A 112,066-nucleotide genomic window follows, 5' to 3' on the forward strand; every position below is an offset into this window, starting at 1 on the left:
AGCGAGGGAGCTTGCTCCCGTTCGGCGGCATAGCCGTCGCAAAACCTGCCTGCACTATCTCACTGAAGAAAAGCGGGGGCCGCTTCGCAACCCAGCGGGAGCAAGCTCCCTCGCCACAAATGTGGGCTGGCTCAATTTGCGTAACAACACATACAGCGCACTGAACCATTGGCAGACGCCAACTCAGTAGCTAACACCACCCCTGTGGCGAGGGAGCTTGCTCCCGCTCGGCGGCGTAGCCGTCGCAAAACCTGCCTGCACTATCTCACTGAAAAAAAACGGGGCCGCTTCGCAACCCAGCGGGAGCAAGCTCCCTCGCCACAAATGTGGGCTGGCTCAATTAGCGTAACAACACATACATCGCACTGAATCATTGGCAGACGCCAACTCAGTAGCTAACACCACCCCTGTGGCGAGGGGGCTTGCCCCCGTTCGGTGGCGAAGCCGTCGCAAAACCTGACGGCACCATCTGACTGAAGAAAAGCCGGGGCCGCTTCGCAACCCAGCGGGAGCAAGCGCCCTCGCCACCAATGTCATCACACCCTTCCGAGGGTCAGGCTTAGTTCGGGTCGAGCAACCCGCCACTCCAGTTGCGCGATACCCGGCTGCCGGTGAATTTCGCCACGCCCATGCCCTGAGGGATCAAACGATCGCGATAGCGCGTCACCAGCCGCCCCGCTTGCTCGGCATGCAGCACCACTTCAGAAGACGCGTCACCGGGCCGCCCAAGAATCCGTGCAAAGCGCTGCCCTTCCTCGACGAAATCCCCCAGTTCCTTTTCAAAGATCAGCACACCCGGTTGTGGTGCGAGGATGGTTTCCATGTGGCCCATTTCCACGGCTTCAACAGGCCAGTCAGCGGGTGGCACTTGTTCGTCTATAACGCCTAAACCGCACAGCCAGTTGTACAGGCCTTCGGCGTCAGACTCGGCAAAACGGTCGCTGACATCGCCCTGCCCGCGCAGCTCCAGGGTCGCGGCCATGCGGCCTTCTGTGGCGCCGTCGCGCAACCACGGGGCAATGATGGTTTCCTCGAAAGATCCATCGCCGCCGTCATCCCAGATGATCGCCACGTCCATCTTCATCGCCGCCGCCAGTTCACGTCCGCGGGGCCAGAAACTGCGGTGCACGTAAAGGTATGGCAGCGCTTCGTCATCGGTGTGCAGGTCGAGCATCACGTCCGCCGTGGCCGCCAGTTGCACCAGGCTTTTTTGCCATTCCTGGATGTTGGTTGAAGGTCGTTGCATCGCCGCCGACAAGTCGAACGCACGGTTGAAGTTGTGCCCGGTGGCGTCATGGTAACGACCGAGAATCCGCCCCTGGCGAAACTGCCCGATACCCAGCGGGTTGGCCTGCGGGACGACTGTGATGTGACCCTTGAGCCGACCCTGAGACTCGGCGATCTGGAGGCGTTGCATCAGCAGGTGCAGCACCAGCATCCCGGCGATTTCATCGGCGTGCACCCCTGCCTGCAAATGCACCGTCGGCCCGCTGCCGTCGCCTTCGTAACGCCAGGCACCGACCCGCACCGCCTCACCATTGTTGTCGCGAACATTGAACGAAACATCCTGCACCATTGGCTTGTCCTCCGTCATGTCTGTTGAAATCGCTGTATCGCCCTTGCCGAACTGGATATTGAACGCACGTTCAACTAAGCTCGCCAACGTGGCATCAAATCCAGGGAAAACCGTGTGACAACCCAAACTCCCCACAACCGCCGAACCGAACCTGATGACCGCCGCGAAAGGCTGGTGGCCGCGACGCTGCGCTGCCTGAGCCGCGACGGTCACGCCGGGATATCCGTGCGACGCATCGCCACCGAGGCCGGGGTTTCAGTCGGTTTGCTCAATCACCATTTCGGCAGCATCGATGCGTTGATTGCCGACACTTACCAGCGCCTCGCCAGCGAACTGACCACCGCCCTGTTCCAGGAAATCGCCCAGGCCGAAACACCCGCGCAGAAAATCGACGCCTTCCTCATCGGCTCGTTTTCACCCCGGGTCATGGACCCGCAATTGCTCGGTGTGTGGGTGGTGTTCTGGAGCCTGATCCGGCACTCCGAGCACGTCACCCAGTCCCACGAAAAAAGCTATAGCGCCTACCTCGAGCTGATCCGCGATCTGCTTGACGATCTGGCCGCCAGCGAAGGGTTCGTGATCCACGACACGCGCCTGGCCGCCATCGGTCTATCGGCGATGCTCGACGGACTCTGGCTCGAGTGGTGCCTCAACCCCGAAACCTTCAGCGCCGCCAACGGCCTCCACATCTGCCGCTGCTGGATAAAGGGGCTGCGTCACGGAGCATTCAGCGCCGACGACGTCTTGTGAGACGTGCCGGCCGAAGATCATTGCCAGCGTGCCGCTGACCGCAATCAACCCGGCGCCGATCATCAGCGACGTGTCCATCAACGTGCCCCAGATCAGGCTCGACAAGGCAAACGCCCAGATCAGCCCGGTGTATTCAAACGGTGCGAGCAAGGTCGCGGTGGCCCGACGGAAACTGGCAAACAGCAGGAATTGACCGATACCACCCACCAGCCCGGCAGCTAGCATGCCCAGCCAGGCCGGGGTCGGCGACGGTGTATGGGTCCAGGGCAAAGCGACCATCATGCAAATCACGAACACCACGTTGGTGATCAGCATCTGTTCCAACACCGAGGTCTGGTCATCCACCTGCCGCAGCTGAATGTAGGTGAAGGCCCAGCACATCGCCGCCAACAGCGTCAGGACGATGGGCAACGGGTCGGTCATGTTGTCGGGGCGACAGGCGATGACCACGCCGACAAAACCGATGATCAGGCTGAACCACTGCCAGCCGCTGGCGCGCTCCTTGAGAATCACCGCCGCCAGCACCGTTACCATGATCGGGGCGGAAAAGTACAACGTGGTCATCTCGGCCAGGGTCAAATCCCGGGCCGCGGTGTAATACAGCAGCCACGCCACAATCGACAACAGACCGCGCACCACCAGCAAACGCCGGCTCGGCGAGTGCCAGGCTCGCTGAATCAGGCGCAGGCGCCCCACCAGCAACACCGCGGCGACCACCACCAGGCTGCGCCAGAACAGAATGGTCACTACCGAATAATCGGCCACCAGCCACTTGATGACCGCGTCCTGCAATGCCAGAAACGCATAGCCCAGGGTGCACAGGCCAATGCCTTGCAGCGAGCGGTCAACCGTTGGCGGACTCATCAGGCCGACCTGCGCACGGGCGTCCCGCGCCGTTCGGCAAAGGCAAACAGCGCCTCGATCAGGAACGTCAGGCAGACGTACACCCCGGCCACCAGCAGCAACGGCTCATAGACTTGCAGGGTCTGGGCACGGACCACGTTGGCAGCGCCAAGCAAATCGATCACCGCGATGGTCGAGGCCAGCGCCGTGGACTTGAGCAGCATCACGGTTTCCCCGGCCAGGGTCGGTAGCAACAGACGCATCGCACGAGGCAAACGAACGCGCAGCAACGACTGACGCGCGGTCATGCCAAAGGCCGACGCCGCTTCCATTTCACCTTTGGGCACCGCCAGCAGCCCACCGCGAATCACTTCGCCGACATAGGCCCCCACCGACACCACCAGGGCGAACACGATGTACCAGTAACCGTCGCGCAGGTAGGGCCAGAGAAAGCTGCCGCGAATCAGCGGAAACTGCGCGAACAGGCTGCCCAGGCCGTAGTAGAAAATGTAGATCTGGATCAGCAACGGCGTACCGCGTGTCACGCTGGTATAGAGCAGGCTGACCTTGGCGATCACCTTGTTTTTCGAGATCCGCGCCATCGCCACCAGCACCGCCAGTGCAAACCCCAACACACTGGACACCAACAGGATGGCAATGGTGGTTTGCAGCCCTCGGCCCAACAGCGCCGCGTATTCAACTATCCACGCTGGAATCATTTCATTCTCTCTGCCGGTTCAGTCAACAAGAGGCATCCAGCGACGAATGCGTCGCTCCAACCGTCCTGACAAATAGTTCGACACCAGCGTCACCGCGTAATACAACGCCGCGGCCGTGAGGTAGAACAACAGATAGTGGCGCGTCGAGCCCGCGGCCTGCTTGGCCGTGTACAACAGCTCGTTGGTGCCGACCACGCTGATCAGCGCGCTGTCCTTGATCAGGTTGATCCACAGGTTGGCCATCCCGGCCATCGCATACGGCGCCATGATCGGCAGCGTGACGCGGCGGAACAGGCCGAAACCGCTCAAGCCAAACGCCTTGGCCGCTTCGATCTGACCAAAGGGAATCGCCTGGATCGCCGCGCGGAAAATCTCCGAAGCGTAAGCGCCCTGCACCAGCCCCAGCACGACAATTGCCGCCAGCGGACCGCTGACGTCTATCGCTGCGTAACCGAGCTTGGCCATCAACGAATTGAGCAGCATGGAACCGACGTAGTACAGCAGCAGGATCAGCAACAACTCCGGCACCGCCCGGAACAACGTGGTGTACCCGCGCATCAGCGCCGCAATCGGTTTCGGCGCACCGAGTTTGAGACACGCCACCACCAACCCGATGGCCAGCCCGAGCACGAAGGCCCCGGCCGAAATCTGCAGGGTCATCCAGAGCCCCTTCAGCAGCGCACTGCCCCACCCTTGCTCGGTGAAATTGATCAGATCGAACATTGCTGGCATTTCAACCCCCAGTAACGACCATAAAGACACTGCCCAAACCTTGTAGGAGCTGGCTTGCCAGCGAAGCGGTGTGTCAGGCAGACCGCGCCGTAACAATCGCCGGCAAGCCGGCTCCTACAGGATCTGTGTGGTAGTCAGAACGCAGGCTTCACGCTGGTACCGAAGTAGTGCTGCGACAGGTCGTCATAGTCTTTGCTCGCCAGCAATTCCTGGATCGCCTTGTCGAGCTTGGCCTTGAGTTCGGCGTCATCCTTGCGCAGGCCGGCGCCCACGCCTTTGCCAAAGATCGGGTCGTAAGGCACGGCGCCGAGGTAGGCCAGGTCCTTGGCGTCCGGGGTTTTGACGAACGCGGCCATGGCCGTGCCGTCTGCCATCATCAGGTCGATGCGCCCGGCGATCAGGTCGGCGTTGGCCGAATCCTGGGTGTCGTAGTACTTAACGTCGGCGATTTTTTCGTAGTAGGTCTTCAGGTAACTGGCGCTCACCGTCGAGTTCTGCACGCCGATGATCTTGCCCTTGAGGTCATCCGGGAACTTCTTCACCGACGCTTCCTTCGGCCCAACCACGGCAATCACCGAGTCGTAATAAGCCTTGCTGAAGGCGATCTGTTTTTCGCGCTCTTCGGTCACCGACATCGAGGAGAAAATCACGTCGATTTTCTTCGCCAGCAGCGACGGAATGATCCCGTCCCACGCCACTTCCTTGATCTCGCATTCGGCTTTCATTTCGCTGCACAGCTTGCGGATCAAATCGACCTCAAAACCTTTCCACTCACCGTTGGCCTGTTTCTCGGTATACGGCGGATACGGTTCGGCTGCGACCGCGAACCTGATCGGCTGCGCCTGTGCCGCACTCATACCGGCCAGCATGATGCAGGCGGCACCGGTCAACCAGTTTGCAAAACGTCGATTTCCCATGTTGTTTTCCCGTCTTTTTATGATGAGTTAGCGAGTCTGATGAGCGTTGACGAATTGTCGGCAACGCTCGCTGCGTGGGTGTACGAACACTTCGTCCGGCGAACCGGTTTCCTCGATCAGCCCCTGATGCAAAAAGGCGACTTTGGAAGAGACATCGCGTGCGAAAGCCATTTCATGAGTCACCAGGATCATGGTCCGGCCTTCTTCGGCGAGGGAACGGATCACCCGCAGAACTTCCCCGACCAGTTCCGGGTCGAGTGCCGAGGTGGGTTCATCGAACAGCATGACCTTGGGCCGCATGGCCAGGGCCCGGGCGATGGCCACCCGTTGTTGCTGTCCCCCGGAGAGAAACGCCGGGTACTCGTTGCGCTTGGCCGCCAGCCCGACGCGTTCGAGCAGCGCTTCGGCCCGTTCAGTGGCCTCCGCACGGCTTTCACGCAGGACCTGGGTCGGCGCTTCGATGAGGTTTTCCAGCACCGTGCGATGGGGCCAGAGGTTGAAGTTCTGGAACACCATGCCCAGGCTGGAACGGATGCGGACCAGTTGCTTGGCGTCCGACACCAGCGGTGCGCCGGGACGATTCTGGTTAAGGTGAATGCTTTCGCCATCGACCAGGATGCGCCCCTGATCCGGCACTTCAAGCATGTTGATGCAGCGCAGCAAGGTACTTTTGCCCGAGCCACTCGCGCCGATCAGGGAGATCACTTCACCCTCGCAGGCGGTCAGGGAAACGCCTTTGAGCACTTCGATATTGCCGAAGCGTTTATGCAGGCGATCGACTTCGATCATGGTCTTGGACGCAGTCGGTTCGACGCTTACGGTACTGGTCACCGTGCTGATCACCGGCCGTGGCGCTTCACCGTTCAACACCCGCACAAAGTCGCGTATCCGTTGGCAGGCCTGGGCCAGTCGCTCTTCACCGAGGGTGAACGAGAGCCGCACAAACCCTTGGGCCGGCTCGCCAAACGCAGCGGCGTCCAGCACCGATACGCCGGCCTCGCGCAGCAGGCGCCAGGCAAATTCCAGCGACGTCAGGCCAGTGCCGCGCACATCAACCAATACGAACATGCCGGCATCGGGATTGAGCACGGAAATTCCCGGGCAATCCGCCAACCCAGACACCACCAGATCGCGACGACGACGGTAGATCTCGCGCATGCCGTGGGTCACTTCGTCATGGGACTGCACGGCCTTGAGCGCCGCTTCCATGACAAACCCCGGCAAGCCGTAGAGCATGCTCAGGACCAGCGTTTCCACATGATTGACCAAAGCTTCATCGGCGATGATCCAGCCAATCCGCCAACCGGTCATGGCATGGGATTTCGACAGGCTGCCGATCACCACGCAGCGCTCGGCCATACCCGGCAACGCCGCCAGACTCAGGTGTTCGCGCTCATAGGCGAGGCTCTCGTAGACCTCGTCCACCACCACCCACAAGTCATGGGCGATGGCGAGGTCGGCGATGGCTTGCAGCTCTTCGCGATTGAGCACCACGCCCGTGGGGTTGTTTGGATTAGAGAAGAAAATCGCCCGGGTTCGCGGGGTGATCGCCTTGGCCAGCACCGCCGCATCGAGCCGAAAACCGCCGTCCGCCGCACAGGGCACGCGCACCAGCGTAGCGCCGGAAGCCTTGAGCGTGGCTTCGTACGTGACGTACATCGGGTCGAGGGCGATGACTTCGTCACCGGCACTGAGCAAGCACATCGAGGCGGCGAACAAAGCATTCTGCGCGCCCGCCGCGACAATCACGTTGGCGGCTTGCAGCGGGCGGTCGATCACATCGCTGTAGCGGGCGGCGATGGCTTCACGCAAGGCCTGGCGGCCGGCGATTTCGGTGTAGTGGGTGTCACCTTCGCGCAGGGCGTGAATCGCGGCATCGGTGATGAAATCGGGGGTGGGGAAATCCGGGTCGCCGACGCTGAGGATGATGACATCCTCGCCATTGCGTTGGGCGGCGTTGGCCGCGTAGTGAATATCCCAAGCGGCAACGCCTTGGCCGCTGATCCGCTCAACAAAGGGTGAAAACCGCATGCCAGTGCCTCGTTCGAATTGAAGAAACGCAAGCCCGCAACCAGCCGGGGAAAGGTGGCCCCAACATAGTCCAGACTGAACAGTCGTTCAACAGAAAACTCACAAGGCTTCGCGTTCAGCGCAAACAGGTCGTTTTCACGACAGTCGTGCCGTTTTTCAACACGAGGTGGCAGCGATCCGGGAACGACGCTGGCTGATTACGCCAATGATCAGCGCCGCGCCAATCAACCCGGCGGCGACCGTGAACGTCAGGCGCATCCCCTGCGCGATGGCTTCGGGCTGGGCCTGCAAGATGTCGCCACTGGCCGAACCGACAGCGAATATCGCGCCCATCAGCGAAGCACCGGTGATCAACCCGAGATTGCGCGAAAGCCCGAGCAAGCCGGAAATGACACCCCGTTGCTGCGGCGTAACGTCCGCCATGACAGCCGTATTGTTGGCCGCCTGGAACAGCGCATAACCGGCGGTAATGACAGCCAGCGGCACAACGTAACCGGGCACACCGAACCCCATTGGCACGGTGGGCAGACTGCATGCACCGATCAACATGGTCATCAATCCGCACATCGCGGATCGATGTGCGCCCCATCGGTCGACGCATCGGCCCGCCGGAATTCCGACCAGTGCCGCAATCAGCGGTCCCGTGGACATCACCAATCCTGCGCCCACCGCATCCAGCGCCAGTGCCCCCGTCAGATAAAACGGCCCCACGACCAGGGTGGCCATGACCACGCTCGTCACCAGTGCGCTCATGGCGAAACCCGCACTCAACGGCAGATTGCGCAACAGGGTCAATTGAACCAGCGGTGATTCGGCTTTGCGCTCGATAAACACAAACACGCCCAACCCAAGCACCGCCACCAGCAACAGCGCCATGTTCAGCGGATCAAACCTGGCACGTCCAAGGGTCATCGCCAAGGCATAGGCCAGCAGCGTCAGGGTCAGGACCAGCGTGCCGAGGACATCGAAATCCGCCCTCTTCTCGTGGTGATCATTGGGTAGAAAGTGAACCGCGAGCCCAATGGCCAGAACACCCAGCGGCACATTGATCAGAAAGATTGCCGGCCACCCCGAATTGGCAATCAACAAACCGCCGAGGGTCGGGCCGAGTGACGTGCCAATCGCCGACATCGTGCCGAGCACACCCATTGCGCGGCCCATCCGGGCCTTGGGCACCGCCTCCCCCACGAGCGCCATGGTCATCGCCATCATGATCGCTGCGCCCGTGCCTTGCAGGGTTCGGGCGGCGATCAACAGCCAAAGAGTGGGCGCCAGTGCGCACAGGACCGAGGCCACCGTGAACAGCGTCACCCCCATCAACAACAGGCGCCGATGGCCAACGACATCCCCCAACCGGCCAACACTGACGATCAAGGCGGTAATGGCCAGCAGGTAAGCGAGCAACACCCACTGCACGTGCTGGAAGGAAGCGGAAAACGCCTCGGCCAATGTCGGCAAACCGACGTTCGCAATGCTGGTGCCAAGGGACGACAGCAGCATGGACAGTGAAAGGCTGGCCAACGCTCCGCGCTCGGATCGGGACTTCATGCTCGGGTCACTCCGCAAACAGGTTGTCCCGAGACTAAGCTCACACCTAACATGGCGGAAGACGCAGCAGTTGCACTGACTACGTGCATCTGACGCCACACCAACAATTTGGCAGCGAGCCATCTCGCGCCTACAGGATTTGATTCGATGGCTGATCTGAATCTGCTGATCACACTGAATGTGTTGCTGGAGGAAGGCAGCGTCGCCCGCGCAGCCCAGCGCCTGCATCTCAGCCCATCGGCCATGAGTCGTGCCCTGGCACGCTTGCGCGAAACCATGGGCGATCCGCTGTTGGTCAGGGCCGGACGCGGTCTTGTGCCCACCCCCCGGGCGCTGGCGTTGCGCGAGCGGGTCAGTGCGCTGGTACAGGACGCCGAAGCCGTGCTGCGACCGGACGAAGCGCTCGACCTTACGCATCTGGTTCGCACGTTCACACTGCGCACCAGCGATGGTTTCGTGGAGAACTTCGGGCCGTCACTGATCGCCCGCGTAAACGAAGAAGCCCCCGGTGTGCGTCTGAACTTCGTGCAGAAACTGAACAAGGACAGCACCCTGTTGCGCGACGGCTCCGTCGATCTGGAAACCGGTGTCATCGGTGAATCGACCAGCCCGGAAGTGCGCACACGCCTGTTGTTTCGCGACCGTTTCATCGGTGTCGTGCGCAAAGGGCATTCATTGAACAAAGGGGCTATGACCGCCGAACGTTATGCGGCGGCCCACCACATTCTGGTTTCACGCCGTGGGCAGGACAAAGGCGTCATGGATGAAGCCCTGAACCTGCTCGGACTGGAACGACACATCAGCACCATCGTCGGTGGCTTTTGCGCCGCGCTGGCGCTGGCCCGGGCTTCAGACCTGGTGGCCACCGTTCCGGAGCGTCACGTTGGCAACCTGTGCGACGGGATGCAGTGCTTTGACTTGCCATTCACCACGGCGCCCATCAGCGTCTCGATGCTCTGGCACCCGCGCATGGACGCAGACCCCGCGCATCGCTGGTTGCGGGGCTGTTTGTGGGATATCTGCAGTCGGTAGGTGCAGATGCTCTACGCCTTCAGGATCAACAGCGGCTCGCCCTCCTCCTTAGTTCAACTCGAAGTAGCCTCGTGTTTCGAGTGACGCGACATCCCGAACGCCAAGTTTTTCAACAAATACTCGTACATCCAACTCGACTTGTACCGAAAGGTTTTTTCCGGCCTGCGGTCTCTGGTTCAGCAACGGAACCAGAGACTTTCCGGGTGTCAGTTTGACCGAAATAGCACCTTGCGCAGGTATGTCTCCTGCGGTGGTAACGACGCCAAGTCGGACAGGAATGCCGTCCAGGCGGGCAGCCTTCAGCGTCATCTCAAACTCGCCTTCGTCGCTAAGCTTGTAACGCTCGACACCTGAAGCAACCCCTCGAAAAGCAAGCGCCATGTCTTTTGGATCGGTGCATTGAATGTTCAGGCGCATTAAGCGCTTACCCAAAGACACCGTTGAGGAGGATTTGGCATTGGCCCTCAAGACATGGGGATTAAATGATCCGTAGTCCACCCGTGGTTGGCTGACCTGAATCCGGCAGTCATCGGCCCATACCGCATCCACCGGGCAGGCCAGCAGCACGGCGAGTGCGACCCAGGCATACCTGAAAGCTTGTCCACCTCGCATACGTACCTGCCTCCGATAACGCTCAGTGAAATCCAACAAAAGGAAAGTTCTCATATGACAGGACAGACCGCGGCAGCGTCTTCAAAGTAGGCTGACTCATTGGCCTCTTCCGCCAGCTCAAACGTCAATGAGCAGCGTTTTCCTCCCGGCAAATTCACCATCAGGTTTTTGTATGACGTGTCCTCAAGGAAGATCTTGCCATCATCGACCACCGTGGTCAGGAAGGTGTCGCCCTCTACCACCGATGCACCTTTGGGCAATGGCCTACCCCCTTGGTCCGTTGCCGTCAGCAAGACGCGGCGAACCTTGACCACACCAAACTCAAATTTACTGACGGACCCGCGCCCCGCTTCGAGCGTTCGAACGCCATTATCGATATCCATGTTTCGAGGCAGCGTTTCGGTGGCCACCTCGATTTGACTGGTGTCGAAGGCGGGAATCTGTGCCACGACAGCACGGCCGGCACCGTCGGTCCAGACGTTGCCGTTTGGCGTGTTGATCTTGACCCCGGCCACGTCCCCCAGGGATACCACGCCAAAGGTGTCTTGAATCGGATAGGGCGAAGGCGTGACGCCATCCGAGTGAAGCGCCAATGCACCTCGTGCACCCACGCTGTAGCTGGAGCCATCCTGTCCGTCTTGCGAGTACCCCAGATTGAGCTGGGTGTAACGCGGGAGTGCTGAAACGCTGCCGGCAAAATCAGTGCCTTGACCGCTGCCTTGCCGGGACGCGCTAAGGCTGTAATTCAACTCGTCGTTCACGGTTTCGTTATACGTCGCCCCCATTTGGGTGTCGGAATCACCGGACTTGCTGACTCGGCTCTGAATGCTGCTGGTGGCCCCCAGCGCGATGCTGACGCTGAAAAACACCGCATTGCCCTCATCCCCCGTCATGTCGTGCTGCAGAGTTGCGCTGACGGAAGCACCCTTGAAACTTTTTCCCCAGGAAGAAGACAGGGTGCGACTCCAATCACCTGTAGAGGATCTGGAATGGACAAAACCGATGTTGCCGCCGCCCATCCTCGAAGTGGTCCAGCCCAAATTAGCGCTGTATTGCGTTCGGCCAAAATCAGCATTCCCGTCATTGCCCCATTCGTTCAGAGAGCCCGGATTGCCCGGGTCTTGATACATCGGATAGTCCTGATCACGCTCAGTGGTGTCCAGGAGATCACGGTATCCGTCGCTCTGATGGGTAATCGAGCCATTCGCTGTCAGGTGTTCATTGAGACGGGTCCTGGCCGTGACGGTGCTTTGAACCCCGCCCTTATTGTCTTGCTTGTCCTGCGAGACCACATTGCCAAGGCTCATTGAGGTCTCTGAGGAAAATTCCGTGTCCAGGATCCAACCCGCCGAGGTGTAGTCGGGAGAAAACATGAGCCCTGCGGCGACCTTGCTTTGACGGCCGACCAACCAGTCGTTGCTGATGGTGAACACTTCAGGCTCCTGCGCCCCCATGTCACTTATGTCTCGCACTTTGCCAAGCGCCATGGCTAGACCGGTTTTGGCAAGGCTGACTCTATGTAGCGAGGCCGCTGGCAAACTGAAGGTGTCCTGGGTGCCGTCGGTCTCGAAAATGGTCACATCAACGTTCGAATTTCCGCGTATCAGTGCAATGTCTTGCAACAGGAACGGTCCTGCCGGCACCACCGTGTTGTAAATCAGAAGCCCGCCCTGTTTGACTTCAACCCGAGCCTGAGAACCTTTTGCAATCCCCTCGATGGTCGCTCCGCCAGCCGAATGATGCGTCAGCGCGCTATCAGGCAGCATTTGCAGCCCGGTGATCGGCGCCCCGGCAAAAACCGGGCTCACCATGTTGAGCTGGCCCGCCTGCAAAATCGACTGAATAGGCACGAAGGTGCGCTGTGCATACGTATACAAATGCTCGCTGCTGCGTACGCCATCCTGGTCGATCCAGTTTTGCCGGCTGCGCAACGCCCAATCTCCGACGTTCAATCCCGACTCGATGTCCAGGGCGGAGTAATTACTTTCCATCTCCCCTGTCTGGCTCTGCATGGTCAGCACGTCATAATTGAGCAGTCCGCCCGCGCCGCCGGTGCTAAAACCGCTGACGTCGTTCTCAATCGGCTGGATGGCCTCCTGTGGCACGATCAAATGCACTTCTTGCTTGCCTGGGCGCGAATCGACCTCGGTTTGCGGGTACGCCGCCTTGAAGTCATAACAGGTGCTGTCCGACGGCTGGTCCGACGATGTCGATATTGCAACTTCGGGTTTGGCTGACCACGTGGACATCGGGCCGACCGCATGTTTCAGCAAGGTCTTGTGCAATCCCTCATCGGATGCCTTCTGAATGTCGCGCGCATCAACCTGGTTGACGATCGTTGTTTCGGTGTCGAGTGAACGGGTGTCAACCGTTTCTAACTCAACCTCAGTGTGTTCGAGTGGGAGTACCAGCCTGGCGGAATCCAGCAGCTTTTTATCGAAGCACAACTGACCTTCATCGTCGAAGCGCGCCAGCACGGTACCGATTCGAGTCTGGTTTACGTAAAGCGTGATCTCTTTTCTGCCCGGTAAAAATCGGGATGTCTGGCTGAAAAAAGCGGCAAGCTCCGGGTCAATTCCTCGACTTTTAAGCGTCTCCAGGTCAAATGCCGCTGCATCGTCGGGCTGATTCGCCATGACTCTTCCGATTCCCAGGAAACTCATGAGAATGAAACCTGTGCGGATCTGTCTGGGGTTTATTTTGTGAAACTGTGGACAGTTAAACTTGAAGCGGCTGACCACAGCTCATGGGCTCCAGCCGAAACTTAGAGGGAGCAAGCGACGAGAGGAGCGTCATAGTGTTTGACCGCATAGCCATACACGCTGGCGGGGTGGATTCGTACACTGTTTGCTTTGCTCGGGGCGGTAAGCTTCAGGTTCAGTCGCGATTGCGGTAATACATAGGACTTGGGAAACGCTACCAGTAAACCAGAAGGTTGGAGCTTGCCTTGTTGCGCCAGGCGAACCACATAAGGACTGTCGTTGGTCACTCGCAACGTGTCGCCACACAAGGCTATTTTCAAGTGTTTCCACGGCTCACTGTCAACCGCCAGACCTTTAGGCGAGATAATGACCGGTAAGTTCTGGCGAATAGTCACGCCGACGCTGTTCGGAATCTTGGACTTACTAAGTGGAATACCTTCAAAGTAAACGCGCATCAACCGTTGATGTTTCAGCGGGGTTTTACTTTGCACAATAAAACGCACCAACTGTGTTTCACCACCTTCAACACGGGTAACGGGTGGCGTTACGATCAACAACTTTTCCGGGTCCTCCTCGATATTTTCAAGCGAGGTATAAAGTAAAGAAGCGGTGGCGTCGGTATTTTTAACAACCATGCCGTACTCGCCCTGCTCCTCGCTAACCAATACGACAGACGTAGCAGGTTGCATGCCGGCAGCAAACGAACATGATGCGGCGGTCACGACGCTAAAAGCCAACATCAGTCGCTCGACCATTTTTTTTGATACAGGCATAACCCGGCACCCGCCCCTACTGTATTGCTCACAGTGAAATCAATGGATCGATCAAGAGCGTCACTGCGTCAACAGCAAACACTAGCGTGAAGAGCCCGACAGACTCCACGACAATGCGTAAAAATCAAAATCAAAAATCTAAAAAATAAACATCATTGATCGAAACATCTCTCAAGAAGCCGTGTTTTGCCACCCACAAAAATTCGTAACCCCCACTAATAAGGATTTATTTTTACGCCAGAAATTATTGATACTTTCGGATTAGCCGGAACCCATCAACATGATCATACTTGGTTTGTACATCGGCTTACCGATCCCATCATTTTCACAGGTCAGATTTCAAACGTGAACAAACTCCTTTTGTCCTTGACTCCGCTTGCGGCTTTGTTTGTCTGCAATTTTGCTATGGCCACCACCACCGCCGATCTTACGGTCACAGGTCAAATCATCCCGGCAACGTGCAACATTTCCCTGACCGGTGGCGGCGTCATCAACTACGGCACGCTCTCTGTTGGTGGCCTCGACCCTGTTGACAGCACACTCATTACGCCAAGCATGAGCGGTACTCATCCGAAATCCACGATGAATATCAATTGTGATGCACCGGCTCAAATCGCCGTGAACGTCACTGATAACCGCGCCGCTACGGTGAACCTTGATGTTCTGACGGGCGGCACTTTGCCGGGTGCAACCGTGGAGCAGGTTTTCGGTATGGGCGCGGACGGTGTAGGCACCAATATCGGAGCGTTCACCATCACGAGCACGTCGGGAGGAACGCTGGTGGACAGTGCGCCTGGTCGCGTCATTGAAAGTTTTGATGGAAATAGTTGGGCACATTCGACAGGCGAGTTCAACAACACCGCCAATTGGAGAATGTCTTGGGCGAGTGTAGCTGGTAATACACCGGAACCGATTCAGGCTATTGCGCAAGAGCTGGAAATACAGGCCGCCGTCACCGCTACCGAGAACCTGGACACCTCAGTGCCGATAAACCTGGACGGCTCCGTGACCATTGAGTTGGTCTATCTATAACCAACGCTCGGCGACCCTGATGCACTTGAAAGAAAGTCTCATTGGGGTCGTCTCACACCACAGAACTTAATTTAATGATGAAGAAGCCACTCGTTGCGGCGATGTCGCTACTTGTAGTGTCCTGGCTTGCTATTCGACCAGCAAGTGCTGCCTCCTCTGCCGAGTTAACTTTGAGCGGGCGAATAATCCCCTCTGTCTGCTCCGTGGCTGTTTCCAATAACGGCGTGTTCAGTGTGGGAAATGTAACTGCCAGCGATCTCAACGAACACGGAATGACTTCATTCTTGCACGAAGGCACCCGTGGTGCGGCTATCGCTACGCCAAAAACCACGACCATCACCTGTTCGGGGGATACCGTTCTGGCACTTCGAATCCAGGACAATCGCTCGGGCACGGCCTCGAAAGAGAGTCCTCCTCCGCAAAACCGTGTATCTATTCTAAATGATCATAATTTTGGGCTGGGTCTAAGTTCAAACGGCAACTCCATTGGTTACGTATCGTTCTTTCTCGATGAAACCCCTCCCGTTCTCGACAGCAAAGACACTAAGTTTCTGGTATCACAAAACAATGGGAGGTCATGGCAAAGCCCCAATTGGCCCAGGGCTTTCGAGAGCCATTCCGATTTCCTTGTCAGCTGGGGCGATCGTAATCCGGAAGCGGGTCGAATTATTAGCTTCCCTATATTTGCAATCGTGAGCATTACGGACAAGAGTAATCTGCCCTTGGACAAAGCTGTCGACATTGATGGCTCGGTTACCATTGAGCTCATCTACCTTTAAAGACGCGTATTGTCCGCAGAGCCCTGAAAGACCAACGTCCATGATCGACGGACGCCCTCCGCTGATGTAAGAGCCAGAGGGCGAGCCGAGCATTTTTTGCCGGTAATGCCAGCGTTATGACGACGTTTCCTCTAGACGCCGCGATTCACGTCGAATCGATCCAGATTCATCACCTTGGTCCACGCAGCAACGAAGTCCTTGACGAACTTGTCCTTCGCATCGGCGGTGGCATAGACCTCGGCCAGGGCGCGCAACTGCGCGTTGGAGCCAAACACCAGGTCGACCCGCGTCCCCGTCCACTTCACTGCGCCGCTTTTGCGATCACGCCCTTCAAACTCCTGGGCGGCGTCCGACACCGGCTTCCACTCCACGCCCATATCCAGCAGGTTGGTGAAGAAGTCATTGGTCAGCGCTTCCGGACGCGCGGTGAACACACCGTGTTTGCTTTGGCCGACATTGGTGTTCAACACCCGCAGGCCGCCCAGTAACACCGTCATTTCCGGCGCCGTGAGTGTCAGCAGTTGCGCCTTGTCGATCAGCAATGCCTCGGCCGGGACGCGGTATTGTTGCTTGAGGTAATTACGGAAGCCGTCGGCAATCGGTTCAAGAAAACCGAAGGACTCTACGTCTGTCTGCTCCTGACTGGCGTCCATGCGACCCGGAGTAAACGGCACCGTGACATTGTGGCCGGCGTTTTTTGCGGCCTGCTCCACGCCCACACCACCCGCGAGCACAATCAGGTCGGCCAGGGAGATTTTCTTGCCACCGCTGTTGAACTCGCCCTGGATGGCTTCGAGTTTTGCCAACACATTCGCCAGTTGCGCCGGCTGGTTAGCCTGCCAGGATTTCTGCGGGGCCAGGCGCAGGCGACCGCCGTTGGCACCGCCTCGTTTGTCGGAACCACGGAAACTCGAGGCCGCCGCCCAAGCGGTCGACACCAGTTGCGAAACCGACAGGCCCGAGGCCGCAATTTTGCCTTTGAGCGCGGCGACATCGCTGTCGTTGACCAGTGGGTGATCGACATCAGGAATCGGGTCTTGCCACAACAGCTCTTCTGCCGGCATTTCCGGGCCGAGGTAGCGCGAGAGCGGACCCATGTCGCGGTGGATGAGCTTGTACCAGGCGCGGGCGAAGGCATCGGCCAACTGGTCTGGATTGGCCAGGAAGCGCCGCGAGATGGGTTCGTAGATTGGATCGAAGCGTAGGGCCAGGTCCGACGTCAGCATGGTCGGATCGCGACGTTTTGCCGAATCGAACGGGTCGGGAATGATGCCGGCACCCGCGCCGTTTTTCGGTTTCCACTGGTGTGCACCGGCCGGGCTTTTGGTCAGTTCCCAGTCGAAGCCGAACAGGTTTTCCAGGTAGTTGTTGCTCCACTTCGTTGGCGTGGTGGTCCAGGTCACTTCCAGGCCACTGGTGATGGTGTCCGCACCTTTACCAGTGCCGAACGTGCTCTTCCAGCCCAGGCCTTGCAGTTCAAGACCGGCGGCTTCGGGCTCAGGGCCTACGTGGTCGGCCGGGCCGGCACCGTGGGTCTTGCCGAAGGCGTGACCGCCGGCGATCAACGCGACGGTTTCTTCATCATTCATCGCCATGCGACCGAAGGTTTCGCGAATATCCTTGGCCGATGCGACCGGGTCAGGCTCGCCTTCCGGGCCTTCCGGGTTCACGTAGATCAAGCCCATTTGCACCGCGGCGAGAGGGTTTTCCAGATGGCGGCCATTTTCGGTACGGCTTTCTTCGTTTCTGCCGGGTTCGGCAACCAGCGGAACGTCACCGGGCTTTTGCACAGGCTTGCTGTCATCCTTGCCGTAACGTGTGTCACCGCCCAGCCATTTGTTTTCAGAGCCCCAGTAAACGTCTTCGTCCGGCTCCCAGACGTCCGGGCGACCGCCGGAGAACCCGAAGGTCTTGAAGCCCATGGACTCCAGCGCGACGTTACCGGTGAGGACAATCAGGTCCGCCCAGGAAATCTTGTTGCCGTACTTTTGCTTGATCGGCCAGAGCAGCCGGCGCGCCTTGTCGAGGCTGACGTTATCCGGCCAGCTGTTGAGTGGCGCAAAACGTTGCTGGCCGGAACCGGCGCCACCCCGGCCATCACCGGTGCGGTAGGTGCCTGCGGCGTGCCAGGACATGCGGATAAAGAATGGACCGTAATGGCCGAAGTCTGCGGGCCACCAGTCCTGGGAGTCGGTCATCAGGGCGTTCAGGTCATTTTTCAGCGCCTGAAAGTCCAGGCTTTTGAAAGCTGCGGCGTAGTTGAAGTCGCCCCCCAACGGGTCAGACTTGGGCGAATGCTGGCTCAAGATCTTCAGGTTCAGTTGGTTCGGCCACCAGTCGCGGTTCGTCGTGCCACCGCCAGCGGCGTGATTGAACGGGCATTTCGATTCAGTTGACATGGCATCTCCTCTTTATTTTGTTTTCAGCTAACCACCCTTGAGCGTGGATCCGGATGACCGATTAATGAAATAGCTTTTGGACATGGGATCCATAGCCTTAAGGCTATGACAGCCCCGTGATCAGGCGCTCTAGAACAACCATTAAAGTACCGGTATGGGGAACTGTCGTTACATCGGGCAGAGATAGCTGACAAACAGCGTAAATCCCTTGGATTCAAGAACCTTCCATGACGATGCCGGGCGAATTGCTGTCCTGGAAACGAACGAAAAAAAATGGCGAGGGAGTTTCCTCCCTCGCCACTTTTTCAGTGATCACCACAAGGCTTTTTCAGCCGTTTTTTCTTTCAATCAACAACACTTCGGTCCTGACTTGCTGCCGTACCGGGCTTCCTGACGTTCCCGAAAGAACGCCTCGTAATCCATCAGCGGCTTGTCCGGGTGCTTGGTCTGCATGTGCTCGACGTAGTTGTCGTAGTCGGGCATGCCCACCATCAGGCGTGCTGCCTGACCGAGGTATTTGCCCAGACGACTCAGGTCATTGAACATGATCAGGCATCCGGCAGCGCTTGGTAAGGCGCTTCTTTATCCGTACGTTCCTTGGTGCCCCAGGCAGCGACGCCGACCTTGAGCGCAAAGAACAGGATGCTGAACACCACGAACAGGAACAAAGCGGTCAGTGTCGCGTTGGTGTAGGCGTTGAAAATCACGTGCTGCATCTGGTCGATACTCTTGGCCGGGGCCAGCACCTGACCGTTGGCCAGCGCATCGCTGTATTTCTTCGCCAGGGCGAGGAAGCCGATCGCCGGGTTGGCGTCGAACAGCTTGATGTAGCCCGCAGTGGTGGTGCAGATCAGCAGCCATACCGCTGGCAGCAAGGTGACCCAGACATACCGCTGACGCTTCATCTTGATCAGCACCACGGTGCCGAGCATCAACGCGATACCGGCCAGCATCTGGTTCGAGATACCGAACAGCGGCCACAAGGTGTTGATGCCGCCCAGTGGATCAATCACACCCTGATACAGCAAGTAACCCCACATCGCCACACAACCGGCCGTGGCAATCAGGTTGGCGGTCCAGGATTCGGTGCGCTTCAGCGCTGGCACGAACGAGCCGAGCAAGTCCTGCAGCATAAAACGCCCGGCACGGGTACCGGCGTCGACTGCGGTCAGGATGAACAGCGCTTCGAACAGGATCGCGAAGTGGTACCAGAACGCCATGGTGTTTTCACCCGGCAGGACGCTGTGCAGGATCTGCGCGATACCGACCGCCAGAGTCGGCGCACCACCGGCACGGGCCAGGATGGTGGTTTCACCGATGTCGTGGGCCACGGCTTGCAAGGCTTCCGGGGTAATGGCGAAACCCCAGCTGCTGACGGTTTGCGCAACGGTCACCGCATCGGCACCGACGACAGCGGCCGGGCTGTTCATGGCGAAATACACGCCCGGATCAATCACCGATGCCGCGACCATGGCCATGATGGCGACAAACGATTCCATCAGCATGCCGCCGTAACCGATGTAACGGGCATGCCCCTCACTGGCGAGCAACTTCGGCGTGGTGCCGGAAGCAATCAGCGAGTGGAAACCGGAGACCGCGCCACAGGCGATGGTGATGAACAGGAACGGGAACAGACCGCCCTTCCACACAGGTCCGGTGCCGTCGACGAACTGGGTCAGCGCCGGCATTCTCAACTCGGGCATGGTCACCAGAATGCCAATGGCCAAGGCGACGATGGTGCCGATTTTCAGGAAAGTGGAGAGGTAGTCCCGCGGTGCCAGGATCAGCCACACCGGCAACACTGCGGCAACAAAACCGTAGCCGATCAGCATCCAGGTGATCTGGAGACCGGTAAAGGTGAAGGCCTTGGCCCACACCGGATCGGCGGCAACCTGCCCGCCCAGCCAGATCGATCCGAGCAGCAACAGCACACCGATGATGGAGATTTCGCCGATACGACCCGGGCGGATGTAGCGCATGTAGATGCCCATGAACATCGCGATCGGGATGGTCGCCATCACCGTAAAAATACCCCACGGGCTTTCGGCCAGGGCTTTCACGACGATCAGTGCCAGCACCGCGAGGATGATGATCATGATCAGGAAGCAACCGAACAGCGCAATGGTGCCGGGAATGCGGCCCATTTCTTCGCGGACCATGTCCCCCAGGGAACGGCCGTTGCGACGAGTAGACATGAACAAGACCATGAAGTCCTGAACCGCACCCGCCAGCACCACCCCGGCGATCAGCCACAGCGTGCCGGGCAAGTAGCCCATCTGCGCCGCCAGTACCGGACCGACCAAAGGCCCCGCGCCGGCGATTGCCGCGAAGTGGTGACCGAAGAGTACGTGTTTGTTGGTCGGAACATAGTCCAGACCATCGTTATTGAGCACAGCCGGAGTGGCCCGATTAGGGTCGATTTGCATCACTTTGTTGGCGATGAACAGGCTGTAATAGCGGTAGGCAACGAGGTAGATAGCGACGGCTGCGACGACGATCCACAGGGCGTTGATCGCTTCGCCGCGGCGCAGGGCCACGACACTCAGCGCAATCGCTCCCAGGACAGCCACGGCAAACCAGGCGAGGTGTTTAGCCAGACGGGGCATAGCGTGTCTCCTGCCGACAGCCATGACTGCGGCGGTAATTTTTATAATTGTGTCCGCTGTGCGGAGCTGGCCCAATATCCGCGCATGCCGTCCACAAATAAATCCGCGTTACTACGTACGTGATCTCTACGTAGTTCTACGTAGACGGCACTGCCCCCTGTAGGAGCGAGCCTGCTCGCGATAGCGGTGTGTCATTCAACATCGATTCGTCTGATATACCGCCATCGCGAGCAGGCTCGCTCCTACAAGGCGACTCTTTGGCATATGATCCCGATCCTTCGCGCGGGCAGGAGTCAACATGCAGCTCAAACACAAGATCGTCGCCCTCGGGATTCTGCCGCTGGTGCTGGCCATTGCCGTCATCTGCGCGCTGGTGATTTCCCTCAACCGCCAACTGGGCGATCAACAGGCGCAACTGATCGAAGACAGCATTCTGGCGAGCAAACGCGCGGAGCTGAAAAACTACGTGGAAATGGCCCAAAGCCTGATCGCGCCCCTGTATGACGATGGTCACGGCAATGCCCACGCCCAGCAACAAGTCCTCGAAGAGCTGCGCAAGCTCAGCTTCGGCATCAACGGCTACTTCTTCGTCTACGACCACGAAGGCCGCAGCCTGATGCATGCGCGGCAATCCGAGCTGGTGGGCAAATACCTCTGGGACATGAAAGACCCGCATGGCCTGCCGGTGATTCAGGCGCTGCTGAAAAGCGCGCAATCGGGTGAAGGCTTTCAACGCTATGCCTGGAACAAACCCTCGTCCGGCCAGGTGACCGATAAACTCGCCTACGTGGTGATGCTCGATCGCTGGGGCTGGATGCTCGGCACCGGTATTTACCTCGAAGACGTCGAGCGCGCCACGCAACAAGCCCGGGACGAAGTGGCTCAGGGCATTCGCAAAACCATGATGGCAATTGCCGTGGTCGCCCTCGTCGCGGTGCTGTTCGTGTTCGCCACCGGCATGACCCTCAACGTCAGCGAACATCGGTTGGCGGACAAGAAACTGCAACGCCTGACCCAGCGCATCGTCAGCCTGCAGGAGGAAGAGCGATCACGGGTGTCCCGCGAGTTGCACGACGGCATCAGCCAGGTGCTGGTCTCGATCAAGTTCCAGTTCGAACTGGCCAACCACATGCTGGAGAATGGACAAGACAAGGGCCTGGGTATTTTACGAGACGCCACCGAGCGCTTGGGCGATGCGATTGGCGAAGTCCGCAGCCTCTCCCATGACCTGCGCTCATCCTTGCTCGACACCCTTGGCCTGTCGGCAGCCATCGGCCAATTGGCCGCAGAGTTCGAACAGCGCAGCGGGCTGACCGTGACCTATGACGAAAATGAATTCGACTGCCAACTCGTCGACGGCGCGGCGGTGTCGCTGTTCCGAATCGTCCAGGAAGCCCTGACCAACATTGAACGCCACGCCCAGGCGCAGAACGTGTCCATTACACTGCGCGGCTGCAACGACTCCGTGCGGCTGACGGTGGTCGATGACGGTATCGGTTTCAACGTGCCCCAGGTCGAACGTCGTCAGGCGGGCATTGGTTTGCGTAACATCCGCGAACGCGTCGAACATTTTGGCGGGCGCTTCGATTTGATCTCGATGCCGGGCAGAAGTGAGCTGGACGTACGGCTGCCGATGAAACCTGGCGCAAAACTACAAGAGTGAACCTTGCATGAACCTGCCCTCCCCGATCCGCGTCGCCCTGGTCGACGATCACTCCCTGGTCCGCGACGGCATCAAGGCGCTGCTGGCCGTGATGTCGCCCCTGGAAATGGTCGGCGAAGCGGAAAACGGCGCCGAGGCCATCGAGATGGTCGGCCGCTGCCAGCCTGACCTGCTGCTGGTCGACATCAGCCTGCCGGACATGAACGGCCTGGAACTGACCCGCGTCCTGCGCAGCCAGTACCCGTCGCTCAAGGTGCTGGTGCTGAGCATGTACGACAATTACGAATACGTCAGCGAATCGGTGCGCTCCGGCGCCAGCGGCTATGTGCTGAAGAACGCACCGTCACGGGAAATCATCGCCGCCATCGAAGCCATCAGCAGCGGCGGAACCTTCTACAGCGCGGAAATCGCCCAACGGCTGATTGCCGACAGGAACACCGACAACGAGCTGACCCCGAGGGAAAGCCAGGTCTTGTCGAAAATGGCCCAAGGCTTGAATAACAAGGAAATGGCGCGGGAGCTGGACATCAGCGTGCGCACGGTGGAGACACACCGCTTGAGCATTCGGCGCAAACTCAACATCGACAAGCCGGCGGCGCTGGTCAAATACGCCCTTGATCACGGACTCATTTCCCGCTAACACCCGCCCCCCTGTAGGAGCTGGCTTGCCAGCGATAGCGGCCGTTCAGTCAGTCTAGAAGTTGACTGACACACCGCTATCGTCGAAACACCGCCCGGAGCAAGCTCGGCAGGATCACCCAATCATCCATTGACAGCATCGATAGTCACCATCAACTCAATGAAGTTCTCTTAAAAAATCCCCGGCGTAACATCTGCTCCATACCAACCCATAAGCACCCCGGAGCACACGATCATGAAACGCCAGACCCTCCTCAGCATCGCTTTCTCGGTTTTCGCAGTTAACGCTTTCGCCGCAAACTCCGCTCAACCAGTGGTCGCTGAAGGCGGCTCGGATCGTCTGATAGAAAGCCGTGTGGCCGAGGGTGGTTCCGATCGCCTGATCGAAAACCGCGTCGCCGCCGATGGCTCCGACAAATTGATGGAGAATCGGGTTGCTGAAGGTGGCTCTGACAAACTGTTGCAAAACCGCGTTGCTGAAGGTGGTTCTGACAAACTGCTGCAAAACCGCGTCGCCGAAGGCGGCTCGGATCGTCTGATCGAGAATCGCACTGCCTGAATAAGTTGCTCTGCCACCGCCCCACAAAAAAACCGGCCTGATCAGCCGGTTTTTTTGTGTTGGTCAGCCTGACAGCGCCCTGAGATCCTCAGGCCAGGCTCTCGGCAGTCTCACCGCTGCTTGCCCGTTGAGCCTCCAGAAGTACATCCAGAGGCTGCCGGCGCGCATTGATCACGCGGCCAATGGCTGTGATCCGGTGCTAAAATGAGTCACCCTCGGGCCACCACAACGTCGGGTTGTAGTGGCCTTTTTTCTGGTTCTTTCACGGGTTTGGAGTTCACATCATTTTCGACTCGAACGCGGTCTCCTGTAGGAGCTGGCTCGCCAGCGATGGTCGTTAACGATGACGCGTATAAGCTGAATGAACGCGGCGCACTGGAGTCCATCGCCAGCAAGCCGGCTCCTACAGTTCTCGGGAATGGGTGAAGTACCTTTTTTCTGTCGCCTGTAAGATAAACTGGACAAGATATTCCTCTAAACCCGGTTTAATGCTAAATAGTGCTCAGTATTTTTAACACCCGACCCTGTCGCGCCAGACAGTGCAATGAGAATAACGATATGAAAGTCCATTTCGAGAAACGTGAAGTGTTTGGGACCCTCCACCTGCAATCGGCGGTGGCAGCATGATCGAAGTTACCGAAGTTTCCATTGCCGAGTTGCGCGCCGCGCTCGAATCCGGCCAGACCACGTCGGTTGAACTGGTACAAGCCTATCTTGCCCGGATCGAGGCCTATGACGGTCCGCAAACACCCACCGCCCTCAACGCCGTCGTGGTGTCCAACCCTGAGGCGCTGGCCGAAGCTCAAGCGTCCGACGCCCGCCGCGCCAAGGGCGAAACGCTCGGCCCGCTCGATGGCATCCCTTACACGGCCAAGGACAGTTACCTGGTTAAAGGGTTGACCGCCGCTTCGGGCAGCCCTGCGTTCAAAGAGCTGGTCGCCTATCGCGATGCGTTCACTGTCGAGCGCCTGCGCGCCGGCGGCGCAATCTGCCTGGGCAAGACCAACATGCCGCCGATGGCCAATGGCGGCATGCAGCGCGGTGTCTACGGCCGTGCCGAAAGCCCGTACAACGCTGATTACCTCACCGCCCCGTTTGCCTCCGGTTCTTCGAACGGTGCCGGTACGGCGACCGCTGCCAGTTTCGCCGCATTCGGTCTGGCAGAAGAAACCTGGTCGAGTGGTCGTGGCCCGGCCTCGAACAACGGCTTGTGCGCGTACACGCCATCGCGTGGTGTGATTTCGGTACGCGGCAACTGGCCGCTGACCCCGACTATGGACGTGGTCGTGCCATTCGCCCGCACCATGGCCGACCTGCTCGAAGTGCTCGACGTGGTAGTGGCCGATGACCCGGACACCCGTGGCGATCTGTGGCGCTTGCAACCCTGGGTGCCCATTCCGAAATCGTCCGAGGTACGCCCTGAATCCTATGCCTCGCTCGCGGCAAACAGCGAAGCGCTGAAGGGCAAGAAGTTCGGCGTCCCGCGCATGTACATCAACGCCGACCCTGAAGCTGGTACGTCCGAGTCGCCGGGCATCGGTGGGCCGACCGGCCAACGCATCCACACCCGTCCTTCGGTGATCGGGCTCTGGGAGCAGGCGCGCAAGGCCCTCGAAGCCGCTGGCGCCGAAGTGATCGAAGTGGATTTCCCGCTGGTCTCCAATTGTGAAGGCGATCGTCCTGGCGCGCCGACCGTGTTCAATCGCGGCATCGTCTCCAAGGAATTTTTACACCATGAACTGTGGGACCTGACGGCCTGGGCCTTCGATGATTTCCTGCAGGCCAACGGCGATCCAAAATTGAATCGCCTCGTTGATGTCGACGGCCCGCTGATTTTCCCTCACGACCCGGGCACCCTGCCCAACCGAGAAGGCGACCTGGCCGCTGGCATGGACGAATACGTGCGCATGGCCGAACGCGGCATCACGCCGTGGGATCAGATTTCCACGGTGCCAGACGGTCTGCGCGGACTGGAGAAAACCCGCAAGATCGATCTGGAAGACTGGATGGATCGTCTGGGCCTCGACGCTGTGCTGTTCCCGACGGTCGCCGACGTGGGTCCGGCGAATGCGGATGTCGATCCAAAATCGGCGGATATCGCCTGGAGCAACGGGGTCTGGGTCGCCAACGGCAACCTCGCCATCCGTCACTTGGGCGTGCCAACGGTCACCGTGCCAATGGGCGTGATGCCGGACATCGGCATGCCGGTCGGCCTGACGTTTGCCGGTCGCGCCTATGACGACTCGTCGCTGCTGCACCTGGCATCGGCCTTCGAGTCGACCGGCAACAAGCGCATGATCCCGCCGCGCACTCCGCCATTGACGGCTAACCAACGGTAATTTCAACGTGGGGCACGCTCCCTTGTAGGAGCTGGCTTGCCGGCGATGGTCGTTAACGATAATGCGGGTGAACCGGATCAACGCAGCGCACTTGGGTTCATCGCCAGCAAGCCGGCTCCTACGGGTTTCCGGGATTGGGTGGTGAACCCAAAAAACGGGACTGGAGCGGCACAGGCTCCAGCCCCCATTCATCAGGGATCAACCTGGGCCATCAGCTCGGGAATCGATTCCGGCCGTTTGGCATAGCGCTGCGCCAACACTGCACACACCATCAATTGAATCTGGTGAAACAGCATCAGCGGCAAAATCAACAAGCCAATCGTGCTGCCAGCGAACAACACCTGTGCCATCGGCACGCCGGTCGCCAGGCTTTTCTTCGAACCGCAGAAAAGAATGGTGATGCGATCTTCCTGGTTGAAACCGAACGCTTTGCCGAGCACCGTCGACGCCAGCAACACCAGCGCCAGAACGATGCAGCAAACCACCACCAGACCGACCAGATCCAGCACCGGAATCTGGTGCCAGATGCCTTCGATCACCGCCTCGCTGAATGCGCCGTAGACCACCAGCAGGATCGAACCCTGATCGACGAATTTCAGCCAGCTCTTGTTACGCGCCACCCAGTTGCCGATCCAGCGCCGCGCGATCTGCCCGGCAATGAACGGCAGCAACAACTGCACGCTGATCTTGAGGATCGCATCAAGGGTCGAACTTCCGTTGCCCTGAACATCCAGCAACAACGTCACGAGTAACGGCGTAAGGAAAATCCCGAACAGACTGGACGCCGCCGCGCTGCAAATCGCCGCCGGAATATTCCCCCGTGCCAGCGAGGTAAAGGCAATCGCCGATTGCACGGTGGCTGGTAGCGCACAGAGGTACAGCATGCCCATGTACAAATCGTCGCCGATCAGCGGCGACAGCAGCGGCTTGAGCGCCAGGCCCAAAATCGGGAACAGCACAAAAGTCAGGCTGAACACCAGCAGATGCAAGCGCCAATGCCCGGCACCGGCAATGATCGATTCACGGGACAATTTGGCGCCGTGCAGGAAAAACAGCAGGGCAATGGCGATGTTGGTCAGCCAGCCAAACCCGACCGCCACCTGACCGCTGGCAGGCAGCAGGCTGGCAAGAATCACCACGCCGATCAGGGTCAGGGTGAAGTTGTCGGGCAAAAAACGGGGGCGGGTCATGGGTTTGATCATCCGGGGGTTGCCAGTGCGTGAAAGCGACTCTAACGTGCCTGATCATTACCGACTAACGCCGATGAGCCAGCTGATGCCGCCTAAAGGACATGACAAGAGTGTTCGACGCAGTATTCCCGGGCTGTCCAGCCTGCCGCGACCGCTCTACGGTCGCACCGAATCACTGCCCAATCGCGCCCTGACCCGCCGCCACAGTCATCCGTGGGTGCAGCTGTCCTACGCGATTCAGGGTGTGCTGGAAATACAGACCGGCGTCGGGCGTTTCGTCGCCCCACCGGAGCGTGCGGTATGGATTCCGGCGGGCATGCCGCACCGGGTATTCAGCTCGCCACGTACCGAGATGCGCAGCTTGTATATCGATTGCAGCGTGTCGGTGTGGGCGCCACCGGGGTGTCATGTGCTGGGTGTCAGCGACCTGCTGCGCGAGTTGATCCGCGCTTTCAGCCAGATTCCGGTGGAGTACGATCAGAGCGGGCCGCACGGCCGGTTGGCTCAGGTGATTCTTGACCAGTTGGCGGAAGCGCCGCAGATCGATTTGATGCTGCCCCTGCCCCAGGACAGTCGCTTGCGGCAAATCGCCCAAAGCCTGGAATCACACCCGGAGCAACAAACCACGCTCAGTCACTGGAGCGAGAAATTCGGCGTGACCGAGAAAACCCTCAGCCGCCTGTTCCAGCGCGACACCGGCCTGACGTTCCGCGCCTGGCGTCAGCGCTTGCGTTTACTCGGCGCGCTGACGCCGCTGGAGCAAGGTGAGCGAGTCACCGACGTGGCGCTCGCGTGCGGCTACGATTCGACGTCGGCGTTTATCGCCGCTTTTCGTCAGCAGTTTGGTGAAACGCCCGGAGAGTTCTTCCGTTGAACACGCCAATTCATGATCAGCCCTTCACCACCACCCACGTGAAACACATCGGCATCTGCGCCTCTTGCCGCTCATAGCGGTCATAGCGTTCTTCGCGGTTGGAGTGTGGGTATTCCTTGAAGTGGCGAATCTGCAACCCGGCCGCAATGGCCGCGCTGAACAAGTCACCCAAGGTGTGGACGAACCAATAGGACGGCGCAGCGGGTTGTTCGACCTTGCCTTCGTAGACGATCGGCTCGTGCTGCACGAAAGGCTCTTGGCGAAAGTATGAAGTGGCCAGGCGAAAAGGATCGCTAGCCTCAGGGTCGAGCATTTCCAGGAACGGGTGGGTTTCGTACACCACCAGCGCACCACCCGGTTTCAGGGTGCGCGCCACATGGTGGAAGAACTCGCCAATGTCCGGCATCCAGTTCAGGACGCCGATGGTGATCAGCGCCACGTCGAAGCGTGCATGCAGTTCAACGGGCAAATGGTGGATGTCGGCCTCGATGAATTGCGGCGCATGAGGTGAGCGCGCGGCCAGTTCCATCGCCTGTTCGAGAAAGGCGCCGGACTGGTCGACGCCCACCACATGGCGTGCGCCCAACGCAAACAACGACAGGCTTTCGCGGCCGTTGTTGCAGCCCAGTTGCACCACGTCCTTGCCCTCGACACCGACCTGTATCAGCAGCTCCGTCAGGGTCTCATCCAGGCAGGAAAAATCCGTCTGCTCCACTGCGCGCAACAGGGGCTGCCAGTCTGGGCTGTCTTTGTGATGGCGAGCGGAGTCATTCCAGGCCTCGCGATTGCTCGCGATGGCGTTTTCTTTTGTCGACATTTCCATTGTCCCTCTATAGGAGCGAGCCTCCCGGTTAGCGAGTTTCGCCGAGAACAAGCCGCTCGGCCAGTGCCTTGGCTTGACTCGCCACGTCCGTCACCGCAGTGCTTTCCCACCACATGCCGCGTAACGGCGGGCCCATGGCAAACAATCGGCTGGCAGCCTCACCATCGGCGTTCAACACAGCGCCGTCCACTTCGGCAGCAATCCCCAACGCCAACGGCCCCGGCTGAACCAGCCCGCGGGCCAGCAGTTGCCGGGGCAGCGGGCGTGCGACCCGGCGCCAATCGTATTCAATACCGCTGGAGTTGATCAGCGCTGCACCCGTAACGACACAGGATTGCACGTCACCGCGACGACGCAGGCGAATGCTCACCTCATGGCCGGTTGAAGGCTCGAGCCCCTTGAACGAAGCGGCATGAATACTCAATCGACCTTCTTTATATAAGCGCGCGACCAATTCGGCGCTCAGCGGTGGAGAGCGATGGTGATGACTTTCCCACCATGGCCGCACATGCCGTACAAACTGTCGCCGCTGCACGTCGCTCGCCTGATGCCACAGACGGCCGATATGCGCGCGCACCGTGTCCAGCGGCGCCTGCCAGTCGATGCCTTGGGCAATGGCGTCCCGGCAGTGCCGACGCAGTTCGCGCATTAGCTGACGCGGGCTTCGGATGCTGTAGTCCTCGGCGAGAAAATCCACCCACGCCGGAGGCTGGCGGCGCACGTGAGGCAGCAGGCCATGGCGGGAAAACACCTCGATCGGCCCACGATGACCGGCCTGCTCCAGCGAAACCACGGCATCGACCATGGTCAGGCCCGAACCGATGATCAACACCGTCGACCGCGGGTCGAGTTGTCGCATCGTAGCGACGTCCCACGGATCGAGTGCGGCGGCGTTGAGGCCACTGGATTCGGTTTGCGGCGTCCGCGCGGCGGGGAACATTCCCGTGGCCAGCACCGCAAAGGCGCCCTGCAAGCGTCGACCATCATTCAAGGTCAGGTGCACGGTCTCGGCATCGGTGCGCAAATCGACTGCTTCGGCCCGAACGTGTTCGACCGTCGAGCCGTTCAACGCACCCACCGCCCGTGCCTCTTGCAGACGCTGCTGCGCGTACAGACCGAAAATCCCCCGGGGCGGGAACAGCTCACTGATGGGCACCGGCTGCTGATCCGACTCCGGCCAGCCGCCCTCGGCGATGTATTGCGTCAACCATTGGGTGAGGTCATCGGCATTGTCCGGATCGACGCTCATCCGCGCCGCGTTGCCATTGAGCGTATGCCCCAGTTCCACGGCACTGTAAGCCTCGCCCCGCCCGAGCTCGGCACGGGGTTCGATCACCAACACCCGGCGTTTTCCCGGCAGACGCAGCAACTGCACCGCCAGCATCGTGCCGCTGAGGCCACCGCCGACAATCAGGATGTCTGCGTCATTGTTCAAGCTCTGGCTCATCGTGCACTTCCTGTTCAGATCACCACATTTCGCACAAACCGCGCCGCCGCTGCCCCATCGTTGCGATAGCAGTGCGGCTGGTTGCTGGCAAACATGAAAAACTCACCTGCTGCAATATGATTGGCCACTTCGCCGAGCATGACAGTCAGGCAGCCTTCAAACACATAGATCTGCTCGCTCCAGCCGTCAGCGTCCGGTTCCGACGGGTAAATTTCACCCGGTTGCAGGCACCATTCCCACTGTTCCACTTCCCGGCTGGCGGTGGCCTTGGACAGCAGCACCGCTTTACTGCCGGGGATGGTTCCGGTCCAGGCCAGTTCATTGATGCGGCTGTGGTCGCGGGCTTCGGGTGCCTGGATCAAATCGCTGAACGCCACGTCGAGGGCTTCGGCCACGCGGTCGAGTGTGGTCAGGCTGACATTTTTTTCACCCGCCTCGATCGCCACCAGCATGCGACGACTGACACCGGACTTTTCCGCCAATGCGGTTTGGCTCAAATCGGCCGCATGACGCAGGCGCCGGACATTCTGGCTGACGTGCTGGAGGACCGAAGCCCGCGGGGGAGAATCTTTGTGCACTATATTGCTCACTCGGTGGGGTTGGGCAGTATACTGCGCAACATTCGACGCATTGTGCGTCCCTCTCAAGTAGCGTGCAAGAACATGACGTCGGTGAATTCCCCCCAGGCTTCCTCCCGTTTCATCAGGCTGAGCAAGGCCGAATGCGTGCTGGTGCTGATCACTATGGTCTGGGGCGGCACTTTCCTTCTGGTGCAACATGCGATGACCGTCAGCGGTCCGATGTTTTTCGTCGGCCTGCGCTTTGCCGCCGCAGCGATCATCGTCGCCCTGTTTTCCTGGCGTCACCTGCGCCACCTGACACGGTTCGAACTCAAGGCAGGGTCATTCATTGGCGCGGCGATCATGCTCGGCTACGGTTTGCAGACCGTCGGATTGCAGAGTATTCCCAGCAGCCAGTCGGCGTTCATTACCGCCCTGTACGTGCCCTTCGTGCCGCTGCTGCAATGGCTGGTGCTGGGGCGACGTCCGGGGCTGATGCCCAGCATCGGCATCATGCTGGCCTTTACCGGTTTGATGCTGCTGTCCGGGCCATCCGGGGCTTCTTTCAACTTCAGCCCCGGTGAAATCGCCACGTTGATCAGCGCGGTGGCGATTGCCGCAGAGATCATTCTGATCAGCACCTATGCCGGACAGGTCGATGTGCGTCGAGTGACCGTAGTGCAACTGGCCGTCACTTCGGTGCTGTCGTTCCTGTTGGTAGTGCCGACCAACGAGGCGATTCCTGACTTCTCATGGCTGCTGTTATGCAGCGCACTGGGCCTCGGCGCGGCGAGTGCAGCTATCCAGGTAGCAATGAACTGGGCACAGAAGAGCGTTTCGCCGACCCGCGCAACGCTGATCTACGCCGGTGAGCCGGTGTGGGCCGGCATCGTCGGGCGCATTGCGGGCGAACGGCTGCCGTCAATCGCCTTGCTCGGGGCCGGGTTGATTGTCGCGGCGGTGATTGTCAGTGAGTTGAAGACCAAGGGTAAGGCCGCTGCAGACGTTGGCGAATCGCTGGAGCGCGAACGCAGTCATTAACAGGATCAAAAGATCGCAGCCTTCGGCAGCGCCTACAGAGGGTTCCATACATCTGTAGGCGCTGCCGAAGGCTGCGATCTTTTTTGGCGGACAGGAAACAATGTGAATCAGGGCTTTTCCGTCTACCGTGTAGGATTCTGCGACAGCTTGGCGTTTGGTGATCGGGGAGCTGGCACGTATGATGCTTCACAAACTTCCGCAGATTAGAAGCCTATGTCCCTGATAGTTCTACTGCTTCTGCCTTTCATCGGCAGCTGTTTGGCGGCCGTGCTGCCGCACAATGCGCGTAACGCAGAATCCCTGTTGGCAGGTCTGATCGCCTTGATCGGCACCGTCCAGGTCGCGTTCCTGTACCCGCAGATTGCCGACGGCGGCGTGATTCGCGAAGAATTCTTCTGGCTGCCCAGCCTGGGCTTGAACTTCGTCCTGCGCATGGACGGCTTCGCCTGGCTGTTTTCGATGCTGGTGCTGGGCATCGGCACACTGGTGTCGTTGTACGCCCGCTACTACATGTCGCCGGACGATCCGGTGCCGCGCTTCTTTGCGTTTTTCCTCGCCTTCATGGGCGCCATGCTCGGGCTGGTGATCTCCGGCAACCTGATCCAGATCGTGTTTTTCTGGGAGCTGACCAGCCTCTTCTCGTTCCTGTTGATCGGCTATTGGCACCATCGCGCTGATGCACGGCGCGGTGCCTACATGGCGCTGATGGTCACCGGTGCAGGCGGTTTGTGCTTGCTGGCGGGGGTCATGATCCTCGGCCATGTAGTCGGCAGCTATGACCTGGACAAGGTCCTGGCCGCCGGCGACCTGATTCGTGCCCATGTCCTCTACCCCATTCTGCTACCCCTGATCCTGATCGGCGCCTTGAGCAAAAGTGCGCAATTCCCCTTCCACTTCTGGCTGCCCCACGCGATGGCCGCGCCGACGCCCGTCTCGGCGTATCTGCACTCGGCGACCATGGTCAAGGCCGGGGTGTTTCTACTCGCGCGGCTATGGCCGTCGCTCTCGGGCAGTGAAGAATGGTTCTACATCGTCAGCGGCGCCGGTGCCTGTACGCTGTTGCTCGGCGCGTATTGCGCGATGTTCCAGAACGACCTCAAGGGTCTGCTGGCGTACTCGACCATCAGCCACCTAGGCCTGATTACCCTGCTGCTTGGCCTGAACAGCCCACTGGCCGCCGTCGCGGCGGTGTTCCACATCCTCAACCACGCCACCTTCAAAGCCTCGCTGTTCATGGCGGCCGGCATCATCGACCATGAAAGCGGTACACGTGACATTCGCAGGCTCAGTGGCCTGTACAAGCTGATGCCGTTTACCGCGACCCTGGCCATGGTCGCCAGCGCCTCGATGGCCGGGGTGCCCTTGCTCAACGGCTTCCTGTCGAAAGAAATGTTCTTCGCCGAAACCGTGTTCATCAACGCCACCCGCTGGGTCGAATTGAGCTTGCCGATTGTGGCGACCATCGCCGGCACCTTCAGCGTGGCCTACTCCCTGCGCTTCACCGTGGACGTTTTCTACGGCCCGACCGCGACCGACCTGCCACACACACCCCACGAACCACCGCGCTGGATGCGTGCACCGGTTGAGCTGCTGGTGCTGACGTGCCTGATCGTCGGGATTTTTCCGGCACAAGTGGTCGGTCCGTTGCTCGCTGCCGCCGCGCAACCGGTGGTCGGCGGTACGCTGCCGGAGTACAGCCTGGCCATCTGGCACGGCTTGAACGCTCCGATGATCATGAGTCTGATCGCGCTGGGCTGCGGCACCCTGCTTTATCTGCTACTGAGCAATCAGCTCAAGCGCGGCCGCTTCAACGGTCCGCCACTGATAGGCCGCCTGGACGGCAAGCGTCTGTTCGAACGCAGCCTTGTGGTGATGATGCGTCTGGCCCGTCGCCTGGAGCGGCACCTGGGCACCCATCGCCTGCAGGCCCAGTTGTTTTTGGTCGTGCTTGCGGCGGTGCTGGCCGGGCTCATCCCGATGCTGCACAGCAGCCTGGTTTGGGGCGACCGACCGAAAATCCCGGGTTCGATCGTCTTCGTCACGCTGTGGTTGCTGGCCATCGTCTGTGCGCTGGGCGCAGCGTACCAGGCCAAGTATCACCGGCTTGCGGCCCTGACCATGGTCAGCGTCTGCGGCCTGATGACCTGCGTCACCTTCGTGTGGTTCTCGGCGCCGGACCTGGCGCTGACGCAACTGGCGGTCGAAGTGGTGACCACCGTGTTGATCTTGCTGGGCTTGCGCTGGTTGCCGCGACGAATTGAAGAAGTTTCGCCGCTACCCGGCAGCCTGCGTCGCGCCCGTGTGCGGCGCATCCGCGACTTGCTTCTGTCGACGGCCGTCGGCGTGGGCATGGCACTGCTGTCCTATGCAATGCTGACGCGCCAGACGCCCAACGATATTTCCTCGTTCTACTTGAGTCGCGCCCTCCCCGAGGGTGGCGGCAGCAACGTGGTCAACGTGATGCTGGTGGATTTCCGTGGTTTCGACACCCTCGGCGAAATCACCGTACTGGTCGCCGTGGCCCTGACCGTGTTCGCCCTGCTGCGCCGCTTCCGCCCACCGAAAGAAAGCCTCCAGTTACCGGCCCAACAACGCTTGCTCGCCCCGGACGTGGTCACCGACCTGGTCAACCCGCGCCACGCCAGCGACACCGCGCTCGGCTTCATGATGGTGCCTGCGGTGCTGGTGCGCCTGCTGTTGCCGGTTGCACTGGTGGTGTCGTTCTACCTGTTCATGCGCGGACACAATCAGCCAGGTGGCGGTTTTGTCGCCGGGCTGGTGATGTCGGTCGCATTCATCCTGCAATACATGGTCGCCGGTACGCAGTGGGTCGAAGCGCAAATGAGCCTGCGCCCGCTGCGCTGGATGGGCACGGGACTGTTGATTGCCACGGCCACAGGCCTGGGGGCGATGGTCGTCGGCTATCCGTTCCTGACCACTCATACCTGGCATTTCGATCTGCCGCTGCTGGGTGACATTCACCTCGCCAGCGCGCTGTTCTTCGACATCGGCGTGTACGGCGTGGTGGTCGGCTCGACCCTGTTGATCCTCACCGCCCTCGCCCACCAATCGGTCCGTGGACACAAAACCGCTGCCCAGCCTAAATCCGTTGCCGCCAAGGGAGCCGCCTGATGGAAGAAGTCATCGCAATCGCCATCGGCGTACTGGCCGCCTCCGGCGTCTGGCTGATCCTGCGGCCACGGACATTCCAGGTGGTCATGGGCCTGTGCCTGCTGTCGTATGGCGTCAATCTGTTCATCTTCAGCATGGGCAGCCTGTTCATCGGCAAAGAGCCGATCATCAAGGACGGCGTGCCCCAGGACCTGTTGCACTACACCGACCCGTTGCCGCAAGCGCTGGTGCTGACCGCCATCGTCATCAGCTTCGCCATGACCGCGCTGTTCCTGGTGGTGCTGCTGGCATCCCGTGGCCTGACCGGCACCGACCATGTGGATGGCCGGGAGCCTAAGGAATGATGGCGATGAACCACCTGATCGTCGCACCGATCCTGCTGCCCCTGCTGACGGCCGCGATCATGCTGATGCTCGGCGAAAAGCACCGACCGCTGAAGGCCAAAATCAACCTGCTCTCCAGCCTGATCGGGCTGGGCATTGCCGTGGCGCTGCTGCAGTGGACGCAAACCACAGACGTGCCGGGGTCCATTGGCGTTTACCTGCCGAGTAACTGGCAGGTGCCCTTTGGCCTGGTGTTGGTGGTTGATCGCCTGTCGGCATTGATGTTGGTGCTGACCGGCATCATTGGTGTCAGCGCGCTGCTGTTCGCCATGGCGCGCTGGGACAGTGCCGGTTCGAGTTTCCACGCGCTGTTCCAGATCCAGCTGATGGGTTTGTACGGGGCCTTCCTCACAGCGGACCTGTTCAACCTGTTCGTGTTTTTTGAAGTCCTGCTGGCCGCATCCTACGGCCTGATGCTGCACGGCTCGGGCCGGGCACGGGTGTCGTCGGGGTTGCATTACATCACGATCAACCTGTTGGCCTCGTCGCTGTTCCTGATTGGCGCGGCGCTGATCTACGGCGTCACCGGCACGCTGAACATGGCCGATCTGGCGCAGAAAATCCCGTTGGTGGCGCAAGCCGATCGCGGGCTTTTGCATGCCGGCGCGGGGATTCTGGCGGTGGCATTCCTGGCCAAGGCCGGGATGTGGCCGCTGAATTTCTGGCTGGTACCGGCCTACTCCTCAGCGAGCGCGCCAGTCGCGGCGATGTTCGCGATCATGACCAAGGTGGGCGTCTACACCTTGCTGCGTTTGTGGACGCTGTTGTTCTCCGCCCAGGCCGGCGCGTCGGCGTTTTATGGCGGCGACTGGTTGATTTACGGCGGCATGGCGACCATCGTCTGTGCGGCCATCGCGACACTCGCCACCCAACGCCTGGAGCGCATGGCCAGCTTGAGCATTCTGGTATCGGCGGGGATTCTGTTGTCGGCCATCGGTTTCGCCCAACCGAACCTCGTAGGATCGGCGCTGTTCTACCTGGTCAGCTCGACGCTGGCGTTGAGCGCCTTGTTCATGCTGGCCGAACTGATCGAGCGCTCGCGGTCGGCCAATGAACTGCTGCTGGAAGACGAAACGGAACTGCTGCCGCGTCCTCTGGAATCCCTGCATCCGCCCAAAGGCATCAACCTTGATGACGAGCAGAAAGCCGTGGTCGGCCAGGTGATTCCCTGGACCATGGCCTTTCTCGGCTTGAGCTTCATCGCCTGCGCCTTGCTGATCATCGGCATGCCGCCGCTCTCGGGGTTTATCGGCAAACTCGGCCTGCTCAACGCCCTGCTTAATCCACAAGGCCTGGGCCATATCGGGGTGATCTCGACCGCCGCCTGGGGACTGCTGGTGCTGTTGATCCTGTCGGGGCTGGCCTCGCTCGTCACCTTCTCGCGCCTGGGCATCCAGCGCTTCTGGACGCCAGCAGAGCGACCATCGCCCGTGTTGCGACGCCTCGAGTGCATTCCCATCTTCGCCCTGCTGGGCTTGAGCATCCTGCTGACTTTCAAGGCCGAACCGCTGTTGCGCTACACCCAGGCTGCCGCCGACGCCTTGAACAACCCGCAGCAGTACGTCACGGCGGTGCTCGAAACCCGTGTCGTGCCGAACCCGCAAGACAAGGCTGGCGCGCAGGAGGTGCAACCGTGAAGCGTCTGTTTCCTGCGCCGTGGTTATCGCTGGCATTGTGGTTGTTGTGGTTGCTGCTGAATCTGTCGATGACACCCGGCAATCTGCTGCTGGGTGGAGTGCTGGCTTACTGCGCACCGCTGATGATGCGCAGATTGCGCCCCTTGCCGGTACGCATTCGCCGCCCCGGCGTCATCCTGCGTTTAATCCTGATCGTCGGTCGTGACGTACTGGTATCCAATTTCGCGGTGGCCTGGGGCGTGCTTAACGCGGGCCGCCGTCCGCCCCGCTCCCGCTTCATCAAAGTGCCGCTGGACCTGCGCGACGCCAACGGCCTCGCGGCATTGTCGATGATCACCACCGTGGTCCCGGGCACGGTCTGGTCTGAGCTGGCGCTGGACCGCAGCGTCCTGCTCTTGCACGTGTTCGATCTGGACGACGAGGCGCGGTTCATCCAGCACTTCAAGACGACCTACGAACGTCCGTTGATGGAGATCTTCGAATGAGCCCATTACTGTCGAACGCGATCCTGCTGAGCCTGTTCCTGCTTTCTCTGGCGATGATCCTGACCCTGGTCCGGTTGTTCAAGGGGCCGTCGGCCCAGGACCGGGTACTCGCGCTGGATTATCTGTACATCGTCGCGATGCTGATGATGCTGGCGCTGGGCATTCGTTATGCCAGCGACACGTACTTCGAGGCGGCGCTGCTGATTGCGCTGTTCGGCTTCGTTGGCTCGTTTGCTCTGGCGAAATTCCTGCTGCGTGGCGAGGTCATCGAATGAACATGGAACTGTCGTTGTGGGTAGAAATCCCGGTGGCGATCCTGCTGGTCTTAAGCGGTCTCTTCGCGCTGATCGGCGCCATCGGTCTGTTGCGCATGAAGGACTACTTCCAGCGCATGCACCCACCGGCGCTGGCTTCGACATTGGGCGCCTGGTGCGTGGCATTGGCGTCGATCATTTATTTTTCGGCGCTCAAGTCCGGGCCGGTGTTGCACGCCTGGCTGATCCCGATCCTGTTGTCGGTCACCGTGCCGGTAACCACGTTGTTGCTGGCGCGGGCGGCGTTGTTCCGCAAACGCATGGCCGGGGATGATGTGCCGGCCGAAGTGAGCAGTCGGCGAACAGAAAGCGGCGGCTAGTTGAGGATTTGTGTTGCCGCGATGCGGCCTGCCCGGCCACTAAACAGTCAGCACCAGGCCACCGCCAGCAACCCCGCGCCCAGCACCACACACAGCGGCGAGTAAACCCAGCTATCGAGCTGGGCAAACTTCGAGCCCTTGATCTCTTTGAAAAAACCCACCAGCTCCGAATCACCGATGGCCCTGGCGAACAGCATCACCGCAATCGCACTGATCAACCATTGCAGTGCCGGGTGCTGTACCTGCGGCAACCACCAGCCAACGCGCAAACACACGACAATGGCAATCAACAGCAGACACGCCGCGACACCCAGCGTGATCCAGCCTCGCGGCTTAAAGGCCGGCCGTAAGCGCATCCCGCCCTCCACCGGTACTTGCGGCACCGCAGCCACTGCCGCCCACTCGCCACCCATCGCCCAATACACATGCATCAGGCTGATCGTGGCAAACGTCGTCACCAGCCATTGTGCCAATACCAAGGTCATTTTCAGGCTTCCTTGAAAAGGGTCTGAACAAACATCCTAGTCGGCATTTGGTGAAGCGCACGACCGATTGGCGGTGACGTCGTTTGGGCTGACCATTGGTTGTGCGATGTCACCGCCCCCACATCCGGACGCTGAATCACTTCATCCCGGCCGCGACCTTGTCCGCCACATCCTTGGGCAGCCACGCTTGCCAGACCTCCGGATATTTGTTCATGAATGCTTCCGCAGCCTGACGCGGTGGTGTGTGTTTTTCACTCATCTCGGCCAGCGCCTTGTTCAACGGATCAATTGGAAAATCGACTTTGCTGAAGAACTCGACAATCTGCGGATACTGCTTCTGGAATGGCGTGGACACGCCGATGGACAACTTCGAGGCCAGCGAACGGGTCGGCAGGGGATTGGGATTGTCGGCGTCGGTCAGGGTCTTCCAGGCTTCGGTGTCGAACGGTGGTTCTTCCAGCTGGATCAGCTTGAAACGACCGAGCAACGGTGTGGGTGACCAATAGTAGAACAACACCGGTTTCCCACGGCGGATTGACGAAGTGATCTCAGCGTCCAGCGCCGCGCCGGAACCACTGCGGAAGTTCACGTAGCTGTCGTCCAGCTTGTAGGCCTTGAGCTTCTGCTTGTTGACCACTTCCGAAGTCCAGCCGATGGGGCTGTTGAGGAAGCGTCCTTTGTTAGGCGCCTCCGGGTCTTTGAACACGTCCTTGTAGCGCGGCAGGTCGCTGACACTGCGCAGGTCCGGCGCCATTGGCTTGATGCCCTTGGCCGGGTCACCCTTGATCACATACTCCGGCACCCACCAGCCTTCGGTAGCGCCCTTGACCGTGTCGCCAAGACTCACGACTTTACCTTCGGCCTCCGCCTTGACCCAGACCGGACTGCGACCGGCCCACTCTTCGCCGATGACCTGAATGTCATTGTTCGCCAGCGCGGTTTCCAGGGTAATGGTGGTGCCCGGCAAGGTGTCTGTGGGCAGGCCGTAGCCCTTCTCGACGATGATGCGCAAGACATCGGTAATCAGGCTGCCGCTTTCCCAGTTCAGGTCGGCGAAGTGAATCGGCGCCTGGGCGGCGAACACCTGGACCGGAGCCGCCAACAACCCGAAAGTGGCGGCGACCGCGGTCAGCAACCGTCGAAATCCGTTCATGCTTTTGCACCTCGTGCTGTTCACAGCAATAGCAGGATGGCCTGGCAGAAGACCGCGAAGCCTCTGAATATTCAGTCATCTGACTGTAGTAGAGGTTCCTGCTTTCGAGGGGCATGGATCAATTTTCGGAAGTTTCCTGCAACCGGGCCAGCTCTCTTCTGACCATGCTGGCGTATTCCGCCGGCTGCAACTGGTAAAGCTGTGACGCCACCCAATTCAGCCACGCGCCCTGCAGAACAGCCTTCTGTTCAAACAATTGCTGCGCCTGGGCTTGGGCACTGGTCGAGTTCTGCTCGTGGAAGTCGGCGCGGTTCAGGGTCATTACTCGCTGGCCTTGAACGTCACCAGCTCGCCCTTGCGCCATTTGGCTGCCTTGGCCGTCACCGCTTTCAGGGTTTTGGTCAGGCCTTCCTGCAATTGCTCGTGGGCGGCAAATATCGTCACCACGCTGTGCCCTTCCTTGAACAGAATGGCCTGTCCGTCGGCCGTCGTGACGAAGGCGTAATCGCCCAGGCCGTAGACCGTCAGTTTGATGTCGCGGAACTTGATGTCCAGCTTGCCGCCTTCACGGCTGGGCAATACGGACGCGCTGAAATGGTCGCCGACCTTGAGTTTGAGTCCAGGTTTGTCGTCCACCACCAGGGCTGATTCGGTGTCGAGTTCGGCAATGTAAATGCCTTCAGCGTTCTGTTCGGTGATGTAAACGAAACGTGACTGAAACAGCTTGACCAGCTTTGCGCGCAAATCACCCAACACGAACAAAGCATGCATATCGAGATTACTTACTGCCAAGGAAACATCCCCACATTTGAAAAGAATGCCGCACGCAGGAAAAGCGCACGGCCAAAAATAGCGGCAATGCCGAAGGTAAACCAGATAACCCGGGTTGAAGTCCTGAATGAGCAGTGCACTCATTCATCACGAAGCGTCAGAAGAATACTGGAACGACACTGGAATCGTCCTGCGTGACGTTCGTCATAGGTTGAAGGAAAACGCCCTTCCAACAGCCAGAAAATTATGGACTATCAACTTCAGGGAAAAAACCGATCAAGAAAAGCAATTTTCCTACATATCGCACGCGAAAAATTGCTTTAGATAAACATCATCCACCCACCAGTGAGGGGGATTCTAGAGCAGCGATGCTCTTCCAGACTACCCATAACGACGTACATACGTCGGTAAACCCATGAAAAGGACTTCATATGTGCACGCTGACACACTTCACCCACACCGTGGCACCCTCCACTGGCACCCCCTCGACGCTGCATTCCGTACTGTTTTCCCTCCATCAGCCAGCGTTTGAACAACCGATCCAGCCCCGTTTTCGGGTGGTTTTGGCGGGTAAAGCCTTCTTCCACATCAAGGAAATTTCCACGGGCTGCGTCAGAGGTTTCCGAGCGAGCCATAACGAAGCCTGCGCCCTCGCCCGCTTTCTTGAATCACGTTAATGCCCCATTCCCGTCAAAAGTGCCGACGCCTGTTTTCGTCTGGCCGACGACTTAACAACCGTCGACAGGCAACTACTGCCATACTGCCCGCCCAATGAAACGCGGCCCAACAGGCCGGGCCGCGTTGAAGACAACAATATATTTTCAAGGGAAGGCTGTTACGTGACGGAATTTGATATCGGCGAGTTTTTTATCCGGGGCGAAGCCAGAGAAATCGACGGCGAGTTCCAGGCGGTCATAGTCATGCGCGCCAAACCACCACTGAAAACCGTGACCTTTCATCAGGTCGAGAAAGATCGCTGGTTCAAGTCCTCGGACGTGGCCGCCATCGCCGCCCAGGAATCGGCCAAGGAATTGAAAGCGGCCGTAGATGCCGGAGCATTGAAAGCCTGAGGCCGCGTTTGCGGTCTATGCTCACTGCTGCGTTTGAACATCGCAATCGAACTCCTGAAGCGCGGTTTCCTCAGATGCAATGAAGCCGCCCCTTCATATCCCGACGCGACTGATGACCTGCAAGGAGATGAAAATGGAATCACCGACCCACGAATTGAAAGGCTTGTTCGACCAGCTCGGCCTGGATTCCGGTGCGAAAGCTATCGACGATTTCATTGCCAGCCACTCCCCTCTGCCCGACGACAAAAAACTCATCGATGCCGAGTTCTGGACCCCGCAACAGTCTGCCTTCCTGAAAGAGCAACTGCGTGCAGACGCTGATTGGGCAGGGGTGGTTGATGAATTGAACCTGCGCATGCACCAGTCCCACAAATAGCGAACTCAATGCAGGCTGTCAGGTGCTTCAGTTTTCAATTGCGCCAGCCAGGCAGCCTTGCATTCCTCAGCTTCAGTGCGGCTGGAGAATGCTGTGCCGCAGCGTTCGCCGTTGAGCAACACGATCCAGCAAACACTGCGCCCCAATGCACGCAGCGTGGCGGGCACACCGCTGCCGATCATGACCGCGACATCAACTTTGCTTTGCATGCTGACCTCTCAACTTAATTAGCAGCCTAACTAGTAGGTATGTTAATTAGTTTCCCGGCGAGGAAACAGCGATCACGCTGCACAGCTTTGTTGCTTACCCCGTAACAATCCCCTACCGATTCTAAGGCCGTGGATTCTCCGGCTTGCGCCTCGAAACACGCTGCAATCTGGCCGATGGAGTGGCTTTCTCGGTCCGGCAGTTGGCGGACAAACTGCAATCGCAGCTCGCGGCGGCGGCACAGATCGTCAGCAATGCCGAGGTGATGATCACCAGCTCGGGGAATCAAAGACAGCAGAACGCAAAGATCGCAGCCTTCGCCAGCGTCTACCACAATCTGGTAGCGCTGCCGAAGGCTGCGATCTTTTTCAGGCAGTCAACTTTGCATTGACTGCCCGTAGAATCAAGCCTGACGCTGGTGCTTGTCGATCTGCTCGTGACGTTCTTGAGCTTCGATGCAGTACTTGGTGGTCGGGCTGATCAGCAAGCGTTTCAGGCCAATCGCCTCACCGCTGTCATCGCACCAGCCGAAACTGTCTTCCTTGATGCGTTCCAGCGCTTGTTCCAACTGAGGCAGCATGCGCTGATCACGATCGATCGCGTTCACCAGCCAGGTGCGCTCTTCTTCAACGGAGGCCGCGTCAGCCGGATCGGCCGGAGTATCCAGGCTCTCGATGGCGATGCGGTTCTGTTCGATGCGCTCATGGGTTTCGACTTTCATGTTCTGCAACAGCTCAGAGAAAAAAGCATGTTGCTCGGCATTCATGTAGTCATCCGCCGGCATGGCCAGCAACTTGTCCTTTGTCATTGATATCTCTATAAAAAAACGTGCATTAAGGCGAATAAGGGAGCGTTCCGGCAGACCGGGTCAGGCCAGCGCAAAGGCGCCGTTTGTTCAAAGCGCCACCCGGCACTCAATTTACGAGGGGCGGCAGTCTACGGCCGACTTGAGGCATCAGCAACCGAAAAGACAGTGAATTTGTCCGACAAAGACCTGAAATTGCTCTGCGGCAGGCTTTTTGGCGTTAATCGGAGTGCGTTTATAGCAAGAAATTCAACCGAGCGGCTGTATATAGAGGACAAACGGCTGGATTTGCACCTCCCGCATCCTCAGCTAAGGTTGTCCCTCCCGAAATGGCCATATAAAGGAAAGGACCATGAAACTGATCGGCATGCTGGATTCACCCTACGTGCGGCGCGTCGCTATCTCTGCCAAACGTCTCGGTATTGCGTTGAAGCATGATTCGGTTTCGGTGTTCCGCCACTTTGAGCGATTCCAGCAGATCAATCCGGTAGTCAAAGCGCCGACGCTGGTGCTGGACGATGGCGAAGTGTTGATGGATTCCACGTTGATCATCGATTACCTGGAAACGTTGGCCGGTCCCGCCAACAGTTTGATGCCCGGCGAACCGACCCGCCGTCTGCGCTCGCTGCGCCTGATCGGCCTGGCCTTGGCTGCCAGCGAAAAATCCGTACAGCTTTATTACGAACGTAACCTGCGACCTGCGGACATTCAATATGAGCCGTGGGTGGAGCGGGTCGAAGGGCAATTGACAGCGGCCTATTCGGCACTGGAACGAGAGTTGGAAAAGCACCCGCTGAACACTGACGGTTCGATTGAACAGGACGGCATCACACTGGCGGTGGCCTGGAGCTTCACCAATCTGGTGGTGCCGGATCAGGTGGATGCGGCGCAGTTTCCCCACATCGCAGCGTACACGAAGTATGCCGAGGGGCTTGAGGTGTTTGTCAGCACCCCGATCGACTGACAGATTCGTTTCGCCTGATCTGCCGTCATCGCGAGCAAGCTTGCTCCTACAGTATTTTGTGGGAGCAACTGCCTTCACATGCCATTCGTCAGTCGACACAGGCCTTGCCTGTCACCCCGCTCCGGGTATTGTTCTGACGATGGTTTTAGCTAGATGAAAGTTAATTTATTAAGTCGTGGGAAATTCTTGGCAAAATGCTCGTAACTTCGTATTGAACTGCTAATCAGGCCAGCCCATGACCCGCATCTTGACCATCGAAGACGACGCCGTGACCGCCCGGGAAATCGTCGCCGAACTGAGCAACCACGGCCTGGATGTCGACTGGGTCGACAATGGTCGCGAAGGCCTGGAGCGTGCGGTCAGCGGCGACTATGACCTGATCACCCTCGATCGCATGTTGCCCGAACTCGATGGCCTGGCGATCGTCACTACGCTGCGGACCATGGGCGTGGAGACGCCGATCCTGATGATCAGCGCCCTCTCCGATGTCGATGAGCGCGTGCGCGGCTTGCGTGCCGGTGGCGACGATTACCTGACCAAACCCTTTGCCACCGATGAAATGGCCGCCCGGGTCGAAGTCCTGCTGCGTCGGCAAAACACCGTGACCGCCCAGGCCACCACTTTGCGTGTGGCCGACCTGGAACTGAACCTGATCAGCCATGAAGCCAGCCGCGACGGCCAACTGCTGACGCTGTTGCCCACCGAATACAAATTGCTGGAATTCCTGATGCGCAACTCCGGGCAGATCCTCTCGCGCATGATGATTTTCGAAGAGGTCTGGGGTTATCACTTCGACCCCGGCACCAATCTGATCGACGTCCACATTGGCCGTCTGCGCAAGAAGATCGACCCACCTGGCAATGTCCCACTGATTCGGACTGTGCGAGGCTCGGGTTATGTCATTGCCGAACCCGTCTAAAGGCTGGCGCTCTTCCAGCAGCCGTTTGCTGGCGCTCTACAGCTCGCTATTCGTGATCTGGAGCGGCATTCTCATGGGGGTCATGTACTACGAGGTGTCCGCTTACCTGGACAACCTGGCCAAGCACTCGCTGATGCAACGCCAGCACCTGTTTTCGCATTTTTCCGGTGAACAACTGGAAGACGTCCTTTCCGTCAGCATGACCTTCGACATTCGCGGTATCGACGCCTATGGCCTGTTCGATGCCCAACAACGCTACCTCCACGGCGCGCTGCGTCACATCCCGAAAGGCCTGCCGCTGGACGGCAAGATCCACATGCTCAGCGACTGCGCCGAGTCCGACGACCCGACCCTGCCCGCCGCCAGCTGCGACGCCGTGGCGACCCAGACCCGGGATGGCCGTTGGCTGATATTGATGCGCGACAACGGCTCGCTGTTTGCCGTAACCCGGATCATCCTGCACGCGTTGCTTTGGGGCATGACCCTGACCATTGTGCCGGGCATCATCGGCTGGCATGTGCTGCGGCGGCGTCCGTTGCGGCGCATCCGCGGGATTCAGGCCAGCGCCGAAGCCATCGTCGCCGGCGATCTGACCCGACGCCTGCCGCTGTCGGATCGTCGCGATGAACTGGACATGCTCGCCGCCATCGTCAACGCCATGCTCGAACGCATCGAGCATCTGATGCATGAGGTCAAGGGCGTGTGCGACAACATCGCCCATGACTTGCGCACACCGCTGACCCGCCTGCGCGCTCAGCTCTATCGTATGCAGCAACAGGCGGGCGAAGGTTCATCGCAAGCGGCGCAACTGGACCTGGTGCTCGCCGAAGCCGATACGCTGATGGCGCGTTTTCGCGGATTGCTGCGAATTTCCGAACTGGAGGATCGCCAGCGTCGGTCCGGGTTCGTTGATCTGGATCCGGTGCCGTTACTGCAAGAGTTGCATGAGTTCTATCTGCCCCTGGCGGAAGACGACGATCTGGTTTTTCAACTGCACGTGCCGGCGTCTTTGCCATCGCTGCATGGCGACCGGGCATTGCTGTTCGAGGCGCTGGCGAATCTGTTGAGCAACTCGATCAAATTCACTCCGCCGGGTGGCACGGTGATTTTGCGTGGGGTCAATGAGGGTGGGCATACGCGAATCGAAGTCCTCGATTCCGGCCCGGGTATTCCCGAGGCGGAACGCGAAGCGGTGTTTCAACGGTTTTATCGTGCCGAGGCCGGTAATCAGAAAAGCGGCTTCGGTCTTGGCCTGTCGATCGTCGCGGCGATTGCCAGCCTGCACGGGTTTACGCTGGAAGTGAGCCGCAGCGAACTTGGCGGCGCAAAGCTGGTGCTCGATTGTAAGCAGAGCTTGATGCCACCAGCCTGACTCACTCACTTCAACCCGACACAGAACCTGTAGGAGCGAGCTTGCTCGCGATAGCGATTTAATAGAAAGACGATGTTGTCCGGCACACCGCTATCGCGAGCAAGCTCGCTCCTACAGGTGAACAGGTGAGCAGCGTCAACGATAACGATCCGGCAGAACGCTGGTAGCGCTCGAAAACTGCACCGCACAGGGCGGTGCCACTGTCGGGGCATTTATCGTGCTCAGCCGTTCAGGCTCGGATTCACGCAGGTACACCGGCATGTCGGTCACCGGAGGCATGGCCGGAATCTCGAAGTACATCTGCACCACCCAACCGCGGTGGTAACTGGCGTGGTTGACCACGTGCATCAGCATCGCACCGGCGCTCATGGTGCCGCTTTCACCCGAGACAAACGTGAACTCGACCGGCTTGTTCAGCGACGCATCGGTTTGCCGGGCGCTCCAGTCGCAATACCAGTGATCGATCGCTTTTTGCGCCAGGTGCAGTTCCATCAAGTCTGAGTGCAACAGGTCGTGTGAAGTCTTGAAACCATGGCCGCGACCTTCGAGGTGAGCCTGCCAGATGCAGTCCACCACATACACGTGATTGAGGGTGCCGATCATGTTGTTGAACACCGATACCCGCGCTTTGTTGACCTCACCTGGCGGTAATTGCGCGAGGCTGTCAAAGAGCCGCTGGTTTGCCCAGCGTTTGTAATCGGCCAGCAGGCAGGCAGTGCGTGCAGTTATCATCAGAATGCTCCGATGGCGGTGTGCGCACACTCCAGCATAGACCTGATAGCGAAAAGAAAGCGCCAACACTGATTATCGGTAGAAAACGCTTCCCGTCCCGCACCGACTTGATGGGGCCAGGGAACTCCTGACTGCTCCCGCGCATCCTAGAATATGTGGTACTTCCCTTATGCTTCATGCTGTCGGAGGACACCGTCATGCGCCGTCTATTTATCCTCTCTTCCCTGGTACTTTGTTTGCCGTTCGGTTCGGCTATGGCCGATGTGGACGCCGAAGACGTAGCCACCTCGGCCGGGGTTTCCGCATCGCTGTACTCGACGTTCAAGGATGACAAAATGGTCATTCCTGCACGGGATGACGCCTCCAGCTTCGTGGCCAGCGGCGGTGCAATTCGCGGCGTTTATCTGGAGCAGGTCTTGCAGCGGATCCGGCAAAACCATCCCGATCTCAGCAACGCAAGCGACGAAGACCTGGCCCGGGCCATCCTCGTTCAGGATGGCATTGCGGCCGATCACTGAAGGTCGTCCACGCCAGCGGTGGGGCTTGTGACAGCGCGATAGCGTTTGCAGCCCTGCCTTGCTTGCGCGCACCCTGCGATGAAAATATCCGCCAAATTGGCGTTTTTAGCGGTGGCCAGCACCCTCGCCTACCTCGCTCTGGCGATGTGGGCACTGGGCGGTTTTGCGGCGTTTTTCGCCCACGGCGCGCTGGTCGCTGTGGCGATTGCCACGCTGGTGATGGCGATTGCCTCGCTGTTCACCGAGGGCAACTTGAGTTCAGGGGAACGTGAAGACCGGGCCAACCGCTGGGTCATTCCGGCCTTTGGCGTGATCGGAATCGTCAGCGGCTTTTTGCCCGCCTACACCGACCGAATCGATGTCTGGACCTTCGGGGGCGAAGGCGTTCGCTGGCTGGGCGCCCTGTTGTACATCATCGGCGGCGCCTTGCGTTTGTGGCCGGTGTTCGTGCTGGGCAATCGGTTTAGCGGGCTGGTGGCGATTCAACCGGGGCACAGGCTGGTGACGGACGGGATCTACCGAAACCTGCGCAACCCCAGCTATCTGGGGTTGCTGATCCTCGGCGTGGGCTGGGCGCTGGCCTTCCGCTCGGGGGTTGGGTTGCTGTTGGTGGCACTGACGGTGATCCCGCTGATTGCGCGGATCAATGCTGAAGAAGCCTTGTTGAAAGCGCAGTTCGGCAGCGAATACGAAGCCTACTGCGCCCGCAGTTGGCGGCTGGTGCCGGGACTTTACTGAAGCGGCACAATGCCCAATATAGGCTCGCGCCTACATTAGATCTGTTGCAGCTGGATGAAGCCCGGTTCGCTCAAACGAGCCAGAACCACGTCATAACGACTCAATGTCGCATGCTGCGTCTGAATCGGCTGATCGTGAGTCGCCGTGACAATCATCAAATCCGCCCCCGCCGCTTCACCCGCCAGAATCCCCACCGCTGCGTCTTCGAAAATCAGGCACTCGGCAGGCTCGACACCCAAGCGCCTGGCAGCGAGGCGGTAACCGCTCGGGTCAGGTTTCCCCGCTGTGACATCTTCGGCGGTGATCATCACTTCAGGCTCGGGAATGCCTGCCGCCGCCATCCGCCGCAACGCCAACGCCCGGGGTGCGGAGGTGACAATGGCCCACTGATGGGCTGGCAGTAGCTTGAGAAAAGCCGCCGCTCCAGCCACTTCAAAAACCCCTTCGACGTCCTCGATTTCCGCCTCGGTGATCCACTTCGCCTCGGCTTCGGCATCCACGCCCGGCAGCCCGAGACGCGTGATCGTGTCGATGGCACGGGCACCGTGAATGGTCGGCAAAAAAGCTTCCACATCAACCCCATGGCGCACCGCCCAAGTTGTCCAGACCCGCTCGGCGGCGGCGATGGAGGTGAGGACGGTGCCGTCCATGTCGAACAGAAAGGCGCGGTAAGGCGTGTTGAAAACACGGTGATCAGACACAGGAAAGAACCTCGCGGGTGCCGGGCGAATGTGTCCGGCAATGTAGCATCTGCGAACGAGGTCAGTTGAGTCGCCTGGATTTGAACGCACCGTCGACACAATCGAGCAGAGAGCCGATTGCCCAGGGTTTCTTGATGAAAGCCACCTTATGCCGCACACCGGAGCTGGCCGGGGTTTCGTAGCCGGACATGATCATGATCGGCTTGTCGGGCCAGCGATCACCGAACTGGTTGGCCAGATCCGCGCCATTGAGCGTGCCCGGCATGGTGATGTCAGTCAGCAACAACCCCACCTCGCACGCATGCTGCTCAAGATAGATTGATGCAGCATCCGCACTGATCTGTGGCTCAACCACAAAACCTTCCTCCTGCAGAATTTCACAGAGAAATTCCAGGATCAGCGGATCGTCCTCAACCACTAGAATCAATCCGCGAGGAAGGTGTGCGCCTGTCGTCGGTTCTCGACTCATGACCATGCCGCTCCCTGAGTGCTTCAATATTTTCGCGGGCTCTAGTCCGCACTTAAAAGGTATGAGCAGCTGACAGGACGGAAATTCATTTTTGATACAGCAAATCGAAAAACATCAGTGGCGGGTGGCGGAAAATCGAGAATTTCGCCGCCACAAAAAAACCTGTAATTGGAGCAAGCTTGCTCGCGATTGCGGTAGTTCAGCCGACATGGATAGCGGCTGGCACTACGCCTTCGCGAACAAGCTTGCTCCTACAGGTATCGGGTCGCGGCAGTTACTGCGACATTTCGCTTTTTTTCATCGCATCCTTGGACATGGCATCTTTTTTCATCTCGTCTTTCTTCATGCTGTCTTTGGACATGGCGTCCTTGGACATTTCGCTTTTTTTCATCGCGTCTTTGGACATCGCCTCCTTGGACATCGAATCTTTGCTCATGCTGTCGTTGCTCATGGTGTCAGCCGCGAAAACGGACGCGGCGCCAACAGCCAGGCACATGGACAACACAACAGTGGTCAACTTTTTCATGATGAAACTCCTTGAAGCTCAGGTTTGTGGACGGTGTGATGTTCAGGCGCCTCTCAGCTGCCACCGAACCAGTTGTAGCCCTGGTCTTCCCAGTAGCCGCCGGTGTAGGTGTTGCTGACGAAAATCGCCTGAATGTGTTTGGGGTTCTTGTAGCCAAGCTTGGTGGGCATGCGCAGCTTCATCGGGAAGCCGTACTCGCGCGGCAACACCGCGCCATCCCAGGTCAGCGCCAACAGGGTTTGCGCGTGCAGCGCGGTGGCCATGTCGATGCTGGTGTAGTAGTCGTCGGCGCATTTGAAGCCGACGTATTTGGCATCGGTGTCGGCGCCAATGCGCTTGAGGAAATCGCTGAAGCGCACGCCGCCCCAACGCCCGATGGCGCTCCAGCCTTCGACGCAGATGTGCCGGGTGATCTGCTCGGTCTGGGCCATGGCGCGCAGCTCTTCGAGGCGCCAGCTGCGCTTGTCGGCGACCAGGCCATTGACTTCCAGGCGATAGCTCTGCTCATCCACCGTCGGCGCTTCGTCGATGCCGTAGAAGGCATTGAACGGAAACGGCCGGGTGATCATCGACGCCGGATAGGTCGGTGCCATGGCGTTGGGGTTGAACAGCCAGCCCTGGACCCGATCGTTGAAGCGCGACATCGATGACAGCGCGGTCTCGACGCTGTCGTTGTCGGTGATGTTGCAACCGGACAACATCGCTACGCCGCCGAGGGTCAGGCCGCGCAGCAGAAACGAACGCCGCGAGCGGTCTTCGATCTGTGGCGCGAGGATCTTGCGGGCGTCGGTGAGGATCGATTGCTCGTCCAGCCCCGTGCCTTCGATGCGCTTTTTCATACGTGCTCCTTGCGGCCGACGATCATGGCCAACAGCGTTTTCGGAACCAGCGCGACCATCACCAGATGCACCGCGACAAAGCCCACCAACAGCGCCATGGCGAAGAAGTGCACACGCCGTGCGCCTTCGTATCCCCACAGCAACTCACGCAACAGCGGGAACTGCACCGACTTCCACAGCACCAGCCCGGAGAGCACCAGCAGGAGGATGTCGAGCATCACGAACAGGTAGGCAAAACGCTGCACCTGGTTGTAATGAGTGAGGTCGGCATGCCCCAGTTTTCCGCGTAATGCGGCCCCGAGGTCATGCAGCACGCCTTTGGGCGAGACCGGGAAGAAGCGGCGTTTCAGGCGTCCGCTGAACAGGTTGAAGGCCAGGTAGATCAGGCCGTTGATCGCCAGAAACCACATCGCCGCAAAATGCCATTGCAGCGCACCACCCAGCCAGCCGCCGAGGGTGATCGACTTGGGAAAACTGAAATCGTAGATCGGCGAGGCGTTGTAGATGCGCCAACCGCTGGCGACCATCACCAGCACCGCCAGGGCGTTGAGCCAATGGGTCAGCCGCAGCCAGCGTGGATGGCTGGCCTTGGGTGAAGCAGTTGTCTGCGACATGTCCGGCTCCCGGTTGTTGTTCGTTGGAGCCGAGTATGGAAGCCGGAAGATCGCCAAATCCTCACGTAAAGTTAAATTAAACGTGATAACTGGCATTGAATCTGTAGGAGCGAGCCTGCTCGCGATGGTGTGTCAGACAACGCATGGGTGCCTGATACACCATCGCGAGCAGGCTCGCTCCTACAGGGATTTGTGTAACCCGCAACAGACTCGGTTATGTTTAAATGCCGCCCCCACAAACGACCGACCCGACCCGATGAACCCTGAAGCCCTCGCCATCCTCAACGACCATCTGCTGACCGCCCTCGCGGCCGCCCCCGCCGAAACCCGTCGCCTGTTCCACGGGCGCGGGCGCTGCTGGCCGGGGCTGGAGCAAGTGACCGTGGACTGGCTGCAAGGCGTGGTGCTGGTGGCGCTGTTCAAGGAACCCGAAGCGGCGCAGCTCGAAAACCTGAAGCAGGTGCTGATGGCGATCACCCAGTCAGCGCAGTGGACGCAATCCGGTGCCCATACGCTGTTGCTGCAACATCGCTACCTGTTGCAAAGCACCACCGAATGGTTGCTCGGGGAAGAGATCGACGAACTGACGATCACCGAGGGTGGCCTGAAGTACCGCGTCGACCTGGGTCGCAAGCAAAACACCGGGCTGTTCCTCGACATGCGCTACGGTCGCGACTGGGTACGGGCCAACGCCGAAGGCAAACGGGTGTTGAATCTGTTCGCCTACACCTGCGGTTTCTCGGTGGCGGCCATCGAAGGCGACGCGACGCATGTGGTCAACCTCGACATGTCGAGCCCGGCCCTGAGCCGTGGCCGCGACAACCACCGGCTGAATGGCCACGACCTGGGCAAGGTAACCTTTCTCGGCCACGACCTGTTCAAGTCCTGGGGCAAGGTCATCGGCAAAGGCCCGTATGACCTGGTGATCATCGACCCGCCGTCGTTCCAGAAAGGCAGCTTCCTGCTGACCAAGGACTATCAGCGCGTGTTGCGCCGCCTGCCGGAATTGCTCAGTGCACAGGGCACGGTATTGGCCTGCATGAACGATCCGGCCTTCGGTGCCGACTTCCTGATTGACGGCGTGACTCGCGAGGCGCCAAGCCTGCGGTTTGAACAACGGCTGGAGAATCCGCCGGAGTTTCCGGACGCGGATGTCGAGTGTGGGCTGAAGGCGTTGGTGTTCAAACTCGGGGAAAGCTAAAAGATCGCAGCCTTCGGCGGCGCCTACGCAAATGTTGTAGGCGCTGCCGGGGCTGGAGTGGATTCGCGAAGCCGGGTTGCTCAACGACATCAACGGCTTTCACGTGAAGCCGGAACACGTGGCGCAGGCGATACGACTAGTGGTACTTGAGTGAAACACTCGGTCTTTCTAGGATGGAGTTACGCAGCCGCTTGTTTGCTCAACAAGCCGTTGCGTAAGTGGTGAGTGTTCTGAACCCCTACAAGCTCACCACTTGCTTCATGCGCATCTTGAGCCTCAACGGCTCTACTTCCTCCCCATCAAAGAGCTCTGAGGCTCTTTTTTAACCTTCTGAAAACCAACTCTTTTTAATGTGGGAGCGAGCCTGCTCGCGATGGCGTCGTGTCAGGTTCTGACATGTCGACTGAACGCCCTTCGCGAGCAGGATCGCTCCTACAGTGGGTTGTGGTGTTTGGTGGAGCGCGGTCAGAGATCAACGCCCAAACGCTCGCGCACAAACTCATGGGCCTTGCGCGTCAATTGGTCCAGGTGCCGGTCGCGCTGTTTCTCCGCATCGACCATCGCCCGCTTGCCGTGTTTTTGCAGCAGGTAGGTATGAATCTGCCGCACCTCCAGCGAACTGTAGATCGGTGCCACATCCAGCAACGGCATGAGCCCGTCGCTGCCGTGATCGCGGGTGTTCATCAGCACCTGGGTCGCGCGCACGCCCACCACCTGAAAACCCATCGACTCAAAGTACGGCACCTTCGTCACAGCGCAGGTCAGTTCGGCATGGGGGTAACGGCCGACCATCTCGCGCACCATCCGTCGCGCCACGCCGTGGCGCCGATGCTCCGCGTGAACGGCCATGTACGCCACGCCGCAAGCGTCCGGATCGTCCTTGACCGGCAGGTACAACAGAAAACCGATGACCGTGTCGGGCTCGTCCGGATCGGTGGCGACAATCAACTCCACGCTTATCCCTTTTGCCCCGTTCAACGCTTCCAGGTACAGATGAACCTCATAGCCGATCGCATACTGGTACACGTTGTGCAGCAGGTTGCTTGGCGGGATCGCGACCATGCTGATGTCAGTCAGGTTATCGACCACCATCTGCAGAATCTGGCTGTTGATGTGCTCGGGGCACGGTGTCTTGAAGTGGCTGATCTGGGGCATTGCGGGGATTGACTCCGGGGCGGTGTAAAGCGTTCGTCGCGGCCTATCATACCGTGTGCCGGCCTCATCGCGAGCAAGCTCGCACCTACAGGGGATCTGTGGTGCACACAAATCAAGTGTAGGAGCGAGCTTGCTCGCGATGGCGTCAGTGATCGCACCGCAAAATCAGGAGACTTACCAGTCGTACGTCATCTCAACCGAAGCCACCCGCTCCTGCCCGTAGTAGCAACCAAACGAATAATTGCAGTCCGACACGTACTCGCGGTCGAAAATGTTCTGCACATTCAGGCGGGTTTGCAAGCCACGCAGGCTTGGGTCGAGTTTGCCCATGTCGTAACTGACGGTGGTGTCATAGACAACCCACGATGGCACGTCGAACGAGTTGGCGGCATCACCCGGTTTACGCCCGGTGTAGCGCGCACCGGCGCCGAACGTCAGGCCGTTGAGGTTGGCCTGGGTAAAGTGATAGTCCACCCACATCGAAGCAGAGACTGGCGACTGCGCTTCGTTACGGTTGTCCTCGTTACCCCAGGTGTCCTTGGTGTAGAACGAATCCATGTAGCTGGCGGCCGCCATTACGTCGATGTTGTCCAGGCTCGATTTGACCTCCAGCTCGACGCCACGAGAACGCATTTCGCCGCTCTGGGACATGTACTCCGGATAGTCGTCATCGCCGGTCAGCACATTCTTCTGCTTGATTTGATAAACCGACGCAGTGATCAGCGTCTTCTCGAACGGCTGGTATTTCACACCCACTTCGTATTGCTCACCCTCGGTCGGGTCGAAGGCGCTGCCACCCCGTTGAGGCGCCGCAGTACCGAGTGTCGGCAGGAAGGATTCGGAGTAGCTGACGTACGGCGCCAGGCCGAACTCGGTGACGTAGGTCAGGCCCACCCGGCCGGTGAATTTATTGTCGCGCTTGGCTTCGTGGGTGGACGCGAGCAAGTCCTTGTTGTCGATTTCCGCCCAATCCTGGCGACCGCCAATGGTCAGGATCCACTGGTCCAGTTTGATCTGGTCCTGCACATACACGCCGGTCTGGCGCAGGGTGTTGTCCCACTGTGTGGTGAGCGTCGGCGTCACGCTGCTGGTGTCGTAGTTGTTCTTGCCGTACAGGTCGACCGGCAACACGTTGTTGGCGTTGTAGCCGTCGTACTTGCGAGAGAAATGCCGATAGTCCACGCCCACCAGCGTGGTGTGTTCCAGCGCACCGGTGTTGAATTTATATTCCAGGTTGTTATCGATGGTGTAGGCGATGTTGTGCTGATGCCAATCGACCTTGGCGCGATTGGCCCGGGTGTAATCGGTCACGCCATCGGCATCGGTGACGAAGCTGCGCAGGTAGAAACCTTTATAGCGGTCGCGCACGTCGGTGTAGCGCGCACTGGAGCGGTATTTCAGGTCTTCGCTGAAATCGTGGGTGAAGTCATAGCCGAAGACATACTGGTCACGCTTGTAGTCGTTGAAATCGGTGTCGCCGGAGAAAAAGTGGCGGTTGATTTTCTCACCGTTGGGGCCACGGTCGAGCGAACCGATTCTTGGCAACGACTGATAGTCAGGCACGCCGTCATCGCGTTGAACCTGCGCCAACAGCGTCAGGGCTGTCGCCTCGTTGATCGCCCAGGTCAGGCTCGGGGCCAGCAGCATGCGCTGGCTGTTGTTGTGGTCGACCTGTTCGTTGCCCTTGTCGGCGACACCGATCAGGCGATAGCTGAATTCTTTTTGCTCGTCGAGCGGGCCGCTGGTATCGAACGCTCCGTTCACCCGGTTGTAGCTGCCCGCGCCGAGTTTGATCTGGCTGCGTTGCTCGGTGGTCGGGCGCTTGGACACCATGTTGATCAGACCGCCCGGCTGGTTCTGCCCATAAAGCACCGACGACGGGCCCTTGAGCACTTCGATGCGTTCCAGGGTGTACGGATCGATTTGCGGCGCACCGCCGAGGCTGCCGGCGTAAGGGATGTAGGCACCGTCCAGATACAACGGCGTCGGCGCGAAGCCACGGCTGGTGATTTCATCGGCAATCGAGTTGCGGTCGGTGAACCCGCCGGTGTTCAACCCCGGCGTATAGCGCAAGGCCTGAGTCAGGTTGCGTGCACCTTGGGTTTCGACTTGGGCGGCGGTGACCACGTTGATGGTCTGCGGGATTTCCAGGATCGGCGTGTCAGTCTTGGTGGCGGTGGCGCTGCGGGTCGCGACGTAGCCGTCCACCGGCCCGTAAGCCGATTCGCTAACGATGCCCGAAATGCTCGTAGCGCCTAGCTGCAACGCGGCACCACTGGCCTGTATCGGTAGCAGCGAATAGCTTCCGTTGTCGTGGCGAACCGCCTCCAGCTTGCTCCCGGCCAGCAACTGGCGCAGACCGGCGTCTGTCGTATAGCGGCCCTGCAAGCCTGCGGTTTTCTGGCCGTTGGCATGGGCCGGATCGAACGAAACGGTTACGCCAGCGGTGGATGCAAACTGGGTCAGCGCCGAACCCAGCGGGCCGGCAGGAATGTTGAATTGCGCCTCGTCCGAGGTTTGCGCCCAGGCAGGCTGTGCCACCAACGTCATCGCCAATGGAACGGCCAGTGCCATGCCCAACAATGCGGCGTGAACCGCACGGTTCAAGGGTTTGATGGATGGCTGGGTAGAAGCGATGCGGTGTTGGGGATTGCGAGGGGTCATGCAGTTTCCTTTCGCCCGTTGGCAGTCAAATGGCGGCGTCTATCGCGCCTCTATCTACCAAGTCGAACGAGAATCAAAATCAATAACCCCTGCTGCGGATTTTTTTGCCGGAATACTCAAACCGCTTCCACCGTGGTCCAGTAACGGCTGAAACGACGGATACGCACAGGCAGCGTGGACGTCAGGTTGTCCAGCACCGCATCGGTGTTGCCGAGATGGAACGCCCCGGAAATTCGCAGTGCACCCACGGCCGGATCACAGCCCAGGTGCCCGGGACGGTAGCGCTGCAACTCGGTGATGAAATCCGCCAGGCGCCAATCGTTGGCAACCAGCATGTCGCGGGTCCAGGCATCCGCCAGTGCATTTGCAGGCAGTAAAGGCTCGATGCGGTCTTCACGGAAACCCACTTGCTGACCGGCATCAACCCGCACGGCAGCATCAGGCAGATGGGCGCTGCGCACCTCCACGGCATGCTCCTGCACACTGACCAGCGTGCGCCCCGCTTCGCTGCGTACGATGAACCGGGTGCCCAAAGCGCGGATGCTGCCTTCGGCGGTGTGCACAATGAACGGCCGAGCCAATGTGTCCCGGGCCGTTTCAATCTGGATTTCACCTGCCAGCAAACGCACTTCTCGCAGATTGTCGCCGTAGCGCACGTCCACTGCCGTGGCGGTGTTGAGTTGCAGGTGCGTGCCGTCATCCAGGCGCACGCGTCGGCGTTCACCGGTACGGGTGCGCTGGTCCGCCATCAACGTCGACAGTGGCGTGGTGTTCCAGGCCAGCGTCCCCGCCCCGCTCGCCACCACCAGCAGCGACAACACTTTGAGCACATCGCGACGCTTGGCCCGGGCGCTGGCCAACGTTGGCCGGGCGACGCCGGGGGACACCTGGCCGAGTTTGTCCTGCAAGCGCCCGAGACGCTCCCAGGCCTGCACATGCCGCGGATCACGCTCCAGCCAGCGTCGATGCGCCTCACGAACGGTTTCATCTGGCACGTCATCGCGCAAGTCGACATACCAGCGCGCGGCGGCTTCCAGGGTGGCGTAATCCAGGGATTGCGGTTGCGCCAAGGCTCAGTCCTCAATCAACAACAGACAGTGCGTCAGGGCGCGCACGGCATGTTTCTTCACGGTGGTCACCGAGACATTCATGCGACGGCCTATTTCGACGTAGCTCAGGCCATCGAGTTGCGCCAGCAGGAAAATCTCCCGAGTCCGTTCACCCAGGCCATCGAGCAGACGGTCGATTTCCATCAGCGTTTCGATGACCAGCTCACGGGTTTCCGGCGACACCGCCACAGGTTCGGGGGTGGCTGCCAGCGTTTCCAGCCAGGCCTGTTCCAGCGCACGACGGCGGAACATGTCGATCATCAGGCTGCGGGCAATCGTACTGAGGTAGGCCCGCGGTTCACGCAGTTCGAGGGTTTTGCGCTGGGTCAGTACGCGAATGAACGTGTCCTGGGCAAGGTCCGCCGCATGATCGACACAACCGAGGCGCTTACGCAGCCAACCGCAGAGCCAACTGTGATGGTCCTCGTACAGCGTATGCACAGCGTGTTGCAGCGAGAGATCAGCGGAGGACATGAAAACGACCCGACACAAATGTTATTTGATAATGACTCTCATTTTCGTCGAAGCCGATGCGTTTTGGCAATAGTGGTTCTGTCAGCAACAATCCAATCCCTGTAGGAGTGTCGTTGACGGGCAGATGACCTCAGCGCTGCGGCGCCACCATGCGAAAGCGAATATTGATTTCGTTGGACACTAAATTGTCCGCCCACTCCCCTTCACCCATCTTGAAATCGTCGCGCTTGAGGGTCAGCTCACCGTCGAAGATGCCGATGGCGTTCTCTGATTTGAGCACCACCGGCACGTTCACCTGTCGTGTCTGCCCTCTGACGGAGAGGTTACCGGTGAAGGTGTAACGGTGGTTGCCGAGGTCTTGAATGGCCGTCGATTCGAACGTGGCCTGGGGATAGGTGTCGGTGTTGAACCACGCCGGTTTCTGCAATTCGCTCTTGGCGTCGCTGCTGTCGATATCGATGCTGTTGAGGTCGATGGTCAGCGCGGCATGGGCGGCGGTGGGGTTTTCCGTGTCGAAATCGAGGCGCCCCTCGAACTTGCCGAACGTGCCATAAACCCTGGAACCCAACTGCTGATAGGTAAAGCTGATGGTGCTGGCGGTGGCGTTCACGGCGGCGTATTCGACGGCGTCGGCGCGCGGCAAAACGCCGAGTGTGAGAACACCGGCCAACGCGACGAAACACAGTATTCGAGGGGTCATCGGACTCTCCGGGCGGGGCTCCCGAGATGATTTCAGCGCTGCACACCGAGACTGGTATCAGAAGGACTAAAGCAAAGAATCGGTGTTTATTCCACTTCGAACACCGACCGGGCAATGCCCATCAGGGCATCCCACTGTCCTCGCGTTGCCACGCCCGCTGCAACAATGCGATCACTTCGGCATCCGACGTCTGGGAAAAGTCCATGTACCAATGACCAATCGAGGTGAACCATTCAGGCATCAACGGACAAATCAGCTCATCCACTTCGCGGCGCAGCGCCTCTGCCGTTTCAATCGGCGCCACGGGCACGGCCACCACGATGCGCGCGGGTGACTGCACGCGCAGCGCATGGATCGCCGCCTTCATCGACGCGCCGGTCGCCAAGCCGTCGTCGATCAGAATCACCACTTGCTCCTTCAGCTTTACGGGCGCACGCGTGCCTCGATAAACCTGCTCACGGCGCAACAACTCGCGGGTTTCCCGTTCAACCACGGCATCGAACGTCACTTGATCAATCGGATGATCGCGCAGCGCTTCTTCATTGCGAATCTGAATGCCGCCACTGGCAATCGCGCCCATGGCGTACTCCGGTCTCGACGGCACGCCAAGCTTGCGCACCAGCATCAAGTCCAGACGCACGCCCAGCGCCCTGGCCACTTCATAGGCCACCGGCACGCCGCCACGGGGCAAGGCTAAAACGATGACATCGGGTCGGCGGGCGTAAGGTCGCAGCGCTTCAATCAAACGCCGCCCGGCTGCTGGCCGGTCTTGCAGGATGGAATGGGACAAGGGGCTCATGTGAAAACCTCCCCAGGCGATCGCGCCTGTCTTTTTCAGTCACATCGTCCATTGTGGCAAGGGCCTTTGTGGCGAGGGAGCTTGCCCCCGTTCGAGTGCGCAGCACTCGCAAAAACGAGATTACCAGGGCCGCTACGCAGCCCAACGGGGGCAAGCCCCCTCGCCACACCTAGCAACTACCCACATTATCCGCCCCTTTGCTCCCCCTACACCAACCGCTCAATCTTCTGATGCTGCCACACCAGTTTGTAATACAGCGTCTGCAACGCCAGCATCCCCAGATACGCCACCGGAAATGCCATCCACACCCCTTGCAACCCGAACTTCGCATCCAGCAGATACGCCGCCGGCAACTGCACACCCACCACGCACACGATGGAAATCGCCACCGGCACCATCACCGTGCCGCTGGCACGCATGATGCCGCCGATGATCGCCTGGAAACCGAACACCAACAGGCTCCAGAGCATGATGTGCAACAGGTGCTCAGCCATGTTGAGCGTCGCCTCTTCGGTGAGGAACGACGCCAGCAACCAGCTCGACAACAAGTATCCGAGCACCACCAGACCACCGGTCAAACACACGTTGATCATCAATCCGGTCTTCAAAATCGGTCCGATGCGCTCAATGCGTCCCGCCCCAATCGCCTGCGCACCGAGGATCGACGCCGTGATCGCAATCGACAGCGCCGGGAACTGCACGTAATTGACGATCTGCGTCACCGCGCCATACGCCGCCGTCGCCTGGGACCCGTGCTGGTTCACCAGCGCCAGAATCACCAGCTCCGACAGCGACAGCACCACCATCTGCAACCCGGTGGGCAACCCGATGCGCAGCACCTTGCCGAGGATCACCATGTCCAGCTTCATTGCCGCGAAGAACTCACGGTCCGGCGCCAGCGGATGGCCCTTGCCAAGCAAGCGCCACGCCAGCAGCCCCATCGCCACCAGGTTACCCACCAGCCCGGCAATCGCCGCACTCTGGATCCCCATCGGTGGAAAACCCAACCACCCGCGAATCAACGCCGGCGTCAGCGCCAACCCAACAATCGTCGAAACCACCAGCGCCAACAACGGCGACAACGTATCGCTGACCCCGCGCAGCAACTGCGTGAACAACACAAACACCAACAGCGACGGCATGATCCACAACATCACATGGGCATACGCCACCGCATCGTCCAGCACATCCGCCGGCGTCCCCAACCCCACCAACGCCGACCGCGCAAACACACTCCCTACCACCGCTGCCACCAACCCGATCAACACCCCCAACAACAACGTCGCCCCGGCAATCGCCTTCACCAGATGCGTCTCCCGTGCGCCCCACGCCTGCCCGATCAACACCCCCGCGCCCGCGCCAAGGCCGATCACCAGGGCGATGAAGAAAAACACGATAGGGAACATCCCCGACACCGCCGCCAGCGCCTGGGTGCCGAGCATCTGGCCGATGTAGATGCTGTTGACCGTGCCGGACATGGATTGCAGAAAGTTCGACAGCACCATCGGGGCGAGGAAAAACAGGTAGGTTTTCCAGAGGGGGCGCTGGGGGTTCGGGGTTTGCATTGGGGAGGATCCATCTCGACGGCGGGAGCGATGATTAAGGATAGCGTGGGTGACTGAAACCACGGGGCGAAGACCATCTCAGGTCTGTGTTTATATTTCCAGTGACGTTATGTGAAAGGTCTGAGGTTTCATCAGCGCAGATCTTACGTCAGCCTCGGAATTCCTCACCTTGCCCATGACCTTGATGAAGCTTATAGTCCGCCCCGTCGCCCAAATGGCGACCAGGTTTGGCGACCTGTTCGATCGGATGCAAAAGCACTGTGCTTTTTTGCAGATGCTGTTGCACCTTCGCAAAGCTGTCTTTATGGCAGCTGTGCGCGGGAGACCTTCGGGTCTGCCGGTTTTCCGATCCCGGTTCGCCAACCTGCGTACAGCTGTCACCCATTCGTTTGGCGACGAATGAGGGACAGTCAACCTTTGCACTGATCGGAGTTTCTTCTATGGAAAGATACATGCCCCTCACCGGAATCGACCTGGTTCCGGCCTCCCTGCTCATCGACACCCAAGCCCCACTCGACGTCCTGCAAGCCATGGCGGATTACCGTATTCGCACGGTCACACAGGTGCTGGAAAACATCGCCTATCGCTCCGAACTCGGTTGCGACACGGTGGTGCTTGAGGACTTCTGCAAACTGCTGGTCATTCCGTTGCGCGATGGTTGTGATTTGATGGATGTGATCGGGCGGCGGTTGCGGGCGCAGGCTGCGGAGTAAATGAAAGCGGGCGCCTCAACAGGCGCCTGTTTTGTTTGTGCTCACCCAGTCCACTGGTCACTGCAAATTTGATCTGCAGACTCAATATAACTACATTGAAATCTATAGATTCACAAAGAGGCCCATGACTATGCCAGTCGTCGCTCAAGCCCAACCGCAATCCTTCACCAAAAACCAATGCGTCACCGGCCTGCGTGCCGCGGTGAACATCCTGGAAAAGTGGAAAGCCACCGGCGATCAAGCCTGCCGCATCCTGCGCATTTCCCGCAGCACTTACACCCGCGCGCGGCAGCGGCAGCGGGAGGTGGAGTGGGCGGTGGCGCTGGATGCGGATCAGATGCAGCGCATCAGTTTCGTACTGAATATTCATGCGACGTTGCGGCTGGTGTTCGATAACCCGGACAACGTTTACGGCTTTGCGTCGATGGCCAATGACAATGAGTTTTTCAATGGCCGTAGTCCGCTGGAGATCATGGCGCAGGGCGACATGGTTTCGTTGTATGAAACCTTCCGCCGCATCGACATGTTGCGGGGCGCGCAATGGTGAAGCTGAGTGAGTTGGCGACGTTTGCCGGGCAGGTGTTGCAGGCTTATCGGTTGGTCAATTCGAAGTTTCCGCCGATTGCCTTGTTCGATGACGTGGCGGATGCGGATGAATTTGAAGTGTTGTTCGAGATTCAGGCGCTGACCAATCCGCGGTTGAGGAATGAGGTGGGTCAGCTGGAGTTGATTCCGCGGCGCGAGATACCGTTCGGGATCACGGGTTGTTCCTATGCGACGGCGCCGTTTACCCATGTGAACCCGGAAGGTTCACGGTTCAGTGATGGCAGTTTTGGAGTGTTGTACCTGGCGGATTCGATGGAAGCGGCACTAGCCGAAGTGCGGCATCACCAGAGTCTGTACTGGTCGAAAGTGCCGAGCCTGAACTATGAGCGGTTTGTGTTCCGAGGGTTGTCTTGCGCGTTTGTCGACGCCGGGATGAAGGATGCTACCGCCCTTCCGATGACGGATCCGGTGTATGCGCCGGAGGATTACAGCGTTTCCCGGCGCCTCGGCCGGGAGATCAGGAAGGCCGCTTGCCCCGGTTTGCGTTATCACTCGGTGCGCCTGCCGGGCAGTGATTGCTGGGCGTTGATGACGCCGCGACCGGTGACATCGATTGTGCAAACCGCGCATTACGAAATGGTGTGGAATGGGCAGATCACCAGTGTCAGCCAGATCAGCGCGGCTTGAATGCGTTGTGACAACCCTGTGGCGAGGGAGCTTGCTCCCGCTGGGGCGCGCAGCGGCCCCCAATTAGGGGACTGCTACGCAGTCCAGCGGGAGCAAGCTCCCTCGCCACAGTTTTTAGTACGTTTCGAGATTTTCTTAAGTGAACAGTATTGGCCTCATCAGCCGGGCTTTTTCGTGGTCGACTGGTCTATCCTGTGCGTCCCCGATTTCACACCGGAGACAGCCGTGCCCGCCCTCACCGCCCGCGAGATTTATCAGCAGTTGCGCGATGCCGCCCAGGGTATTCGCGCTTTCGAACGTGTCGATCAATCGCCGGAATCTGGTCATGTGCGGGTCGATATCGACGGCTGGCGCCTGGTCCTTGATGTCGACGACAAACACCTGCGCCACTGCCTGCACGGGCAAAGCCCGGAGGGGCGCGAATGGGCGCTCGACAACGGCCAGCGGTTCGGCACCGACCCGGTGAGCCTGCTCAGCACCTGGGAGTTGGCGCAGATCGAACGCTTGCTGGGCTGACGGCTCCGCGATCGACTCCCAAATCACTGTAGGAGCGAGCTTGCTCGCGATGAACTCAAGAGCACCGCGTACAAGCCTGAAAGGGTCATCCACCCGCGTTTTCGCAGCAAAAAACAATAAAAACAGGAGTTGAACATGTCTGAACTGAACCTCAATCCCAACGTCGCCGCCACGCTCGAGCAGTGGCACGCGATGATCAGCCGCAAGGATTTGAGCGCCCTGCCCGAGCTGTTGGACCCGCAAGCGGTGTTCCGCTCACCGATGGCGCACACGCCGTATCCGGGCGCGCCGGTGGTGTCGATGATTCTCAACACGGTGATGAACGTGTTCGAAGACTTCACTTATCACCGAGAGCTGGCAACCGGGGATGGCTTGAGCGTGATTCTGGAATTCAGCGCCAAGGTGGGCGAGAAAGAACTGAAGGGCATCGACCTGATTCGTTTCAATGAACAGGGCAGGATTGTCGAGTTTGAAGTGATGGTGCGGCCGCTGAGCGGGTTGCAGGCGTTGGGTGAGCAGATGGGGCAGCGGTTGGGGGCTTATCTGAAAGCCAGTAAAGCCTGACCCACCAAAGCCCCCTGCAGGAGCAAGCTTGCTCGCGATGACGGGGGGTCAGTTTGCATCTTTATGGACTGATCCACCGCTATCGCGAGCAAGCTTGCTCCTACGGTTTTGTGTGGTGCCGGAAATTGAGGGCAACCGATCAGACCAGCGGCTGATGACTGGTCACACAGTGGATGCCGCCCCCGCCCGCCGAATATTGAGCTGCACCACTTCACGGCCCGGGTAGAGCTCGGACAGTAGATCGTAGGCCTTGGGCCGGGAAGGTTTGCAGGTAGGCCAGCAGGTCTTCGATTTTTTCCGGATCGCTGAGACCCCAGAAAATCATGCGAGTGCCAGGCACGACTTTCTTCGGCGCCTCGAGGTAGGCGATCAGGGTTTCGCGGTTCCAGACCAGGTTGGCGGATTTCATCGCATCGGAATACACGTAGTCCGTGGTGACGGCGGATTGGCGACCGATCACGCCATTGAGCTGCGGGCCGAAGAAGGCACGCGCCGATTCGCCGATCTGGTGGCAGCCGCTGCAGAGGCGCTTGTAGACTTTCTCCCCGGCCTGTACATCGCCCGCAGCGAGGGCGGGAGTGCTGAGCACAAGCGCTGAGGAGAGGATCAATGCGGCGATGTTCTTCATGTTCCGGTTCCAGACTGCGATTGCTGGCTATTGGAACATGACGGCTACGGATATCCAAAACGGTCAGGTGAACGCCAAACCTGTAGGAGCAAGCTTGCTCGCGATGAGGGCGTATCAGACAACGGATTATTCATTGACCCACTGCTATCGCGAGCAAGCTCGCTCCTAGAGGGGTTACCTTTTGGTTCGGGAGGTAATGAGTTCGATCGCTGCCTGAATCAATGGTGCGGACACGGGCCTGGGTTTCCCCGCGTCAGCCTCCCAGTTCCTTGATGCGCTCGTCGATCAGCCCCGAGGTTTGCTCATCAATCCATGCAGCACGCCGAACCGCAGCCCCGGCTCAGACGCAATCATGTGCGTGATCCCCAACACTTTGAACGCCGCCAGCATCACCACCAGCCCACCGGGCAATGTGCTCATGCGATGGGTGGGCAGGCCTGCCAACTTGAGGTGTTTGACGTGTTTGACTTCCAGCAGACGCAACGACAGGCGCAACAGGCCACCGTAGGTGATGCCGTTCTGGCCTTCGTCATTCAAGCCGTTGGCCTTGAGCACCTTGGCCAGCATCCGCGCGGTGCCTGACGAACCAATCGCCTGCTGCCAACCCATCGAGCGGTAATGACGGGCGACGGGTTCGAACTGCAACGTGGCGACGCGCTCCGCCTCCAGCAGCGCTTCGGCCATGATCCATCCACCGTGGAAATACCGCGAGCCAAAGGTTCCGCTGCCGATGGCGATGCTCTCGGTGCTCAGCACCCGGTCGCCACGGCCGATGATCATTTCCGTCGAGCCGCCGCCGATGTCCACCACCAGCCGTGTGCTTTGCGCATCCGGCAGCGTGTGGGCCACGCCGGCGTAAACCAGTTGTGCTTCTTCATGCCCGGAAATGACGTCAATGCGAAACCCCAGGTGACGCTCGGCACTGGCCAGGAACAGCGGCGCGTTATCCGCCTCGCGCACTGCGCTGGTCGCCACGGCCCGCACGCGAACCGCTTCGAAACCGCGCAGTTTCTTGCCGAATCGCGCCAGCGCCTGCCAACCGCGATCCAGCGCCAGTTCATCGAGCGCCCCACCCTGAAAACCCTCCGCCAGCCGCACCGGTTCGCGCAGGGTTCTGACTTCCTGAATGACCATCTGCTGGTTCCGCCGTACCGACTGGCCAATCATCATGCGAAACGCATTGGAGCCCAGGTCGATGGCGGCAAACAGGGGGGCGTTTTTCATAGGGGGTTCCTTGCAAATTCATCCGCCGGCAGGTGTGTGGCCACCGGACACTCAAGACGGTTTGCGAGGATCTTGCCACTGCTTCGATGACATCCAGATGACAGCACCAGGCATCACCTCAATTGTTTTTCCGTCATCGAATTGTCATGTACCGGACGCCATACTCGGCCCATCAAATGCGTGCTTTATCTTCCGCTGCCACTTAAGGCAGCTTTTTTTTGCCCGCAATTTCTTCAAATCGCCCCCCTGTAGGAGCGAGCCTGCTCGCGATGGACTCAGATGCGCCGCGTCCAGCCAGATAGCACGCGTAATCGTTGGCGACCATCGCGAGCAAGTTCGCTCCTACAAGGGATCACCGGGCATACACCAATAATTGTCGATTGCACGTTCCGTTGATTACAGTGACGGCTGCCCAAACAACCTGATCAAGGAACGAAACAATGGTGACGTGCTACCTGAAATACGTGCTCGACCCCTACCAGCTCGACGCTTTCGAGCATTACGGCAAGTTATGGATCCCCCTGGTGGAGAAATTCGGCGGCCAGCACCACGGCTATTTCCTGCCATCCGAAGGCGCCAACAACATCGCTCTGGCACTGTTCACCTTCCCGAGCCTGGCGACGTATGAACATTACCGTCGGCAGTCCATGAACGATCCAGACTGCATCGCCGCCTTCCAATACGCCGAGGACAGGAAATTCATCCTCAGCTACGAGCGTTCGTTCATGCGGCCGGTGTTCGGTGAGCAGGATTGATGGCTCAGGTTTTCTTCAAGTCCAGGGCATAAGTGTAATAACCGGGGTCACGCACCCAACCCAGCGATTCATACAGGCGCTGGGCGGTGAGGTTGTCGGTGGCGGTTTCCAGGGTCATGCCCTTGGCGCCGGCCAGCTTCGCAAAGTCGCGGGCAGTGTTCATCAGCAGCGAGCCGACGCCTTTGCCCCGGGCGGCAGGTGTTGTGAACAGATCACCGAGCAGCCAGGTGCGATGGGCGTCGATGGAGGAAAAGGTCGGGAACAGCTGGACGAACCCGAGCTTTTCACCGTCCGTGTCCTGAGCAAGAAAAATCACCGATTCATCCCGGGCGATACGCTCGGCGATAAAGGCACGCGATTGCGCCAGGTTCGACGGCTGTTCGTAGAACATCCGGTAGGCGTCAAACAAAGGGGCGATTTGATCGATATGCGATGCGTCGGCACGCAGGGCCTGGATAGCCATGAGGATGCTCCATTGCGGTCTCAAGGAATTACAGACTAGCAATGGCAACGGAACAACGACGTAATATTTTCCGACGAAGATCACCCGTAGGAGCCGGCTTGCTGGCGAACCAGACGAATCGGTGTGTCAGGCCGGCCACCATCGCCGGCAAGCCAGCTCCTACAAGGGTTACACGCGCACGTTGCGCCCCGGCAGTGAGGTGCGCTGGCTGCTTTCCCAGCCCTCGACCAACCCAACCGGTACATCCGCGGACGGCAACATCTGTGCGCCACGCACCAGATCCGATGCCCGCTCGGCGAGCATGATGGTCGGCGCATTGAGGTTGCCATTCGGTTCGGTCGGGAACACCGACGAATCGATCACCCGCAGCCCGGCGATGCCGCGCACACGCAACTCGGAATCGACCACCGCCATGTCGTCTTCACCCATACGGCAAGAACCGCACGGATGGTAGGTGCTTTCCAGGTTGTCGCGCACGAAGGCGTCGAGGTCTGCATCGCTGGTGACTTGCGCGCCCGGAGCGATTTCGCCGTCACGGAAACGGTCCATGGCTTTCTGGCCGATGATTTCCCGGGTCAGGCGAATGCAACGACGGAAGCCTTCACGGTCCTCTTCCCGCTCCAGGTAGTTGAAACGGATTTCCGGATGCTCGTACGGATCGGCCGAACGCACCCGTACATAGCCACGACTTTTCGGTTTGTTCGGGCCAGTCAACACCATGAAGCCATGGCCCTTGATCGGCTTGTTGCCGTCGTAGCGCATCGCTGCCGGCAGAAAGTGAAACTGGATGTCCGGCCAGCGCAGGCCCTTCTCGGAGCGGATGAAACCACCGGCCTCGAAGTGGTTGGTGGCGCCCAGGCCATCCTTGAACAGCAACCAGCGCAGACCGATCATCAGCTTGCTCAGCGGATCCATCTTGTTGTTGAGGGTCACCGGTTCCTTGCAGCCGAACTGGATGTACACCTCGGCGTGATCCTGCAGGTTCTCCCCTACGCCCGGCAGGTCATGGCGTACGCCGATCCCAGCCTTGCGCAGGACGGCCGCCGGGCCGATGCCCGAGCGTTGCAGCAAGTGCGGCGAACCGATGGGTCCGGATGAAATCAGCACTTCGCGGTTGCAATACACCTGATGCGTCTGGCCACCGTGGTCGTACATGACCCCCACCGCACGCTTGCCTTCGAGAAGGATCTGACGGGTCATCGCGTGGGTGATCACGGTCAGGTTCGGGCGTCCCATGGCCGGACGCAGATAGGCGTTCGCCGTGGAGCAACGCACACCATTTTTCACAGTCATGTGCATCGCACCGAAACCTTCCTGCATGTAGCCGTTACAGTCTTCGGTCTTGATGTAGCCCGCCTCCGCGCCGGCTTCGACCCAGGCCCCGTACAGCGGGTTTTTCATGTGGTTGCCATTGGTGGTGTGCAGCGGCCCGGTCTGCCCGCGATAGCTGTCGCCACCCGATTCATAACTTTCTGCGCGCTTGAAGTACGGCAGGCAATTGCGATAGCCCCAGCCTTCGGCACCCAGGGATTCCCACTCGTCAAAGTCCAGTGCATGGCCACGGATGTACACCAGGCCGTTGATCGACGACGAACCGCCCAGCACCTTGCCTCGTGGGCAGTGGATGCGTCGGCCGTTGAGGTGGGTCTCCGGCTCGGTCTCATAACGCCAGTTGTACTTCTTGGTGTTCATCGGGATCGAGAATGCGCTCGGCATCTGGATCACTACGCTCTTGTCACTGCCGCCGAATTCCAGGACCAGCACCGAGGTGGCCGGGTCTTCGCTCAGGCGGTTGGCCAACACACAACCTGCCGAGCCTGCGCCAATGATGATGTAGTCGTATTTTTGCGTGGTCATTCTTTGCGTGGTCATCGTTATCTCCCGACCGTCGATTCAGTGAATACCGGCAGTGGCTGCTGTTTGTGGCTCAGCGTGTCGCCGGTGGTGTATTGCGGGGAGTTTTTCTCAATCTGCTGGATCACCACTTCTTCGTGTTTGAGATCGATCGAGCGGCTCAGCCAGTAATACGCCACGCCCGAGACGATCAACCCGACCAGCCAGGCGATGTCGATGCTGCCCAGCGCCTTGGCGAGCGGGCCGACATACACTTCGCGCTGTTCAACGCCGTCGAAGATGTAGAAGAACGGGATCATCGAGATAAAACCGATGGCATACGCCGCGATGCCGCGCAGGCCCCAGTTGCCGTAGATGTTGCCGTGGGGCATGAAGAAGTGCGGGATGGCGTAGCGCCCCTTGCGCACGAAGAAGTAGTCGGTGAGGTTGACCGAGGTCCAGGGCACCAGGAAGTACAGCATCACCACCAGATAAATCCCCAGCACCGACAGGCCTTTGCCGGAACTCTGGATGCTCAGGGCCACGCCCAGTTGCAGCAGGATCACAAAGCCGATCGCCAGGATGCGTGCCTTGCGGGTGGGTTCGATGTGCTTGATCGAGTCGACGCAGGTCAGCGTGGTCAGCTTGGCGCTGTAGATGTTCATCGCGATCACCGGCAGGAACGCCAGGATGGTGACGATCACGACCGCCGTACCCACCAACGGCGACACGGTGTTGCCGACTTGCCCGAGGGCCACCAGCACGTCGGTTGAATGCAGGTGATCGGCGAGCCAGCCGCCGACGGAAATCATCCACGCGCCGGACAACGAAGCACCCAGGAACACCACGGCGATCAGCTTGCCGCTGGAGGTGTTCTTCGGCAGGTAGCGCGAGTAATCAGACACGTATGGGGCATAAGCGATGTTGTAACTGGCGGCCGCCGCAAACTGTGCGATGAACCCGGTCCAGTTGAAACCCAGCGGCTCCCGGGCCACTTCGCCTTCGGCGAGTGCCGGCAGCACCGCATCCGGCACCCAGCCCATCACCACCGCCACGGTCACCAGGCCATACAGCGGCAATGACAGAAACAGCGCCCATTTGAAGCTGCGGTGCATCCAGTCATGGCCGAGGATCGCCAACACCGCCGCCGGAATGGTCACCGCCACCGCAATCACGGCGGGGTTGAACCCGAACAGCGTGTGCAGCCCTTGCATCATCAGCACCAGGTTGACGATGTTGAAGCCGGCGAACACGAACAGCGTCGCCAGCAGCACCAGGATCACTCCGCGATAACCGAACTGCGCACGGGACTGGATCATCTGCGGCAGGCCGAGGTGCGGACCCTGGGATCCGTGAAACGCCATGAACAGCGTGCCGAACATGATGCCCAGCGTGCCGGCGAGTGTGGTCCAAAGTGCGGTCAGGCCGACGCTTGGGCCGACGAAACCGATGGTCATGGTGAAGAAGGTGAAGTTGCCGAGGAACCAGAACGGGCCTTGGCTGGCCAGTTTGTCGGTGCGCTCGTTCTCGGGGATGAAATCAATCGAATGCCCCTCGACGACAGACTTTTCGTCGAGGGCAGACACGCTCGTGGCGGACTTGGCGTTAGTGTTCATGATGGACTCTTATTGTTGGAAGATCATGACGAGATAACCGCGTTCTTTCGGGTGAACGACTCCCCTGTGGCGAGGGAGCTTGCTCCCGTTGGACTGCGCAGCAGTCCCATTTTCAGGGCCGCTTCGTGCCCCAGCGGGAGCAAGCTCCCTCGCCACAAATTCAGTGTTGCCCATGCCTACCTGGCGTTGTTGCAGATGCCTTTTGATTGTGGGGGCGTGTCAGCTTGGCAAGGTGATCCACACCGCCTTGGTTTCGAGCAGGTAGTCGAGTTGCTCGGCGCCCAGGTCTTTGCCAAACCCGGACTGCTTGTAGCCACCGAACGGCATCGACGGATCAAGGGTGCCGTGGGCGTTGACGTAGACCGAGCCTGCTTTCAAGCGCGGAATCAGGCTGTGCACCTTGCCCAGGTCGTTGGAATACAGTGCCGCCGCCAAGCCGTAAGGCGAATCGTTGGCCAGGGCCAGCGCGTCTTCCTCATCGTCGAACGGTGCGGTGACCAGCACCGGGCCGAAAATCTCTTCCTGGACGATGCGCATGTCATTGCGGCAGTTGGCAAAAATGGTCGGCTCGACGAAGAAGCCAGGGCCATCGACCGGTTGACCGCCGTAGACCAGTTCGGCGCCTTCGGCTTTGCCGGTCTCGATGTACTCGGTCACACGCTGCTTTTGCAGGGCAGAAACCAGCGGGCTGATGAAGCAGTCAGGATCCAGACCCGGAGCCATTTTCAGGGTGCGCGTGTAGGCGATCAGCTCGCGCAGGAATTCGTCGTAGACACTGCTATGAATATAGGCCCGTGTACCGGCGTCGCATACCTGCCCAGCGTTGAAAAACACGCCGTTGGCGACTGCCTGGGCAGCGGCCGGAATGTCGGCATCCGCGCAGACGATGACCGGTGATTTGCCACCGAGTTCGAGGGTCAGACGCTTCATGTCATCCAGCGCTGCGCGGCCAACCGTCTGGCCAACCGGGGTCGAGCCGGTGAAGGTCAGTTTGTCGATGCCGGGGTGGGTAGCCATGGCCGCACCGACCACGCTGCCGCGCCCGGTGACGATGTTGATCACGCCGTCAGGAATGCCCGCTTCCTGCACCAGTTCAGCAAAACGCAGGGCCGACAACGACGTCAGTTCGGCGGGTTTGACCACCACGGTGCAACCGGTCGCCAGCGCTGCGCCGAGCTTCCAGGCCATGGTTTGCAGCGGGAAATTCCACGGCACGATGGCGCCGACTACGCCGACCGCTTCTTTGCGGGTATAGGCCAGGTAATTGCCCGGCAGCGACGGCTCGACGGTGCGCCCGTGCAGCTTGGTAGCCCACCCGGCGAAATAACGCAGGGTATCGACGGTACCCTGGATGTCCACGTCCTTGGCGAAGGCAACCGATTTGCCCATGTCGATGGATTCGATCTCCGCCAGTTCGGCGGCGTTCTGCTCGATCAGGTCAGCCAGGCGCTGCATCATGCGCTCGCGTTCGGCCGGTTTGGCCTGACGCCAGGCGCCACCGTCGAATTGGGCGCGAGCGGCTTGCACGGCGCGGTCCAGGTCGTCGGTGGTGCCCATGGGAATGCGGGTGATCAGGCCTTCGGTCGAGGGCTCGATCACATCGGACGTCTGGCCGTCGCTGGCTTCGACCCAGGCGCCGCCGATGAACATTTTCTGGACCTTGCTGAGGAAGGTCTGGGTGGCTTCGCTGACGCCGAATTTTTGCAGGTAACTCTTGACGATCGTGTCCATTTTTATTCTCTCTGCCCGGCAGTCAGAGCCTGCCGGGTCACTGGTTTCGATGATCAGGCTGATGCGGTTTCGCTCTCGGCGGCCGCGCGCACCTTGCCTCGCTCGTGGAAGATGAAACCGATGCTGTTGAGCAGCAGTTGCGCGGCGAGGATCGAGGTCATGCCGGTCGGGTCGTAGACCGGTGCCACTTCCACCAGGTCCATGCCGACGATGTTGCCTTTGCTGCGTTTCGCCAGGGCCTGGATGATTTCCAGCACTTCGTAGTAGAGGAAACCGCCGTGGCTCGGAGTGCCGGTGCCGGGGGCGATGGACGGGTCAAAACCGTCGATGTCGATGGTGATGTAGTAGTTGATGTTCTGCGGGATCAGCGCCAGCACACCTTCGACCCCGAGGCGGCGAACGTCGCGTACCGAGAGGATTTTCGAACCCGCTTCATGAGCCGCTTCGTAGTCGTCGCGGTTGGACGACGAGACGTTGCGGATGCCCATCTGGGTCATGCCGACGATGTGATTCATTTCCGAAGCGCGGCGCAGCGGGTTGCCGTGGCCGTAGCGCACGCCGTGGCGTTCGTCGACGAAATCCAGGTGCGCATCGAAGTGAATGATGTGGATCGGACCGCGGCCTTCAAAGGCCTTGATCACTGGCGCGTGCACCGAGTGGTCGCCGCCGAGTACCACCGGCATCACACCGGCGTCGAGGATCTTGCGTACGGCGTATTCGGTGTTCTTGTTGCTGGTGACCATGTCGGTGTGGACGATGTCGGCATCACCGACGTCGACCATGCGCACGTCTGAGGCGGTGAGGTACATCACGTCATCTTCGTGGTCGTAGGCGCCGGCGTGGCCGAAGGAAAACAGCGTCGATGCTTCACGAATCCCGCGAGGTCCGAAGCGTGCGCCGGAGCGCCACTGGGTGCCCATGTCGTTGGGCACGCCGAGCACCGCGACGTCGGCATCCAGTGCATCCCAATCGGTGCACACCGGGGATTTGCCAAAGGTGCAATGACCCACGAATGGCAGGTTCAGGCGACCGGATTCATAACCGTTGTTCGACATTTCTAGCCTCTCCACTTCTTGTTATCGGCTTGACGGACTGCAAGGCGACCGTCGTTGGAAAGACTATGGGCGCAGGTTTTCGTGGAAAAAATGCTAAACATCAGATACTCATATCGGCATTACCGATGCATCCACAGGCGGGAGGTTCCAGGTGATTCAACTGCACGATGTCGATCTGAAGTTGCTCAGAGTGTTTGCCACGATTGTCCGCTGCGGCGGGTTTTCCGCCGCGCAAGCCGCGTTGAACGCCGGGCAGTCGACCATCAGCGAACAGATGACCCATCTGGAAACCCGCCTTGGGGTCAAGCTGTGCCAGCGCGGGCGCAGCGGCTTTCGCCTGACCGAACAAGGGGTGGCGATCCACGAAGCCACACAGCGCCTGTTGTCGGCGGTGGAAAACTTCTGCATGGACGCCGACGTGCTCAAGCAGCACATCAGCGGCAAGCTCAACCTGGGCATCATCGACACCACAATCACCGATCCGGATTCGCCGATTCCGCGCACCACTCAGCGCTTCGTTTCACGGGGCCATGACGTGCACCTGAACGTGTACGTCGGCACCCCGGCGGAACTGGAAGAACGGGTGCTCGACGGCCGCTTGCACCTGGCCATCGGGCACTTCCCGATCCATGTGCCCGGGTTGTTGCAGTCGCCGCTGTATCAGGAAGCGCTGGGGTTGTATTGCGGACGGCGACACCCGTTGTATGGCAACAAGGCGGAAGGCCAGGAACTGCTCGAAGAAGTCGCTGCAGCACGGATCGTCGTGCGCGGCTACATGCAGCAACACGACCTCGAACACCTAGGCGTGAGCAAGGCGGCCGCCACCGTGGACAACATCGAAGCCACCGCGATCCTGATCATTTCCGGCGCCTACCTGGGTTTTCTGCCCGAGCACTTCGCCGCCCAGTGGGTCAAGAACGGCGAGATGCACCAGTTGGCCCCGACGAGCCTGCTCCTGAAATCGCCGTTCGATGTGATCACCCGGCGCGGCACCGCACCGCCGCCGATCCTGCAAGCGTTCCTTGAGGACCTGGCCACCAGCACCCGTAAAACCGGCCAGCCGTGATGTGACACTCGCCAAATTCAAATTTTGCCGGGCATACTGATTTCAGTTCGCCAACCTTGCAGGCCCGTCATGCGCATCCACGTCACCTTTATCGACCGCGTCGGCATCACCCAGGAAGTGCTGGCCCTGCTGGGTGGGCGCAGCTTCAATCTGGACGCCGTGGAAATGGTGCCGCCGAACGTCTACATCGATGCGCCGACCCTCGGTGCCGAGGTGCTGGAGGAATTGCGCGAGGCGCTTTTCGATGTGCGCGGCGTGCAAGCGGTGACGATGGTCGACATCCTTCCGGGGCAACGTCGGCGCCTGCAACTGGACGCGTTGCTGGCCGCCAGTTCCGACCCGGTGCTGGCGGTGGATGACCGCGGCCATGTGCTGCTGGCCAACCCGGCGCTGATCGCCCTGTGCGGTCGTGAACCGGCCGGTGAATCGCTGACCGCGCTGTTCGATGATCCGCAATTGCAGCGCACGTTGATCGACCAGCATTTCCGCCTGCCCATGCACGAAGTCAGCCTCGGCGGCCAGACCTTGCTGCTCGATGCGATGCCCGTCACCGACGCAGGCGCCCTGCTCACCTTGTATCAACCTAACCGCATCGGCGAGCGCCTGTCAGCGTTGCACCATGACCATGCCGAAGGCTTCGATGCTCTGCTGGGCGAATCGCCGCCGATCCGTGCACTCAAGGCCCGCGCGCAGCGGGTGGCGGCCCTCGATGCACCCTTGCTGATTCAGGGCGAAACCGGCACCGGCAAAGAGTTGGTCGCCCGTGCCTGCCATGCGATCAGCGCCCGCCACGACTCACCGTTCCTGGCACTGAACTGCGCGGCACTGCCAGAAAGCCTGGCCGAAAGCGAGCTGTTCGGCTACGCGCCCGGCGCCTTCACTGGCGCGCAACGGGGCGGCAAGCTCGGCCTGCTTGAATTGGCCGATCAGGGCACGGTTTTTCTCGACGAGGTCGGCGAGATGTCGCCGTATCTGCAAGCCAAATTGCTGCGATTTTTGAGCGATGGTTGCTTCCGTCGGGTCGGTGGCGACAAGGAGGTTCGGGTCAATGTGCGGGTGCTCAGCGCCACCCACCGCGACCTGGAAAAAATGGTCGCCGAAGGACGCTTTCGTGAAGACCTGTTCTACCGCCTCAACGTGCTCAACCTGCAAGTGCCGCCGCTGCGCGAGCGCGGTCACGACATCCTGTTGATGGCCAATCACTTCATGCAGCAGGCCTGCGCGCAGATCCAGCGACCGCCGTGTCGTTTGGCACCGAGCACCTTCAGCGCCCTGCTCGGCAACCGCTGGCCGGGCAACGTGCGGCAACTGCAAAACGTGATCTTCCGTGCAGCGGCGATTTGCGAAAACCCGTTGGTGGACATCGACGACCTGGACATCGCCCGCACGGCCGTCGAACGGCAAAACGACGGCGAAGTCGGCAGCCTGGAAGAAGCGGTTGGCGGGTTTGAAAAGAACCTGCTGGAGCAGCTGTATCGCAGCTATCCGTCGAGCCGGTTATTGGCTGCACGGTTGCAGACATCCCATAGCGCGATTGCGATTCGCTTGCGCAAGTACGGCATTCCCGCCAAGCCCTGAGTGATCTGCCGGATCACATTCCCCTGTAGGAGCGAGCCTGACAGTCAACATACATTTCAACTGACACGCCCTCATCGCGAGCAGGCTCACTCCTACAGGAGACTGTGTTGCTTCTGCACTTATCGTATGAAAATCGATACAGCGTAGCGAAATCAAGACAATCTCCTTCCCACCCGCCTTTACGGTGTCTGCGCTTACAGCCCTGCTTGCCTGTATTGATTTCAATACAAATGAAATGGCGCGCACTTCACGAAATAAGATCAAGTCATTGATTTAAAACAACTAATCAACCTTGGCACCGCCCTTGCTATCTCAACCTCAGCTCCGCTCGTTGCCCTGCCACGAGCCCTGAATGCGTCCAAAAATAATAAGGAACTGAGATGAGCCAATTGCGTTTCACAGTCGATCACGAATGGCTGCGGCTTGACGCCGATGGCCTGATCACCGTCGGCATCACGGTGTTTGCCCAGCAAGCATTGGGGGATGTGGTGTTCGTTCAAGTGCCTGAACTGGGCACCTTCGATGCAGGCGCAGAAGTGTCGGTACTGGAATCGGTGAAAGCCGCCAGCAGCATTGGCATGCCGCTGGACGGTGAAGTGGTCGAGATCAACACGACGCTGGAGAGCACCCCGGAACGGGTCAACGAAGACCCGATGGGCGAAGGCTGGTTCTTTCGCTTCAAACCCGCAGATCCTGAAGCTTTGAGCGAACTGCTGGATCAGGACGCCTACGAGCAATTGACTGCAGAACACGCCGACGCCTGAAGCCCCCACGCATTTCCGAATCCGAAAAAGGACCACACCATGTTCAGCAAGCACGACCAGATCAAAGGCTACGACGACGAACTGCTAGCGGCGATGAACGCCGAGGATGCGCGGCAGGAACACCACATCGAACTGATCGCCTCGGAGAACTACACCAGCCAACGGGTAATGGAAGCGCAAGGCAGCGGCCTGACCAACAAGTACGCCGAAGGCTATCCGGGCAAGCGTTACTACGGCGGCTGCGAGCACGTCGATGTGGTCGAACAACTGGCTATCGACCGCGCCAAACAGCTGTTCGGCGCCGATTACGCCAACGTCCAGCCGCACTCCGGCAGCCAGGCGAACACCGCGGTTTATCTCGCCCTGCTGCAAGCCGGCGACACCGTGCTCGGCATGAGCCTGGCCCACGGCGGTCACTTGACCCACGGTGCCAAGGTGAGTTTTTCCGGCAAGCTCTACAACGCGGTGCAATACGGCATCGATACCAATACAGGGCTGATCGATTACGACGAAGTCGAGCGCCTGGCCGTTGAGCACAAACCGAAAATGATCATCGCCGGGTTCTCGGCTTACTCGAAGACCCTGGACTTCCCGCGCTTCCGTCAGATTGCGGACAAAGTCGGCGCGTACTTTTTCGTCGACATGGCCCACGTTGCCGGGCTGGTGGCGACCGGTCTGTACCCCAATCCCCTGCCCTACGCCGACGTGGTTACCACCACCACCCACAAGACCCTGCGCGGCCCGCGTGGTGGTTTGATTCTGGCCAAGGCCAATCCTGAACTTGAGAAAAAGCTCAACGCTGCCGTGTTCCCCGGTGGTCAGGGCGGCCCGCTGATGCACGTGATCGCGGCCAAGGCCGTGTGCTTCAAGGAAGCGCTGGAACCCGGCTTCAAGACCTATCAGGCGCAAGTGATCCGCAATGCCCAGGCCATGGCGCAGATGTTTATCGAGCGCGGATATGACGTGGTCTCCGGCGGTACCGACAACCACTTGTTCCTGGTCAGCCTGATCCGCCAGGGCCTGACCGGCAAGGACGCCGACGCCGCCCTCGGTCGTGCTGGCATCACGGTGAACAAGAACGCCGTGCCCAACGATCCGCAATCGCCGTTCGTGACTTCGGGCTTGCGCATCGGCACGCCGGCGATCACCAGCCGTGGCTTCAAGGAAGCGCAGAGCATCGCGTTGGCGGGCTGGATCTGCGACATCCTCGATCACTTGGGCGATGCCGATATCGAAGCCAATGTTGCCCGGCAGGCCGCCGCCCTGTGTGCCGACTTCCCGGTCTACCGCGACTGACCACGCGGTGACCCGCTCTTGTAGGAGCCCGGCTTGCCCGCGATGGCGCCCTGAAGGATGTCATCACCGGCAAGCCGGGCTCCTACAGGAAGCATCAGGGCAAATCACCCTCCCGTTCGCGTACAAGGAAATCACCATGAATGCCATTGTCGAATCGACCGGCAAGAGCCCGGCCAAAGTAGAAATCGGCACCAAACTGCGCGGCGCGGAAAAGGTCGCGCGGATCCCGGTGAAGATCATCCCCACCGAGGAATTGCCGCGCAAACCCGACTGGATTCGTGTACGCATCCCGGTGTCCCCGGAGGTCGACCGCATCAAGCAACTGCTGCGCAAACACAAGCTGCACAGCGTCTGCGAAGAAGCCTCATGCCCTAACCTCGGCGAGTGTTTTTCCGGTGGTACTGCGACGTTCATGATCATGGGCGACATCTGCACCCGCCGCTGCCCGTTCTGCGATGTCGGTCATGGCCGGCCCAAGCCGCTGGACATCAACGAACCGATGAACCTGGCTGTGGCCATCGCCGAGCTGCGCCTGAAGTACGTGGTAATCACCTCGGTAGACCGCGACGATCTGCGCGACGGTGGTGCCCAGCACTTCGTCGACTGCCTGCGAGAAATCCGCAAGCTGTCACCCGGCATCCAATTGGAAACCCTGGTGCCCGATTATCGCGGGCGCATGGACGTCGCGTTGGCGATCACCGCCTCTGAGCCACCGGATGTGTTCAACCACAACCTGGAAACCGTGCCACGTCTGTACAAGGCTGCACGGCCGGGTTCGGACTTCGAATGGTCGCTGGACCTGCTGCAAAAATTCAAACACGCAGTACCGCATGTGCCGACCAAATCCGGCCTGATGCTCGGCCTTGGCGAAACCGACGACGAAGTCATCGAAGTCATGCAGCGCATGCGCGAGCACGACATCGACATGCTGACCCTCGGCCAATACCTGCAACCGTCGCGCAGCCACTTGCCGGTGCAGCGTTTCGTGCATCCGGACACGTTCGCCTGGTTCGCCGAGGAAGGCACGCGGATGGGGTTCAAGAACGTAGCGTCCGGGCCGCTGGTGCGCTCGTCGTACCATGCCGATCAACAACTTCATGGAGGTGCCGACGGTTTCAAGCCATCATGAACAGACTGTTCATGCATGGAGCCGTTCCCGATGCCGCGTTCACCCTGTCTGTTGATGCTGTGCCTGAGCCTCGCCGCACCGTGCATGGCCGACGCGCCAAAGCCCGAGCACATGGTGTACTTGCGCGCCATTGATCCGGGCATCGAGCAGGACATCCGCTACGCCAGCGCCCACAACTTCACCGGGCATGCGCTCGAGGGTTATCAGGCGCCGGAGTGCCTGTTGTCGGTGGACGCCGCCAAGGCCCTCGCCCGAGTGCAAACCGCGTTGAAAGCCGAGGGTTACGGCTTGAAGGTGTTCGACTGCTATCGACCGACCCGTGCGGTGGCGGACATGGGGCGCTTCGCCACCGAGCCGGGTGACCCGCTCAAGACCGAGTTCTATCCTCGGGTCGACAAGCAAGACTTCTGGCGCCTGGGTTACGTGGCTCGCGTATCCAATCATTCCCGGGGCAACACCGTTGACCTGACGCTGACCGGCCCCGGCGCCCCGCCCGCCGAGACCTGGACGCCTTCCGCCACTCCGGTCGATTGCACCGCGCCTTACGGCCAGCGCTGGAAAGATGGTGCGCAGGACATGGGCACCGGTTTTGATTGCTTCGATGAACGGGCGCATACGGATTCGGCGCAGATCAATGCGACCGCCAAAGCCAATCGCCAGCGGCTCACCCGCGCGATGGCGAAAGAAGGATTCAACGGTTACTCCGCTGAGTGGTGGCACTTCACGTACAGCGGGAATACGCCGAAGCCGGACGTCATGGACTTCCCCATTACGCCGTTGCAGCCATGAACCCGCTGATCAAAACCCTGTTGGCGCTGCTCTTTCCATTGGCCGCGATAGCCCAGGGACTCGACGGCAGCGACCAACTGATCGTGGTCACCAGCAAACACTGGAGTGACATCCAGGGCATTGCCCAGCGCTATGAACGACACGGGCAGGCCTTCGAAAAATTCGAAGCACCGTTCGCGGTGGTTCTTGGCAAGAACGGGATGGGTTGGGGCAAAGGACTGCTTGACACTCAATCCAGTCAGGGACCGGTCAAGCAGGAGGGCGATGGCAAGGCACCGGCCGGGATGTTCAAGCTGGGAACGGCATTCGGCTACACCACCACGGCGCAGACAAAATTGCCTTACCTCGCCCTGACATCAACCATTGAATGCGTGGATGACAGCGACTCGGCGCGCTACAACGAATTGGTCGACGGAGCCGTCGTCGACAAAGACTGGAACTCATCCGAACGGATGCGCCGCTCGGATGAGTTGTACCGCCAAGGCATCGTCATCCAGCACAACACGCCGGCCTCTCCCGCTGCCGGCTCGTGCATTTTCTTTCACATCTGGCGTGGCCCCAGTGCACCGACCCGTGGCTGTACGGCCATGGACCCGGCGAACATCGCGCAGCTGTTCGACTGGCTGGACCCGAGCAAATCCCCGGTGCTGGTGCAACTGCCTGAGGGGCAGTACGAACAGATGCGTGAGCGCTGGAAGCTGCCTGAGCGCTGAACCTGTGGCGAGGGAGCTTGCTCCCGTTGGGGCGTGAAGCGGCCCTAAAATATGGGACTGCTGCGCAGTCCAACGGGGGCAAGCCCCCTCGCCACAAAAGCTCCTTCGCCACAAAAGCCCCTCGCCACAAATGCGGGTATCAACCCCGCTCAGCAACCACCGCACTCATCGACGGCTTGGCCAGCGCGTAATACATCACACCCGGCACCAGCAGCCCGACAATCCACGAAATGTCCACGCCACCCAACTGCGCGACCATCGGCCCGGAGTAGAAATGGGTGTCGACAAACGGCAGCTGAATCAACACGCCAATCACATACACGCTGATCCCCAGCACGTTCCAGCGACCATAACGCCCGTTCGGGTCGGACAGTGCCGGGATGTCGTAACGCTCCTTGTTGATGAAGTAGTAATCCACCAGGTTGATCGCGCTCCACGGTGTGAAGAACGTCAGCAAAAACAGGATGAAGTACTTGAATGAGCTGAGGAACGAGTACTGCCCCAGCAATGCCACGGTGGTCGACGCCGCGACAATCAGCAGCACAAACAGCATGCGCTGCCCGGCGGTGATTTCCAGGCGTCGGCGAAAACCGCTGATGATGGTCGCCACGCACATGAAGCTGCCATAGGCATTGAGCGTCGACACCGTGACCTTGCCGAACACGATGCTCAGGTACAGCAACGACGCGATCACGCCGGTACTGCCCAGACCGACAATGGTCGCCACTTCATGCCCTCGGAAATTCGCCCCCGCCAACGCAGCGGCGAACACCCCCAGCACCATCGAAGCCTGCGCCCCGAGCACGGTGCCCAGGCCGACGGCGGCGAAGGTTTTCCATGACGACGTTTTGCTCGGCAGGTAACGCGAGTAGTCCGCCACATAGGGCCCGAACGCGATCTGCCAGGACGCCGAGAGCGACACCGCCAACAGAAAAGTGCTCCAGCCAAAATGACGGTTGTCGAGCAATTGGCCGATGTCGTTGAGGGTCAGCAACCGGGTGAACAAGTAGACGAAGGCGATGATGCCCAGCACGCTGGCCACCCGCCCGACCAGGTGAATCACCCGGTAACCGAAGATCGTCAGGAAGGCGATGCACGCCGCGAAAATCAGGATGCCGGCGCTGTCGCTGACGCTGATCAACTGCGCAATCGCCTGCCCCGACAACACCGCACCGGTGGCGCTGAAGCCGAGGTACATCAGGCACACCAGGACAATCGGGATGGCCGCGCCGTACACCCCGAACTGCACACGACTGGAGATCATCTGCGGCAATCCCAGCTTCGGCCCTTGCGCCGCGTGCAGCGCCACCACGGCACCGCCGAGCACTTGCCCGATCAGCAAACCGATCAGCGACCAGAACACATCACCACCCAGCACCACGGCCAAAGCGCCGGTGACGATGGCGGTGATTTGCAGGTTGGCGCCAAGCCACAAGGTGAACTGGCTGTAGAGGCTGCCGTGGCGTTCGGCCTCGGGAATGAAATCGATCGAGCGGGACTCGAACAACGGACTTCGTTGCGCACTCATGACGGTGTTTCCTTTGTGGAACTGTTTTTGTTGTCAGGAAAAGGACTTAGAACGTCTTGGTAGCGCTGGCGACAACGGTTGCCGAGCACAGGTCGTCATAGCCGTACCAGCCGGAACATTCGCTTTTCGACAGATCGGTGTCGACGTAGCTCAAGCCCCAGGTCACACCGACGAAGTCGCGGGTCAGTTTGGCTTCCCACTCGTAGTAAGACTCGCGGTTATCGCCACTGGCGGTCCAGAACGCCGGGTCTTTTACATCGTTGCGGCCAAAGCGCAGGTCTAGGCCGACTTCGGCCGGCAAGTCGATTTTGTAGCTGAGGTAGGTGTAAAGGGTGTCCTGGTCCTCGCCGAAGAAATTTGGCGTGTCCTCTGAGTAATAGGCACCCAGCTTCACGCCGTACACGTCGAGAACCGCGTACACCTCGCTGAGGTTGAATTCGGAGTTTTTCGGGTAGTCGTACTTCATGTAGCCGAGGTCCAGGCTGATCGCATCCGTCGCCTGCCAGTAGTAACCCGCGTAGTAATCACGTTCCTGCCGGGTGTCGTAACCGCCACCGAAATCGACGCTGGAAGTCCAGGCGCCGATGTACAGGCCGCTGCTGTGCAACAACGTAGCCCCGCCCTGCACTGCCGGATCGCCCAGGGATTGTGAAATGCCCCGGGTGCGGTAATCGCTGACGACGCCCAGGGTCATCTCCAGGCTGAAATCATCGTTGAGGGTCAGGGCCTGGCTGGTCAGGGGGATCAGTGCCAGTGTCGCGAGGGTCAATGCTGAAAATGCGTTCATACAGTTCTCTTGTTGTTATGACGTACGGGGAATTTCAGGCATGGCGAAACCAGGCCCCTCGCGCTACGAGGGGCTGGCCGTTTTCTACAGGTGTCGGGTGTACGCAGGTCAGGACGCGGGGGCGTAGACCTGCTTGCCGGCGAAGAAGGTCTTCAGGACTTTGGTTTCGAACAGTTCGTCATCGCTGACCTTGAACACGTCGCGGTCAAGGATGATCAGGTCAGCCTGCTTGCCCGGTGCCAGGGAACCGATCTGCTCGTCCAGGCGCAAGGCTTTCGCCGCGTTGATGGTGTAGGCGTAGAACATGGTCTGGCGGTCGATGCTTTCCTTGGCATTGAGCACACCCAACGGCCCTTTGCGCGTGCTGGCCTGGGCGATGGCGTTGAACGGGTTAGCGCTCGACACCGGCCAGTCGCTGCCACCGGCAATCATCGCGCCGGCGTTATGCAAGGACCGCGCGGGATACTGGTAACCGTAGGCAAACGCGCTGATGTAAGGCTTGACCAGTTCGACGGTGTAAGACTCGCCGGTGGCCCACAGCAGTTGCATCGAGGCGATCACGCCCAGTTGCTTGAAGCGTGGAAACTCCTTTGGATTAACCAATTGCAAGTGCGCGACGCTGTGAGGTACGGGCGTCGGGCTGAGCTTGCGCGCATACGCCACGCCATTGAGCGCCTCACGCACTGCGCGGTCGCCGACGGCGTGCATGTGCACGATCCAGCCGCGTTTTTCCGCCGCCACTACCAGTTCGCCAAAGTGCGCCGGGTCGGTCAGCAGTTGGCCGTCCTTGTGGCTGTTCTTGTACGGCACGACAACCGCCGCCGTTTGTCCCGGGAACTCGAGAATGCCGTCGACAAATATCTTCACACCGGGGAACGTCAGGTTAGGCACGCCTTCGAATTGCTTCATCACCGTGGCAATCACTTCCAGGTCGGCGGGTTTGCTTTTCGGGTTGGTGACCATCAACGCGGCGACGTGGGCGCTGAGTTCGCCGTTCTGCGACAGCTCCTTGTACAGCGGCAGTACGCCGACACTTTCCGCGGTCGCGTGGAAATCGAACAGCGAATCTTCACTGCCGCCGTTCGCCGCCGCGTCCATCCAGGCCGTGACGCCGTATTGATTGTTGATTTTCACCGCCTCGCGAGCGGCTTTGAGCATCGCTTCCGGGGTAGGTGCCGGAACACCGTTGCGCACCACGTCCCAGCGGGATTCGGCAAAGTAGCCGTTAGGGGTGAAGTCCGCTTCATGGCCGATGTAACCGCGCTCTTTCTCCGGCAGGCTTTTCACCAGCGCCGCGTCGATGTTCAAGCGCTTGAGCATCGCGTTGTTGGCCCAGCCGGTGTGGCCGTCGATGCCGCTGAACACAATCGGCTGATCGGCCCAGCGTCCCTGGTTGAACACCTTGCCCAGTTCACGGGCTTTCTCCCAATAGGCCGAACTGACCCCGGCCACGCTGATCACGTCACCGGACCGGGCACGCCCGGCCTTGTCCTCTTCGATCAACCATTGCTCCAGTTCCGGCATGGGTTTGACCTCGTCCAGCAGGTTGGCTTTCATGCTGTCGAAAGCGCCCGAGACCGGGTGGCTGTGGGTGTCGATCATGCCAGGCATCAAGACTTTGCCCGCCAGGTCGATGCGCTGGGTCTTGGCATCGGCCAGGGCATTGATTTCGGCATCGCTGCCGGCTTTAAGAATTTTGCCGTCCTGGACTGCCACGGCTTGCACCAAGCCTTGGCCAGGCTCGGCGGTGAAGACCTTGCCGTTGAACAACACCAGGTCGGCGGCGGCCATCGCCGGCACCGAGGAGATGGCCAACGCAGCGGCCAACAGGTTTGGAATCAATCGCATCAGAACGCTCTCTGGTTTTTTATTGGGCGGATCGGGAAATAACAGACTGGGAAGCGACTTGCGGCGCAGTCCCCTGAAACGGTGCCTTGGCCCACACGACCTTGCCGCCAACCACCGTCAGCAGCACCTGGTTACGGCCGAGTTCTTCCTCGGGCACCTGCATGAAGTTCTTGTCCAGCACGATCAGGTCGGCGAATTTGCCGACTTCGAGCGAGCCGACCACCTTGTCCAGTTTCAACTGTTCGGCGGAATTGAGCGTGATGCTGCGCAGCACATCGCTGCGCGACAGCGCCGGGTCGGCGTTCAACCGTCCTGCGTACTTGAGGCCATAGCTGTGCGGGTTGGTCGGATCGCCGGAGCGAGTGACACCGACTTTCAGCGCCAGGAACTCATCGAGGGGATCGACCGGCCAGTCGCTGCCATACGCCACTCGGCCACCGGCGCGGGCGATGCTGCCCGAGGGTTCCATGCGCGCAAAACGTGCGGCGCCCAAGTGCTCGTTGGTGCCGTCGACCGTGGACGGTGCTTGCTGGGCCCACTGGAAAGACATGTTGGCGGTGACGTCGAGTGCCTTGAAGCGCGGATAGTCTGCGGGGTCGACCGACTCGGCATGGGTGATCGCCGGGCGAAAGCCGTTGCCGGGCAGTTGCTGGCGCACGTACTCGATGCCATTGAGCGAGTCACGGACTGCGCGGTCACCGGTCGCGTGCAGGTGCGGATCCAGACCCGCCTGCACCGCTTGCAGCAACAATGGCTTGAGCACTTGCGGCGGGAAATACAGCTCGCCGACGTTGTGCCCCGGTGTCCATTTCGGTGCTGCCTCGGAGCCGGTGTTGCTCAGGTAGGGGCTCAACATGGCGCCGGTGTCTGCCGGGGCATTGATGATGCCGTCCATGAACAGTTTGACGTGACGCATGTTCACGCCCGGTGCGACCTTCACTTCGCCCTGATCGTAAGTGTTGGCCAGTGCCTTGGCCTCGGCGATGGTTTTCGCCGGGTCGGCGATGGCGGCCGCAGGGTCAAGCTTGATGGCCAGCAAGGCCCGGGCAGTCAGCTCGCCGGACTTTTGCAGGCTGGTGAAGGCTTTGCCATTTTCCGGTCCTGACAGCGCATCGAAGAAACTGGTGATGCCTTGCTGGCGCATGGCGTCGAGGGCGGCACGGATCTGATTGAGTTTTTCCGCTTCGGTGGCCGCTGGCACCACGGCGGCCATCGACTCGGCGGCACCGTCTTCGCAAATGCCGTTCGGGTTGCCGGCGCTGTCACGGCGGTACTTGCCGTCTTCTGGGTCGGCGGTGCTCTTGCTGATCCCGGCCACTTCAAGGCCCCGGGAGTTGGTCAGGATGGTGTGGAAGTCGGTGGAACGTACCTGGATGGGGCGTTTGGTCTTGAGCGCGTCCAGGGTCGATTTGTCGGCGTCGCCGTCGAGCCCGGTCATGCCCATGCGGTCCCAACTGCCAACTTCGAGCCACACGTCCGGGCCTTTGTCTTTGTCGGCATCGAGGCAGGCCTGAATATTCGCCTGGAACTGTGCACGGGTCAGGGTCTGGTATTTCAGGTCGCACAAGGTTATGGCGCGACCGCCGTCACCCGGGTGCATATGCGCATCGACGAAGCCCGGCATCAGCATGCGCCCGCCCAGGTCGATCAGTTGCGTCTGTTTGCCGATGTAGTCGTCAAGACCCGCGTCGTTGCCGACATAGACAATCTTGCCGCCCGAGACCGCAATCGCCTGCTGCACGGAGTTCTGGCCATCGACGGTGTAGACGTAGCCATTGCGCATGACCAGGTCGGTGGGTGTCGCCGCCAACGCCATGCCGGAAAATGCCGTCGTCGCCGCAACGGCAACAAAAAGCCTGGAAAGTCTCAAATGCCTCACCCCTGTTCTTATTGTTTTGAAGCGGCCCGAAGCGACTGCACAAGCCCCTGATAGACAGGGCCTACCCTATAGGGCGCAGCGCTCGAATGGACCTCTGCAAATGAGGAGGGGTGAGGCAAATAGTTGAAATAACGCGATTAATCGCGGCGCGCAGACTCCATCAGCGAACCGGGCGAACGCAGGACCGAACCGAGTTCAACCTTGCTTTTCACGCCGAGCTGCAAATAGCAATTGCGCAGATAAGTACGCACGGTCGCCGGGCTCAGGGACAGCAGTTTGGCGATTTCCTTGTAGGAGTGACCCGCGGCGAACAACATCGCCGCCGTGCGCTCCCGAGGCGCCAGGCCTTCGGCCCGCGACGGTGCTTCGAGGGACAAGATGACATGCTCGGCGTTGGGGCTCAGGGTCAACGCGCAACGACCCAGACGCACCACGCAAGGTGCTTTTTGCAACTGCGAGACGACTTCGACCGGCAGCATCGAGCCGTTCCAGCCAGGCAGTTCACGTTGAATCGCCGCACACAGTCGCGCTCCGACATACAGCAGGCTGCCATCCATGCGCGCAATGCCGAAGTCGCTCGCGCCATCATCGGTATCGAAGCGAATCATGTCCTGCACCTGAAACCGCCACAGCTGGAACAGGTGATCACAGAACGCCGAAAACAGTTCGGCTTCGTGTTCATCGAAATGCTGTTCATGCTGGCCGCGGTAGAGACAGACGAAGAACATCAAGCCACTTTCGGGCAACTCAAAGGTGATGCTCATCAAGTGGTAGAGATCGTAGCGCCGGGCGAAATCGTTGACCGCCTCGCACGGGTCGTTGAATCCCATATCACGCACCACCTCGCCGGGCTGGCTCAGGGTGGCATGGGAGAACTGATCGTTGGCCGCGACCGGATGCCATTCGGCGGCAAAGGATTCAGGGAGGTTGATGCTGCCGTGCATCCAGCTCTGCGGTGCAACATTGGGACCCGCTGTGGACATCTCGCCCCACCAGGCCGACGCGAACGGCACCAGTTGACTGAAGGCCTGCAAGCCTTCGGCGATAAACCGCGATGCACCGCTTTCCCGCGCCAGCCGTCCAACGTGCAACACGCAGCGATTGAACGCCTTCAGCGTGGCCATGGACGTGTTGTCACCGGCCTTGATCCCCTCCTCCATCATTGCGATCCCGTTCACTGCATGGTTTTTGTTTTTTATCGTCTGGACGATGCCATAGGCCCGGGAATGGGTCCAGCTCACTTTGACATCAGCAGTTACAAACCGCTGTTCAGCCCGTACAACGAGGGTCGGCGGTCCTTATGCAGATCATTGCCCGCGCTGATACGCTTGTTGCGCGCTTCGGCGAGATTCAGCGTCGCCAGCAAAATTTGCTCGCCGCCCTGCTCTGCCGGCCCGGCCAACGGATAACCGTCGGCGTCGACAATGACCGAGCCCTGCACCCAACCGACACCACGCTCGTGACCGTAACGGTCACACGCGGCGATGAACATACGATTGACCGAGGCATTGGCCTGCACCCGCAGGACTTCGGCCGGACGCTCGGTTTGCGGTCGCGGGCCGTCGGGCCAGTTGACCGGGGCGCACAGCAAGTCAGCGCCAGCCAGTGCGGGCAGACGAACCCATTCGGGGAACTCCAGGTCGTAGCAAATCAGCATACCGAGGCGTCCATGGACTGTCTCAACCACCGGGGGCGCGGCATCGCCGGGGGTGAAGAGGTCCTTCTCGGCATCCCACAAATGCGCCTTGCGGTACACCGCCCGCAGCCCGTTGGCGTCGATCATCGCTGCGCTGTTGGCCAGTCCGTCACCTTCCAGGCGCTCGCAGAATCCGCCAACGATCACCAGGTTCAACTCGCAGGCCAGCCCTTGCCACAACTGCAACGTTGGCCCATCGACCGTTTCCGCCAAAGACAGCGCTTCCTCACGATCGGCAAACAGGTAGCCGCTCTGTACCAGTTCGGGCAGCACTACGACTTGGGCGCCCTGATGGGCCGCCTGACGAATCGCACGCTCGGTGAGTGTGCGGTTGTAGGCCAGGTCGCCTATTTTCGGCGCCAGTTGGCAGCAGGCGACCACGGTATTTTTCGTGCTGTTCAACGCCCTGCCTCCGCAGATGAATGGGTCATGGCGACAATATCTTGCTCGGTCAGCGCATCGATCACTCGACGTTCGGCCACCAGGTCAAGCGAGCGGCTGAGCAGGTAATACGTCAGGCCCGAGACCGCCAGCCCCACCAGCCAAGCGATGTCCACGCCTTCCAGCACTCGTGCCAGTGGACCGACGAAGACCTCTTTGCCGGCGGCGGCGTCAAAAATGTAGAAAAACGGCACCATGGCGGCGAAGCCGATCAGGTAGGAAACGATGCCGCGAAATTGCCAGGCGCCGTAGATGCCCTTCGGCGTGAAGAAATGCGGGATCGCGTAGCGACCTTTTCGCACGAAGAAGTAATCCACCAGATTCACGGCTGTCCACGGCACGAGGAAGTACAACAACAACAACACAAGGAAGGTGTTCAACAGGGCGATGCCGTTACCTTTGATCGACAGCACGCAGGTCAGCAGAATGAGGCTGATCACACTGATCGACAGCACGCGGGCGCGGGGTGTCGGGGTAATTTTCCGGATCGAGTCGACACCGGTCAGCAGTGTCAACATGGCACTGTAGGTGTTGAGCGCAATGATCGGCAAAAAGCCCAGCACCGAGACAATCACCAGCAGATTGCCCAACCCCGGCACCATCGACGAGCCGACCTGATTCAACGCAACCAGCGCATCCGCGGCTTTCAACTCCTGAGCCAGCCACGCACCGAGACCGATCATCCAGCTGCCCGACAACGAGGCGCCGATAAACACCGCTGCGATGAGTTTTTTTCGGCTGGTATTTTTCGGCAGGTAACGGGAATAGTCGGACACGTACGGCGCATAGGAAATGTTGTAGCTGGCGCCGATGGCAAACAGCGTGGCGAAGGCGACCCAGTTGAAACCGAGATCGGTCGCCGGGGTAACGCCTTCGGAACCTGCACCGAACATCAGTGCGATGGTCACCAGCGCGTACAGCGGCAAGGTCGCGAGCAACGCCCACTTGAACGCCTTGTGCATCAGGTCGTGGCCGTAGATCGATAACAACGCGCCGATCAGTACCACGGTCACGGCGACGATGGTCGGGTCGATGCCGAACACGTGTTCCAGGCCGTTCATGATCAGCGAGATGTTCACGACGTTAAAGCCGACAAATACAAACATCGTCGCCATCAAGGCCAGGATCACCCCGCGATAGCCGAACTGGGCGCGGGACTGGATCATCTGCGGCAGGCCCATTTCCGGCCCTTGGGAACCGTGAAATGCCATAAAGATGGTGCCGAACATGATGCCCAGCGCGCCAGCCAACAGGGTCCACATCGCCGACAAGCCAAGGCTCGGGCCGACGAAACCGATGGAGATGGTGAAGAAATGGAAGTTGCCGAGAAACCAGAACGGCCCCTGGCTGCTGAGTTTGGCGTGACGCTCGTTTTCCGGAATGTAGTCGATGGAATGGCCTTCAATGGCCAACCCGCCGCTCGCCTCGGTGGCGTGCGCAGACACTGGGGAACCTGACATACGATTGTTCCTATGCAGTTATTTATTGTTTTTGTGGGCGTTGCGCTCGTTTCGAGGTCTGGATCAGGTGAAACTCCAGAAAAATCTGACGATGACGCTGCTTTCACGGCAATGTAGGCCGTCGAACAGAGCGATAAAATATCGCAGGCACACTGTTCACATAGATAAAGACCTATGTAACGCGCATCGGGAGCGACCATGCTGGGAACTGTAACGGAACTGGATCTGCGCTTGATCCGGGTATTTCTGACCGTCGTTGAGGCGGGCGGGATCTCGGCGGCACAAACCGCCCTCAACACCTCGCAACCGACCATCAGCGCGCAATTGGCCACGCTTGAGGCGCGGGTTGGTTTTCGCTTGTGCGAGCGCGGGCGCGGCGGGTTTTCGGTGACGCCCAAGGGGGAGCAATTCATCGAGGCGGCTCGCCGTCTGCTGGCCGCGGCTGAAGGATTTCGAGTCGAAGTCCAGCACATCAACCGTAAAGTCTCGGGCAACATCAACATCGGCCTGTTCGGGCAGATCGACCCGGTCGCGAACAAGAAAATCGGCCTGGCAATTGCGCGCCTGAGGGCCCGGCACGAAGGCTTGTATTTTCACTTCACCGAACTGTCGTCGTCGTTGCTGGAAGAGAAAATCATCAACGGCCACATCGACCTGGCCATCGGTTACTTCTGGCACCGTTTGCCCAACATCGATTACGTCCCGTTGTTCGAGGAAACCCAGATCGCCTACTGCGCACCATCGCATCCGCTGTCCGAACGGGCGGGCGCCTTGACCCGTGCGGATGTCAGCACATTTGACTGGGTCTGGCCGAGCCATCCCCTGCCGGAAATGCCCGCCCCCACCTCAATCGAACGCCTGACCGTGCTCACCGACAGCATGGACGGCGCGGCGCTGTTGATCCTGTCGGGCCAACACCTTGGTTTTTTACCGCAGCACTACGCGGCCAGGCATGAACAGTTGGGTCAATTGCATCCGTTGAATCCGCAGCTGCTGCGTTATGAGGTGGGGTTTCATGCGGCGGTGCGTCACTCGGCGCGCCAGCGGGATCTGGTGAGCGCGTTTCTCAATGAGCTGATCGATATCTTCGGAGTACCGTAGCTCCTGCAGGAGCAAGCTTGCTCGCGATGGCGGTGGGTCTGCGGACATCGATGTTGGATGGGCTGGCCTCATCGCGAGCAGGCTCGCTCCTACAGGGTTGTGGGTGTACGCAAGCTCTGCGGACAACGGAAATTCACTGCAGGAGCAAGCTTGCTCGCGATGGCGGTGGGTCTGCGGACATCGATGTTGGATGGGCTGGCCTCATCGCGAGCAGGCTCGCTCCTACAGGGGTTGTGGGTGTACGCAAAATCTGCGGGCAACGGAAATCTACTGTAGGAGCAAGCTTGCTCGCGATGGCGGTGGGTCTGCGGACATCGATGTTGGATGGGCTGGCCTCATCGCGAGCAGGCTCGCTCCAACAGGGGAGAGGGGTGGGTTCAGAAGTGGATGTCTTAGGCCGGGATCACGTCGATTCGCGCCACCGATCCACTCAGGTGCGCCAGGTCCTTGTTGTGTTCGGTGATGATGTCTTCGGCGGTGAGATTGCCGTTGTCGACGGTCGAATGCGCGTCGGCCGCCAGCACCACGTCGTAGCCTAGCTTCAACGCCTGACGCACGGTGGCGTTGACGCAGTAATCGGTTTGCAGGCCGCAGATGATCAGGCGTTCGAAGTCCTCTTTCGGCAACAGCTGCTGCAGATTGGTCTGGTAGAACGAATCCCCGGTGGTCTTGCGTACACGATGATCCTTGGGCGAGGTTTGCAGCCCTTCGGCCAGTTGCCAGCCAGCGGCGTTATGGGCCAGTGGGCTGCCTGTTTCCTCATGCTGGATCAGCACCACCAGAACCCCGGCGTCGCGCGCCCGGGCGCTGAGTTCGTTGATGGTTTTGATGACACGTTTGATTTCAAAGCATTCATATTCGCCCGAGCACAGCGCCTGCTGGACGTCGACGATTAACAACGCAGTGGTCATGATTTCCTTCCTTGAATTGTCGATGGATCAGGGGACGAACATAGGCCCGCCCCCCCTTTAAACACAACCCTCAATAACCCAGCGACAAGCCCGTGTTACGCCGCGGATCGTTGGCCCCGTAGAAACGGTTGTTGCCCACCGGTTTGCCACCCAACGATGGCGCGCCTACAAGGATCGCCGCCAAGTGGTTGGCATCCTGCGGACCTGCAAACTTGTGGCCCCAGCTTTCGAGGATTTTCACCGTGTCCGGGCTGGTAGTGAAAGCCTCCAGGTTGGTTTCCTCCGGCAGCCACTGCTGGTGGAAACGCGGCGCATCGACCGCTTCCTGGATGTTCATGCCGTAATCGATCACGTTGAGCATGGTCAGCAACGTCGCAGTGATGATGCGACTGCCGCCCGGCGTGCCGACCACCATCACCACTTTGCCGTCCTTGGTGACGATGGTCGGGCTCATGGACGACAGCGGCGCCTTGCCGGGCGCGATGGCGTTGGCCTCGCCCTGCACCAGGCCGTACATGTTCGGCACGCCGATTTTCGAGGTGAAGTCGTCCATTTCATCGTTGAGGATGACCCCGGTCTTGCTCGCCATGACGCCCGCCCCGAACCAGTCGTTGAGGGTGTAGGTCACCGACACCGCGTTGCCCCATTTATCGACGATGGAATAATGCGTGGTGTTGCTGCCTTCGTGGGGGGCTACGCCCGGTTTCAGCTCGCTGGAGACCGCAGCTTTTTGTGGGTTGATCGCCTCGCGCAGTTTGGTCGCGTAGTTCTTGTCCAGCAGATGGGCAATCGGGTTCTTCACGAAATCCGGGTCGCCCAGGTAGCTGTTGCGGTCCACATAGGCATGGCGCATCGCCTCGATCTGATAGTGCATGCCCTGGGCCGAGTGATAGCCCAGATCCTTCATCGGATAGCCTTCGAGGATGTTCATGATCTGGCAGATCACCACGCCGCCGGAACTCGGAGGCGGTGCGGAAACCACGTGATAACCCCGGTAATCGCACTCGATCGGCGCCAGTTCACGGGTTTTGTATTTGTCGAGATCGGCCTGGGTGATGATGCCTTTGTTGGCCTGGCTGGAGGTAACGATGGCGTCGGCTACCCAGCCTTTATAGAAACCGTCGCTGCCCTTATCGGAGATTTCCCGCAGGGTTTTGCTCAGGTCCTTTTGCACCAGTTTCTGGCCGACTTTCATCGGCTCGCCGTTGCTGAGGAAGATTGCGCCGGAGTCCTTGATGTCTTTCTTGAACACGTCGGTGGCGTAGTCCAACAGATCGACGTCGCCCTGCTCCAGGACGAAACCGTCTTCAGCGAGTTTGATGGCCGGTGCAATGATTTCCTTGCGCTGCTTGGTGCCGTACTTGGACAGCGCCAGCTCCATACCCGACACCGTGCCCGGCACACCGACAGCCAGGTGACCACGGGTACTCAGGTCCGGGACGACATTGCCGTCCTTGTCGAGGTACATGTTGGCGGTCGCGGCCAGTGGGGCTTTTTCGCGGAAGTCAAGGAAGGTCTTGCGCCCGTCAGCCAGTTGAATGGTCATGAAACCACCGCCGCCGAGGTTGCCTGCGGCGGGATAGACCACCGCCAATGCATAACCCACCGCGACGGCGGCATCGACAGCGTTACCACCGTTTTTGAGCACATCCACACCGACATGGCTGGCCAGGTGCTGGGCAGTGACCACCATGCCGTTTTCCCCGGTAGCCGGGGCCACGGAGGCAGCGTGGGCAGTCAGGCAGCTGAGCGCCAACGAGGTCGCAATCAGCGTTTTGGCAAAAGGTTCGTACTTCATGGGTCGTTCTCTTCTTTTTATTGAGTAGGAAAACTCGTCAAAAACAGTATCCAAGTATGGTCGGGATTACATATTGCGCCTCCCCATCGAGGCAGTATCCTTAACGCTTGTTCAGCTATTTCCCACAGGCATTGGCATGACCTTTACCTACATCGCAATTCCCTCCCCAGTCGGTGAGTTGAAGCTGGTCGCGAACGGTTCAAGACTGGCGGCCATCCTCTGGGAAAACGATAAACCCGGCCGGGTGCGGCTCGGTCCGATGAGCGAAGCTGCGGACAATCCGATCCTGGTGCAAACCGCCCGGCAGCTACGGGAATATTTTTCCGGCAGCCGGACTCGGTTCGAGCTGGACCTTGATTTTGTCGGGACGGAATTCCAGAAGAGGGTCTGGGCAGCGCTGCTGACCATCCCGTTCGGCGAGACCCGCAGCTACAGCCAGATCGCCGAACAGATCGGCAACCCGTCGGCGGTCAGGGCGGTGGGGGCAGCGAATGGCAAGAACCCGATATCGATTGTCGCGCCGTGCCATCGGGTGATTGGCGCGTCAGGCAAGCTCACCGGGTTTGCCGGTGGGCTTGCGGCGAAGGAGTTGTTGCTGACGCTGGAAGGCGGACATTGGCCCGGAACACCCCGCCTTCCAGGTTTTTAGTCTGTTTGAGGTGGCGGTGTCGGGTTCAATATCGCCTTCGCTGGCAAGCCAGCTCCTACAGGAATTTGACTATGACATCCGATCTGTAGGAGCCGGCTTGCCGGCGAAGGTGGCTGACCGGCATATCAGGCCATCTGCGCTTTGTATTCCTTTTCGTACTGCCCGGCTAACGACTCTTTCTGTTTGTCGTCGAGCAACTTGCCGGCCATCTGGAAGAATTTCTGCTCCTCCTCCTTGAGGTGGTGATGAACCTTTTCTGACAGTTTCTTCGCGGTCGCCAGCCAGGCGGGACTGGACATCTCGGTTTCGTCCAGTGCCTCCATCATTTCGTCCATCTCGTGATGTTCGGCAATCCCATGGCGGCTGAGCTCCACGCCATTGTCGAGTTCCATCAACGGGATGTAAAAATGCCGCTCTTCAGCGGTTTCGTGGGCCTGGAGTTCCGCCTTGAGCTGCTTGTACGCCTCGACCCGCTCAGGGCTGTCGCCGCTGGTATGAAGCAGCGCCTTGGCATACGTCCGTTGGCGTTCGTGGCTTTCACGCAAGGCTTCGAAAATGTTCACGGAATGTCCTCATCAGCCGCGCTCTGGAATGACGCGTCTTAATCAATGACATCTGCGCCTTGGCGAGGGTTCCTCCGACATTGCGGTGATGGAACATTGGCGGTGAGCACGTTAGGCTGGGGTTTCACCGCCATAAGGATATAGCCATGAACCTGCGTATCGAACGCAAGCACAACCCCACCCCGGAAGAACGCGAAGCGATCCTCGTGCCGTTACGCGCCTACAACACCTCGAAGTCGGCAAGCCCTCCTCCGGAACATATCGCGTTGCTGATACGCGACGACAACGACGACATCGTCGGCGGCGTTTACGCCCGATTGTTTTATCAATGGTTGTTTATCGATTTGCTGGCGGTGCCGGAACAGGCCCGGGGACAGGGCATGGGCACGAAGCTGATGCAGATGGCCGAAGACCTGGCACGCGAAAAGGAATGCGTCGGTCTGTGGCTGGAAACCTTCGAGTTCCAGGCGCCGGAGTTCTACAAGAAATGCGGCTATAGCGAGATCGGCCACATCGCCGATTACCCACCGGGGCACAAGCACTTCTTCTTCCAGAAGCGCCTGACCTACTGACGCCACACATCCCCTGTAGGAGCGAGCCAGCTCGCGATGGTCGTCAACGATAACGCTGTGAATCGATATCCCGCGGCGTATTCGAATTCATCGCGAGCAGGCTCGCTCCTACAGGGGTATGCGTCAACTTACAGGCAGGTCGCCAACGCTGCCAACCGGCGCTTGGCCACGAAGTCATCCTGTTGCGCGTAGTAGCTCAACACAGTGCCCGACGCATCGGTCGTCAGGTCGACGAACGACTCCGCCGATCGCGTGTAAACGGTGGTGCTGCCCTTCTCGCCAGGTTCCAGGTACGCCGCCGCATCGACACCGAACACCGCTTCGTCCTGCCAGGAAAACTGTACGCACTGGGCGACGTCTTTTGCCGGTTTTTCCGAGTTCAGGGTCTTGTACGGGGCCTTGGTGCGAGCATCGTTCATCGCCGAGCCCGCGCATCCCGCCAGCAAGGTCGCGGCCAGCGCCACCATCAGAATTCGCATTGCATTCACTCATCAGAAAAAAGCGGACTGTATCACCGTGGCAAGGCGTTCCGTTCTGCTTTACTGCATTTATAACGCGACATCGCGCAACGATTCGAGCACCCTGTCGCGCCTTTAACAGCGTATCGCTCCCTGACTGGAAACCCCATGACACCCAATGCCGAGTTTTACAAACCGACCACTGAATATGCCGACAAGCTGATCAGCCAGATCGGCCAGACGCCTTCCTGGATTGCCAAGCGCATCGGCGTCACCGACAAGCGCATTCGCTACATCCTCGACGGCGAAAGAACCGTCAAAGGCGAAACCACGCCGATCCAGATGACCTACACCGAACAGTTTGCCCTCGAATGCCTGGCGGCAGCGGCCAAAGCCAGCAAGAAACAATCTTCGTAATCCGATCTCAAGGAGCGACCATGGCGGCATCCGAGCTGCAACACGAACAAGCGCTGAAGCGGTTTCTCGATGAGCGCCCCGAGTTGCTCCATCAACTCGATAACCTCAACCCGCTGCTGGCTCAGGCCAAGGGTGAAACACAAGCGCAGTATCGCGAGGAGCGCTTGCATGAAGCTTTTGAGGAAGAAGCCGAGCGCCTGGGATTGTTCGCCTGGGAGCTGACCCTGAAACTGACGGCCGCCACGCCGCAGGACTACGAAGCTCAACGTCTTGACGTGCACCGGGAAGTGGCGGAAATGGCTGGCATGGACTGGTTGGAGTATTGCGACTTGTATGGGATAAAACCCTGACCCTGCTCAAGGACGCCATCGCCCATGCTACCCAACACCGCCAAGACCCACGCCAGCCCCGGGCACTTGCACACGCAAAAATGGCGCGGACGCATCGGCCTGACCCTGGTGGCCTTGCTCTCGGTACTGGCGGGCATGACCGATGCCATCGGCTTCATGGCCAGCGGCGACTTCGTTTCATTCATGAGCGGCAATACCACCCGCATGGCCGTTGCCATCAGCACCGGCGACCTGGGCTTGACCCTGCGCCTGGTGATCCTCGTCGCCACCTTCGTCCTCGGCAATGCGCTGGGCATTATCGTCAGTCGGCTGGGCGGACGCCGGGCGCTGCCGTTGCTGTTGTGCATCGCCACTCTGCTGTGCGCCGCCGCAGCCTGGCCTTATGACGCGCAACTGCCGGCCCTGCTGGCCGCCATCATTGCGATGGGCATGCTCAATGCCGCAGTCGAGCAAGTGAACAGCCTGCCGGTCGGCCTGACCTACGTCACCGGCGCCCTGTCGCGCTTCGGTCGCGGACTGGGCCGCTGGATGCTCGGTGAACGCCGTGATGGCTGGCGCGTGCAACTGATCCCATGGGCCGGCATGTTTGCCGGAGCGGTACTCGGCGCGGTGCTGGAGCATCACCTGGGGCTCAAGGCGCTGTTTGCCAGCGGCCTGCTGGCCGCTTTGCTCGGGGTATTGTCGTTGAGGATCCCGCGGCGCTGGCAGTTAGGGTATATGCCACGCTGAGTCTGGAGTGACCTGTGAGACCGTCATCGCTGGCAAGCCAGCTCCCACAGGTATCTTGGTTGTACGCCAATGTCGAGTACACCTAATAACCCTGTGTGGGCTTGCCCGCGATGAGGCCCGCACAAGCAACATCGATTTAGCCGCCCCGCCCAGAAAGCATTATCATGGCCGCAGTTTTGCTGATCGAGTCCGCCATGAAGTTCGCCATCGCCGTGTTTTCCGCCGCCCACGCGCCCTCCTCGCGCCGCGCCCTGCTGTTTGCCCAGGCGGCACTGGCCGGTGGGCATGAAATTGTCCGGTTGTTTTTCTATCAGGATGGCGTCAACAACGCGTCCGGCAGTGTGGTCACGCCTCAGGACGAGCTGGACGTGCCCAAGCAGTGGCGCGCCTTTGTCAGCGACCATCAACTCGATGGCGTAGTCTGCATCGCCGCCGCCCTGCGCCGTGGGGTGTTGAACGAGGAAGAAGCGAAACGCTATCAGCGCGAAGCGGTTGCCGTCAGCGCGCCATGGGAACTGTCCGGCCTCGGTCAGTTACACGACGCGGTGCAAGACGCCGACCGTCTGATCTGTTTTGGAGGCGCATAACATGGCCAAATCCTTGCTAGTCATCAGCCGTCAGGCGCCTTGGTCCGGACCGGGTGCGAGGGAAGCGCTGGACATCGTGCTGGCCGGCGGCGCTTTCGATTTGCCGATTGGCCTGTTGTTTCTCGACGATGGCGTGTTCCAGCTCGCCGCGAACCAGAACGCCAAGGCCCTGCAACAGAAAGACCTGAGCGCCAACCTGCAAGCGCTGCCGATGTTCGGTGTGGAAGAACTGTTTGCCTGCGCCGACAGTGTGTCCCAACGCGGTCTGGAGCCGAACGGCCTGTCACTGGAAGAAGCCCAAGTGTTGGCCGCCCACGAAATCACCGCCCTTATTGACCGTTACGACCAAGTGATCACCCTCTGATGTCGACTCTGCATGTGTTGTCTCATTCCCCGTTCGGCGACGATCGCCTGACCAGTTGCCTGCGCGTGATCGGCGCTGACGACGCGTTGCTGCTGTCCGGCGACGCGGCTTATGCCTTGCAGCCGGGCACTGCACCTTTCGCTGCACTGCAAACGCGCGGTTTGAAACTCTACGTCCTCGCCGAAGATGCCCAGGCCCGCGCCATCAGCGTTGCGGATTGGGTTGAAGCCATCGACTACCCGGCCTTCGTCGAGCTGTCGATTCACCACGACAAGGTCAACAGTTGGCTATGAATGCATTGACCGTCGGCGCCCGCGCCATCGAGCTGGACAAGGACGGTTTTCTGGTCGAGCTCAACGACTGGTCGGCCGACGTGGCCAGTGCCCTGGCCGCCGCCGAAGACATCGCGCTGACCGCGGAACACTGGGAAATCCTCGAACTGCTGCGCAGTTTCTACGCCGAATTCCAGTTGTCGCCGGCCACTCGCCCGCTGATCAAATACACCGCATTGAAGCTCGGCCCGGAAAAAGGCAACAGCCTGCACCTGAACCGACTGTTCAAAGGCACCCCCGCCAAACTCGCCGCGAAACTGGCGGGCCTGCCCAAACCGACGAATTGCTTATGACCGACTACCCAGCGCTGACCCTCGAAACACCTGCCGAACACCCGTTCGCCCAGTTCGTGCGCATTCTCGGCAAGGGTAAACGCGGTGCCCGCGACCTGACCCGAATCGAGGCTCGCGAGGCGATGGGCATGGTCCTCGATGAAAAGGTCGAGGAAACCCAGCTCGGCGCATTCCTGATGTTGCTGCGGCACAAGGAAGAAAGCGCCGAGGAAATGGCCGGTTTCACCGAAGCGTTGCGTGAACGTCTTGACGCACCAAAGCTGGCGGTGGACCTGGACTGGCCGACCTATGCCGGCAAGAAGCGCCATCTGCCGTGGTATCTGCTGGCAGCCAAGTGCCTGGCGCAGAACGGTGTGCGAATCTTCATGCACGGCGGCGGCGCGCACACGGCCGGTCGGCTGTACAGCGAGCAATTGTTGGGCGAGTTGAACATCCCGCTGTGCCGCAACTGGCAGCAGGTTGGCGAGGCGCTGGATAACGGCGGCCTGGCCTTCATGCCGCTGATGGACTGGGCGCCACAGCTGCAACGGATGATCGACCTGCGCAACACCCTGGGCCTGCGTTCGCCGATTCACTCGCTGGCGCGGATTCTCAATCCGCTGGGCGCGCGCTGTGGCCTGCAGAGCATTTTCCACCCGGGTTATCAGGCGGTGCATCGCGATGCCAGTGGCCTGCTGGGCGACACGGCCATCGTCGTCAAAGGCGATGGCGGCGAGATCGAGATCAACCCGGATGCCGACAGCCATCTCTACGGCACCACGGGTGGCGAAAGCTGGGACGAGGAATGGCCGCAGATGTCCGCGCAGCGTCACGTCAAACCCGCTGCGCTCGATCCTGAGCATTTGAAAGCGGTGTGGCGTGGCGATGTGGTCGACAGCTACCCGCAAATGGCCCTGATTTCGACCATGGCCCTGGCCTTGCGCGGCCTCGGTCAGACCCGTAAACAGGCCTTCGAAACCGTCGAGCAATATTGGGCCGCACGGGACAAATCGATTTAACCGATCATTTACGCCCGATCTTTGCGCTTTTTGTTCGGACCCATGGGCATAGACTCGACTCCAACGATTATTGGTTTCGGGAGTCTTGAACATGGGTTTGTTAGTCGATGGCCGCTGGCAGGACAAGTGGTACGAAAGCAGCAAGGACGGCGCGTTTCAGCGCGAACAGGCGCAACGCCGCCATTGGCTCACCCCTGACGGCCAACCCGGCCCGAGCGGCGTCGGTGGCTTTGCGGCCGAGCCAGGTCGCTACCACCTCTATGTTTCCCTCGCTTGTCCGTGGGCGCATCGCACACTGATCCTGCGCAAACTCAAGGGCCTCGAAAGCCTGATCGATGTCTCGGTCGTCAGTTGGCTGATGCTGGAAAACGGCTGGACCTTCGACCAGACGCTGGGCTCGACCGGCGACAAACTCGATCACTTCGACTTCATGCACCAGCGCTACACCGCCGATACCGCCGACTACACCGGCCGCGTGACCGTGCCGGTGCTGTGGGACAAAAAACTGAAGCGCATCGTCAACAATGAATCATCGGAAATCATCCGCATGTTCAACAGCGCCTTCGATGACCTTACCGGCAATGACCTGGACTTCTACCCGGCACCGCTGCGCAGTGAAATCGATGCGCTGAACGAGCGGATTTACCCGGCCGTGAACAACGGCGTGTACCGCGCCGGGTTTGCCACGTCGCAACAGGCATATGAAGAAGCCTTCGATGACGTGTTTGCCGAGCTGGATCATTTGGAGCAGATACTGAGCGCCAACCGATATCTGGCGGGCGAGTACCTGACCGAAGCGGACATTCGCCTGTTCACCACGCTGATTCGTTTTGATGCGGTGTATTACGGGCACTTCAAGTGCAACCTGCGGCGGATTGCCGATTATCCGAACCTGTCGAACTGGCTGCGGGAGATTTACCAGTGGCCAGGGATTGCCGAGACGGTGGATTTCACCCACATCAAGAACCACTACTACGCCAGCCACCGCACCATCAACCCGACAGGTGTGGTACCGAAAGGCCCGGCCCAGGATTTCACCGCCGCCCATGATCGGGAGAGGTTGAGCGGGAAAGGGGTTTGGCGCAGGTCTTGAAGCTTGTGCGGCTTTTGAGGGCCCCATCGCTGGCAAGCCAGCTCCCACAGTGATCTATGTGATGTTGAAAATTGCAGCTTCAACACAAAATCTGTGGGAATTGGCTTGCCAGCGATTGGGGCACCCGGTTTCAGACCTGCCCCTGAGCCCCTTCAAACCACGCCAGTTTCTCGCGCAGTTGCACCACTTCGCCCACGATCACCAAGGTCGGCGCATGCACTTCATGCTCCGCCACCAGTTGCGGCAGGTTGGCCAATGTACCGGTGAACACCCGCTGATTGACCGTGGTGCCCTGCTGGATCAACGCCGCCGGGGTATCGGCAGCGCGACCATGCTTGATCAACTGCTCACAGATGCTCGGCAGGCCGACCAACCCCATGTAGAACACCAGGGTTTGCGCTGGCGCAACCAGGTCGGCCCACGGCAAATCGGTGGAACCGTCCTTCAAGTGACCGGTGACAAAGCGAACTGATTGCGCGTAGTCGCGGTGAGTCAGCGGAATCCCGGCATAAGCCGCGCAACCGCTGGCCGCCGTGATACCCGGCACCACCTGGAACGGGATGCCATGGGCCGCCAGCTCTTCGATTTCTTCACCGCCACGACCGAAAATGAACGGATCACCGCCCTTCAACCGCACCACACGCTTGCCTTGCTTGGCCAAATCCACCAATTGCTGATTGATCTGGTCCTGCGGCACCGCATGATCGGCGCGACGCTTGCCGACGTAGACACGCTCGGCATCACGGCGGCACAACTCCAGAATCGCCGGCGCCACCAGGCGGTCGTACAACACCACGTCGGCTTGTTGCATCAGGCGCAAGGCACGGAACGTCAGCAGATCAGGATCACCGGGGCCGGCACCGACCAGATAAACCTCACCGGTCGCCACTGGAGCTTCGCCTTCGATTTTTGCTTGTAGCAGACGCTCGGCTTCACCGCCCTGCCCGGCCAGTTGTCGGTCGGCGATCGGCCCCTGGAAAACATCTTCCCAGAACGCCCGGCGCTGCTGCACATCCGGAAACAGCTTTTTCACCTGATGGCGGAAACCGGCCGCCAGCCCGGCCAGTTGGCCGTAAGTGGACGGAATCCAGGTTTCGATCTTGGCGCGAATCAAGCGTGCCAGCACCGGCGCATCGCCGCCGCTGGACACCGCAATGATCAGTGGAGAACGGTCGACGATGGCCGGGAAGATCACGCTGCACAGGGCTGGCGCGTCCACCACGTTGACCGGCACGCAACGCCGATGGGCATCGGCAGAGACTTGTGCGTTCAGCGCTTCGTCGTCGGTGGCGGCAATGATCAGCCCGCAACCGTCAAGATCATCCTCGGCGTAGCCACGCAACAGGCACTCGCCACCGCTGCCGGCAACCAGTTCACGCAGTTGTGGATCGATTTCAGGTGCAACCACCCGCAGCAGCGCACCGGCATCGGCCAGCAGGCGGGATTTGCGCAAGGCAATCTCCCCCCCGCCGACGACCAACACACGACTGCCGCGAAGGTTGTGAAACAGCGGCAGATAGTTCATTTAGCCGATGACCTCAAGGCCACCCATGTACGGCTTGAGCACTTCGGGCACACGGATCGAACCGTCGGCCTGCTGATAGTTCTCCACTACCGCCACCAGGGTACGACCGACCGCCAGGCCGGAACCGTTCAGGGTGTGCACCAGCTCAGGCTTGCCGGTTTCCGGGTTGCGGAAACGCGCCTGCATGCGGCGGGCCTGGAAGTCACCGCAGTTGGAGCACGACGAGATTTCGCGGTACTTGTCCTGGCTCGGAATCCACACTTCCAGGTCGTAAGTCTTGACCGCGCTGAAGCCCATGTCGCCGGTGCACAGCGCGATGGTGCGATACGGCAGTTCCAGCAGCTGCAGGACTTTTTCAGCGTTGGCGGTCAGGCCTTCCAGCGCTTCCATCGACGTCGACGGATCGACGATCTGCACCATCTCTACCTTGTCGAACTGATGCTGACGGATCATGCCGCGGGTGTCGCGACCCGACGCACCGGCTTCGCTGCGGAAGCACGGAGTGTGGGCAACAAACTTGATCGGCAGTTGCTTGGCGTCGACGATTTCACCGGCAACGATGTTGGTCAACGACACTTCAGCTGTCGGGATCAGGTACAGATCGGCTTCGCCTTCGCGCGTGATCTTGAACAGGTCTTCTTCGAATTTCGGTAACTGACCGGTGCCTTGCAGCGCCGGTGCCTGGACCAGATAAGGCGTGTAGGCCTCTTCATAGCCGTGCTCGGTGACGTGCAGGTTGATCATGAACTGCGCCAGGGCGCGGTGCATGCGGGCGATCGGGCCGCGCAGCAAGGCGAAACGGGCGCCGGACAGCTTGGCGGCAGTTTCGAAGTCCAGCCAGCCGAACTTCTCACCCAGTGCCACGTGGTCCTGAACCGGGAAATCGAACACCGCAGGCGTACCCCAGCGGCGCACTTCGACGTTGCCGTCTTCGTCTTTGCCAACCGGCACGGATTCGTGCGGCAGGTTGGGAATACCCAGCAGGATCGAGTCCAGTTCAGTCTGGATCGCGTCCAGTTCGACTTTACCGGTACTCAATTCGCCCGCCATGCGCTCGACGTCTGCCATCAGCGGTGCGATGTCTTCGCCGCGCTGCTTGGCCTGACCGATGGATTTGGAGCGCGCATTACGTTCAGCCTGCAGTGCTTCGGTGCGGGTCTGGACGGTCTTGCGCTGTTCTTCCAGCGCTTCAATGCGCGCAACATCCAGGGTAAAGCCACGGGATGCCAGGCGGTCCGCTACGTCCTGAAGGTTGCTACGTAACAGTTTGGAATCGAGCATGTCGGTCTCTCGTTATTAAAGTTTGGTCAAGGACAGGCCGGCCCAGGTGGCGAGCAGCCCGCCGAATACGCTGATGGCAGCATAGCCCAGGGCCAGCGGCACTTGCCCGCTTTCCAGCAGGCGCACCGTATCCAGTGAAAAGGATGAAAAAGTCGTCAGCCCCCCGAGGAAGCCGACGATCAGCCCGGCGCGCACCTCGAAGGGCACTTCCGGGCGTATCAAAAACAGACCGTATAGAACGCCGATCAGCAAACAGCCCACGATATTAACGGCGAGCGTCGCGGTATAGAAGTGCCGCGGCCAATTAGCGTTGATCCAGTTGCCCGTGGCAAAGCGCAACAACGTACCGGCCACGCCACCGATGGACACTGCAATGATCAAGGGAACCACTACTTTCTCCGCTGCCGGGGGCTTAAACGGTCGAGTTTCGCCAGGTGATTGAGCTTCTCGCCGATCTTCAGCTCCAGGCCTCGCGGCACCGGCTGATAGAACGGGATCGGGTCGAGTTCTTCCGGGAAATAGTCTTCGCCTGCAGCATAAGCATCAGGTTCGTCGTGGGCGTAACGGTATTCATCGCCGTAACCCAGTTGTTTCATGAGTTTGGTCGGCGCGTTGCGCAGGTGCAGCGGCACTTCCAGCGAACCGTGCTCGGCGGCGGCCCGCAAGGCAGTCTTGAAGCCCATGTACACCGCGTTGCTTTTCGGCGCGCAGGCCAGATACGTAATGGCCTGCGCCACCGCCAATTCGCCCTCGGGACTGCCGAGACGTTCCTGCACCTCCCACGCCGCCAGGCACAAGCTCAGGGCGCGAGGGTCGGCATTGCCGATGTCCTCGCTGGCCATGCGCACCACGCGGCGGGCCAGGTACAGCGGATCGCAACCGCCGTCGATCATCCGCGCGAACCAGTACAACGCGCCGTCGGGATTGGAGCCGCGTACCGATTTATGCAGCGCGGAAATCTGGTCGTAAAACGCTTCGCCACCCTTGTCGAAACGCCGACGGGTATCACCCAGCAGGCTTTGCAGCAGGTCCACACCCATTTCGCTGTTGTCTTCGGCGAGGTCCGAGGCGTTTTCCAGCAAGTTGAGCAAACGCCGGCCATCGCCATCGGCGGCCGACAGCAGCATCTGGAAGCCTTCATCGCTGAGGGTCAGGTTGCGTTTGCCCAAACCACGCTCTTCGGTCAATGCGCGGTGCACCAGCTTGCGCAGGGCCGCTTCGTCGAGGCTTTTGAGCACGTAGACGCGAGCCCGGGACAGCAAAGCGTTGTTGAGTTCGAACGAGGGGTTTTCGGTGGTTGCGCCGATGAAAATCAGTGTGCCGTCTTCGACATAAGGCAGGAACGCGTCCTGCTGCGACTTGTTGAAGCGGTGCACTTCATCAACGAACAGGATGGTGCGCTTGCCATATTGCCCAGCCTGCTGCTTGGCGATTTCCACCGCCTGACGGATCTCCTTGACCCCGGCCAGTACCGCCGAGACCGTTTCGAAGTGCGCGTCCGAGACTTCCGCCAGCAATCGTGCCAACGTGGTTTTACCCACACCGGGCGGCCCCCAGAAAATCATCGAGTGCAGGGCACCCTGCTCCAGCGCTTCGCGCAAAGGCTTGCCGCGAGCGAGCACGTGTTCCTGACCGACGTACTCGTCCAGGTTGGCCGCACGCAAACGGGCGGCCAGGGGCTGGGCGATGGGGGTGCTGCGAAACAGGTCCATCACGTATTTTTAAAACCTCGCTATGAACACCGTATCCCCCTGTAGGAGCCGGCTTGCTGGCGATGGTGGGTCAGTCGACGCTAATGTTGAATGACAAACCGCCATCGCCAGCAAGCCGGCTCCTACAAGGGTTTTGCGTATTATTCCTGGATCACGTCCGCACCCTTCGGGATGTCGAACTTGAATCTGGACGCGGGAATCGGCTCGTTGGCCTTGACGCCGGTGAACAGGATATTGGTGCGCTGACCAACGCTGTCGATCAGTTGCATGTCATTGACCAGACCGTTGCGGAACGACAGGCGCAGGCTGTCGAACAGGGTGTCCTTGGTTTTCGGCTTGAGCGTGAAGTCGATCACACCGCCGGCTTCCTTGGCGCTGATATCGAAGCTCTGGCTGATCTTGGACACGTCACCGGACAGCAGCAAGGCTGGGGTCTGGGTCAGGCGCTGGTCGAGGTTCTTGATAGTGGCCTGTTCCAGGTCCGGATCCCACAAGGTGACTTTCTTGCCATCGGAGACCATGGTCTGCTCCGCTGGGGCTTTGGTGTGCCAGTAGAACAGGCCCGGACGCTGCAACGACATCTCGCCGGCGGTTTCCTGCAACTGGGTGCCGGTGCCATCAAGGGTCAATTGCGAGAAGCGCGCGGTCAGGGTCTGGGATTTTTCCAGCAGTTGGGTCAGGCGTGCCACGTCCTTGTCATCAGCGTGGGCCGAGAGCGTGGTCAAAGCCAGTACCGGCAGCAACAGCATGCGGATCAGACGCATGGGAGTCCTCATAACATTCGTGGGAGTGCGGGCGGCGTCAGGGACGCCGCCCCTTTCAAAATCAGGTCAGTCGCGCACCGGGCCAGGGGCCAGGACTTCACGCGAACCGTTGGTGTTCATGGACGTCACGACCCCGGCCATTTCCATGGCTTCGATCATGCGCGCTGCGCGGTTGTAGCCGATCTTCAGCTTGCGCTGAACCGCGGAGATGGAAGCACGACGGCTTTCCAGGACAAACTGAACCGCTTCGTCATACAGCGCGTCAGCCTCTGGATCATCGCCGTCGCCGCCACCGCTGCTGCCTTCAAAGCCGCTGCCGGCCTCTTCGACACCGTTGAGAATGTCGTCGTTGTACTCCGGCGCACCCCGCAGTTTCCAGGCTTCCACCACGCGGTGAACCTCATCATCGGAAACAAACGCACCGTGGACACGAATCGGCAGGCTGGTGCCTGGCGGCATGTACAGCATGTCACCGTGACCCAGCAATTGTTCGGCGCCGCCCTGGTCGATGATGGTCCGCGAGTCGATCTTGCTCGACACCTGGAACGCCATGCGGGTCGGAATGTTGGCCTTGATCAGACCGGTGATCACATCCACCGACGGACGCTGGGTCGCGAGGATCAGGTGGATACCGGCTGCCCGCGCCTTCTGGGCGATACGGGCAATCAGCTCTTCAACCTTTTTGCCGACGATCATCATCATGTCGGCGAATTCGTCGACCACCACCACGATGGTCGGCAGCTTTTGCAGCAACGGCGCTTCGTCGTGGATGCTTTCACGCTTGTACAGCGGATCGCTCAACGGTTCGCCGGCGTCCTGGGCTTCCTTGACCTTGGCGTTGAAGCCGGACAGGTTCCGTACACCCATCTTCGCCATGAGCTTGTAGCGGCGTTCCATTTCGGCAACGCTCCAGCGCAAGGCGTTGGCGGCGTCCTTCATGTCGGTCACCACCGGGCACAGCAGGTGCGGAATGCCTTCGTAGATCGACAGCTCGAGCATTTTCGGGTCGATCATGATCAATTTGGCGTCTTCCGGGCCAGACTTGAACAGGATCGACAGGATCATCGCGTTCACACCCACCGACTTACCGGAACCGGTCGTACCGGCCACCAGCAAGTGCGGCATCTTCGCGAGGTCGGTGATGACCGGTTTGCCGCCGATGTCATGACCCAGCGCCAGGGTGACCGGGGATTTGAAGTTGTCGTACTCGGGGGTCGACAGAACTTCTGAAAAACGCACGATCTGCCGGTCTTCGTTGGGAATCTCGATACCGACCGTGGTCTTGCCCGGAATCACTTCCACCACACGCACGCTGGTGACGGCCAGGGAACGGGCCAGGTCTTTTGCCAGGTTGGAAATACGACTGACCTTGACTCCGGCAGCAGGCTGGATCTCGTAACGGGTAATGACCGGGCCAGGATGGATCGAATCCACCGTGACTTCGACGCCGAATTCCTTGAGCTTGATTTCCAGCAGATGGCCGACCGCGGCCAGGGATTCAGGCGAATAGTTGAGTTGTTTCTTTTCCGCGGGATCGAGAATCGAGATCGGCGGCAAAGTGCCTTCCACGGCGCTGTCTACAAATAGCGGCGCCTGTTTCTCTTTCTCGACGCGTTTGCTCGGCGCTGCGGGCTTTGGCGGGGCTGGCGCGATGACCGGCGGAACCTGCTTCTCGCGCTCGGACATGTGCTTGCTCAAGGCCTGCTCACGTTCGATCAAACGCTCCTTGACCTTGGCCTGCTCGCGCTTGTCGGTGACGCTCGGGGCGACCACTTCATCCATGCGATCGTCGACTTCACGCAATTGTGCGACCAGTTGCTTGCGTTCGGTACGGGCAGCCCACCAGCGATTCGCGGCGCTCTGGAACAGCTCGAACAGGTCGAGGGTGATTTTCCCGGTGACGTCCATCACCTTGAACCACGACAGATCAGTGAACACGGTCAGGCCAAACAGGAACAGTGCAATGAACAGCAATGTGCTGCCCTGGATATTCAACGCGTTCCTGGCCAGGTCGCCGAGGCTTTCACCCAGCGCACCGCCCGCACCGGCCGGCAGACCGGTCGCGGCGTGGAAATGGATATGGGCCAGGGCCGCGCCCGACAGCACCAGGAACACCAGGCCGATCAGGCGCCAGGAGAACAGCCAGCCGCTCCACTGCCACGGCTCGTGGCGCTGGCGGAAGATCTGATACGCCTTGATCGCCAGCAGCAACGGGAAGATGTAGGCGAAATAACCCAGCACCATGAACAGGATGTCGGCGCTGTAGGAGCCTGCCGGCCCACCGAAATTCTGAACATCGTCGATCTTGCTGTTATGGCTCCAACCCGGATCGTCCTTGCCGTAGGTCAGCAAGGCCATCATCAGGAACAGGCACAAGGCACCGATGGCGATCAGCGCACCTTCCTTGAGTCGGTAGTGCAAGTGCTGGCGCCAGAGCGGAACGACGGCTGGTTTAGGTGCTGCGGTGGATTTCTTCAAAACGCTTCTTTTCCTGCGCCAACGGCGCGTCCATCTGTTGAATGACTATGAAAACTGCCAAAAAACGCCCAATCCAGGCGGGTAAAAAAGTTAACACGCGTAACCGGGACTACTTTTAACACTACGCTCCGGTTTTTATAAACACGGTGCGCACTGAATATATGTAACACGCAAGGCATTGTACGGGTTTGTGCGCACGACGCCATGCCTGAGCCCCTTGTGTGCAGCATAGTCAACGGCACATGACATGCAGAGCAATTTGAGCATGCATTCTCTTTTGTGACAAAGGCTTATGAGGTGTTTTTATGAGTGAAGCGAAGCATCACCGCCTGATCATTCTAGGCTCCGGCCCCGCCGGTTACAGCGCCGCCGTGTATGCCGCCCGCGCCAACCTCAAACCCGTTGTCATCACCGGCATACAGGCAGGTGGCCAGCTCACCACCACCGTCGAAGTCGACAACTGGCCAGGGGATGTCGAAGGCCTCACCGGCCCGGTCCTCATGGAGCGCATGCAAAAGCACGCAGAGCGCTTTGCCACAGAGATCGTTTACGACCACATCCATACTGCCAAGTTGCAACAACGCCCGTTCGAACTGATTGGCGATGGCGGCACGTATACCTGTGACGCATTGATCATTGCCACCGGCGCTTCGGCTCAATACCTGGGCTTGCCGTCGGAAGAAACGTTTGCCGGCAAAGGCGTTTCGGCCTGCGCAACCTGTGACGGATTCTTTTATCGCAATCAGGTGGTCGCGGTGGTGGGCGGTGGCAATACGGCCGTCGAAGAAGCGCTGTACCTGTCGAACATTGCCAAAGAAGTGCATCTGATTCACCGACGCGACAAACTGCGCTCGGAGAAAATTCTCCAGGACAAACTCTTCGAAAAAGCCGCCAACGGTAATGTTCGCCTGCACTGGAACCAGAATCTGGACGAGGTACTGGGTGATGCCAGCGGTGTGACCGGCGCCCGCCTGCGCGACAGTCATACCGGTGAAACCCGGGAGTTACCGCTGGCCGGCGTGTTTATCGCCATCGGGCACAAACCCAATACCGACCTGTTCACAGGCCAACTGGAAATGCGTGACGGCTATCTGGTGGTCAAGGGCGGCAGCGAGGGCGATGCCACGGCCACGGCCATCGCCGGCGTGTTTGCCGCCGGTGATGTGGCTGACCATGTCTATCGCCAGGCCGTCACTTCGGCCGGTGCCGGTTGCATGGCGGCGCTGGACGCCGAAAAATACCTCGACGACATTCCAACCGTTTGAAGGCAAACTTTATGGCGGGCCAAAACCCGCCATTGCCCTCCCCTTCTGTAAGTCCGGATGCCATGCTGACCTGGTTACAACGCAATACCTTGCACTTCCCACCGCTGGAAAAAGCCATGCGCGACCCCAACGGGCTGCTGGCCGCCGGTGGCGACCTGTCTGCCGATCGGCTGATCTCGGCCTATCGCCACGGCTGTTTTCCATGGTTTTCCGAAGGCCAGCCGATCCTCTGGTGGTCGCCGGATCCGCGCACCGTTCTGTTTCCCGACGAATTGCACGTTTCCCGCAGCCTTAACAAACTGCTGCGCCAACAACGCTATCAAGTGACCTTCGACGAAGATTTTGCGGCCGTCATCCGCGCTTGTGCCGCGCCTCGGGATTACGCCGATGGCACCTGGATTACCGAAGCCATGCAGAACGCCTACATCGAACTGCACAAGCGTGGGCACGCGCACTCGGTGGAAGTCTGGGACGGGGACGAATTGGTCGGCGGCCTGTACGGCCTGGCGATGGGCCGGTTGTTTTTCGGCGAGTCCATGTTCAGCCTCGCTGACAACGCCTCGAAATTCGGCTTTGCCACACTGGTCAAGCATCTGAAAGACTCGGGTTTTGTACTGATCGATTGCCAGATGCCTACCGATCACCTGCATAGCCTGGGCGCCCGGGCGATTCCACGCCGCGAGTTTGCCAATTACCTTGCGCAGTATCTGGACCAGCCCAGCAGCGCCAATTGGGTTTGCTGAGCGACTTTTGCGCGTGTGGCTTACACTTAATCCAAAGCACTATCCCGAGGGTTGATCATGACCGAGTTGGCGCGTTTGAAGTTCTATGCCACTCAGCCGCACTCTTGCAGTTATCTGCCAGAGGAGCAGGCCACAACCTTGTTCCTCGACCCTAGCCAGCCCATGGATGTGCATGTCTATGCAGATCTGTCAGAGATGGGTTTTCGTCGCAGTGGCGATCATCTCTATCGGCCGCATTGCCAGAATTGCAATGCATGCGTACCGGCGCGCATTCCCGTGGCGCAATTCACGCCCAACCGGCAGCAAAAACGCATTTTCAAGCGCAATGCCGATTTACAGGTACGGCCGACCAAGCCCGGATTCAGCGAAGAGTATTTCAGCCTCTACCAGCGCTA

The 112,066-nt window shown here is 59.9% G+C and carries 114 protein-coding genes and 2 pseudogenes (1 of these 116 cut by a window edge); 54 read left to right on the top strand and 62 right to left on the bottom strand.

The genetic code is table 11. The features are described from left to right. Positions 1-559 precede the first annotated feature (559 nt). Positions 560-1,576, bottom strand: coding sequence for a succinylglutamate desuccinylase/aspartoacylase family protein (locus CKW15_RS02920; protein WP_095151560.1), 1,017 nt, complete (start codon positions 1,574-1,576; stop codon positions 560-562). Positions 1,577-1,801: 225 nt separating this feature from the next. Here CKW15_RS02920 and CKW15_RS02925 point away from each other — a divergent pair. Beyond that, a pseudogene (locus tag CKW15_RS02925) lies at positions 1,802-2,230 on the top strand (TetR family transcriptional regulator C-terminal domain-containing protein); the annotation flags it as partial. Here CKW15_RS02925 and CKW15_RS28630 read toward each other — a convergent pair. The 6 genes from CKW15_RS28630 to CKW15_RS02955 form a co-directional block, all read right to left on the bottom strand. Then, the gene (locus tag CKW15_RS28630; RefSeq protein WP_095151562.1) at positions 2,186-3,190 is read right to left on the bottom strand and encodes a DMT family transporter; all 1,005 of its coding nucleotides are present in this window, start codon (positions 3,188-3,190) and stop codon (positions 2,186-2,188) included. The pseudogene CKW15_RS02925 and the gene CKW15_RS28630 overlap by 45 nt on opposite strands. After that, the gene (locus CKW15_RS02935; protein ID WP_095061606.1) at positions 3,190-3,888 is read right to left on the bottom strand and encodes an ABC transporter permease; all 699 of its coding nucleotides are present in this window, start codon (positions 3,886-3,888) and stop codon (positions 3,190-3,192) included. The genes CKW15_RS28630 and CKW15_RS02935 overlap by 1 nt, the downstream gene beginning before the upstream one ends. Positions 3,889-3,906: 18 nt before the next feature. Continuing rightward, positions 3,907-4,620, bottom strand: coding sequence for an ABC transporter permease (locus CKW15_RS02940; protein ID WP_095061604.1), 714 nt, complete (start codon positions 4,618-4,620; stop codon positions 3,907-3,909). Positions 4,621-4,754: 134 nt separating this feature from the next. Beyond that, a complete protein-coding gene (locus CKW15_RS02945) occupies positions 4,755-5,537 on the bottom strand; it encodes a transporter substrate-binding domain-containing protein (RefSeq protein ID WP_095061602.1) in 783 nt (260 codons plus the stop codon). Between the two features lie 27 nt (positions 5,538-5,564). Continuing rightward, the gene (locus CKW15_RS28930) at positions 5,565-7,568 is read right to left on the bottom strand and encodes an aminotransferase class I/II-fold pyridoxal phosphate-dependent enzyme (RefSeq protein ID WP_095061600.1); all 2,004 of its coding nucleotides are present in this window, start codon (positions 7,566-7,568) and stop codon (positions 5,565-5,567) included. Between the two features lie 156 nt (positions 7,569-7,724). Further along, the gene (locus CKW15_RS02955) at positions 7,725-9,116 is read right to left on the bottom strand and encodes an MFS transporter (RefSeq protein WP_095151563.1); all 1,392 of its coding nucleotides are present in this window, start codon (positions 9,114-9,116) and stop codon (positions 7,725-7,727) included. 147 nt (positions 9,117-9,263) lie between these two features. Here CKW15_RS02955 and CKW15_RS02960 point away from each other — a divergent pair, with 147 nt between their 5' ends. After that, entirely contained in the window at positions 9,264-10,148 is an 885-nt protein-coding gene (locus CKW15_RS02960) for a LysR family transcriptional regulator (protein WP_095151564.1), read from the top strand. Positions 10,149-10,196: 48 nt separating this feature from the next. On the opposite strand, the gene CKW15_RS02965 is transcribed toward CKW15_RS02960, so the two are convergent. The 3 genes from CKW15_RS02965 to CKW15_RS02975 form a co-directional block, all read right to left on the bottom strand. Then, positions 10,197-10,760 carry a hypothetical protein gene (locus CKW15_RS02965; protein WP_143498341.1) on the bottom strand — a complete coding sequence of 188 codons (564 nt, stop codon included), beginning with the start codon at positions 10,758-10,760 and terminating at the stop codon, positions 10,197-10,199. 50 nt (positions 10,761-10,810) lie between these two features. Continuing rightward, on the bottom strand, positions 10,811-13,396 hold the full coding sequence (locus CKW15_RS02970) for a fimbria/pilus outer membrane usher protein (protein ID WP_159953390.1): 2,586 nt from the start codon (positions 13,394-13,396) through the stop codon (positions 10,811-10,813). 128 nt (positions 13,397-13,524) lie between these two features. Beyond that, positions 13,525-14,235 (bottom strand): fimbria/pilus chaperone family protein, encoded by a 711-nt coding sequence (locus CKW15_RS02975; protein WP_256583061.1) that lies wholly within the window; start codon positions 14,233-14,235, stop codon positions 13,525-13,527. A 345-nt stretch (positions 14,236-14,580) separates the two neighbouring features. Between CKW15_RS02975 and CKW15_RS02980 the strand changes: the two genes are divergently transcribed. Further along, positions 14,581-15,267 carry a DUF1120 domain-containing protein gene (locus tag CKW15_RS02980; protein ID WP_143498344.1) on the top strand — a complete coding sequence of 229 codons (687 nt, stop codon included), beginning with the start codon at positions 14,581-14,583 and terminating at the stop codon, positions 15,265-15,267. Between the two features lie 74 nt (positions 15,268-15,341). Beyond that, positions 15,342-16,046, top strand: a complete 705-nt coding sequence (locus CKW15_RS02985) for a DUF1120 domain-containing protein (RefSeq protein ID WP_095151568.1) — start codon at positions 15,342-15,344, stop codon at positions 16,044-16,046. 131 nt (positions 16,047-16,177) lie between these two features. Here CKW15_RS02985 and katG read toward each other — a convergent pair whose 3' ends face one another. From katG to CKW15_RS03000, 3 genes are all read right to left on the bottom strand, one after another. Continuing rightward, positions 16,178-18,445 carry a catalase/peroxidase HPI gene (katG, locus tag CKW15_RS02990; protein WP_095151569.1) on the bottom strand — a complete coding sequence of 756 codons (2,268 nt, stop codon included), beginning with the start codon at positions 18,443-18,445 and terminating at the stop codon, positions 16,178-16,180. A gap of 348 nt (positions 18,446-18,793) precedes the next feature. Further along, positions 18,794-18,991 carry a YbdD/YjiX family protein gene (locus tag CKW15_RS02995; protein WP_095061592.1) on the bottom strand — a complete coding sequence of 66 codons (198 nt, stop codon included), beginning with the start codon at positions 18,989-18,991 and terminating at the stop codon, positions 18,794-18,796. A gap of 2 nt (positions 18,992-18,993) precedes the next feature. Further along, on the bottom strand, positions 18,994-21,051 hold the full coding sequence (locus tag CKW15_RS03000) for a carbon starvation CstA family protein (RefSeq protein ID WP_095061590.1): 2,058 nt from the start codon (positions 21,049-21,051) through the stop codon (positions 18,994-18,996). A 298-nt stretch (positions 21,052-21,349) separates the two neighbouring features. Between CKW15_RS03000 and CKW15_RS03005 the strand changes: the two genes are divergently transcribed. The 4 genes from CKW15_RS03005 (at position 21,350) to CKW15_RS03020 (ending at position 26,251) form a co-directional block, all read left to right on the top strand. After that, a complete protein-coding gene (locus CKW15_RS03005) occupies positions 21,350-22,714 on the top strand; it encodes a cache domain-containing protein (protein ID WP_095151570.1) in 1,365 nt (454 codons plus the stop codon). A gap of 7 nt (positions 22,715-22,721) precedes the next feature. After that, on the top strand, positions 22,722-23,354 hold the full coding sequence (locus CKW15_RS03010) for a response regulator transcription factor (protein WP_046042521.1): 633 nt from the start codon (positions 22,722-22,724) through the stop codon (positions 23,352-23,354). Positions 23,355-23,588: 234 nt separating this feature from the next. Then, positions 23,589-23,912, top strand: a complete 324-nt coding sequence (locus CKW15_RS03015; protein WP_095151571.1) for a hypothetical protein — start codon at positions 23,589-23,591, stop codon at positions 23,910-23,912. A 623-nt stretch (positions 23,913-24,535) separates the two neighbouring features. Beyond that, complete coding sequence (locus CKW15_RS03020; RefSeq protein ID WP_095151572.1) at positions 24,536-26,251, top strand: amidase; 1,716 nt, start codon at positions 24,536-24,538, stop codon at positions 26,249-26,251. A 191-nt stretch (positions 26,252-26,442) separates the two neighbouring features. Here the strand turns inward: CKW15_RS03020 and CKW15_RS03030 are convergent, their stop codons facing one another. After that, positions 26,443-27,441: a bile acid:sodium symporter family protein gene (locus tag CKW15_RS03030; RefSeq protein ID WP_095151657.1), complete on the bottom strand. Its 999-nt coding sequence runs from the start codon at positions 27,439-27,441 to the stop codon at positions 26,443-26,445. A gap of 85 nt (positions 27,442-27,526) precedes the next feature. Here CKW15_RS03030 and CKW15_RS03035 point away from each other — a divergent pair, with 85 nt between their 5' ends. Next, a complete protein-coding gene (locus CKW15_RS03035; protein ID WP_095151574.1) occupies positions 27,527-28,315 on the top strand; it encodes a helix-turn-helix domain-containing protein in 789 nt (262 codons plus the stop codon). 16 nt (positions 28,316-28,331) lie between these two features. On the opposite strand, the gene CKW15_RS03040 is transcribed toward CKW15_RS03035, so the two are convergent. The 3 genes from CKW15_RS03040 to CKW15_RS03050 are packed head-to-tail and all read right to left on the bottom strand — an operon-like array spanning position 28,332 to position 31,163. Beyond that, positions 28,332-29,138, bottom strand: coding sequence for a bifunctional 2-polyprenyl-6-hydroxyphenol methylase/3-demethylubiquinol 3-O-methyltransferase UbiG (locus tag CKW15_RS03040; RefSeq protein WP_095151575.1), 807 nt, complete (start codon positions 29,136-29,138; stop codon positions 28,332-28,334). A gap of 28 nt (positions 29,139-29,166) precedes the next feature. Further along, entirely contained in the window at positions 29,167-30,585 is a 1,419-nt protein-coding gene (locus CKW15_RS03045; RefSeq protein ID WP_095151576.1) for an FAD/NAD(P)-binding protein, read from the bottom strand. Positions 30,586-30,599: 14 nt separating this feature from the next. Next, positions 30,600-31,163 (bottom strand): helix-turn-helix domain-containing protein, encoded by a 564-nt coding sequence (locus tag CKW15_RS03050; protein ID WP_095151577.1) that lies wholly within the window; start codon positions 31,161-31,163, stop codon positions 30,600-30,602. Here CKW15_RS03050 and CKW15_RS03055 point away from each other — a divergent pair. From CKW15_RS03055 to CKW15_RS03085, 7 genes are all read left to right on the top strand, one after another. Next, positions 31,158-32,186: a DMT family transporter gene (locus tag CKW15_RS03055; protein ID WP_095061247.1), complete on the top strand. Its 1,029-nt coding sequence runs from the start codon at positions 31,158-31,160 to the stop codon at positions 32,184-32,186. The genes CKW15_RS03050 and CKW15_RS03055 overlap by 6 nt on opposite strands. A gap of 213 nt (positions 32,187-32,399) precedes the next feature. Next, positions 32,400-35,318: a monovalent cation/H+ antiporter subunit A gene (locus CKW15_RS03060; RefSeq protein ID WP_095151578.1), complete on the top strand. Its 2,919-nt coding sequence runs from the start codon at positions 32,400-32,402 to the stop codon at positions 35,316-35,318. Continuing rightward, positions 35,318-35,662: a Na+/H+ antiporter subunit C gene (locus CKW15_RS03065; RefSeq protein WP_007986256.1), complete on the top strand. Its 345-nt coding sequence runs from the start codon at positions 35,318-35,320 to the stop codon at positions 35,660-35,662. Before CKW15_RS03060 ends, CKW15_RS03065 begins: the two co-directional genes overlap by 1 nt. Then, positions 35,659-37,338: a monovalent cation/H+ antiporter subunit D gene (locus CKW15_RS03070; RefSeq protein WP_095151579.1), complete on the top strand. Its 1,680-nt coding sequence runs from the start codon at positions 35,659-35,661 to the stop codon at positions 37,336-37,338. Before CKW15_RS03065 ends, CKW15_RS03070 begins: the two co-directional genes overlap by 4 nt. Then, a complete protein-coding gene (locus CKW15_RS03075) occupies positions 37,335-37,823 on the top strand; it encodes a Na+/H+ antiporter subunit E (RefSeq protein ID WP_095151580.1) in 489 nt (162 codons plus the stop codon). The genes CKW15_RS03070 and CKW15_RS03075 overlap by 4 nt, the downstream gene beginning before the upstream one ends. Beyond that, on the top strand, positions 37,820-38,098 hold the full coding sequence (locus CKW15_RS03080) for a K+/H+ antiporter subunit F (protein ID WP_095061255.1): 279 nt from the start codon (positions 37,820-37,822) through the stop codon (positions 38,096-38,098). The genes CKW15_RS03075 and CKW15_RS03080 overlap by 4 nt, the downstream gene beginning before the upstream one ends. After that, positions 38,095-38,457 carry a Na+/H+ antiporter subunit G gene (locus CKW15_RS03085; protein WP_095061257.1) on the top strand — a complete coding sequence of 121 codons (363 nt, stop codon included), beginning with the start codon at positions 38,095-38,097 and terminating at the stop codon, positions 38,455-38,457. Before CKW15_RS03080 ends, CKW15_RS03085 begins: the two co-directional genes overlap by 4 nt. A gap of 47 nt (positions 38,458-38,504) precedes the next feature. Here the strand turns inward: CKW15_RS03085 and CKW15_RS03090 are convergent, their stop codons facing one another. The 4 genes from CKW15_RS03090 to CKW15_RS03105 form a co-directional block, all read right to left on the bottom strand. Next, positions 38,505-38,942 carry a DUF3995 domain-containing protein gene (locus tag CKW15_RS03090; protein ID WP_095061259.1) on the bottom strand — a complete coding sequence of 146 codons (438 nt, stop codon included), beginning with the start codon at positions 38,940-38,942 and terminating at the stop codon, positions 38,505-38,507. Between the two features lie 136 nt (positions 38,943-39,078). Beyond that, positions 39,079-40,095, bottom strand: coding sequence for an ABC transporter substrate-binding protein (locus CKW15_RS03095; protein WP_095151581.1), 1,017 nt, complete (start codon positions 40,093-40,095; stop codon positions 39,079-39,081). A 118-nt stretch (positions 40,096-40,213) separates the two neighbouring features. After that, positions 40,214-40,417 (bottom strand): hypothetical protein, encoded by a 204-nt coding sequence (locus CKW15_RS03100; RefSeq protein WP_095151582.1) that lies wholly within the window; start codon positions 40,415-40,417, stop codon positions 40,214-40,216. Beyond that, positions 40,417-40,866 (bottom strand): hypothetical protein, encoded by a 450-nt coding sequence (locus CKW15_RS03105; protein WP_177408855.1) that lies wholly within the window; start codon positions 40,864-40,866, stop codon positions 40,417-40,419. Before CKW15_RS03105 ends, CKW15_RS03100 begins: the two co-directional genes overlap by 1 nt. A 431-nt stretch (positions 40,867-41,297) precedes the next feature. Between CKW15_RS03105 and CKW15_RS28645 the strand changes: the two genes are divergently transcribed. The 3 genes from CKW15_RS28645 to CKW15_RS03120 all read left to right on the top strand — a co-directional run bounded on the left by CKW15_RS28645 (position 41,298) and on the right by CKW15_RS03120 (position 42,312). Then, positions 41,298-41,543 carry a hypothetical protein gene (locus CKW15_RS28645; RefSeq protein ID WP_095061265.1) on the top strand — a complete coding sequence of 82 codons (246 nt, stop codon included), beginning with the start codon at positions 41,298-41,300 and terminating at the stop codon, positions 41,541-41,543. Positions 41,544-41,705: 162 nt separating this feature from the next. Further along, complete coding sequence (locus CKW15_RS03115; protein ID WP_095061267.1) at positions 41,706-41,936, top strand: hypothetical protein; 231 nt, start codon at positions 41,706-41,708, stop codon at positions 41,934-41,936. A gap of 133 nt (positions 41,937-42,069) precedes the next feature. Continuing rightward, positions 42,070-42,312 (top strand): DUF2789 domain-containing protein, encoded by a 243-nt coding sequence (locus CKW15_RS03120; protein WP_095061269.1) that lies wholly within the window; start codon positions 42,070-42,072, stop codon positions 42,310-42,312. A gap of 5 nt (positions 42,313-42,317) precedes the next feature. Here the strand turns inward: CKW15_RS03120 and CKW15_RS03125 are convergent, their stop codons facing one another. Beyond that, positions 42,318-42,521: a hypothetical protein gene (locus CKW15_RS03125; protein ID WP_095061270.1), complete on the bottom strand. Its 204-nt coding sequence runs from the start codon at positions 42,519-42,521 to the stop codon at positions 42,318-42,320. A gap of 143 nt (positions 42,522-42,664) precedes the next feature. Between CKW15_RS03125 and CKW15_RS28995 the strand changes: the two genes are divergently transcribed. Continuing rightward, positions 42,665-42,910, top strand: coding sequence for a hypothetical protein (locus CKW15_RS28995; RefSeq protein WP_143498352.1), 246 nt, complete (start codon positions 42,665-42,667; stop codon positions 42,908-42,910). A gap of 12 nt (positions 42,911-42,922) precedes the next feature. Here the strand turns inward: CKW15_RS28995 and CKW15_RS03130 are convergent, their stop codons facing one another. Further along, positions 42,923-43,327 carry a TraR/DksA family transcriptional regulator gene (locus CKW15_RS03130; RefSeq protein WP_007907888.1) on the bottom strand — a complete coding sequence of 135 codons (405 nt, stop codon included), beginning with the start codon at positions 43,325-43,327 and terminating at the stop codon, positions 42,923-42,925. A 349-nt stretch (positions 43,328-43,676) separates the two neighbouring features. Here CKW15_RS03130 and CKW15_RS03135 point away from each other — a divergent pair, with 349 nt between their 5' ends. The 3 genes from CKW15_RS03135 (at position 43,677) to CKW15_RS03145 (ending at position 46,579) form a co-directional block, all read left to right on the top strand. Beyond that, positions 43,677-44,288: a glutathione S-transferase N-terminal domain-containing protein gene (locus CKW15_RS03135; RefSeq protein ID WP_095061272.1), complete on the top strand. Its 612-nt coding sequence runs from the start codon at positions 43,677-43,679 to the stop codon at positions 44,286-44,288. Positions 44,289-44,523: 235 nt separating this feature from the next. Next, entirely contained in the window at positions 44,524-45,207 is a 684-nt protein-coding gene (locus CKW15_RS03140) for a response regulator transcription factor (RefSeq protein WP_095061274.1), read from the top strand. Next, positions 45,185-46,579, top strand: coding sequence for a HAMP domain-containing sensor histidine kinase (locus CKW15_RS03145; RefSeq protein ID WP_095061276.1), 1,395 nt, complete (start codon positions 45,185-45,187; stop codon positions 46,577-46,579). Before CKW15_RS03140 ends, CKW15_RS03145 begins: the two co-directional genes overlap by 23 nt. 135 nt (positions 46,580-46,714) lie before the next feature. On the opposite strand, the gene CKW15_RS03150 is transcribed toward CKW15_RS03145, so the two are convergent. Next, positions 46,715-47,311, bottom strand: coding sequence for a DinB family protein (locus CKW15_RS03150; protein ID WP_095061278.1), 597 nt, complete (start codon positions 47,309-47,311; stop codon positions 46,715-46,717). Between the two features lie 197 nt (positions 47,312-47,508). Between CKW15_RS03150 and CKW15_RS03155 the strand changes: the two genes are divergently transcribed. Then, on the top strand, positions 47,509-47,829 hold the full coding sequence (locus CKW15_RS03155; RefSeq protein WP_095061301.1) for a DUF2388 domain-containing protein: 321 nt from the start codon (positions 47,509-47,511) through the stop codon (positions 47,827-47,829). 78 nt (positions 47,830-47,907) lie between these two features. Further along, entirely contained in the window at positions 47,908-48,567 is a 660-nt protein-coding gene (locus CKW15_RS03160; protein ID WP_095061280.1) for an isoprenylcysteine carboxylmethyltransferase family protein, read from the top strand. Between the two features lie 35 nt (positions 48,568-48,602). Here the strand turns inward: CKW15_RS03160 and CKW15_RS03165 are convergent, their stop codons facing one another. The 5 genes from CKW15_RS03165 to CKW15_RS03185 all read right to left on the bottom strand — a co-directional run bounded on the left by CKW15_RS03165 (position 48,603) and on the right by CKW15_RS03185 (position 51,716). Then, positions 48,603-49,268 carry an HAD-IA family hydrolase gene (locus CKW15_RS03165; protein WP_095061282.1) on the bottom strand — a complete coding sequence of 222 codons (666 nt, stop codon included), beginning with the start codon at positions 49,266-49,268 and terminating at the stop codon, positions 48,603-48,605. A 61-nt stretch (positions 49,269-49,329) separates the two neighbouring features. Further along, positions 49,330-49,737 carry a response regulator gene (locus tag CKW15_RS03170; protein ID WP_095061303.1) on the bottom strand — a complete coding sequence of 136 codons (408 nt, stop codon included), beginning with the start codon at positions 49,735-49,737 and terminating at the stop codon, positions 49,330-49,332. 274 nt (positions 49,738-50,011) lie between these two features. Further along, positions 50,012-50,263: a pentapeptide MXKDX repeat protein gene (locus tag CKW15_RS03175; RefSeq protein ID WP_095061284.1), complete on the bottom strand. Its 252-nt coding sequence runs from the start codon at positions 50,261-50,263 to the stop codon at positions 50,012-50,014. A gap of 53 nt (positions 50,264-50,316) precedes the next feature. Further along, a complete protein-coding gene (locus tag CKW15_RS03180) occupies positions 50,317-51,102 on the bottom strand; it encodes a molybdopterin-dependent oxidoreductase (RefSeq protein ID WP_095061286.1) in 786 nt (261 codons plus the stop codon). Beyond that, on the bottom strand, positions 51,099-51,716 hold the full coding sequence (locus tag CKW15_RS03185) for a cytochrome b/b6 domain-containing protein (RefSeq protein ID WP_095061287.1): 618 nt from the start codon (positions 51,714-51,716) through the stop codon (positions 51,099-51,101). Before CKW15_RS03185 ends, CKW15_RS03180 begins: the two co-directional genes overlap by 4 nt. Positions 51,717-51,972: 256 nt before the next feature. Here CKW15_RS03185 and CKW15_RS03190 point away from each other — a divergent pair, with 256 nt between their 5' ends. Further along, entirely contained in the window at positions 51,973-52,917 is a 945-nt protein-coding gene (locus tag CKW15_RS03190; protein WP_095061289.1) for a class I SAM-dependent methyltransferase, read from the top strand. A gap of 465 nt (positions 52,918-53,382) precedes the next feature. Here CKW15_RS03190 and CKW15_RS03195 read toward each other — a convergent pair whose 3' ends face one another. The 8 genes from CKW15_RS03195 to CKW15_RS28435 form a co-directional block, all read right to left on the bottom strand. Beyond that, entirely contained in the window at positions 53,383-54,072 is a 690-nt protein-coding gene (locus CKW15_RS03195; RefSeq protein ID WP_095061291.1) for a GNAT family N-acetyltransferase, read from the bottom strand. Positions 54,073-54,246: 174 nt separating this feature from the next. Beyond that, on the bottom strand, positions 54,247-56,736 hold the full coding sequence (locus tag CKW15_RS03200; RefSeq protein ID WP_095061293.1) for a TonB-dependent siderophore receptor: 2,490 nt from the start codon (positions 56,734-56,736) through the stop codon (positions 54,247-54,249). Between the two features lie 116 nt (positions 56,737-56,852). Beyond that, positions 56,853-57,806 (bottom strand): FecR domain-containing protein, encoded by a 954-nt coding sequence (locus CKW15_RS03205; RefSeq protein WP_095061295.1) that lies wholly within the window; start codon positions 57,804-57,806, stop codon positions 56,853-56,855. A 3-nt stretch (positions 57,807-57,809) separates the two neighbouring features. Beyond that, positions 57,810-58,319, bottom strand: a complete 510-nt coding sequence (locus CKW15_RS03210) for a sigma-70 family RNA polymerase sigma factor (protein WP_095061296.1) — start codon at positions 58,317-58,319, stop codon at positions 57,810-57,812. A gap of 130 nt (positions 58,320-58,449) precedes the next feature. After that, positions 58,450-59,019, bottom strand: coding sequence for a YceI family protein (locus tag CKW15_RS03215; protein ID WP_095061297.1), 570 nt, complete (start codon positions 59,017-59,019; stop codon positions 58,450-58,452). A 121-nt stretch (positions 59,020-59,140) separates the two neighbouring features. Continuing rightward, positions 59,141-59,818 (bottom strand): phosphoribosyltransferase, encoded by a 678-nt coding sequence (locus tag CKW15_RS03220; RefSeq protein WP_095061298.1) that lies wholly within the window; start codon positions 59,816-59,818, stop codon positions 59,141-59,143. A gap of 206 nt (positions 59,819-60,024) precedes the next feature. Next, on the bottom strand, positions 60,025-61,383 hold the full coding sequence (locus tag CKW15_RS03225; protein ID WP_095061475.1) for an MATE family efflux transporter: 1,359 nt from the start codon (positions 61,381-61,383) through the stop codon (positions 60,025-60,027). A gap of 148 nt (positions 61,384-61,531) precedes the next feature. Next, the gene (locus CKW15_RS28435; protein WP_177408859.1) at positions 61,532-61,837 is read right to left on the bottom strand and encodes a hypothetical protein; all 306 of its coding nucleotides are present in this window, start codon (positions 61,835-61,837) and stop codon (positions 61,532-61,534) included. On the opposite strand from CKW15_RS28435, the gene CKW15_RS03235 reads away from it, so the two are divergent. From CKW15_RS03235 to CKW15_RS03255, 5 genes are all read left to right on the top strand, one after another. Further along, positions 61,824-62,096, top strand: a complete 273-nt coding sequence (locus CKW15_RS03235) for a hypothetical protein (protein WP_095061477.1) — start codon at positions 61,824-61,826, stop codon at positions 62,094-62,096. The genes CKW15_RS28435 and CKW15_RS03235 overlap by 14 nt on opposite strands. Positions 62,097-62,220: 124 nt before the next feature. Beyond that, on the top strand, positions 62,221-62,643 hold the full coding sequence (locus CKW15_RS03240; RefSeq protein ID WP_095151583.1) for an antitoxin Xre-like helix-turn-helix domain-containing protein: 423 nt from the start codon (positions 62,221-62,223) through the stop codon (positions 62,641-62,643). Next, the gene (locus tag CKW15_RS03245) at positions 62,637-63,329 is read left to right on the top strand and encodes an RES family NAD+ phosphorylase (protein WP_095151584.1); all 693 of its coding nucleotides are present in this window, start codon (positions 62,637-62,639) and stop codon (positions 63,327-63,329) included. Before CKW15_RS03240 ends, CKW15_RS03245 begins: the two co-directional genes overlap by 7 nt. 225 nt (positions 63,330-63,554) lie before the next feature. Next, positions 63,555-63,845: a hypothetical protein gene (locus CKW15_RS03250; protein ID WP_095061483.1), complete on the top strand. Its 291-nt coding sequence runs from the start codon at positions 63,555-63,557 to the stop codon at positions 63,843-63,845. Positions 63,846-63,980: 135 nt separating this feature from the next. After that, positions 63,981-64,409 carry a nuclear transport factor 2 family protein gene (locus CKW15_RS03255; RefSeq protein ID WP_095151585.1) on the top strand — a complete coding sequence of 143 codons (429 nt, stop codon included), beginning with the start codon at positions 63,981-63,983 and terminating at the stop codon, positions 64,407-64,409. Between the two features lie 139 nt (positions 64,410-64,548). On the opposite strand, the pseudogene CKW15_RS03260 reads toward CKW15_RS03255, so the two are convergent. The 3 genes and pseudogenes from CKW15_RS03260 to CKW15_RS03275 form a co-directional block, all read right to left on the bottom strand. Beyond that, positions 64,549-64,661, bottom strand: a pseudogene (locus CKW15_RS03260) (agmatine deiminase family protein); the annotation flags it as partial. Then, entirely contained in the window at positions 64,621-65,037 is a 417-nt protein-coding gene (locus CKW15_RS03265) for a c-type cytochrome (RefSeq protein ID WP_095061487.1), read from the bottom strand. The pseudogene CKW15_RS03260 and the gene CKW15_RS03265, both read right to left, overlap by 41 nt. 285 nt (positions 65,038-65,322) lie before the next feature. After that, a complete protein-coding gene (locus CKW15_RS03275) occupies positions 65,323-66,261 on the bottom strand; it encodes a Ppx/GppA family phosphatase (protein WP_095151587.1) in 939 nt (312 codons plus the stop codon). A 440-nt stretch (positions 66,262-66,701) separates the two neighbouring features. Here CKW15_RS03275 and CKW15_RS03285 point away from each other — a divergent pair, with 440 nt between their 5' ends. Further along, complete coding sequence (locus CKW15_RS03285; protein ID WP_095061493.1) at positions 66,702-67,016, top strand: NIPSNAP family protein; 315 nt, start codon at positions 66,702-66,704, stop codon at positions 67,014-67,016. Positions 67,017-67,020: 4 nt separating this feature from the next. Here CKW15_RS03285 and CKW15_RS03290 read toward each other — a convergent pair whose 3' ends face one another. From CKW15_RS03290 to speB, 5 genes are all read right to left on the bottom strand, one after another. Next, a complete protein-coding gene (locus CKW15_RS03290) occupies positions 67,021-67,479 on the bottom strand; it encodes a GNAT family N-acetyltransferase (RefSeq protein ID WP_095151588.1) in 459 nt (152 codons plus the stop codon). Positions 67,480-67,647: 168 nt separating this feature from the next. Continuing rightward, positions 67,648-69,336 carry a choline dehydrogenase gene (betA, locus tag CKW15_RS03295; RefSeq protein ID WP_095151658.1) on the bottom strand — a complete coding sequence of 563 codons (1,689 nt, stop codon included), beginning with the start codon at positions 69,334-69,336 and terminating at the stop codon, positions 67,648-67,650. A gap of 17 nt (positions 69,337-69,353) precedes the next feature. After that, on the bottom strand, positions 69,354-70,928 hold the full coding sequence (locus CKW15_RS03300) for a cytosine permease (protein WP_095151589.1): 1,575 nt from the start codon (positions 70,926-70,928) through the stop codon (positions 69,354-69,356). A gap of 219 nt (positions 70,929-71,147) precedes the next feature. Then, the gene (locus tag CKW15_RS03305) at positions 71,148-72,659 is read right to left on the bottom strand and encodes an aldehyde dehydrogenase (RefSeq protein ID WP_095061499.1); all 1,512 of its coding nucleotides are present in this window, start codon (positions 72,657-72,659) and stop codon (positions 71,148-71,150) included. Positions 72,660-72,712: 53 nt separating this feature from the next. Beyond that, the gene (speB, locus tag CKW15_RS03310) at positions 72,713-73,714 is read right to left on the bottom strand and encodes an agmatinase (protein WP_095151590.1); all 1,002 of its coding nucleotides are present in this window, start codon (positions 73,712-73,714) and stop codon (positions 72,713-72,715) included. Between the two features lie 151 nt (positions 73,715-73,865). Here speB and CKW15_RS03315 point away from each other — a divergent pair, with 151 nt between their 5' ends. The 7 genes from CKW15_RS03315 (at position 73,866) to CKW15_RS03345 (ending at position 81,049) form a co-directional block, all read left to right on the top strand. Next, positions 73,866-74,780, top strand: coding sequence for a LysR family transcriptional regulator (locus tag CKW15_RS03315; protein WP_095061503.1), 915 nt, complete (start codon positions 73,866-73,868; stop codon positions 74,778-74,780). 69 nt (positions 74,781-74,849) lie between these two features. Then, positions 74,850-76,358 (top strand): sigma-54-dependent transcriptional regulator, encoded by a 1,509-nt coding sequence (locus tag CKW15_RS03320; RefSeq protein ID WP_095151591.1) that lies wholly within the window; start codon positions 74,850-74,852, stop codon positions 76,356-76,358. 380 nt (positions 76,359-76,738) lie between these two features. Beyond that, positions 76,739-77,122, top strand: coding sequence for a glycine cleavage system protein GcvH (gene gcvH / locus CKW15_RS03325; protein WP_095151592.1), 384 nt, complete (start codon positions 76,739-76,741; stop codon positions 77,120-77,122). A gap of 39 nt (positions 77,123-77,161) precedes the next feature. Further along, on the top strand, positions 77,162-78,418 hold the full coding sequence (glyA, locus tag CKW15_RS03330; protein WP_095151593.1) for a serine hydroxymethyltransferase: 1,257 nt from the start codon (positions 77,162-77,164) through the stop codon (positions 78,416-78,418). Positions 78,419-78,554: 136 nt separating this feature from the next. Then, positions 78,555-79,547, top strand: coding sequence for a lipoyl synthase (lipA, locus tag CKW15_RS03335; RefSeq protein ID WP_095061511.1), 993 nt, complete (start codon positions 78,555-78,557; stop codon positions 79,545-79,547). A 30-nt stretch (positions 79,548-79,577) separates the two neighbouring features. Beyond that, positions 79,578-80,336, top strand: coding sequence for a M15 family metallopeptidase (locus tag CKW15_RS03340; protein ID WP_095061513.1), 759 nt, complete (start codon positions 79,578-79,580; stop codon positions 80,334-80,336). Continuing rightward, the gene (locus tag CKW15_RS03345; RefSeq protein WP_095151594.1) at positions 80,333-81,049 is read left to right on the top strand and encodes a L,D-transpeptidase; all 717 of its coding nucleotides are present in this window, start codon (positions 80,333-80,335) and stop codon (positions 81,047-81,049) included. The genes CKW15_RS03340 and CKW15_RS03345 overlap by 4 nt, the downstream gene beginning before the upstream one ends. 139 nt (positions 81,050-81,188) lie before the next feature. Here CKW15_RS03345 and CKW15_RS03350 read toward each other — a convergent pair whose 3' ends face one another. The 7 genes from CKW15_RS03350 to CKW15_RS03380 form a co-directional block, all read right to left on the bottom strand. Then, positions 81,189-82,577 carry a cytosine permease gene (locus tag CKW15_RS03350; RefSeq protein ID WP_095151595.1) on the bottom strand — a complete coding sequence of 463 codons (1,389 nt, stop codon included), beginning with the start codon at positions 82,575-82,577 and terminating at the stop codon, positions 81,189-81,191. Between the two features lie 46 nt (positions 82,578-82,623). Beyond that, complete coding sequence (locus CKW15_RS03355) at positions 82,624-83,364, bottom strand: TorF family putative porin (protein ID WP_095061519.1); 741 nt, start codon at positions 83,362-83,364, stop codon at positions 82,624-82,626. Between the two features lie 108 nt (positions 83,365-83,472). Further along, on the bottom strand, positions 83,473-85,212 hold the full coding sequence (locus CKW15_RS03360; RefSeq protein WP_095151596.1) for an amidohydrolase: 1,740 nt from the start codon (positions 85,210-85,212) through the stop codon (positions 83,473-83,475). A 19-nt stretch (positions 85,213-85,231) separates the two neighbouring features. Continuing rightward, positions 85,232-87,028 (bottom strand): amidohydrolase, encoded by a 1,797-nt coding sequence (locus CKW15_RS03365; protein WP_095151597.1) that lies wholly within the window; start codon positions 87,026-87,028, stop codon positions 85,232-85,234. Between the two features lie 200 nt (positions 87,029-87,228). Further along, the gene (locus CKW15_RS03370; RefSeq protein ID WP_095151598.1) at positions 87,229-88,251 is read right to left on the bottom strand and encodes a helix-turn-helix transcriptional regulator; all 1,023 of its coding nucleotides are present in this window, start codon (positions 88,249-88,251) and stop codon (positions 87,229-87,231) included. A gap of 95 nt (positions 88,252-88,346) precedes the next feature. Beyond that, positions 88,347-89,189 carry a nitrilase family protein gene (locus CKW15_RS03375; RefSeq protein ID WP_095061527.1) on the bottom strand — a complete coding sequence of 281 codons (843 nt, stop codon included), beginning with the start codon at positions 89,187-89,189 and terminating at the stop codon, positions 88,347-88,349. Then, the gene (locus CKW15_RS03380; protein WP_095151599.1) at positions 89,186-90,688 is read right to left on the bottom strand and encodes a cytosine permease; all 1,503 of its coding nucleotides are present in this window, start codon (positions 90,686-90,688) and stop codon (positions 89,186-89,188) included. Before CKW15_RS03380 ends, CKW15_RS03375 begins: the two co-directional genes overlap by 4 nt. Before the next feature lie 198 nt (positions 90,689-90,886). Here CKW15_RS03380 and CKW15_RS03385 point away from each other — a divergent pair, with 198 nt between their 5' ends. After that, a complete protein-coding gene (locus CKW15_RS03385; RefSeq protein WP_095151600.1) occupies positions 90,887-91,789 on the top strand; it encodes a LysR family transcriptional regulator in 903 nt (300 codons plus the stop codon). A 392-nt stretch (positions 91,790-92,181) separates the two neighbouring features. Here CKW15_RS03385 and CKW15_RS03390 read toward each other — a convergent pair whose 3' ends face one another. Then, complete coding sequence (locus tag CKW15_RS03390) at positions 92,182-92,700, bottom strand: cysteine hydrolase family protein (protein ID WP_095151601.1); 519 nt, start codon at positions 92,698-92,700, stop codon at positions 92,182-92,184. Positions 92,701-92,770: 70 nt separating this feature from the next. Beyond that, on the bottom strand, positions 92,771-94,498 hold the full coding sequence (ggt, locus tag CKW15_RS03395; RefSeq protein ID WP_095061774.1) for a gamma-glutamyltransferase: 1,728 nt from the start codon (positions 94,496-94,498) through the stop codon (positions 92,771-92,773). A 136-nt stretch (positions 94,499-94,634) separates the two neighbouring features. Between ggt and CKW15_RS03400 the strand changes: the two genes are divergently transcribed. Further along, positions 94,635-95,147, top strand: coding sequence for a methylated-DNA--[protein]-cysteine S-methyltransferase (locus CKW15_RS03400; RefSeq protein ID WP_095151602.1), 513 nt, complete (start codon positions 94,635-94,637; stop codon positions 95,145-95,147). A gap of 125 nt (positions 95,148-95,272) precedes the next feature. On the opposite strand, the gene CKW15_RS03405 is transcribed toward CKW15_RS03400, so the two are convergent. Beyond that, positions 95,273-95,710: a hemerythrin domain-containing protein gene (locus CKW15_RS03405; RefSeq protein WP_095061776.1), complete on the bottom strand. Its 438-nt coding sequence runs from the start codon at positions 95,708-95,710 to the stop codon at positions 95,273-95,275. 146 nt (positions 95,711-95,856) lie between these two features. On the opposite strand from CKW15_RS03405, the gene CKW15_RS03410 reads away from it, so the two are divergent. After that, positions 95,857-96,282, top strand: a complete 426-nt coding sequence (locus tag CKW15_RS03410) for an N-acetyltransferase (RefSeq protein WP_095061777.1) — start codon at positions 95,857-95,859, stop codon at positions 96,280-96,282. A 128-nt stretch (positions 96,283-96,410) separates the two neighbouring features. Here CKW15_RS03410 and CKW15_RS03415 read toward each other — a convergent pair whose 3' ends face one another. Next, complete coding sequence (locus tag CKW15_RS03415) at positions 96,411-96,761, bottom strand: hypothetical protein (RefSeq protein ID WP_095151603.1); 351 nt, start codon at positions 96,759-96,761, stop codon at positions 96,411-96,413. A 147-nt stretch (positions 96,762-96,908) separates the two neighbouring features. Between CKW15_RS03415 and CKW15_RS03425 the strand changes: the two genes are divergently transcribed. The 9 genes from CKW15_RS03425 (at position 96,909) to CKW15_RS03465 (ending at position 101,903) form a co-directional block, all read left to right on the top strand. Continuing rightward, positions 96,909-97,157, top strand: a complete 249-nt coding sequence (locus CKW15_RS03425) for a hypothetical protein (protein ID WP_034146936.1) — start codon at positions 96,909-96,911, stop codon at positions 97,155-97,157. 20 nt (positions 97,158-97,177) lie between these two features. Beyond that, a complete protein-coding gene (locus CKW15_RS03430) occupies positions 97,178-97,507 on the top strand; it encodes a DUF6388 family protein (RefSeq protein ID WP_095061779.1) in 330 nt (109 codons plus the stop codon). A 24-nt stretch (positions 97,508-97,531) separates the two neighbouring features. After that, a complete protein-coding gene (locus CKW15_RS03435) occupies positions 97,532-98,236 on the top strand; it encodes a YoaK family protein (protein ID WP_095151604.1) in 705 nt (234 codons plus the stop codon). Positions 98,237-98,430: 194 nt separating this feature from the next. Beyond that, positions 98,431-98,823 carry a sulfurtransferase complex subunit TusD gene (gene tusD, locus CKW15_RS03440; protein WP_095151660.1) on the top strand — a complete coding sequence of 131 codons (393 nt, stop codon included), beginning with the start codon at positions 98,431-98,433 and terminating at the stop codon, positions 98,821-98,823. 1 nt (position 98,824) lies between these two features. Then, positions 98,825-99,187, top strand: coding sequence for a sulfurtransferase complex subunit TusC (gene tusC / locus CKW15_RS03445; RefSeq protein WP_095059519.1), 363 nt, complete (start codon positions 98,825-98,827; stop codon positions 99,185-99,187). After that, the gene (gene tusB, locus CKW15_RS03450) at positions 99,187-99,480 is read left to right on the top strand and encodes a sulfurtransferase complex subunit TusB (RefSeq protein WP_095151605.1); all 294 of its coding nucleotides are present in this window, start codon (positions 99,187-99,189) and stop codon (positions 99,478-99,480) included. The genes tusC and tusB overlap by 1 nt, the downstream gene beginning before the upstream one ends. Further along, positions 99,477-99,812, top strand: coding sequence for a TusE/DsrC/DsvC family sulfur relay protein (locus CKW15_RS03455; protein WP_095059521.1), 336 nt, complete (start codon positions 99,477-99,479; stop codon positions 99,810-99,812). The genes tusB and CKW15_RS03455 overlap by 4 nt, the downstream gene beginning before the upstream one ends. Then, complete coding sequence (locus CKW15_RS03460) at positions 99,809-100,810, top strand: glycosyl transferase family protein (protein ID WP_095151606.1); 1,002 nt, start codon at positions 99,809-99,811, stop codon at positions 100,808-100,810. The genes CKW15_RS03455 and CKW15_RS03460 overlap by 4 nt, the downstream gene beginning before the upstream one ends. A gap of 91 nt (positions 100,811-100,901) precedes the next feature. Then, positions 100,902-101,903, top strand: coding sequence for a glutathione S-transferase family protein (locus tag CKW15_RS03465; protein ID WP_095151607.1), 1,002 nt, complete (start codon positions 100,902-100,904; stop codon positions 101,901-101,903). A 130-nt stretch (positions 101,904-102,033) separates the two neighbouring features. Here the strand turns inward: CKW15_RS03465 and cysG are convergent, their stop codons facing one another. The 6 genes from cysG to CKW15_RS03495 all read right to left on the bottom strand — a co-directional run bounded on the left by cysG (position 102,034) and on the right by CKW15_RS03495 (position 109,663). Continuing rightward, positions 102,034-103,428, bottom strand: a complete 1,395-nt coding sequence (gene cysG / locus CKW15_RS03470; RefSeq protein ID WP_095151608.1) for a siroheme synthase CysG — start codon at positions 103,426-103,428, stop codon at positions 102,034-102,036. Next, a complete protein-coding gene (serS, locus tag CKW15_RS03475) occupies positions 103,429-104,709 on the bottom strand; it encodes a serine--tRNA ligase (RefSeq protein WP_095151609.1) in 1,281 nt (426 codons plus the stop codon). A 15-nt stretch (positions 104,710-104,724) separates the two neighbouring features. After that, complete coding sequence (crcB, locus tag CKW15_RS03480; protein ID WP_095059526.1) at positions 104,725-105,099, bottom strand: fluoride efflux transporter CrcB; 375 nt, start codon at positions 105,097-105,099, stop codon at positions 104,725-104,727. Next, positions 105,099-106,421 (bottom strand): replication-associated recombination protein A, encoded by a 1,323-nt coding sequence (locus CKW15_RS03485; protein WP_095059527.1) that lies wholly within the window; start codon positions 106,419-106,421, stop codon positions 105,099-105,101. The genes crcB and CKW15_RS03485 overlap by 1 nt, the downstream gene beginning before the upstream one ends. 140 nt (positions 106,422-106,561) lie before the next feature. Continuing rightward, complete coding sequence (gene lolA / locus CKW15_RS03490; protein ID WP_095059528.1) at positions 106,562-107,185, bottom strand: outer membrane lipoprotein chaperone LolA; 624 nt, start codon at positions 107,183-107,185, stop codon at positions 106,562-106,564. Between the two features lie 66 nt (positions 107,186-107,251). Then, entirely contained in the window at positions 107,252-109,663 is a 2,412-nt protein-coding gene (locus CKW15_RS03495; protein WP_095059529.1) for a DNA translocase FtsK, read from the bottom strand. Between the two features lie 305 nt (positions 109,664-109,968). Between CKW15_RS03495 and trxB the strand changes: the two genes are divergently transcribed. The 3 genes from trxB to CKW15_RS03510 form a co-directional block, all read left to right on the top strand. Then, positions 109,969-110,928 (top strand): thioredoxin-disulfide reductase, encoded by a 960-nt coding sequence (gene trxB / locus CKW15_RS03500; RefSeq protein ID WP_095059530.1) that lies wholly within the window; start codon positions 109,969-109,971, stop codon positions 110,926-110,928. Positions 110,929-110,990: 62 nt separating this feature from the next. Further along, on the top strand, positions 110,991-111,671 hold the full coding sequence (aat, locus tag CKW15_RS03505) for a leucyl/phenylalanyl-tRNA--protein transferase (protein WP_095059531.1): 681 nt from the start codon (positions 110,991-110,993) through the stop codon (positions 111,669-111,671). Positions 111,672-111,728: 57 nt separating this feature from the next. Continuing rightward, positions 111,729-112,066, top strand: partial view of an arginyltransferase gene (locus CKW15_RS03510; protein ID WP_095151610.1) — the beginning only. The gene runs 370 nt beyond the window's last position; the window shows 338 of its 708 coding nt (coding positions 1-338); its start codon is at positions 111,729-111,731; its stop codon lies off the right edge, out of view.

Origin of the sequence: Pseudomonas sp. Irchel s3b5, from assembly GCF_900187435.1 — a bacterium.
Classification (GTDB): Bacteria; Pseudomonadota; Gammaproteobacteria; order Pseudomonadales; family Pseudomonadaceae; genus Aquipseudomonas.

Coding starts and splice junctions, on each gene's coding strand:
- CKW15_RS02995 (WP_095061592.1), bottom strand. CDS start 18,991: ATGTTCAATGACCTGAGTCGTCTGGGCAAATACCTCGGTCAGGCAGCA.
- CKW15_RS03200 (WP_095061293.1), bottom strand. CDS start 56,736: ATGACCCCTCGCAATCCCCAACACCGCATCGCTTCTACCCAGCCATCC.
- CKW15_RS03275 (WP_095151587.1), bottom strand. CDS start 66,261: ATGAAAAACGCCCCCCTGTTTGCCGCCATCGACCTGGGCTCCAATGCG.
- CKW15_RS03155 (WP_095061301.1), top strand. CDS start 47,509: ATGCGCCGTCTATTTATCCTCTCTTCCCTGGTACTTTGTTTGCCGTTC.
- gcvH (WP_095151592.1), top strand. CDS start 76,739: ATGAGCCAATTGCGTTTCACAGTCGATCACGAATGGCTGCGGCTTGAC.
- CKW15_RS03145 (WP_095061276.1), top strand. CDS start 45,185: ATGTCATTGCCGAACCCGTCTAAAGGCTGGCGCTCTTCCAGCAGCCGT.
- CKW15_RS28645 (WP_095061265.1), top strand. CDS start 41,298: ATGTGCACGCTGACACACTTCACCCACACCGTGGCACCCTCCACTGGC.
- CKW15_RS03005 (WP_095151570.1), top strand. CDS start 21,350: ATGCAGCTCAAACACAAGATCGTCGCCCTCGGGATTCTGCCGCTGGTG.
- CKW15_RS03100 (WP_095151582.1), bottom strand. CDS start 40,417: ATGACCCTGAACCGCGCCGACTTCCACGAGCAGAACTCGACCAGTGCC.
- speB (WP_095151590.1), bottom strand. CDS start 73,714: ATGTCGAACAACGGTTATGAATCCGGTCGCCTGAACCTGCCATTCGTG.
- CKW15_RS03035 (WP_095151574.1), top strand. CDS start 27,527: ATGCCGCCTAAAGGACATGACAAGAGTGTTCGACGCAGTATTCCCGGG.
- CKW15_RS03455 (WP_095059521.1), top strand. CDS start 99,477: ATGAATGCATTGACCGTCGGCGCCCGCGCCATCGAGCTGGACAAGGAC.
- CKW15_RS03185 (WP_095061287.1), bottom strand. CDS start 51,716: ATGTCGCAGACAACTGCTTCACCCAAGGCCAGCCATCCACGCTGGCTG.
- CKW15_RS03345 (WP_095151594.1), top strand. CDS start 80,333: ATGAACCCGCTGATCAAAACCCTGTTGGCGCTGCTCTTTCCATTGGCC.
- CKW15_RS03210 (WP_095061296.1), bottom strand. CDS start 58,319: ATGTCCTCCGCTGATCTCTCGCTGCAACACGCTGTGCATACGCTGTAC.
- CKW15_RS03235 (WP_095061477.1), top strand. CDS start 61,824: ATGGAAAGATACATGCCCCTCACCGGAATCGACCTGGTTCCGGCCTCC.
- CKW15_RS02970 (WP_159953390.1), bottom strand. CDS start 13,396: ATGGCGAATCAGCCCGACGATGCAGCGGCATTTGACCTGGAGACGCTT.
- tusC (WP_095059519.1), top strand. CDS start 98,825: ATGGCCAAATCCTTGCTAGTCATCAGCCGTCAGGCGCCTTGGTCCGGA.
- CKW15_RS03435 (WP_095151604.1), top strand. CDS start 97,532: ATGCTACCCAACACCGCCAAGACCCACGCCAGCCCCGGGCACTTGCAC.
- CKW15_RS03290 (WP_095151588.1), bottom strand. CDS start 67,479: ATGGCTATCCAGGCCCTGCGTGCCGACGCATCGCATATCGATCAAATC.
- tusD (WP_095151660.1), top strand. CDS start 98,431: ATGAAGTTCGCCATCGCCGTGTTTTCCGCCGCCCACGCGCCCTCCTCG.
- CKW15_RS03485 (WP_095059527.1), bottom strand. CDS start 106,421: ATGGACCTGTTTCGCAGCACCCCCATCGCCCAGCCCCTGGCCGCCCGT.
- CKW15_RS03380 (WP_095151599.1), bottom strand. CDS start 90,688: ATGTCAGGTTCCCCAGTGTCTGCGCACGCCACCGAGGCGAGCGGCGGG.
- CKW15_RS03255 (WP_095151585.1), top strand. CDS start 63,981: ATGTCTGAACTGAACCTCAATCCCAACGTCGCCGCCACGCTCGAGCAG.
- CKW15_RS03045 (WP_095151576.1), bottom strand. CDS start 30,585: ATGAGCCAGAGCTTGAACAATGACGCAGACATCCTGATTGTCGGCGGT.
- CKW15_RS03425 (WP_034146936.1), top strand. CDS start 96,909: ATGACACCCAATGCCGAGTTTTACAAACCGACCACTGAATATGCCGAC.
- CKW15_RS03150 (WP_095061278.1), bottom strand. CDS start 47,311: ATGATAACTGCACGCACTGCCTGCCTGCTGGCCGATTACAAACGCTGG.
- CKW15_RS03190 (WP_095061289.1), top strand. CDS start 51,973: ATGAACCCTGAAGCCCTCGCCATCCTCAACGACCATCTGCTGACCGCC.
- CKW15_RS03010 (WP_046042521.1), top strand. CDS start 22,722: ATGAACCTGCCCTCCCCGATCCGCGTCGCCCTGGTCGACGATCACTCC.
- CKW15_RS03350 (WP_095151595.1), bottom strand. CDS start 82,577: ATGAGTGCGCAACGAAGTCCGTTGTTCGAGTCCCGCTCGATCGATTTC.
- CKW15_RS02935 (WP_095061606.1), bottom strand. CDS start 3,888: ATGATTCCAGCGTGGATAGTTGAATACGCGGCGCTGTTGGGCCGAGGG.
- tusB (WP_095151605.1), top strand. CDS start 99,187: ATGTCGACTCTGCATGTGTTGTCTCATTCCCCGTTCGGCGACGATCGC.
- CKW15_RS03065 (WP_007986256.1), top strand. CDS start 35,318: ATGGAAGAAGTCATCGCAATCGCCATCGGCGTACTGGCCGCCTCCGGC.
- katG (WP_095151569.1), bottom strand. CDS start 18,445: ATGTCAACTGAATCGAAATGCCCGTTCAATCACGCCGCTGGCGGTGGC.
- CKW15_RS03195 (WP_095061291.1), bottom strand. CDS start 54,072: ATGCCCCAGATCAGCCACTTCAAGACACCGTGCCCCGAGCACATCAAC.
- CKW15_RS03060 (WP_095151578.1), top strand. CDS start 32,400: ATGTCCCTGATAGTTCTACTGCTTCTGCCTTTCATCGGCAGCTGTTTG.
- CKW15_RS02975 (WP_256583061.1), bottom strand. CDS start 14,235: ATGCCTGTATCAAAAAAAATGGTCGAGCGACTGATGTTGGCTTTTAGC.
- CKW15_RS03305 (WP_095061499.1), bottom strand. CDS start 72,659: ATGGACACGATCGTCAAGAGTTACCTGCAAAAATTCGGCGTCAGCGAA.
- CKW15_RS03095 (WP_095151581.1), bottom strand. CDS start 40,095: ATGAACGGATTTCGACGGTTGCTGACCGCGGTCGCCGCCACTTTCGGG.
- CKW15_RS03460 (WP_095151606.1), top strand. CDS start 99,809: ATGACCGACTACCCAGCGCTGACCCTCGAAACACCTGCCGAACACCCG.
- CKW15_RS03070 (WP_095151579.1), top strand. CDS start 35,659: ATGATGGCGATGAACCACCTGATCGTCGCACCGATCCTGCTGCCCCTG.
- CKW15_RS03040 (WP_095151575.1), bottom strand. CDS start 29,138: ATGGAAATGTCGACAAAAGAAAACGCCATCGCGAGCAATCGCGAGGCC.
- CKW15_RS03220 (WP_095061298.1), bottom strand. CDS start 59,818: ATGAGCCCCTTGTCCCATTCCATCCTGCAAGACCGGCCAGCAGCCGGG.
- CKW15_RS03125 (WP_095061270.1), bottom strand. CDS start 42,521: ATGCAAAGCAAAGTTGATGTCGCGGTCATGATCGGCAGCGGTGTGCCC.
- CKW15_RS03265 (WP_095061487.1), bottom strand. CDS start 65,037: ATGAAGAACATCGCCGCATTGATCCTCTCCTCAGCGCTTGTGCTCAGC.
- CKW15_RS03410 (WP_095061777.1), top strand. CDS start 95,857: ATGAACCTGCGTATCGAACGCAAGCACAACCCCACCCCGGAAGAACGC.
- CKW15_RS03140 (WP_095061274.1), top strand. CDS start 44,524: ATGACCCGCATCTTGACCATCGAAGACGACGCCGTGACCGCCCGGGAA.
- CKW15_RS03160 (WP_095061280.1), top strand. CDS start 47,908: ATGAAAATATCCGCCAAATTGGCGTTTTTAGCGGTGGCCAGCACCCTC.
- CKW15_RS03120 (WP_095061269.1), top strand. CDS start 42,070: ATGGAATCACCGACCCACGAATTGAAAGGCTTGTTCGACCAGCTCGGC.
- CKW15_RS03020 (WP_095151572.1), top strand. CDS start 24,536: ATGATCGAAGTTACCGAAGTTTCCATTGCCGAGTTGCGCGCCGCGCTC.
- trxB (WP_095059530.1), top strand. CDS start 109,969: ATGAGTGAAGCGAAGCATCACCGCCTGATCATTCTAGGCTCCGGCCCC.
- CKW15_RS28630 (WP_095151562.1), bottom strand. CDS start 3,190: ATGAGTCCGCCAACGGTTGACCGCTCGCTGCAAGGCATTGGCCTGTGC.
- CKW15_RS03390 (WP_095151601.1), bottom strand. CDS start 92,700: ATGACCACTGCGTTGTTAATCGTCGACGTCCAGCAGGCGCTGTGCTCG.
- CKW15_RS03360 (WP_095151596.1), bottom strand. CDS start 85,212: ATGCGATTGATTCCAAACCTGTTGGCCGCTGCGTTGGCCATCTCCTCG.
- CKW15_RS03080 (WP_095061255.1), top strand. CDS start 37,820: ATGAGCCCATTACTGTCGAACGCGATCCTGCTGAGCCTGTTCCTGCTT.
- CKW15_RS03000 (WP_095061590.1), bottom strand. CDS start 21,051: ATGCCCCGTCTGGCTAAACACCTCGCCTGGTTTGCCGTGGCTGTCCTG.
- CKW15_RS03365 (WP_095151597.1), bottom strand. CDS start 87,028: ATGGCGTTGGCGGCGACACCCACCGACCTGGTCATGCGCAATGGCTAC.
- CKW15_RS03170 (WP_095061303.1), bottom strand. CDS start 49,737: ATGAGTCGAGAACCGACGACAGGCGCACACCTTCCTCGCGGATTGATT.
- CKW15_RS02985 (WP_095151568.1), top strand. CDS start 15,342: ATGATGAAGAAGCCACTCGTTGCGGCGATGTCGCTACTTGTAGTGTCC.
- CKW15_RS03030 (WP_095151657.1), bottom strand. CDS start 27,441: ATGACCCGCCCCCGTTTTTTGCCCGACAACTTCACCCTGACCCTGATC.
- lipA (WP_095061511.1), top strand. CDS start 78,555: ATGAATGCCATTGTCGAATCGACCGGCAAGAGCCCGGCCAAAGTAGAA.
- CKW15_RS02960 (WP_095151564.1), top strand. CDS start 9,264: ATGGCTGATCTGAATCTGCTGATCACACTGAATGTGTTGCTGGAGGAA.
- CKW15_RS03400 (WP_095151602.1), top strand. CDS start 94,635: ATGACCTTTACCTACATCGCAATTCCCTCCCCAGTCGGTGAGTTGAAG.
- CKW15_RS03180 (WP_095061286.1), bottom strand. CDS start 51,102: ATGAAAAAGCGCATCGAAGGCACGGGGCTGGACGAGCAATCGATCCTC.
- CKW15_RS03105 (WP_177408855.1), bottom strand. CDS start 40,866: ATGCATGCTTTGTTCGTGTTGGGTGATTTGCGCGCAAAGCTGGTCAAG.
- aat (WP_095059531.1), top strand. CDS start 110,991: ATGCTGACCTGGTTACAACGCAATACCTTGCACTTCCCACCGCTGGAA.
- CKW15_RS03300 (WP_095151589.1), bottom strand. CDS start 70,928: ATGAACACTAACGCCAAGTCCGCCACGAGCGTGTCTGCCCTCGACGAA.
- CKW15_RS03015 (WP_095151571.1), top strand. CDS start 23,589: ATGAAACGCCAGACCCTCCTCAGCATCGCTTTCTCGGTTTTCGCAGTT.
- CKW15_RS02940 (WP_095061604.1), bottom strand. CDS start 4,620: ATGCCAGCAATGTTCGATCTGATCAATTTCACCGAGCAAGGGTGGGGC.
- CKW15_RS03225 (WP_095061475.1), bottom strand. CDS start 61,383: ATGCAAACCCCGAACCCCCAGCGCCCCCTCTGGAAAACCTACCTGTTT.
- CKW15_RS03130 (WP_007907888.1), bottom strand. CDS start 43,327: ATGACAAAGGACAAGTTGCTGGCCATGCCGGCGGATGACTACATGAAT.
- CKW15_RS03370 (WP_095151598.1), bottom strand. CDS start 88,251: ATGGAGGAGGGGATCAAGGCCGGTGACAACACGTCCATGGCCACGCTG.
- CKW15_RS28930 (WP_095061600.1), bottom strand. CDS start 7,568: ATGCGGTTTTCACCCTTTGTTGAGCGGATCAGCGGCCAAGGCGTTGCC.
- CKW15_RS03355 (WP_095061519.1), bottom strand. CDS start 83,364: ATGAACGCATTTTCAGCATTGACCCTCGCGACACTGGCACTGATCCCC.
- CKW15_RS03415 (WP_095151603.1), bottom strand. CDS start 96,761: ATGCGAATTCTGATGGTGGCGCTGGCCGCGACCTTGCTGGCGGGATGC.
- CKW15_RS03135 (WP_095061272.1), top strand. CDS start 43,677: ATGAAACTGATCGGCATGCTGGATTCACCCTACGTGCGGCGCGTCGCT.
- cysG (WP_095151608.1), bottom strand. CDS start 103,428: ATGAACTATCTGCCGCTGTTTCACAACCTTCGCGGCAGTCGTGTGTTG.
- CKW15_RS03430 (WP_095061779.1), top strand. CDS start 97,178: ATGGCGGCATCCGAGCTGCAACACGAACAAGCGCTGAAGCGGTTTCTC.
- CKW15_RS02955 (WP_095151563.1), bottom strand. CDS start 9,116: ATGAAGTCCCGATCCGAGCGCGGAGCGTTGGCCAGCCTTTCACTGTCC.
- CKW15_RS02965 (WP_143498341.1), bottom strand. CDS start 10,760: ATGCGAGGTGGACAAGCTTTCAGGTATGCCTGGGTCGCACTCGCCGTG.
- CKW15_RS03175 (WP_095061284.1), bottom strand. CDS start 50,263: ATGAAAAAGTTGACCACTGTTGTGTTGTCCATGTGCCTGGCTGTTGGC.
- CKW15_RS03385 (WP_095151600.1), top strand. CDS start 90,887: ATGCTGGGAACTGTAACGGAACTGGATCTGCGCTTGATCCGGGTATTT.
- CKW15_RS03090 (WP_095061259.1), bottom strand. CDS start 38,942: ATGACCTTGGTATTGGCACAATGGCTGGTGACGACGTTTGCCACGATC.
- CKW15_RS03340 (WP_095061513.1), top strand. CDS start 79,578: ATGCCGCGTTCACCCTGTCTGTTGATGCTGTGCCTGAGCCTCGCCGCA.
- CKW15_RS03215 (WP_095061297.1), bottom strand. CDS start 59,019: ATGACCCCTCGAATACTGTGTTTCGTCGCGTTGGCCGGTGTTCTCACA.
- betA (WP_095151658.1), bottom strand. CDS start 69,336: ATGACCACGCAAAAATACGACTACATCATCATTGGCGCAGGCTCGGCA.
- CKW15_RS03285 (WP_095061493.1), top strand. CDS start 66,702: ATGGTGACGTGCTACCTGAAATACGTGCTCGACCCCTACCAGCTCGAC.
- CKW15_RS03465 (WP_095151607.1), top strand. CDS start 100,902: ATGGGTTTGTTAGTCGATGGCCGCTGGCAGGACAAGTGGTACGAAAGC.
- CKW15_RS03320 (WP_095151591.1), top strand. CDS start 74,850: ATGCGCATCCACGTCACCTTTATCGACCGCGTCGGCATCACCCAGGAA.
- CKW15_RS03245 (WP_095151584.1), top strand. CDS start 62,637: ATGGTGAAGCTGAGTGAGTTGGCGACGTTTGCCGGGCAGGTGTTGCAG.
- glyA (WP_095151593.1), top strand. CDS start 77,162: ATGTTCAGCAAGCACGACCAGATCAAAGGCTACGACGACGAACTGCTA.
- CKW15_RS03085 (WP_095061257.1), top strand. CDS start 38,095: ATGAACATGGAACTGTCGTTGTGGGTAGAAATCCCGGTGGCGATCCTG.
- CKW15_RS02945 (WP_095061602.1), bottom strand. CDS start 5,537: ATGGGAAATCGACGTTTTGCAAACTGGTTGACCGGTGCCGCCTGCATC.
- lolA (WP_095059528.1), bottom strand. CDS start 107,185: ATGCGTCTGATCCGCATGCTGTTGCTGCCGGTACTGGCTTTGACCACG.
- CKW15_RS28435 (WP_177408859.1), bottom strand. CDS start 61,837: ATGTATCTTTCCATAGAAGAAACTCCGATCAGTGCAAAGGTTGACTGT.
- CKW15_RS03240 (WP_095151583.1), top strand. CDS start 62,221: ATGACTATGCCAGTCGTCGCTCAAGCCCAACCGCAATCCTTCACCAAA.
- serS (WP_095151609.1), bottom strand. CDS start 104,709: ATGCTCGATTCCAAACTGTTACGTAGCAACCTTCAGGACGTAGCGGAC.
- ggt (WP_095061774.1), bottom strand. CDS start 94,498: ATGAAGTACGAACCTTTTGCCAAAACGCTGATTGCGACCTCGTTGGCG.
- CKW15_RS02920 (WP_095151560.1), bottom strand. CDS start 1,576: ATGGTGCAGGATGTTTCGTTCAATGTTCGCGACAACAATGGTGAGGCG.